This is a genomic window from Paracoccus lutimaris, from assembly GCF_003337565.1.
Classification (GTDB): domain Bacteria; phylum Pseudomonadota; class Alphaproteobacteria; order Rhodobacterales; family Rhodobacteraceae; genus Paracoccus; species Paracoccus lutimaris.
Genome location: NZ_QPJL01000011.1, coordinates 1 through 111823, shown reverse-complemented (window position 1 = coordinate 111823; position 111823 = coordinate 1). Strand labels below are relative to the sequence as shown.

The 111823-nt window shown below is 64.7% G+C and carries 109 protein-coding genes, 2 tRNA genes, 6 pseudogenes and 1 other annotated feature (1 of these 118 cut by a window edge); of the genes and pseudogenes, 59 read left to right on the top strand and 58 right to left on the bottom strand.

Features of this window, described 5'->3' with window-relative positions; translation table 11 throughout:
• The 10 genes from DFP89_RS20140 to DFP89_RS11725 all read right to left on the bottom strand — a co-directional run.
• A protein-coding gene (locus tag DFP89_RS20140; RefSeq protein WP_147273308.1) for a hypothetical protein crosses the window boundary here: on the bottom strand, positions 1 to 267 show its 5' portion. 132 nt of this gene lie to the left of the window's left edge; only the first 267 of its 399 coding nucleotides appear in the window; the start codon lies at positions 265 to 267; its stop codon lies beyond the left edge, outside the window.
• A 77-nt stretch (positions 268 to 344) separates the two neighbouring features.
• Positions 345 to 500: a Trm112 family protein gene (locus DFP89_RS11765; protein ID WP_114349612.1), complete on the bottom strand. Its 156-nt coding sequence runs from the start codon at positions 498 to 500 to the stop codon at positions 345 to 347.
• A 41-nt stretch (positions 501 to 541) separates the two neighbouring features.
• Positions 542 to 1180 (bottom strand): LON peptidase substrate-binding domain-containing protein, encoded by a 639-nt coding sequence (locus DFP89_RS11760; protein WP_114349578.1) that lies wholly within the window; start codon positions 1178 to 1180, stop codon positions 542 to 544.
• 3 nt (positions 1181 to 1183) lie between these two features.
• Entirely contained in the window at positions 1184 to 2095 is a 912-nt protein-coding gene (locus tag DFP89_RS11755; protein ID WP_114349577.1) for a thioredoxin family protein, read from the bottom strand.
• Between the two features lie 61 nt (positions 2096 to 2156).
• A complete protein-coding gene (locus DFP89_RS11750; protein WP_245948685.1) occupies positions 2157 to 2441 on the bottom strand; it encodes a hypothetical protein in 285 nt (94 codons plus the stop codon).
• Positions 2441 to 3487 carry a hypothetical protein gene (locus DFP89_RS11745; protein ID WP_114349576.1) on the bottom strand — a complete coding sequence of 349 codons (1047 nt, stop codon included), beginning with the start codon at positions 3485 to 3487 and terminating at the stop codon, positions 2441 to 2443. Before DFP89_RS11745 ends, DFP89_RS11750 begins: the two co-directional genes overlap by 1 nt.
• Complete coding sequence (locus tag DFP89_RS11740; protein WP_114349575.1) at positions 3484 to 3876, bottom strand: DUF4383 domain-containing protein; 393 nt, start codon at positions 3874 to 3876, stop codon at positions 3484 to 3486. Before DFP89_RS11740 ends, DFP89_RS11745 begins: the two co-directional genes overlap by 4 nt.
• Positions 3876 to 5354, bottom strand: coding sequence for an FAD-binding oxidoreductase (locus DFP89_RS11735; RefSeq protein WP_114349574.1), 1479 nt, complete (start codon positions 5352 to 5354; stop codon positions 3876 to 3878). Before DFP89_RS11735 ends, DFP89_RS11740 begins: the two co-directional genes overlap by 1 nt.
• A gap of 1 nt (position 5355) precedes the next feature.
• A complete protein-coding gene (locus DFP89_RS11730; RefSeq protein ID WP_114349573.1) occupies positions 5356 to 6141 on the bottom strand; it encodes an exodeoxyribonuclease III in 786 nt (261 codons plus the stop codon).
• Between the two features lie 293 nt (positions 6142 to 6434).
• Entirely contained in the window at positions 6435 to 7121 is a 687-nt protein-coding gene (locus tag DFP89_RS11725) for a response regulator transcription factor (RefSeq protein WP_114349572.1), read from the bottom strand.
• A gap of 133 nt (positions 7122 to 7254) precedes the next feature.
• Between DFP89_RS11725 and ribA the strand changes: the two genes are divergently transcribed.
• Entirely contained in the window at positions 7255 to 8316 is a 1062-nt protein-coding gene (gene ribA, locus DFP89_RS11720; protein ID WP_114349571.1) for a GTP cyclohydrolase II, read from the top strand.
• Positions 8313 to 8849 carry a L,D-transpeptidase family protein gene (locus DFP89_RS11715; protein ID WP_181870319.1) on the top strand — a complete coding sequence of 179 codons (537 nt, stop codon included), beginning with the start codon at positions 8313 to 8315 and terminating at the stop codon, positions 8847 to 8849. Before ribA ends, DFP89_RS11715 begins: the two co-directional genes overlap by 4 nt.
• Here DFP89_RS11715 and DFP89_RS11710 read toward each other — a convergent pair.
• Positions 8846 to 9943, bottom strand: coding sequence for a THUMP domain-containing class I SAM-dependent RNA methyltransferase (locus tag DFP89_RS11710; RefSeq protein WP_245948694.1), 1098 nt, complete (start codon positions 9941 to 9943; stop codon positions 8846 to 8848). The genes DFP89_RS11715 and DFP89_RS11710 overlap by 4 nt on opposite strands.
• A gap of 279 nt (positions 9944 to 10222) precedes the next feature.
• Between DFP89_RS11710 and DFP89_RS11705 the strand changes: the two genes are divergently transcribed.
• Entirely contained in the window at positions 10223 to 11017 is a 795-nt protein-coding gene (locus tag DFP89_RS11705; RefSeq protein WP_114349569.1) for a VOC family protein, read from the top strand.
• A gap of 60 nt (positions 11018 to 11077) precedes the next feature.
• On the opposite strand, the gene DFP89_RS11700 is transcribed toward DFP89_RS11705, so the two are convergent.
• Together DFP89_RS11700 and DFP89_RS11695 are read right to left on the bottom strand one after the other, a co-directional pair.
• Entirely contained in the window at positions 11078 to 11866 is a 789-nt protein-coding gene (locus DFP89_RS11700) for a metallophosphoesterase family protein (RefSeq protein ID WP_114349568.1), read from the bottom strand.
• Positions 11863 to 12828: a diacylglycerol/lipid kinase family protein gene (locus DFP89_RS11695; protein WP_114349567.1), complete on the bottom strand. Its 966-nt coding sequence runs from the start codon at positions 12826 to 12828 to the stop codon at positions 11863 to 11865. Before DFP89_RS11695 ends, DFP89_RS11700 begins: the two co-directional genes overlap by 4 nt.
• Positions 12829 to 13142: 314 nt before the next feature.
• On the opposite strand from DFP89_RS11695, the gene DFP89_RS11690 reads away from it, so the two are divergent.
• From DFP89_RS11690 to DFP89_RS11680, 3 genes are read left to right on the top strand one after another with little or no spacing between them, the layout of a single operon-like run.
• Positions 13143 to 14348, top strand: coding sequence for an isochorismate synthase (locus DFP89_RS11690; protein WP_114349566.1), 1206 nt, complete (start codon positions 13143 to 13145; stop codon positions 14346 to 14348).
• Entirely contained in the window at positions 14348 to 15007 is a 660-nt protein-coding gene (locus tag DFP89_RS11685; protein WP_114349565.1) for an isochorismatase family protein, read from the top strand. The genes DFP89_RS11690 and DFP89_RS11685 overlap by 1 nt, the downstream gene beginning before the upstream one ends.
• Positions 14998 to 15771 (top strand): 2,3-dihydro-2,3-dihydroxybenzoate dehydrogenase, encoded by a 774-nt coding sequence (locus DFP89_RS11680; protein ID WP_114349564.1) that lies wholly within the window; start codon positions 14998 to 15000, stop codon positions 15769 to 15771. The genes DFP89_RS11685 and DFP89_RS11680 overlap by 10 nt, the downstream gene beginning before the upstream one ends.
• Positions 15772 to 15810: 39 nt before the next feature.
• Here DFP89_RS11680 and DFP89_RS11675 read toward each other — a convergent pair whose 3' ends face one another.
• Positions 15811 to 16053 carry a phosphopantetheine-binding protein gene (locus DFP89_RS11675; protein WP_114349563.1) on the bottom strand — a complete coding sequence of 81 codons (243 nt, stop codon included), beginning with the start codon at positions 16051 to 16053 and terminating at the stop codon, positions 15811 to 15813.
• A gap of 11 nt (positions 16054 to 16064) precedes the next feature.
• Complete coding sequence (locus tag DFP89_RS11670; RefSeq protein WP_114349609.1) at positions 16065 to 17684, bottom strand: (2,3-dihydroxybenzoyl)adenylate synthase; 1620 nt, start codon at positions 17682 to 17684, stop codon at positions 16065 to 16067.
• Positions 17685 to 17837: 153 nt separating this feature from the next.
• On the opposite strand from DFP89_RS11670, the gene DFP89_RS11665 reads away from it, so the two are divergent.
• On the top strand, positions 17838 to 19187 hold the full coding sequence (locus tag DFP89_RS11665; protein ID WP_114349608.1) for a condensation domain-containing protein: 1350 nt from the start codon (positions 17838 to 17840) through the stop codon (positions 19185 to 19187).
• Between the two features lie 4 nt (positions 19188 to 19191).
• Here the strand turns inward: DFP89_RS11665 and DFP89_RS11660 are convergent, their stop codons facing one another.
• Both DFP89_RS11660 and DFP89_RS11655 read right to left on the bottom strand, forming a co-directional pair.
• Positions 19192 to 19620: a hypothetical protein gene (locus DFP89_RS11660; RefSeq protein WP_114349562.1), complete on the bottom strand. Its 429-nt coding sequence runs from the start codon at positions 19618 to 19620 to the stop codon at positions 19192 to 19194.
• Positions 19613 to 20233, bottom strand: coding sequence for a DUF5671 domain-containing protein (locus tag DFP89_RS11655; protein ID WP_114349561.1), 621 nt, complete (start codon positions 20231 to 20233; stop codon positions 19613 to 19615). The genes DFP89_RS11660 and DFP89_RS11655 overlap by 8 nt, the downstream gene beginning before the upstream one ends.
• A 197-nt stretch (positions 20234 to 20430) precedes the next feature.
• On the opposite strand from DFP89_RS11655, the gene DFP89_RS11650 reads away from it, so the two are divergent.
• Positions 20431 to 20505, top strand: a tRNA-Gly gene (locus tag DFP89_RS11650).
• Between the two features lie 174 nt (positions 20506 to 20679).
• Entirely contained in the window at positions 20680 to 21075 is a 396-nt protein-coding gene (locus DFP89_RS20790) for a hypothetical protein (RefSeq protein ID WP_245948684.1), read from the top strand.
• 58 nt (positions 21076 to 21133) lie between these two features.
• On the opposite strand, the gene ychF is transcribed toward DFP89_RS20790, so the two are convergent.
• Entirely contained in the window at positions 21134 to 22231 is a 1098-nt protein-coding gene (gene ychF, locus DFP89_RS11640; protein WP_114349560.1) for a redox-regulated ATPase YchF, read from the bottom strand.
• A gap of 213 nt (positions 22232 to 22444) precedes the next feature.
• Between ychF and DFP89_RS11635 the strand changes: the two genes are divergently transcribed.
• From DFP89_RS11635 to DFP89_RS11610, 6 genes are all read left to right on the top strand, one after another.
• The gene (locus tag DFP89_RS11635; RefSeq protein ID WP_114349559.1) at positions 22445 to 22975 is read left to right on the top strand and encodes a hypothetical protein; all 531 of its coding nucleotides are present in this window, start codon (positions 22445 to 22447) and stop codon (positions 22973 to 22975) included.
• A gap of 241 nt (positions 22976 to 23216) precedes the next feature.
• Positions 23217 to 23720 carry an acyloxyacyl hydrolase gene (locus tag DFP89_RS11630; RefSeq protein ID WP_114349558.1) on the top strand — a complete coding sequence of 168 codons (504 nt, stop codon included), beginning with the start codon at positions 23217 to 23219 and terminating at the stop codon, positions 23718 to 23720.
• Positions 23721 to 23793: 73 nt separating this feature from the next.
• The gene (gene trpA, locus DFP89_RS11625) at positions 23794 to 24591 is read left to right on the top strand and encodes a tryptophan synthase subunit alpha (RefSeq protein ID WP_114349557.1); all 798 of its coding nucleotides are present in this window, start codon (positions 23794 to 23796) and stop codon (positions 24589 to 24591) included.
• Positions 24592 to 24692: 101 nt separating this feature from the next.
• Positions 24693 to 25310: a glutathione S-transferase family protein gene (locus DFP89_RS11620; RefSeq protein WP_114349556.1), complete on the top strand. Its 618-nt coding sequence runs from the start codon at positions 24693 to 24695 to the stop codon at positions 25308 to 25310.
• A 12-nt stretch (positions 25311 to 25322) separates the two neighbouring features.
• A complete protein-coding gene (locus tag DFP89_RS11615; RefSeq protein ID WP_114349555.1) occupies positions 25323 to 26861 on the top strand; it encodes a VOC family protein in 1539 nt (512 codons plus the stop codon).
• A gap of 140 nt (positions 26862 to 27001) precedes the next feature.
• Positions 27002 to 27075 (top strand) — tRNA-Cys (locus DFP89_RS11610).
• A gap of 198 nt (positions 27076 to 27273) precedes the next feature.
• Here DFP89_RS11610 and DFP89_RS11605 read toward each other — a convergent pair.
• The 13 genes from DFP89_RS11605 to DFP89_RS11545 all read right to left on the bottom strand — a co-directional run bounded on the left by DFP89_RS11605 (position 27274) and on the right by DFP89_RS11545 (position 37691).
• Positions 27274 to 28329: an acyltransferase family protein gene (locus DFP89_RS11605; RefSeq protein ID WP_114349554.1), complete on the bottom strand. Its 1056-nt coding sequence runs from the start codon at positions 28327 to 28329 to the stop codon at positions 27274 to 27276.
• Positions 28330 to 28855: 526 nt separating this feature from the next.
• The gene (locus DFP89_RS11600) at positions 28856 to 29134 is read right to left on the bottom strand and encodes an I78 family peptidase inhibitor (protein ID WP_114349606.1); all 279 of its coding nucleotides are present in this window, start codon (positions 29132 to 29134) and stop codon (positions 28856 to 28858) included.
• A gap of 11 nt (positions 29135 to 29145) precedes the next feature.
• Positions 29146 to 29484, bottom strand: a complete 339-nt coding sequence (locus DFP89_RS11595; protein ID WP_114349553.1) for a hypothetical protein — start codon at positions 29482 to 29484, stop codon at positions 29146 to 29148.
• Positions 29485 to 29603: 119 nt separating this feature from the next.
• Complete coding sequence (locus tag DFP89_RS11590) at positions 29604 to 30245, bottom strand: TetR/AcrR family transcriptional regulator (RefSeq protein WP_114349552.1); 642 nt, start codon at positions 30243 to 30245, stop codon at positions 29604 to 29606.
• Positions 30246 to 30770: 525 nt separating this feature from the next.
• Positions 30771 to 31247, bottom strand: coding sequence for a hypothetical protein (locus DFP89_RS11585; protein ID WP_181870318.1), 477 nt, complete (start codon positions 31245 to 31247; stop codon positions 30771 to 30773).
• Positions 31244 to 32350, bottom strand: coding sequence for a flagellar type III secretion system protein FlhB (gene flhB, locus DFP89_RS11580; RefSeq protein WP_114349551.1), 1107 nt, complete (start codon positions 32348 to 32350; stop codon positions 31244 to 31246). The genes DFP89_RS11585 and flhB overlap by 4 nt, the downstream gene beginning before the upstream one ends.
• Entirely contained in the window at positions 32347 to 33105 is a 759-nt protein-coding gene (locus tag DFP89_RS11575; RefSeq protein WP_114349550.1) for a flagellar biosynthetic protein FliR, read from the bottom strand. The genes flhB and DFP89_RS11575 overlap by 4 nt, the downstream gene beginning before the upstream one ends.
• Positions 33102 to 35189, bottom strand: a complete 2088-nt coding sequence (locus DFP89_RS11570) for a flagellar biosynthesis protein FlhA (protein ID WP_114349549.1) — start codon at positions 35187 to 35189, stop codon at positions 33102 to 33104. The genes DFP89_RS11575 and DFP89_RS11570 overlap by 4 nt, the downstream gene beginning before the upstream one ends.
• Positions 35190 to 35459 carry a hypothetical protein gene (locus DFP89_RS11565; protein ID WP_114349548.1) on the bottom strand — a complete coding sequence of 90 codons (270 nt, stop codon included), beginning with the start codon at positions 35457 to 35459 and terminating at the stop codon, positions 35190 to 35192.
• On the bottom strand, positions 35456 to 36322 hold the full coding sequence (gene motA, locus DFP89_RS11560) for a flagellar motor stator protein MotA (RefSeq protein WP_114349547.1): 867 nt from the start codon (positions 36320 to 36322) through the stop codon (positions 35456 to 35458). The genes DFP89_RS11565 and motA overlap by 4 nt, the downstream gene beginning before the upstream one ends.
• A 7-nt stretch (positions 36323 to 36329) precedes the next feature.
• Positions 36330 to 36851 carry a MotE family protein gene (locus DFP89_RS11555; RefSeq protein WP_245948682.1) on the bottom strand — a complete coding sequence of 174 codons (522 nt, stop codon included), beginning with the start codon at positions 36849 to 36851 and terminating at the stop codon, positions 36330 to 36332.
• 13 nt (positions 36852 to 36864) lie between these two features.
• Entirely contained in the window at positions 36865 to 37212 is a 348-nt protein-coding gene (locus DFP89_RS11550) for a hypothetical protein (protein WP_114349545.1), read from the bottom strand.
• Positions 37209 to 37691, bottom strand: coding sequence for a flagellar basal body-associated FliL family protein (locus tag DFP89_RS11545; RefSeq protein WP_114349544.1), 483 nt, complete (start codon positions 37689 to 37691; stop codon positions 37209 to 37211). Before DFP89_RS11545 ends, DFP89_RS11550 begins: the two co-directional genes overlap by 4 nt.
• A 114-nt stretch (positions 37692 to 37805) precedes the next feature.
• Between DFP89_RS11545 and fliF the strand changes: the two genes are divergently transcribed.
• From fliF to DFP89_RS11510, 7 genes are all read left to right on the top strand, one after another.
• The gene (gene fliF / locus DFP89_RS11540; protein WP_114349543.1) at positions 37806 to 39392 is read left to right on the top strand and encodes a flagellar basal-body MS-ring/collar protein FliF; all 1587 of its coding nucleotides are present in this window, start codon (positions 37806 to 37808) and stop codon (positions 39390 to 39392) included.
• Positions 39389 to 39949 (top strand): hypothetical protein, encoded by a 561-nt coding sequence (locus DFP89_RS11535; protein WP_114349542.1) that lies wholly within the window; start codon positions 39389 to 39391, stop codon positions 39947 to 39949. The genes fliF and DFP89_RS11535 overlap by 4 nt, the downstream gene beginning before the upstream one ends.
• A 2-nt stretch (positions 39950 to 39951) precedes the next feature.
• Positions 39952 to 40209: a FliM/FliN family flagellar motor switch protein gene (locus DFP89_RS11530; protein ID WP_114349541.1), complete on the top strand. Its 258-nt coding sequence runs from the start codon at positions 39952 to 39954 to the stop codon at positions 40207 to 40209.
• Entirely contained in the window at positions 40206 to 40934 is a 729-nt protein-coding gene (gene fliP, locus DFP89_RS11525; protein WP_114349540.1) for a flagellar type III secretion system pore protein FliP, read from the top strand. Before DFP89_RS11530 ends, fliP begins: the two co-directional genes overlap by 4 nt.
• Before the next feature lie 163 nt (positions 40935 to 41097).
• A complete protein-coding gene (locus DFP89_RS11520) occupies positions 41098 to 42159 on the top strand; it encodes an efflux RND transporter periplasmic adaptor subunit (protein ID WP_114349539.1) in 1062 nt (353 codons plus the stop codon).
• Positions 42156 to 43262 (top strand): efflux RND transporter periplasmic adaptor subunit, encoded by a 1107-nt coding sequence (locus tag DFP89_RS11515; RefSeq protein WP_114349538.1) that lies wholly within the window; start codon positions 42156 to 42158, stop codon positions 43260 to 43262. The genes DFP89_RS11520 and DFP89_RS11515 overlap by 4 nt, the downstream gene beginning before the upstream one ends.
• Positions 43259 to 46354, top strand: a complete 3096-nt coding sequence (locus DFP89_RS11510) for an efflux RND transporter permease subunit (RefSeq protein ID WP_114349537.1) — start codon at positions 43259 to 43261, stop codon at positions 46352 to 46354. Before DFP89_RS11515 ends, DFP89_RS11510 begins: the two co-directional genes overlap by 4 nt.
• 20 nt (positions 46355 to 46374) lie before the next feature.
• Here DFP89_RS11510 and recQ read toward each other — a convergent pair whose 3' ends face one another.
• Together recQ and DFP89_RS11500 are read right to left on the bottom strand one after the other, a co-directional pair.
• A complete protein-coding gene (gene recQ, locus DFP89_RS11505) occupies positions 46375 to 48399 on the bottom strand; it encodes a DNA helicase RecQ (RefSeq protein WP_114349536.1) in 2025 nt (674 codons plus the stop codon).
• Position 48400: 1 nt separating this feature from the next.
• Positions 48401 to 48694: a YggT family protein gene (locus tag DFP89_RS11500; protein ID WP_114349535.1), complete on the bottom strand. Its 294-nt coding sequence runs from the start codon at positions 48692 to 48694 to the stop codon at positions 48401 to 48403.
• A gap of 160 nt (positions 48695 to 48854) precedes the next feature.
• Between DFP89_RS11500 and DFP89_RS11495 the strand changes: the two genes are divergently transcribed.
• From DFP89_RS11495 to DFP89_RS11470, 6 genes are all read left to right on the top strand, one after another.
• Entirely contained in the window at positions 48855 to 49427 is a 573-nt protein-coding gene (locus DFP89_RS11495) for an acyl-CoA thioesterase (protein ID WP_114349534.1), read from the top strand.
• Between the two features lie 42 nt (positions 49428 to 49469).
• A complete protein-coding gene (locus DFP89_RS11490; protein WP_114349533.1) occupies positions 49470 to 50828 on the top strand; it encodes an MFS transporter in 1359 nt (452 codons plus the stop codon).
• Positions 50825 to 51688, top strand: coding sequence for a penicillin-insensitive murein endopeptidase (gene mepA, locus DFP89_RS11485; protein ID WP_114349532.1), 864 nt, complete (start codon positions 50825 to 50827; stop codon positions 51686 to 51688). Before DFP89_RS11490 ends, mepA begins: the two co-directional genes overlap by 4 nt.
• An 11-nt stretch (positions 51689 to 51699) precedes the next feature.
• Positions 51700 to 52641 (top strand): esterase-like activity of phytase family protein, encoded by a 942-nt coding sequence (locus DFP89_RS11480; RefSeq protein ID WP_245948678.1) that lies wholly within the window; start codon positions 51700 to 51702, stop codon positions 52639 to 52641.
• On the top strand, positions 52638 to 53774 hold the full coding sequence (locus tag DFP89_RS11475) for a serine hydrolase domain-containing protein (RefSeq protein ID WP_114349530.1): 1137 nt from the start codon (positions 52638 to 52640) through the stop codon (positions 53772 to 53774). Before DFP89_RS11480 ends, DFP89_RS11475 begins: the two co-directional genes overlap by 4 nt.
• 93 nt (positions 53775 to 53867) lie before the next feature.
• Entirely contained in the window at positions 53868 to 54482 is a 615-nt protein-coding gene (locus DFP89_RS11470; RefSeq protein WP_114349529.1) for a VUT family protein, read from the top strand.
• 409 nt (positions 54483 to 54891) lie between these two features.
• Here the strand turns inward: DFP89_RS11470 and DFP89_RS11465 are convergent, their stop codons facing one another.
• Positions 54892 to 56073, bottom strand: coding sequence for an acetyl-CoA C-acyltransferase family protein (locus tag DFP89_RS11465; protein ID WP_114349528.1), 1182 nt, complete (start codon positions 56071 to 56073; stop codon positions 54892 to 54894).
• Positions 56074 to 56182: 109 nt separating this feature from the next.
• Between DFP89_RS11465 and DFP89_RS11460 the strand changes: the two genes are divergently transcribed.
• From DFP89_RS11460 to DFP89_RS11440, 5 genes are all read left to right on the top strand, one after another.
• Positions 56183 to 56539, top strand: a complete 357-nt coding sequence (locus DFP89_RS11460) for a winged helix-turn-helix domain-containing protein (protein ID WP_114349527.1) — start codon at positions 56183 to 56185, stop codon at positions 56537 to 56539.
• A gap of 64 nt (positions 56540 to 56603) precedes the next feature.
• Positions 56604 to 57341, top strand: a complete 738-nt coding sequence (gene modA, locus DFP89_RS11455; RefSeq protein ID WP_114349605.1) for a molybdate ABC transporter substrate-binding protein — start codon at positions 56604 to 56606, stop codon at positions 57339 to 57341.
• The gene (gene modB / locus DFP89_RS11450; RefSeq protein ID WP_114349526.1) at positions 57338 to 58030 is read left to right on the top strand and encodes a molybdate ABC transporter permease subunit; all 693 of its coding nucleotides are present in this window, start codon (positions 57338 to 57340) and stop codon (positions 58028 to 58030) included. The genes modA and modB overlap by 4 nt, the downstream gene beginning before the upstream one ends.
• Complete coding sequence (modC, locus tag DFP89_RS11445) at positions 58030 to 59073, top strand: molybdenum ABC transporter ATP-binding protein (RefSeq protein WP_114349604.1); 1044 nt, start codon at positions 58030 to 58032, stop codon at positions 59071 to 59073. Before modB ends, modC begins: the two co-directional genes overlap by 1 nt.
• 98 nt (positions 59074 to 59171) lie before the next feature.
• On the top strand, positions 59172 to 59750 hold the full coding sequence (locus DFP89_RS11440) for a transglycosylase SLT domain-containing protein (RefSeq protein ID WP_114349525.1): 579 nt from the start codon (positions 59172 to 59174) through the stop codon (positions 59748 to 59750).
• A gap of 20 nt (positions 59751 to 59770) precedes the next feature.
• Here the strand turns inward: DFP89_RS11440 and DFP89_RS11435 are convergent, their stop codons facing one another.
• Positions 59771 to 60367, bottom strand: a complete 597-nt coding sequence (locus DFP89_RS11435; RefSeq protein WP_114349524.1) for a LolA family protein — start codon at positions 60365 to 60367, stop codon at positions 59771 to 59773.
• Between the two features lie 105 nt (positions 60368 to 60472).
• Positions 60473 to 61696 (bottom strand): UbiH/UbiF/VisC/COQ6 family ubiquinone biosynthesis hydroxylase, encoded by a 1224-nt coding sequence (locus DFP89_RS11430; RefSeq protein ID WP_114349523.1) that lies wholly within the window; start codon positions 61694 to 61696, stop codon positions 60473 to 60475.
• A gap of 115 nt (positions 61697 to 61811) precedes the next feature.
• On the opposite strand from DFP89_RS11430, the gene DFP89_RS11425 reads away from it, so the two are divergent.
• The 3 genes from DFP89_RS11425 (at position 61812) to DFP89_RS11415 (ending at position 67163) form a co-directional block, all read left to right on the top strand.
• On the top strand, positions 61812 to 63140 hold the full coding sequence (locus DFP89_RS11425; protein ID WP_114349522.1) for an amidase: 1329 nt from the start codon (positions 61812 to 61814) through the stop codon (positions 63138 to 63140).
• Between the two features lie 138 nt (positions 63141 to 63278).
• Positions 63279 to 64472, top strand: coding sequence for an aminotransferase class I/II-fold pyridoxal phosphate-dependent enzyme (locus DFP89_RS11420; RefSeq protein ID WP_114349521.1), 1194 nt, complete (start codon positions 63279 to 63281; stop codon positions 64470 to 64472).
• A 3-nt stretch (positions 64473 to 64475) separates the two neighbouring features.
• A complete protein-coding gene (locus DFP89_RS11415; protein WP_114349520.1) occupies positions 64476 to 67163 on the top strand; it encodes a DNA translocase FtsK in 2688 nt (895 codons plus the stop codon).
• An 80-nt stretch (positions 67164 to 67243) separates the two neighbouring features.
• On the opposite strand, the gene DFP89_RS11410 is transcribed toward DFP89_RS11415, so the two are convergent.
• The 8 genes from DFP89_RS11410 to DFP89_RS11375 all read right to left on the bottom strand — a co-directional run bounded on the left by DFP89_RS11410 (position 67244) and on the right by DFP89_RS11375 (position 79199).
• Entirely contained in the window at positions 67244 to 67990 is a 747-nt protein-coding gene (locus DFP89_RS11410; RefSeq protein ID WP_114349519.1) for a hypothetical protein, read from the bottom strand.
• A gap of 12 nt (positions 67991 to 68002) precedes the next feature.
• The gene (locus DFP89_RS11405) at positions 68003 to 68296 is read right to left on the bottom strand and encodes a hypothetical protein (RefSeq protein WP_114349518.1); all 294 of its coding nucleotides are present in this window, start codon (positions 68294 to 68296) and stop codon (positions 68003 to 68005) included.
• Between the two features lie 100 nt (positions 68297 to 68396).
• The gene (locus DFP89_RS11400) at positions 68397 to 69485 is read right to left on the bottom strand and encodes an HlyD family secretion protein (RefSeq protein WP_114349517.1); all 1089 of its coding nucleotides are present in this window, start codon (positions 69483 to 69485) and stop codon (positions 68397 to 68399) included.
• 1 nt (position 69486) lies between these two features.
• Positions 69487 to 71202 carry an MFS transporter gene (locus tag DFP89_RS11395; protein ID WP_245948676.1) on the bottom strand — a complete coding sequence of 572 codons (1716 nt, stop codon included), beginning with the start codon at positions 71200 to 71202 and terminating at the stop codon, positions 69487 to 69489.
• Positions 71199 to 71630 (bottom strand): MarR family winged helix-turn-helix transcriptional regulator, encoded by a 432-nt coding sequence (locus tag DFP89_RS11390; RefSeq protein ID WP_114349516.1) that lies wholly within the window; start codon positions 71628 to 71630, stop codon positions 71199 to 71201. Before DFP89_RS11390 ends, DFP89_RS11395 begins: the two co-directional genes overlap by 4 nt.
• Before the next feature lie 110 nt (positions 71631 to 71740).
• Positions 71741 to 76258: a translocation/assembly module TamB domain-containing protein gene (locus tag DFP89_RS11385; protein ID WP_114349515.1), complete on the bottom strand. Its 4518-nt coding sequence runs from the start codon at positions 76256 to 76258 to the stop codon at positions 71741 to 71743.
• Positions 76258 to 78186: an autotransporter assembly complex protein TamA gene (locus DFP89_RS11380; protein ID WP_114349514.1), complete on the bottom strand. Its 1929-nt coding sequence runs from the start codon at positions 78184 to 78186 to the stop codon at positions 76258 to 76260. The genes DFP89_RS11385 and DFP89_RS11380 overlap by 1 nt, the downstream gene beginning before the upstream one ends.
• 86 nt (positions 78187 to 78272) lie before the next feature.
• Positions 78273 to 79199: a glucokinase gene (locus DFP89_RS11375; protein ID WP_114349603.1), complete on the bottom strand. Its 927-nt coding sequence runs from the start codon at positions 79197 to 79199 to the stop codon at positions 78273 to 78275.
• A 175-nt stretch (positions 79200 to 79374) separates the two neighbouring features.
• On the opposite strand from DFP89_RS11375, the gene DFP89_RS11370 reads away from it, so the two are divergent.
• The 3 genes from DFP89_RS11370 to DFP89_RS11360 all read left to right on the top strand — a co-directional run bounded on the left by DFP89_RS11370 (position 79375) and on the right by DFP89_RS11360 (position 81698).
• Complete coding sequence (locus tag DFP89_RS11370) at positions 79375 to 79797, top strand: hypothetical protein (RefSeq protein WP_245948674.1); 423 nt, start codon at positions 79375 to 79377, stop codon at positions 79795 to 79797.
• Positions 79798 to 79877: 80 nt separating this feature from the next.
• Positions 79878 to 81269, top strand: a complete 1392-nt coding sequence (gene ahcY, locus DFP89_RS11365; protein ID WP_114349512.1) for an adenosylhomocysteinase — start codon at positions 79878 to 79880, stop codon at positions 81267 to 81269.
• An 87-nt stretch (positions 81270 to 81356) separates the two neighbouring features.
• The gene (locus DFP89_RS11360; protein WP_114349511.1) at positions 81357 to 81698 is read left to right on the top strand and encodes a DUF2853 family protein; all 342 of its coding nucleotides are present in this window, start codon (positions 81357 to 81359) and stop codon (positions 81696 to 81698) included.
• A gap of 90 nt (positions 81699 to 81788) precedes the next feature.
• Here the strand turns inward: DFP89_RS11360 and DFP89_RS11355 are convergent, their stop codons facing one another.
• Entirely contained in the window at positions 81789 to 82406 is a 618-nt protein-coding gene (locus tag DFP89_RS11355; RefSeq protein ID WP_181870320.1) for an enoyl-CoA hydratase/isomerase family protein, read from the bottom strand.
• Positions 82407 to 82492: 86 nt separating this feature from the next.
• Between DFP89_RS11355 and DFP89_RS11350 the strand changes: the two genes are divergently transcribed.
• The 4 genes from DFP89_RS11350 (at position 82493) to ferA (ending at position 86994) form a co-directional block, all read left to right on the top strand.
• Complete coding sequence (locus DFP89_RS11350; RefSeq protein ID WP_114349509.1) at positions 82493 to 84121, top strand: DUF2125 domain-containing protein; 1629 nt, start codon at positions 82493 to 82495, stop codon at positions 84119 to 84121.
• 103 nt (positions 84122 to 84224) lie between these two features.
• Positions 84225 to 85577: a TldD/PmbA family protein gene (locus DFP89_RS11345; protein WP_114349508.1), complete on the top strand. Its 1353-nt coding sequence runs from the start codon at positions 84225 to 84227 to the stop codon at positions 85575 to 85577.
• Positions 85564 to 86346, top strand: coding sequence for a 3'(2'),5'-bisphosphate nucleotidase CysQ (locus DFP89_RS11340; protein ID WP_114349507.1), 783 nt, complete (start codon positions 85564 to 85566; stop codon positions 86344 to 86346). Before DFP89_RS11345 ends, DFP89_RS11340 begins: the two co-directional genes overlap by 14 nt.
• Before the next feature lie 99 nt (positions 86347 to 86445).
• On the top strand, positions 86446 to 86994 hold the full coding sequence (gene ferA / locus DFP89_RS11335) for a flavin reductase FerA (RefSeq protein WP_114349506.1): 549 nt from the start codon (positions 86446 to 86448) through the stop codon (positions 86992 to 86994).
• On the opposite strand, the gene DFP89_RS11330 is transcribed toward ferA, so the two are convergent.
• From DFP89_RS11330 to DFP89_RS11310, 5 genes are all read right to left on the bottom strand, one after another.
• Positions 86991 to 87497, bottom strand: a complete 507-nt coding sequence (locus tag DFP89_RS11330; RefSeq protein WP_114349505.1) for a DUF2867 domain-containing protein — start codon at positions 87495 to 87497, stop codon at positions 86991 to 86993. The genes ferA and DFP89_RS11330 overlap by 4 nt on opposite strands.
• An 81-nt stretch (positions 87498 to 87578) precedes the next feature.
• The gene (locus tag DFP89_RS11325; protein WP_245948672.1) at positions 87579 to 88226 is read right to left on the bottom strand and encodes a PqiC family protein; all 648 of its coding nucleotides are present in this window, start codon (positions 88224 to 88226) and stop codon (positions 87579 to 87581) included.
• 8 nt (positions 88227 to 88234) lie between these two features.
• Complete coding sequence (locus DFP89_RS11320) at positions 88235 to 90301, bottom strand: PqiB family protein (protein ID WP_114349504.1); 2067 nt, start codon at positions 90299 to 90301, stop codon at positions 88235 to 88237.
• Between the two features lie 2 nt (positions 90302 to 90303).
• Positions 90304 to 90927 (bottom strand): paraquat-inducible protein A, encoded by a 624-nt coding sequence (locus DFP89_RS11315; protein ID WP_114349601.1) that lies wholly within the window; start codon positions 90925 to 90927, stop codon positions 90304 to 90306.
• Between the two features lie 74 nt (positions 90928 to 91001).
• Positions 91002 to 91679 carry a paraquat-inducible protein A gene (locus tag DFP89_RS11310; protein ID WP_114349503.1) on the bottom strand — a complete coding sequence of 226 codons (678 nt, stop codon included), beginning with the start codon at positions 91677 to 91679 and terminating at the stop codon, positions 91002 to 91004.
• Positions 91680 to 91787: 108 nt separating this feature from the next.
• Here DFP89_RS11310 and DFP89_RS11305 point away from each other — a divergent pair, with 108 nt between their 5' ends.
• The 8 genes and pseudogenes from DFP89_RS11305 to DFP89_RS21160 all read left to right on the top strand — a co-directional run.
• On the top strand, positions 91788 to 91985 hold the full coding sequence (locus DFP89_RS11305; RefSeq protein ID WP_147273307.1) for a hypothetical protein: 198 nt from the start codon (positions 91788 to 91790) through the stop codon (positions 91983 to 91985).
• Between the two features lie 423 nt (positions 91986 to 92408).
• Positions 92409 to 93209: a flagellar motor protein MotB gene (locus DFP89_RS11295; protein ID WP_114349500.1), complete on the top strand. Its 801-nt coding sequence runs from the start codon at positions 92409 to 92411 to the stop codon at positions 93207 to 93209.
• A gap of 87 nt (positions 93210 to 93296) precedes the next feature.
• Positions 93297 to 94637: a flagellar hook protein FlgE gene (locus DFP89_RS11290; RefSeq protein ID WP_114349499.1), complete on the top strand. Its 1341-nt coding sequence runs from the start codon at positions 93297 to 93299 to the stop codon at positions 94635 to 94637.
• A 55-nt stretch (positions 94638 to 94692) separates the two neighbouring features.
• Positions 94693 to 96153: a flagellar hook-associated protein FlgK gene (gene flgK, locus DFP89_RS11285; protein WP_114349498.1), complete on the top strand. Its 1461-nt coding sequence runs from the start codon at positions 94693 to 94695 to the stop codon at positions 96151 to 96153.
• Entirely contained in the window at positions 96150 to 97166 is a 1017-nt protein-coding gene (locus DFP89_RS11280) for a flagellar hook protein (protein WP_114349497.1), read from the top strand. Before flgK ends, DFP89_RS11280 begins: the two co-directional genes overlap by 4 nt.
• Positions 97166 to 98266, top strand: a complete 1101-nt coding sequence (locus DFP89_RS11275) for a flagellar basal body P-ring protein FlgI (RefSeq protein WP_114349496.1) — start codon at positions 97166 to 97168, stop codon at positions 98264 to 98266. Before DFP89_RS11280 ends, DFP89_RS11275 begins: the two co-directional genes overlap by 1 nt.
• A 273-nt stretch (positions 98267 to 98539) precedes the next feature.
• A pseudogene (locus DFP89_RS21165) lies at positions 98540 to 98755 on the top strand (IS3 family transposase); the annotation flags it as partial.
• Between the two features lie 80 nt (positions 98756 to 98835).
• Positions 98836 to 98951, top strand: a sequence feature (AL1L pseudoknot).
• 117 nt (positions 98952 to 99068) lie between these two features.
• Positions 99069 to 99167, top strand: a pseudogene (locus DFP89_RS21160) (IS3 family transposase); the annotation flags it as partial.
• Between the two features lie 2 nt (positions 99168 to 99169).
• Here the strand turns inward: DFP89_RS21160 and DFP89_RS11260 are convergent.
• The 6 genes and pseudogenes from DFP89_RS11260 to DFP89_RS11240 all read right to left on the bottom strand — a co-directional run.
• Positions 99170 to 99412 (bottom strand): annotated as a pseudogene (locus tag DFP89_RS11260) (transposase); the annotation flags it as partial.
• A gap of 139 nt (positions 99413 to 99551) precedes the next feature.
• Complete coding sequence (locus tag DFP89_RS11255; RefSeq protein ID WP_114349494.1) at positions 99552 to 100610, bottom strand: YeiH family protein; 1059 nt, start codon at positions 100608 to 100610, stop codon at positions 99552 to 99554.
• Between the two features lie 6 nt (positions 100611 to 100616).
• Complete coding sequence (locus DFP89_RS20525) at positions 100617 to 100877, bottom strand: hypothetical protein (RefSeq protein WP_220269832.1); 261 nt, start codon at positions 100875 to 100877, stop codon at positions 100617 to 100619.
• Positions 100878 to 100898: 21 nt separating this feature from the next.
• Positions 100899 to 101156: pseudogene (locus DFP89_RS20785) on the bottom strand (Ldh family oxidoreductase); the annotation flags it as partial.
• Positions 101134 to 101961 (bottom strand): annotated as a pseudogene (locus DFP89_RS11245) (TRAP transporter substrate-binding protein); the annotation flags it as partial. The pseudogenes DFP89_RS11245 and DFP89_RS20785, both read right to left, overlap by 23 nt.
• Positions 101962 to 102048: 87 nt before the next feature.
• On the bottom strand, positions 102049 to 102237 hold the full coding sequence (locus DFP89_RS11240) for a hypothetical protein (RefSeq protein WP_114349493.1): 189 nt from the start codon (positions 102235 to 102237) through the stop codon (positions 102049 to 102051).
• Positions 102238 to 102350: 113 nt separating this feature from the next.
• On the opposite strand from DFP89_RS11240, the gene DFP89_RS11235 reads away from it, so the two are divergent.
• Together DFP89_RS11235 and DFP89_RS11230 are read left to right on the top strand one after the other, a co-directional pair.
• Positions 102351 to 103400, top strand: coding sequence for a LacI family DNA-binding transcriptional regulator (locus DFP89_RS11235; protein WP_114349492.1), 1050 nt, complete (start codon positions 102351 to 102353; stop codon positions 103398 to 103400).
• 305 nt (positions 103401 to 103705) lie between these two features.
• Positions 103706 to 104920 carry a M24 family metallopeptidase gene (locus tag DFP89_RS11230; RefSeq protein WP_114349491.1) on the top strand — a complete coding sequence of 405 codons (1215 nt, stop codon included), beginning with the start codon at positions 103706 to 103708 and terminating at the stop codon, positions 104918 to 104920.
• A gap of 132 nt (positions 104921 to 105052) precedes the next feature.
• On the opposite strand, the gene DFP89_RS11225 is transcribed toward DFP89_RS11230, so the two are convergent.
• Positions 105053 to 105829 (bottom strand): creatininase, encoded by a 777-nt coding sequence (locus tag DFP89_RS11225; RefSeq protein ID WP_114349490.1) that lies wholly within the window; start codon positions 105827 to 105829, stop codon positions 105053 to 105055.
• Between the two features lie 98 nt (positions 105830 to 105927).
• Here DFP89_RS11225 and DFP89_RS11220 point away from each other — a divergent pair, with 98 nt between their 5' ends.
• From DFP89_RS11220 to DFP89_RS11200, 5 genes are all read left to right on the top strand, one after another.
• On the top strand, positions 105928 to 106821 hold the full coding sequence (locus DFP89_RS11220) for a LysR substrate-binding domain-containing protein (RefSeq protein ID WP_114349489.1): 894 nt from the start codon (positions 105928 to 105930) through the stop codon (positions 106819 to 106821).
• Between the two features lie 128 nt (positions 106822 to 106949).
• The gene (locus tag DFP89_RS11215) at positions 106950 to 108074 is read left to right on the top strand and encodes a polyamine ABC transporter substrate-binding protein (protein ID WP_114349488.1); all 1125 of its coding nucleotides are present in this window, start codon (positions 106950 to 106952) and stop codon (positions 108072 to 108074) included.
• 75 nt (positions 108075 to 108149) lie between these two features.
• Entirely contained in the window at positions 108150 to 108995 is an 846-nt protein-coding gene (locus DFP89_RS11210; protein WP_114349487.1) for an ABC transporter permease, read from the top strand.
• Positions 108992 to 109813, top strand: coding sequence for an ABC transporter permease (locus DFP89_RS11205; RefSeq protein WP_114349486.1), 822 nt, complete (start codon positions 108992 to 108994; stop codon positions 109811 to 109813). Before DFP89_RS11210 ends, DFP89_RS11205 begins: the two co-directional genes overlap by 4 nt.
• Positions 109814 to 109816: 3 nt before the next feature.
• The gene (locus DFP89_RS11200; protein ID WP_114349485.1) at positions 109817 to 110902 is read left to right on the top strand and encodes an ABC transporter ATP-binding protein; all 1086 of its coding nucleotides are present in this window, start codon (positions 109817 to 109819) and stop codon (positions 110900 to 110902) included.
• 455 nt (positions 110903 to 111357) lie between these two features.
• On the opposite strand, the gene DFP89_RS20135 is transcribed toward DFP89_RS11200, so the two are convergent.
• Positions 111358 to 111591, bottom strand: coding sequence for a hypothetical protein (locus DFP89_RS20135; RefSeq protein WP_147273306.1), 234 nt, complete (start codon positions 111589 to 111591; stop codon positions 111358 to 111360).
• A gap of 47 nt (positions 111592 to 111638) precedes the next feature.
• On the opposite strand from DFP89_RS20135, the pseudogene DFP89_RS11195 reads away from it, so the two are divergent.
• Positions 111639 to 111823: pseudogene (locus DFP89_RS11195) on the top strand (IS21 family transposase); the annotation flags it as partial.

Genomic DNA, 111823 nt, shown 5'->3' with positions numbered 1-111823 from the left:
AAGCCAAGTTGCGAACGCGCGCTCATCACTGTTTTTCGCCGGATTTTCGACAGAGCCAAAGTCCCGGGACACGGGTTCGTTCTCTTTCCGCCCGGGCGTCGGACTGAGGGATGAATGGGCTACGTCTTCGCCATCCGCGCCGCCCTCCTCGTCCCGAGCCTCCTCGTCTCGGCCTTCTTCATCTTGCTCGTCGGTCTTGCGAACGAAGCCATCGGGCGAGTTTCCGATCGGCTTGCGGGGGGCTTCACTATGCGGTCTCTTCGTCATTCCAGTGCCTCCACGATGGTATATTCCCCGATGAAACTTGCCGCAGGCCGTGCAGAGGCAGGTCCCACCCACCCCCCTCACGCCTTGATCTGGCGTGCCTCGTTCAGCAGCATGATCGGGATGCCGTCGCGGATCGGGAAGGCCAGACCGGCGGTCTCGGAAATCAGCTCCTGCGCGCGGGCGTCATAGCGCAGGGTCGCATGGCTGACCGGGCAGACCAGCGCCTCGAGCATATGGCGGTCAAAGCCGCGATCTTGCGTTTCGGGGGTCTCGCTCACTGGATCGTCTCCTCATTGTCGCCGCCGCGCAGCGCATATTCCATCAACCCGTCCAGAAGCACACGCCGCTCAAAAAGTGTCTGGCATTCCAGCAGGGCCTGCTTTTCCTCGGGGGCAAGGGGCAAGAGCATTGCCAGCGCATTCACCAATGTCTCGTCATCGGACGCCTCGGCCGAGGTCCAGTCGGTCGTCAGCCCGCGCAGCTCCATATAGCGCGACAACCGCGCCATGAAGGTGGAACGGACAAAACCCTGATCTTCCTCGGGCTGGGCAAGCAGGTCGGAATCATAGCCCGTCCAGCTGACCTGCGCGCGCAGATAGGGGGTAAAGCCCGGCTGCACCTCGCTCAGCCGGAAACGCGAACGCGCCTTGAGCGAGATCATCAGCCGCCCGTCATCCATTTCGGAAAAAGCCACGATCCGCCCCGCGCAGCCGACCGCCGCCAGCGAATCGAGCCCCGCCACCGCCGGCTGGATCATCCCGATCAGCCGGCCGGGCGTCTTCAGCACGTCCTCGACCAACTGCAGATAGCGCGGCTCGAAGATCTGCAAGGGCAGGCGCGTGCGCGGCATCAGGACCGCACCCGGCAGCGGGAACAGCGCAATCGTCTCGGGCAGGTCGGGGCCGCGCGACATGGCTCAGGCAAAGATCAGCGACGACAGCCGCCGGCGGCCTTTTTGCGCAATCGGATCGGTCGGTTTCAGCGCATCGAAAATGGTGATGAGCTGGGTTTTCGCCGCGCTCTCGTTCCAGTCGCGATCACGGCGGAAGGATTCCAGCAGCTGGTCGATGGCCGCCTCGACCTCGCCCGCCGCATGCAGTGCGGTGGCATAGTCGAACCGCGCCTGCTGGTCGGCGGGGTCAGCCTCGACCTTGTGGCGCAGATCGTCCAGCGGGCCGGCATTCTCGGCCTGACGCGCCAGTTGCAACTGGGCGCGGGCGGCCTCGACCGGGGCGGCGCCGGCAACGGCGGCAGGAATCTGCGCCAGTGCCTCGGCGGCCTGATCGGGCTGTCCGGCAGCCAGATGGGCGCGGATCAGACCGCCCCAGGCCTGCGCGTTTTCCGGCTCTTCGCCAAGGATGGCGGCAAAGGTTTCGGCGGCGTCTTCGGCCGCGCCTTCGGCCAGCATGGCCTCGGCGGCGTCAAGCGCCTCGGCCAGACCGCCATCGTCACCCCCCAGAGCCACCAGCTTTTCGACGAATTGCTTGATCTGGCTGGCCGGGACCGCGCCCTGGAATGCATCGACCGGCTGGCCCTGGAAGAACGCATAGACGGTGGGGATCGACTGCACGCGAAGCTGACCCGCGATCATCTGGTTTTCGTCCACGTTGATCTTGGCCATGCGGACACGGCCCTTGTGGCGGGCGACCTCGGCCTCAAGCTGGGGGCCCAGGGTCTTGCACGGGCCGCACCACGGCGCCCAGAAATCGACGATCACCGGAACCGTCATCGAGGCGTCGATGACATCGGCCATGAATGTCGCCTCGGTCACGTCCTTGATGATATCGGCGGGGGCCTTGTCGGTGGGGGCGGAGCCAAGCTCAAGCATCGGAATTCCTCATTCGGGCGGGTTGTCCCCTAGATGGAGCAGGGATTGCGACGATGCAAGGTCAGCGGCGATCACGGCGCGGATCGACGCAAAGCGGCAGGCCCGCCGGCAGGACCAGAACCGCACCCGCCGCGTAAAGCTGGCGCGCGCCCGCCCCTGTGACGGTCACGCCAAACCGCCCCGAGGCATCGACCAGCCGCGCCGATTCGGGCAGGCGCGTCAGAAAGTCACGCCCCGGCAGCAGCACCAGCGCCGCCGGCGCCGCGCCGGGAATGAACATGCCGCCCGCCATCAGCGCCAGCCAGCCAAGGGCCACGGCCAACGCATATGCGGCCAGCCGCGCCATCAGTAATCGTGGATATGTTCAAGCCGCGCGCCGCTGTCGCCCAAGCCGCGCAGGGTCGCGGAAAGCTCGGGCACCTTGACCGTGATCAGGTGGCGAAAATCCGCGCTGCCCTGCAACGGAAAGGTAAAGACGGCGCCGGGATGGTCGGGATCGGGGCTGATCGCGGTCAGCAGGATATCGTCATTTCCGGCGATCTCGACCATCTGGCCGCGCTGATCGGCGATACGCTCAAGGATATGGGTCAGGGCGCGATAGCGGGGGGTCTCGATCTCGATCCCCTCGGGGCGGCGCTGGATGACCTTGACGCCGGGAATGGCGGCCAGCGCCTCGGGGGTGATGCCCGCGACCACGGCGCGCAGGGTCAGCGCATCCTGCCCCGTTGCCGCCACCGCCCCGGCGATCATCCCGGCGTAAGCGGCCTTGGCCCGGTATTCCAGACCCAAAGCCAGCCGCCGTTCGCGGTCGCGCAGATCGCTGCCTGCCGCAGCATCCAGCGCCTGCGCATCGCTGCGGAAATCCCACAGATACCATGGCGTCTGCTGCAGAAAGGCCGCGTATTCGGCGGCCTGTTCCGCCGACAGCCGGTCCAGCGCGCTGTGACCCGGCCCGCGCGCCCATGTCGCAACGCGGCCCAGCGTTTCCTCATAGGCAGCCTTCAGCGCCATCTCGGCGGAGAAGCTGATACCGATGGTATAAAGCGTCATCTTGGATTCGGTGGTAAAGCCGCCATGCTCATCCGCCAGCGCGGTCAGCGGGCAAAGCGAGGACCAAAAGCCCGAGATCGCCTGAACATAGCCGAAATCATGCGGATCGGCCTTGGCGATCACGCGGGCATAATCCTCATAGGCATGGACGATGTGCCATTCGGGATAGGTGGTGAAGGTGCGTTCCTCGGGCCGGGTCTGGCTGACGATGGGCTCGTGGTCCTGCGGCAGGGGCGTGCCCCGGCACATGGTTTCATTGCGCAGAACCGGCAGCGCCAGCAGGACGGCGACCAGCAGGACCGCCAGAAAAAGTCGCCTCGTCCAGCGCCAGAGAAAGCTCATTTCCGCAGTCCCGCCGCCAGCGCGACACCCCCCAGCAGGATATGCGGCCCGCTGGCAAGGATCTTGAAGCCGAAGGGCAGGTCAAGCACCCCGTAATTGACGATCCCCAGATCCAGAAAACCCGAGCCGGTCCACAGCCCCAAAAGCCCGTCCAGCAGATAGAGCGCCCCGAAGATGCGCAGGAAATTCCGCGCCGCGCGGGTCGAGACCAGCGCCGCCGCCAAGGCCCACAACCCCGAGGCCAGATGCAGCAGGTCGTCAAAGACATCCAGCGCGAAGACGCCAAAGACGCGGCCTTCGGCATCAGTCAGCCCCGGCACATAGTTCAGCGCCGCCGCCGCGAAAAGGATCAGCGCATAGACCAGCGCCAGCTTGCGGTGAAATCCCATCAGACCCCCAGATAATTGTCCCAAAGCGCATTGCGCAGCACCAGACCCGGGTCCAGCTCGCGCTTGCGGGCCGCGAATTGGGCGGCGCGCGGATAGGCGCGGTGGAACTGGTCGGGCCGTGCATGCGGGCGATAGGGCAGGTAATAGCTGCCGCCAATGGCGATCATGCCCTCGATCATGTCGCGGGTCAGGCGGGCCATGTCGGCCTCGGCCCGCGCGGACATTTCCTGACTGAAGGACATCACCGCCGCCAGGCGCGGCACCGGCGCATAGCTCAGCCAGCTTTCGGGATCGGCGGCGACATGGCGAATGGTGACGTTCAGCATTTCCTGATAGCTGCCGGGGATCACCTCGCGGCAAAGCGTCAGGAAATCGTCCCAGCGCTCAGGGCTGACGAAATATTCGTGCAGGATATCGGTGCGGGTCGGATCACCGTCATCCAGCGTCGCAACCGGCTCGTTCATCAGCGAATTGCGCGTCGATCCGCCGCCAAGGTGCGGGTTCAGCCCGGCCTCGAGCCACCAGCGCGCGGCCTTGACCGGCTCGCGGTAAAGCTGGCGGCGATAGACCCATGCCGCCGCGCGCGATGCCCAACCCGAGCCCTCAGCCGGCGGCAGATCCTGTTGATCCGCATCCGGGCGATAGGCGATCATCAGCTCGTCGCGCAGGAACTCGGCCCGCGCCACCGACAGCCGGCCATAGGCCATGCTCACCGCAGGATCGGTCAGTGCCGTGGCAAAGGCATCCGCCAGGCCGCCGCCAGGCATGGTCTGGAAGGTCGGCGTCAGGCGCTGGTTCGGAGCCGCCTCGGCCTCGACCGACAGGATCAGGCCGATCAGGCCATAGCCGCCCATGGCCATGCCGAACAGATCGGGGTTTTCGCTGCGCGAGGCGGTGACGATTTCACCGTCGGGCAGCATCAGATCGATGCTGCGAACGGTTGCGCCCATCGGGCCATAGGGCACCGGCCAGCCATGGGCGTTGACCGAGAATGTCGCGGCAATGCCAAAATCATGGTTTGATTGCATGACCTTGGGCGACAGCCCGACCGGGTCCAGCGCGGCGATGATCTGCGACCAGCGCGCGCCCGCCGCCGCGCGATAGGTCCGGGCGGTGCTGTCGATCTCGATCCGGCCGCTGTCCCATGTGAGCGCGGTCCCCATGCGCGGGATGGATTGCCCGCCCATCGAATGCCGCGCGGCAGAAAGGCAGAGCGGCCGGCCCGCGCTGCGCGCCTCAGCGAGTTCGCTGCGCAGCCGGGCGATCAGCGCCGCGCCGGGGTCATCCGTCAGAACGATATGTCTAGCGACAGGCGTCGCCGAAAGCTGCGAGGCATCGTCGAGCATCTGCGCGCTGGCCACGGGTGTCAGCGCCACCCCGTCCAGAGCGCCCCGCCACGGCGCCAGCCGCGTTCCCGCGACCCAGCCCAGTGCCGCACCCGAGCCAAACAGCAATGCCCGCCGCGAGAACGCTCGCATCTTACAGATCGAAACTGGCCAGAACCGGAACGTGATCGCTGGGCTGGTCCCAGCCGCGCACCGGCCGCAGGATGCGGCTGCCATGACCGGCATTGGCGATATCGGGCGTGGCCCAGATATGATCCAGACGACGCCCCTTGTCAGCGGCGTCCCAATCCTTGGCGCGATAGCTCCACCAGCTGTAAAGCAGGCCTTCGGGGATGTCCTTGCGGGTGATATCGACCCATTTCCCGGCATCCTGAGCCGCGCCCAGATGCTCGACCTCGACCGGCGTGTGGCTGACGATTTTCAGAAGCTGCTTGTGCGACCAGACATCGTCTTCACGCGGAGCGATGTTCAAATCGCCCACGAGAATGGCCCGGGACGGATTGTCGGCATGGAAGGCGTCGCGCATCTCGGTCAGGAAATCCAGCTTTTGGCCGAATTTCTCGTTCTGCTCGCGGTCGGGAATATCGCCCCCCGCCGGGACGTAGAAGTTATGGATGGTGACGCCATTTTCCAGCCGCGCCGCAACATGGCGGGCATGGCCAAGGCTGGCATAGTCCCGGTCGCCCGCATCCTCGATGGGCAGCTTCGACAGGATGGCGACGCCGTTATAGCCCTTTTGCCCGCGCGCCACGAGATGGCGATAGCCCAGCGCAGCAAAGCCATCGACCGGGAACTTGTCGATCGGAGTCTTGATCTCCTGCAGGCACAGGATATCAGGCGCCTCTTCGGTCAGCAGGCGGGTGACCAGCGCCTCGCGCAGGCGGACCGAGTTGATGTTCCAGGTGGCGATGGTGAACATGGGCAGGCTCCTGATTGCGGGCAGAGCCTAGGGGCGAGGGGATCGCTTGTCCACCGCCGCCGGGCGGGGGCGCTTCGCCCCCCGCACCCCCCGAGGATATTTTTCCATGAAAGAATAGGGGAACGTTGCCGCCTCCGCGCCTTTCTTTCATGTCCAAATATCCCGCAGGGGGTCCGGGGGACGCGAAGTCCCCCGTGCGCCAGTGCAAACAGAAAGCCCGGCCGCCGGTTGTCCGAGGCCGGGCATGACGCGTGGCCGCATCCGCCGGCCACTGGGCTTGGGAAGGGGTCCGGTCAGGCGACCAGGCGATAGCCACCGGATTCGGTGACCAGCAATCGTGCGTTCGAGGGATCGGGCTCGATCTTCTGGCGCAGGCGATAGATATGGGTTTCCAGCGTATGGGTGGTCACGCCGGCATTATAACCCCAGACCTCGTGTAGCAGCACGTCACGCGGAACCACGCCATCCTGCGCCCGGTACAGGAACTTCAGGATATTGGTTTCCTTTTCGGTCAGGCGGATCTTGCGGTCCTTCTGATCGATCAGCATCTTCATCGCCGGCTTGAACGTATAGGGGCCAAGCTGGAAAATGGCGTCCTCGGACTGCTCATGAGTGCGCAACTGGGCGCGCAACCGTGCCAGCAGCACCGGGAACTTGAAGGGTTTGGTGATGTAGTCGTTCGCACCGCTGTCGAGGCCCAGAATGGTGTCGGCATCGGTATCGTGCCCGGTCAGCATGACGATGGGGCATTTCACGCCCTGCTTGCGCAGCCGCTTGCACAACTCGCGCCCGTCGGTGTCGGGCAGGCCCACGTCCAGCACGACCAGATCATAGATCGCACCCTTGGTCTTTTCGACCGCCTCGGCCCCGGTGCCTGCCTCGGCCACCTCGAAGTCTTCGGTGGCGGCCAGTTGCTCGGCCAGCGCCTCGCGCAGGTCTTCTTCGTCATCGACCAACAGGATCTTTTTCAGTCCGGCCATTCTTGCCTCCTTTGGCGTTATGGCGGAAACGTGAGGATGCGATGGCCTTGCGTCCAGCGTATTGCAGCAATTCTCACATGGAGTTGTCGGAAAAAGGCCCTATGTTTCAGTTTGTTTCAATTTCGCGGATGCCATGAGCCTGATCCCGACCCTGACCGAGACCCTGTCGCGCGCCCGCGCCGACCTGCGCATGGGCCTGCCCGTGGTGATCGGAGGCTATCTGGCAGCGGCGGTCGAGACGGTTTCGGCTGACCGTGTGGCGGCGATGCGTGCGCTTGGCCCGGCGGTTCTGGCGGTGACCTCGTGGCGGGCCGAGACGCTGAAGGCACGGGTCTATGACGGCGACGTGGCCCGGATCGAGGTGCCTTTGGACGCCGATCCGCGCTGGCTGCGGGCGGTCGCGGACCCGGCGGGCGATCTGATGACGCCGATGAAGGGGCCTTTGCGCAGCGCGCGCGGAGGTGACGCCCAGCCCCACCGCGCCGCCATCGCGCTGGCGAAATCGGCGCAGCTTTTGCCCGCCGTGCTGATGGTGCCGATTGCTGACGCGCCCGAGGGGCTGACGCATCTGACCGCCGGCCCCGCGCTGGCGCAGCTTGCGACCGAGGCGGCGCTGGCCCCGGTTGCCGCCGCCCGCCTGCCCTTGCTGTCGGCCGAGAATTCGAAACTGCATATCTTTCGTCCCGACAATGGCGAGGCCGAGCATTACGCCATCGAAATCGGCGCCCCGCATCGCGACCAGCCCGTGCTGGCGCGGCTGCATTCGGCCTGTTTCACCGGCGATGTTCTGGGCAGCCTGAAATGCGATTGCGGCCCGCAACTGCATGCAGCGCTGAACGCCATGGGGCAGGCGGGCGAAGGGGTGTTGCTGTATCTGAACCAAGAGGGGCGCGGCATTGGCCTTGCCAACAAGATGCGTGCCTATGCCCTGCAAAATCAGGGTTTTGACACCGTCGAGGCCAATCACCGGCTGGGGTTCGAGGATGACGAGCGTGATTTTCGCATCGGTGCCGGCATCCTGCGCAAGATGGGGTTCGGCGCCGTGCGGCTGATGACCAACAACCCGCGCAAGGTGACGATGCTGGAGGGCCACGGGATCCGCGTGGCCGAACGGGTTCCGCTGATCACCCCCCGCAACCGGCACAATACCGGCTATCTGGATGTGAAAGCGCAGAAGTCCGGGCATCTGCTATGAGACTGGTGCTGACGCCGATGGGCCTGCGCGCCGGGCGCAGGGTCATTCCCTGCAGTGTCGGGCGGGGCGGGATAAGTGCGACAAAGCGCGAAGGCGATGGCGCGACCCCCATGGGCGTGCATCGCATTCTGGGCGTGCTTTACCGGCCCGACCGGCTGATTCGGCCAAGCCCTTGGGCCGAGCCGATCCTGCCGGGGGATCTGTGGTGCGATGCATCAGGCCACCCGGATTATAACCAGCATGTCCGCGCGCCCTTTCGCCCCAGCCACGAGGCGATGCGGCGGCCTGATCCGCTTTACGATATCGTGCTGGTCACCGACTGGAACTATCCCGATGCCAGGACCGGTCTGGGTTCGGCCATATTCCTGCACCAGTGGCGGCGGCCCGGCTTTCCGACGGCGGGCTGCATCGCCATGGCACGGCGTGATCTGATCTGGCTGGCCGGGCGGGTCGCGCCCGGCGATACCCTGCTTATCCCGCCCTTGCCCCGCTGGCCCGCGCGCCTTGCCGCCCGGAGGCATGGCAAGGATTAAAGCGGCCCCGTCAGGTAAAGCCGGATCTTCAGCCCGCCATGGGCGATATAAGGTCCCGGCTCGCGGAAGGGTAAACCTGTGGCGCGGGCAAGCTGGCCGTCACTGGTGACGATGCCGACGCGCCAGCCGCCGAACTGGTTGCGCAGAACCTCGCCCATTGCGGCGTGCAGACCGAATAGCGGACCTTTATTGCCGATCCGCGCGCCATAGGGCGGGTTGATGATGACAAGGCCCGGCGGTCCCTCGGGGCGAGTCAGGTCGCTGATTGATCCCGGCTCAAACCGGGTCCAGTCCGCCAGCCCGGCGCGGATGGCGTTTTCCTGGGACATGCGGATTGCGCCTGCATCGCGGTCGCGGCCAAAGAAGCGGAGACTTGCGGGCGCGGGCGGAATGGCGGGGGCTGCGCGCATCGCCTGCCACGCAGCGTCGTCGAAATGGGCAAACTGTTCGAATGCGAAATGCCGCATCCGGCCCGGTTTCAGCCCGGCAGCGATTTCAGCCGCCTCGATCGGGAATGTGCCCGAGCCGCACATCGGGTCCAGAACCGGCTCGTCCCCGTCAAAGCCGCATTGGCGCAGGAACATCGCCGCCATGGTTTCCCGCATCGGCGCCTTGCCGACCGCCTGCTTGTGGCCACGCTTGTGCAGCGACTCGCCCGAGCTATCCAGGCTGATCGTGCACAGATCGTCCTCGATGCGGATTTTCAGTGTGACCTGCGCGTCCTCGGCGATCGGAGCGCCAAGGGTTTCGCTGATTGCAGCCTGAAACCGCTGGATGATGGCGCCGGCGTGATAGATGCGGGACTTGCGACTGGTGGCCTCGATCCGGATGGGCACGTCCGGGCGCAGCCAGTCGGCCCATGGAAACCGGCGCGCACGCTTGTCCAGTTGCGCGGGATGCATGGCGCGAAAGGCCCCGATGCGGGCCAGCACGCGGGTCGCGCCGCGGATCTCCAGATTGGCGCGCCAGACATCCGGCCAGCCGCCGGTGAAGGTCACGCCGCCGGGCTGGACCTGCGCGTCAAAGCCGCATGCGCGGGCCTCATCGGCCAAGGGGTCCTCAAGGCCCGGGGTGGCGACCAGAAAGATCTCCATCCGCGCGGGATCGGCGGCCAAAGGCGCGGCCTCGGGCGGTTGCGCGGGGCTTGCTGCGGGTTTCGCGGCTGGTTTCTGGGCAGGCTTGGGCGGGCGCTGCGGGCGGGTCTTGGGGGTCATCGGTATCCGGCGGCAAGGGTCCCGCATCATGCGCCGGGCCGCAGGCGAAGGCAATTGGCGGAAATTGTCGCCATTTCAGCGTCAGTATTCCCCGACTTTCGCCATTTCAGGACAGGCCCCGCGCGCCTATCTTGGCGGCAAGGATCACAGGAGATCATCATGGCAACGAGTGACGCCCCCCTTCAGATCGGCCGCGTCGTGCTGACCGTCAACGACCTCGGCAAGGTCGGCGATTTCTATCAGGACACTATCGGCTTACAGCGCCTGTCCGGCGATGCGGCCGGGATGGTGCTGGGCGTCGATGACGCGCCTCTTGTCGAGTTGCGCCGCGACACCGCCGCACGGTTTCGCCCTCAGGAAGCCGGGCTTTTCCACACCGCCTTTCTGTTGCCCGACCGGCGCGCGTTGGGAAGCTGGCTGCGCAGGATCGCCGAGAACCAGACCGCGCTGGACGGAGCCTCGGACCATCTGGTCAGCGAGGCAATCTATCTGCGCGACCCCGAGGGAAATGGCATCGAGGTCTATGCCGACCGGCCCCGCGACAGCTGGGACCGGAACGGCGCCGAGGTGCGGATGGACACGGTGGCGCTGAACCTGCAGGATCTGCTGGCTGCGGGACGCGACCTCTGGCGGGGCGCGCCCGAAGGCACGGTGATCGGCCATGTGCATCTGCAGGTCGGCGACGTGGCCCGGGCCGAGGATTTCTACATGAACCGGCTGGGCATGGACCGCACCGCCCATGTCTTTGGCGCCAGCTTCTTTGCCAGCGGCGGCTATCACCATCATCTGGCCGGGAATATCTGGAACAGCCGCGGCGCGGGTCCGCGCAGCGCGGATGCGACCGGGCTGTCGGAACTGGTTCTGGCGGCGGATGCCGGGGTTCTGGCGGCGCTGGGGGCGCGGGAATTCGTGGACCCCTGGGGGACGAAGATCCGCGTCGAGGGGAAGGCTTGAGCGCCGCGCCGGGGGGCTCGCCCCCCGGATCCCCGAGGATATTTCGGTGAAGAAGAAGGGCTAGAGGCTTTGCCAGATGCCGGTGCGGCGGGTGAAGCGCAGATATTCGGGGGGGCGGAAGCCCGGCTCGGACATGGGGGCGATGTGGCGTTCGACCAGAAGGTCATCGCCTTGAAAGTCCAGCACGGCGAATTCGTTCTGAAGATCCCCCGGGCGGGCGCAAAGCGCGGTGCCGGCCTGAATCTGCAAAAGGCTGCGGCCGCTTGCGCCCTGAAAGGCGCCGATCGACCAGATATGCAGATGACCGGTCAGAACGACATGGATGCCGGCGCTTTCAAAGCCTGCCAAGGCCTCGGGCGCGCCTTCGGCCAGGGCCTTGTCCACCTCGGGGCGCTGCTGCAACGGGTGGTGCAGCGCCACGATATTGACGCAGGCGGGGTCCAGCGCGCGGGTCACGCGGGCGACCTGATCGGTGCTGATCGCGCCGCGCTGCCAGGCCATCGGATCGACGCTGTTCACGCCCTGGACCCGGATATCGCCGACATGGCCGATCGGCTCAAGTGTCCGGGCAATCGCATCGCGATAGCGGCGATAGGGCCGCATGATCCTGTCGGTCAGCTTGTAAAGCGGGATGTCGTGATTGCCCGGCACCGCGATCAGCGGCGCCTCGATCCGGCGCAGAAAGGCCGCTGCCTGCGCGAATTGCGCCGAGCGGCCGCGATGGGTCAGATCGCCCGAGACCACCACCAGATCGGCACGGGCAGCATTCACCAGATCGAGCAGGGGCGCGATCAGCGTCGTGCGTTCAAGGCCGAAATGCAGGTCGGAAAGATGCAGGATGCGGGTCATGCCTTATCCTGCCCGGTGCCGGCGGCGGGAACCAGCACCTTCAGCGCATCATGCCGCACCCGGACCTCAAAGGGCGAATCCATCCAGCTTTTTTCGCCGTCATGGGCGATATATTCATGGGCGGGAGCGGCGTCGATGCGCATTTCATCGGCGCAGATCAGGTCGAAATCGGCATAGCGGGCGGTCTTGCCAAAGGCCAGCCGCAGCGCGGCGCGCACCAGCGGCCACGGCCTGCGGGCACGCGCAATCAGCAGCGCCAGATGGCCTTCGCGCACGCGGTCGGCCCCCTCAAGCCCAAAGGTTTCCAGCTGGTAGGCGCTTTTGGCGACAAAGGCGAGCGCAGTGGTGAAATGCTGTTCCTGCCCCTCGGCCCGCACGGTCAGGTGCAGGGGGTGGCGCAGGTTCCACAAAGCCGCCAGCGCCGACCAATAGGCCGCGATGCGCGAACGGCCCCAGCGCCGATAGATGCTTTCGCGGCGTTTGAGAATCTCGGGATAGGCGCCGAAGCTGATATTGTTCAGGAAGATCATGCCGTTGACCTCGCCGACATGGACGTGGCGCAGCTGCGGCGCTTCGAAGATCTTCAACGCCTCGTCGACCGTCTCGCCCGAGCCAAGATCGCGGGCGAAATAGTTGAAGGTGCCGCCGGGGATCACCGCCATGGCGACATCGGTACCGGCCAGCGCGCTGGCCACAGCCGCCTGCGTGCCGTCGCCGCCGGCGGCCACGACCAGATGGAAGCCCTCGGCCACGGCCTGCCGCGCCATGTCGCTGAGATCGGCGCCCTGTTCGATGCGGCGAATCGCGACCTCGGCGGCGCGGCCTTGCAGCGCATCCTGCAGTCGGGCCGCGATATCGCCGCCGGCCTTGCGCCCCGAACCCATGTTCACGATGACACAGACCCGCGCGCGGGACAGGTCGAACACGGCAGCATCGGGGCTTTGCGGGGGGGAATTGCGCATGCGTCCTCGGGGGTTGGCCTATCGCCAGAACATAGGTGCCAAGCGGCAAGTTCCAAGCGCCGGACCCGCAGATTGCTATACCTGACTTTTTCACTTGCCTTTCTGTGGACACTCGTCCAGATTGCGCGCGGGCAGCCAGATCAGCCATCCGCGACCGCTTGACTGCCGGGTCGCAGGGCACGCCACCCCTGTAAAATCAATCACCGCCCCCATGCAGGAGCATTCCGCCCCAGAGACCCCGCCGCATTGCGGCGGCGATGTCTTTGGCACCCGACCGACATGGGGCTGCACCCTTTCCAGCAATGAGATAGAGCATGAACATTCGTCTCTCTGACTCCACCAGCGCAGCTGCCGCACGGCTGGACGCGCAGATCGCATTTGCGTTCAACGGCCCGGCCGGATGCGTCCTGGGCCGTGGCACGGCGGCGCAGGTCGCGCCCGGCACGGCGCGCACGCTGGCCGCGCGGATCGACGACGCCTTTGACGAGGCCGGGCCAGGCCAGATGATCGGCGGGGCGCTGCCCTTTGACCGCGCGGCGCCCGATTGCCTGTGGCTTTGCGACACCACTGCCCCCGCCCCGATCACCGCCGGCACGGAGGCGCTGGCCTTGCGGGACTGGTCGCTGACCCCCGAACCGGCGGTGCGGGACTATGCCCGCAGCGTCGCGCAGGCGCTGGAGATCATGGACGGGGAACCCGGCGCGCCCGGCGCGCTGCAAAAGCTGGTGCTGGCGCGCACGCTGATACTGCGCGCCGCAGATCCGATCCCGGTCAGCGCCCTGATGGCGCGGCTGGGCGCCGATCCCAGTGCCACCGCTTTTCGTGTGCAGCTGCCGCCTGCGCCAGATGGCCAAAGCCGACAGCTTTGCGGCGCAACGCCGGAGCTGCTGGTCGAAAAGCGTGGCGCGCGGGTGCTGTCGCATCCGCTGGCAGGATCGGCCCGGCGCCAGATCGACCCGCAGCTGGACCGCGCCGCCGCCGCCGGGCTGGAGAAATCCGGCAAGGACCACCGCGAACATGCCATGGTGGTCGAGGCGATCCTGGACACGCTGACCCCTTGGTGCCGCGATCTGCGCTGCCCCGAGGGCACGCGCGTCACCTCGACCCGCAGCATGTGGCATCTGGGCACACGGATCGAGGGGCGGCTGAAGGATGCCGAAACCCCCGCCGTGGTGCTGGCCTCGGCGCTGCATCCGACGCCGGCGGTGGGCGGCGTTCCGACCACCCGGGCCGAGGGGCTGATCAGGACGCTTGAACCCGTGGCGCGGGATTTCTATGCCGGGGCCGTCGGCTGGTGCGACGCAAGGGGCGATGGTGCCTGGTATGTCGCCATCCGCTGCGCCGAGATCAGCGGCCGGCAGGCGCGGCTTTATGCCGGGGCAGGGATCGTGCCCGGATCAGAACCGATGGCCGAGGCGGCCGAAACTGGTGCCAAGTTCGGCGCATTGCTGGCCGCGCTTGGCCTGCCCGCAGATGCCGGTCTGGCCGGTGTCCTGCGTATGGAAGAAGGAGTGAACTGATGGCCCTGCCCGGCATCGCCCCCTATGACTTGCCCCGCGAAAGCGACCTGCCCAAGGCGCGCGGGCCGTGGCAGCCCCGGCGCGACCGGCTGGCACTGCTGGTCCATGACATGCAGCGCTATTTCTGCCGCCCCTATCCTGCAGGCGCACCGCTGACCCCGGCCATCGCCAATATCGCCCGCCTGATCGCGGGCGCGCGCGCGGCGGGCGTGCCGGTCTTTTACACCGCGCAGAACGGCAACCAGTTCCGCCCCGATCGCGGTCTTCAGGCCGATCTGTGGGGCCCGGGCATGGGCGCCACCCCCGAGCATGAGGAGATCCTGCCCGATCTGGCTCCGGCACAGGGCGATATCCTGCTGGTCAAGCACCGCTACAGTGCCTTTCAGCGCTCGAATCTGGAAGCACTGATGCGCGCGCGCGGGCGCGACCAGCTGATGATCTGCGGGATTTACGCCCATATCGGCTGCCTTGCCACCGCGGTCGAGGCCTTCCAGCGCGATATCGAGACCTTTGCCGTCGCCGATGCGCAGGCCGATTTCTCGCGCGAGAAACACGACATGGCGATGGGCTGGATCGCGGCGACCTGCGGCGTGGTGCTGTCCACCGATCAGGCGGTCGCGGCGCTGGGTCCCGCCGAAAAGGTCAGATCATGCGCCTGACCGGATTTGCCGGGAAAGCCGCCATCGTCACCGGTGCGGCGGGCGGCATCGGGCAGGCGGTGACCCGCGCCCTGCTTGAGGCAGGCGCCCGCGTCACCGCCGCCGATACCGAGGCCGCGCTGGCCGCGAACCCGGCCCCGCCCGGCGTCACATCTGCGGTGCTGGATGTCCGCGACGGCGCGGCGCTTGAGGCGCTGGTGACCGAAACCGAGGCCCGGCTGGGTCCGCTGGCCCTTGGCGTCCATGCCGCCGGGATCCTGTCGATCGGGCCGCTGCTGGATCTTGCGCCCGAGGAATGGGAGCGGGTGATCGGCGTCAACACCACCGGCAGTTTCAACACCCTGCGGGCCTTTGGCCGGGCGATGGTGCGCCATGGCAGCGGCAGCATTGTCACCGTCAGTTCGAACGCGGCGGCGCTGCCGCGCATGAACATGGGCGCCTATGCGGCGTCCAAGGCCGCCGTCACGATGCTGGTGCGCTGTCTGGGGCTGGAACTGGCCGGACAGGGCGTGCGCTGCAATATCGTCGCGCCCGGCTCGACCCTGACGCCGATGCAGACCGGCATGTGGGCCGACCAGGCCGCCAATGGCGAGCGCGCGGTGATCGAGGGCAATCTGGAAAGCTATCGCACCGGCATCCCGTTGAAAAAGCTGGCGACGCCCGAGGATATCTCGGATGCGGTGATGTTTCTGCTGTCGGATCAGGCCGGCCACATCACCATGGCCGATATCTTTGTCGATGGCGGCGCGACCCTGCGCGCCTGACGGCGGATGCGGGCGCCAGACCCCGGCGCCCGCCTTTACTTAAAGCCGGGACGCGATCAGCGCCCACCAGTTGTCCAGTGTCGGCTCACGCGCCAGATCCTCAAAGCTGGCCTCGATGCCCATCTGCTTCAGCTCGGCCGAAAATGTCATCACGGCGATGGAATCCAGCCCGTAAAGGACCAGATTTTCGGCCGGGTCGATCTCGCCATCATCCTCGATCATCTTCTGGACGCGGGCCAGCAGCCAGTCGGGGCTGAGGCGGGCTTTCTCGGCGGTTTCCATGGTCGTCCTTTCTAGGCGGCGATTGTGGCCAGACTGTCGCGCAGGCGGCGCTTGTCGATCTTGCCTACCGCTGTCAGCGGCAGGTCGGGCAGAAAGCGGAAGCGGTCGGGCAGCTTGTATTCGGCCACGCCCAGATCCAGCAGGTGGCGGCGCAAAGCGGGCGGCGAAAGCTTTTCGACCCCTGCGCGCAGCACAAGAAAGGCGCAGCTTTTCTCGCCCAGCCAGGCATCAGGGGTCGCGACCAGTGCGGCATGGGTGATGTCGGGATGGCGCAGCAGCAGGTTCTCGATCTCTTCGGCAGCGATTTTTTCGCCACCCCGGTTGATCTGATCCTTGATGCGGCCGACGACGCGCAGATAGCCGCCCTGCCGCACCACCACGTCGCCAGAATGGTAAAATCCATCCGCATCAAAGGCCTGCGCGTTATGGTCGGGGCTGCGGTAATAGCCCCGGAACGTATAGGGGCCGCGTGTCGCCAGCGCGCCGGCGGTGCCGTCGGGGACGGGGCGGCCGTCCTGATCCAGCACGCGCACCTCGTCATCGGGGCTGATCGGGCGGCCCTGGGTGGTAAAGATCGTCTCGGCGCTGTCCTCGAGCCTTGTATAGTTCACCAGCCCCTCGGCCATGCCAAAGACCTGTTGCAGGCGGCAGCCCAGCAGTTCGGGGACGCGGCGCGCGGTCGCCTCGGCAAAGCTGGCCCCGCCGACCAGCATCTGGTTCAGCGTCGCCAGTTGGGCGCGGCGGGCGGGTTCCTCCTCGACCGCGCGCAGCCATAGGGCGACGGCGGGCGGGACCAGCGGCGCCATGGTCACGCCCTCGCGCGCGATCAGGTCGAAACAGGTCTGCGGCTCGGGGCTGGGCGCCATGACGACGGTGCCGCCGGCATGGAACACCCCCAGCGCCCCGGGCGAGCTGAGCGTGAAATTATGCCCCGCCGGCAGCGCGCAGAGAAACCGCGTCTGCGCGGTCACGGCGCAGATCTCGGCGCTGGCGCGGATGCTGTAATCGTAATCGTTATGGGTGCGCGGGATCAGCTTGGGCGTGCCGGTGCTGCCCCCCGAAAGCTGGAAGAAGGCGACCTGATCGGCGGGGGTCGGGCCGGCGCCCTCGGGCAGATCGGCGCCCGGCTCAAGCCAATGGTTCAGGCTGTGCGCGGATGCGTCCTCGTCCAGCAGCAGCAGGGTCTGGACCCCGCCAGCGCGCAATTCATCGGCGAAGGCGTCGTCGCGAAACAGCTCATGCCCGCGCGCGGCGATGACAAGGCGCGGCTTGATCTGGGCGGCATAGGCGGCCAGCTCCAGCCGGCGATGGCTGTAAAGTGCATTCACCGGCACCACGCCAATGCGCAGCAGCGCGAAAAAGACAATGTAGAATTCGGCCACATTCGGCAGCTGCACCAGCGCCGTATCGCCATGCCCCAGCCCCGCCTGCGCCAGCCGCCCCGCCAGATTGCGCGACAGCCGGTCCAGATCGGCATAGCTCAGCCGCCGGTCGCCGCAGACCAGCGCCTCGGCCATCGGCCTGATCGCCATCTGCGCGTCCAGGATCCCGGTCAGCGGCTGGTCGATCCAATATCCGGCCTTGCGATAGCGCGCGGCCAGTTCCTGCGGCCAGGGGCTGAATTCGATCATGGGCATACCCTTATTCCGTGTCGTGCCCCGCCCGGCATCTTGACCCGGCAGGATAGTTTAGTATTTTTATCTGGAATATTTCCCCAAGGCAAGCCGGACACAACCCGAAGGATGTCCGGCGCCTTGCCTTTCTCAGATATCCGGACCCTCGACATGACCCAATACCAGCCCGATGCCCACTGGATGCCGCTGACGCTGGCGCAGCTGGATTTCTGGGAGGAATTCTGCCTGCATCCCGACACCGCCGTCTCGACCGTGGCGCATGTGATCGAGCTGCGCGGCGTCACCCATCCCGGCGCGCTGCGCCGCGCGATCGAGACGACCATCGCCGAGACCGACATCACCGCGCTGCGCTTTTCGCTGGGCGCCGACGGCCAGCCGCGCCAGCGAATCGATCCCGGCCGCCGTCCGCCCCTGAGGCGCATGGTTTTTGACCGGCACGAGGACGGGCGCGCGCGGGCCTTTGCGATGATGCAGGCCGATGTGGACGCGCCCCTTGACCTGCTGACCCGGCCCATCGCCGCGCAATGGCTGATCCGGCTGGGCGAGGGGCATTACCTGTGGTTCAATCGCGGCCATCACATCGCGCTGGACGGTTACGGCATGGCGCTGGTCGAGCGGCGCTGCGCCGCACTGTATGCGGCATTGACGCAGGGCACCGATCCGGGGCCGCCGCTGCGCCCGCTGGCCGATTACCTGAACGAGGAAACCGATTACCGCGCCAGCCCCCGCCATACCGCCGACGGCCAGCATTGGGCCGGGGTTCTGGCCAGCGTGCCCCGGCTGCACGTGTTGAAAAAGGGCTCGGAGAACTATCCGACCGAGGCCTTTGAGGCCGGACATGACCTGTCGGCGCTGCGCGCGGCGCTGATGCAGCAGACGCAGCTGGCAGGGATCGGCTGGCCGGACCTGCTGACGGCGCTTTGCGCGATCTGGGCGGGCCTCAGCCTTGCCGATGGCTCGGCCGCGCGCCGGCCCGATGCCGATGGCCGCATCGCGATGCCGGTCTGGCTGCCCTACATGAGCCGCATGGGCAGCGTCAGCGTGGCGGTGCCGGCGCTGGTGGTGAACATCCTGCCTCTGGCCGTCGATCTGCACCCCGACGAGACGCTGGAGGCGGTGCTGACCCGGCTGGGCACCAGCCTGCGCAAACTGCGCCGCCATGGCCGTTACCGGATCGAGCAGATCGCCCAGGATTCCGGCGTCGGCGCGCAAAGCCGGTTCTTCTTTTCGCCGCTGATCAACGTCCTGCCCTTTGACGAGGCGCATTTTCCGGGATGCGTGGCCAGGCGCGAAGTGCTGTCGAACGGACCGGGTGACGGCTTCAACATCACCATCCGCAGCGACGGGCAGGCCGAGGGGCTGGAGTTGCTGATCGAGGCCGATCCGGCTCTGACCCCCGGCGCGGATTTCGCCCGGCTGGCCGACAGTCTGCCGCGTTTCCTGAGCCGGGCGCTGGCCGGGGCCGCGCTGTCCCGGCCGCTGCGCGAATTGCTGGGCTGAGGCGCTATTCCTGATAGGGAATCGTTGCCGCCGCCCCCGATTGCGGCGACAGGACATTCAGCCGGCCGATACAGCCCTCGGCGTCGCGCCCCCATGGGCCGCGCGCCACCGGGGGCGGCGTCTCGAAATCGGCGCAAAGCCGATAGCTGCGCGGGCCGATGCGCTCATAGCGATAGGGCCGGCCGGTATAGGGGTCGTCCAGCGCCGATTTCCAGTCACATTGCGGCGTCGCGGCCAGCCTGTCGGGCAACTGGCCGCGATTGGTTGCGGCAAGGCAATCGACCAACCCGGCCAGCGTGCCCAGGTCATTTTCGCGCTGCTGATCGCGGCGCTCCATGCGGGCCTGCCCGGGGCCGCCGGTCAGCGCAAGCCCCGCACCGACTGCAATGGCGGCAACGGCGACCAGCGCCATGGTGGCCCAGCCCTTAGTCATTCAGCTCATCCCGGTAATAGGCAAAGACCAATGCGGCGATCCCCGCGACCAGCACCGCCTTGGCGGCGAAACGGGTGGTCAATTCGCCGCTGAGCAGCGCATAGACGACATAGATCCCGTCCCCCAGAAGCACCAAAGCCGCCACCAGCAGCGTGATCGAGGCGAACCATTTGCGCACCAGGGACCGCCGCCGCCCGCCATCGTTCTGTGCCATGGCCGCGACCTTGCGGTTCAGGAACAGAAACAGCGGCGCAAAGACGATCAGCGCCGCGATGGGCCAGCGCAATGCGGCATTGGCCGGATGATACAGAAGCTCGGTCGGATCGGGGATCAGCCGGTCCAGCACCTCCATCCCCAGATCGGTGATGTTCCAGGCAACCGTGCCCAAGGACAGGAACAACAGCCCGTAAAGCAGCGCCTCGGTCGCCGAGGCATAGGGGCGCGGGCGCGGCACCGGCGGCAGGCCGGGCGCCGCCTGCCAGCCATGCAGCGCCTCGGCGATTTCGGGCGCGGACCAGCCGGCCTCGGTCAGGGCCTGCGCGATCTGGTCGTGGTCGCCGCCCTGCGCCATGGCGTCGCGGACGAATTCTGAAAGCTGGTCGGCCGGTTTCATGGCATCCCCTTTTTGCACGCGCAGAATCCGCCAGCACCGATCCGGGGTCAAGCGCGATGCAGCGCCGGACCCGCCCCAACCCGCCTTAAACCCGAAAGGTAAAAATTTTCTCCACGCGCCGCATTTTCCGCTTGCGCCCCCCCGCATCGTCCCATAAATGACCCGTCACCGGAGGCCGAGAGGCACCGGGATGGAGTGCGGGCGTAGCTCAGGGGTAGAGCATAACCTTGCCAAGGTTAGGGTCGTGAGTTCGAATCTCATCGCCCGCTCCAAAATCTTCCCGATTGGGACAGCGAAAAGCGGCCTAAGGGCCGCTTTCGGCTTTTCCGGGCCCCGGCAGGCGTCAAAGCCGGATCGGCATGAAACCGCCGCCCTCGCGAAAGCGTTGCTACCTAGTTCCAAGTCGCAGCGTTATGACGCATCAAGTTCCGAATCTGGAGAATCCGATGAAACGCTCATTCAGGGCTGCGCTGATCTTTGCGATTGCGACAAGCGTTGCAATGCCTGCCCTTGCAGATAGCGATCGCAAAAAGCATCACCGCAAGGAGCACCACCGCGAACACCGCGAGGATTACAGCCGGCATGGCGACTATCGCGGCTGCCCGCCCGGCCTGGCCAAAAAGCGCAACGGCTGCCAGCCGCCCGGCCATGCGAAGAAATACTATCGCCGGGGTGACGTGCTTTACGGCGACTATTACCGCGTGCGCGATTATGACCGCTATGATCTCGAGCGGCGTGACAACTGGGACTATTACCGCGACGACGACCGCATCTATCGCGTCGACAGCAACACCCGCAAAATCCTTGCAGTGATCAACCTGATCGACGCCTTCTCGAACTGAGCGATACGAAAAGGGGCGGGAAATCCCGCCCCGTTTGCTTGCTGCCCCCTGCGCCTGCTCAGGCGTTGAACAGGAAATGCAGCACGTCGCCGTCCTTGACCTGATAGGTCTTGCCCTCGACGCGGAACTTGCCCGCCTCACGCGCGCCAGCCTCGCCCTTGTAGGTGACGTAATCGTCATAGGCGACGGTCTCGGCACGGATGAAGCCACGCTCGAAATCGCCATGGATAACGCCCGCCGCCTGCGGGGCCAGCGTGCCGTGATGGATGGTCCAGGCGCGGGCCTCTTTCGGGCCGACGGTGAAATAGGTGTCCAGACCCAGCAGCTTGTAGCCTTCGCGGATCAGGCGATCGAGACCCGCCTCGTGCAGGCCCATTTCCTCAAGGAACATGGTTGCCTCATCGGCGGGAAGCTGGCTGATCTCTTCCTCGATCTTGGCCGAGATGACGACCTGACCGGCGCCCTGCGCCTTGGCCATTTCGGCCACGCGGTCGGACTGGCTGTTGCCGGTCGCGGCCTTGTCCTCTTCGACATTGCAGACGAACAAGACCGGCTTGGCGGTCAGCAGTTGCAGCATCTCCCACGCTTTCTGGTCGTCGGCGTCCACCTTGACGGTGCGCGCGGGCTTGCCCGATTCCAGCGCCGCCTGCGCGGCCTTGAGCAGACGCTCCTGCGCCACGGCTTCCTTGTCGCCGCCCTTCAGCTTGCGCTGGATATTGGCCAGCCGGCGCTCGACCGATTCCAGATCGGCGATCATCAGTTCGGTCTCGATGGTCTCGGCATCGGCGATGGGATCGACGCGGCCCTCGACATGGGTGACATCGCCGTCTTCAAAGCAGCGCAGCACATGGGCGATGGCGTCCACCTCGCGGATATTGGCAAGGAACTGGTTGCCAAGCCCCTCGCCCTTGCTCGCGCCCTTCACCAGACCGGCAATATCGACAAAGGTGATGCGGGTCGGGATGATCTGCTTGCTGCCCGCGATCTCGGCCAGCTTGTCCAGACGCGGATCGGGGACTGCAACCTCGCCCACATTCGGCTCGATGGTGCAGAACGGAAAGTTCGCTGCCTGCGCGGCGGCGGTTTTCGTCAGCGCGTTGAACAAGGTCGATTTGCCGACATTCGGCAGCCCGACAATTCCCATGCGAAAGCCCATGATCCGTTCCCCGCGATTTTCGGACAAATGAAGAATGCGCAGCTAATAAGCATCACCCGGCCCCGGCGCAAGCCACGCAGGCGGAACTTGGCGCGACGGCTGCGACCAAGCGCCGCAACGGGGGAACAAAACCAGCGGCGGACTGTTGCGGATGAGCTTGCGGAAAACGGCAAATCCCTGCCGCGCCGCCAGCTTCATTTTCAGGAGAAAATCATGATGAATTTCAGGACGTTCCTTCTGACTTCCGCTGTGACACTGATTTCCACCACAGCATTCGCCGAGGTCCTGTCGCCCGGCACCGACACTTTTGCCGAAGTTGGCAAAGAGGGCCCCTGGACCATCTATGCCGATGGCAACCGTAGATCCTGCCTGATCGAGGGCACGGATGGCGCCGGCACCGTGGTCCAGATGGGCCTGATCAGCGACAAGACGCTGGGCTATGTCGGCGTCTTCACGCCCACCGATGCCGGGCTTGGCAAGGGCGGCGATCAGACCATCACCATCGAGGTGAACGGCCACGCCTATTCCGGCACCGCCACGATGCGCGAACACGGCCTGGCCGATGGCTATCAGGGCGGCTATTTCCTGGCCAACAACCCGCAATTCATCGAGGACATGATGGCCGGGCAAAAGATGATCGCCTTTTCCGACAAGTCCGGCAAAGGGGTCGAGGTTGACCTGACCGGCAGCCGCGCCGCCATCGAGGCGGCAAGTTCCTGCACCGCACAACTTTCGGCCCAATAAAGGCGGCGCAGGTCCCGCCGCGCCATGCGTTCGGCCCGCGGCGCGCTTGCGGGCCGGGCGTTTCCGGTGTCGCCATCATCGCATGACCGTGATCCCCCGGAAAAATTCGCGCATACAGATCAAGAGCTTGGAAACTCTCTTGGTTTACGTCACGGAACATGAACCGAGCCTTGCCTAAATACCTGTTCATACACAGGTTTGCCTACCTCGAGATGAATCCAACAATCAGAGGCGTATTGTCATGAAATACGTATTGGCTCTGGCCGCCTTTGCGGCCCTTGCAGGCCATTCGGCGGCTGCATCCGCGAATGAGCTGGTGATCGGGCTGGGGCGCTCGGATTACAGCGACAACCATGCCGAAAACCGGCTGTTCGGCACGGTCGAGTATCACGCCTCGCCCTTTGCGACCTATCGGGGCTTTGATTTCGGCCTTGGCGGCATCGGGCAATGGGGCAGCGGTGGCAGCTATTTCCTTGGCGGTGGTCTGGTCGTCACCCGCGACCTTGGCGACCGCTGGTTCGTCGAGTTCAGCGAGATGCCCGGCTTTTACCATGCCGGCGACAATGATCACGATCTGGGCCATGATCTGGAGTTCCGCAGCCAGCTTGCACTGGGATATCACCTGAACGAGGACTGGTCTGCCTCGGCAGCCGTTGCGCATATCTCGAATGCCGATCTTGGCGACGACAATCCGGGCGCAAATTTCGGCTTCCTGCGCCTGCATCGCAATCTGGGCAGCCACTGAGCCTGCGCGTCGGCAATTGCGCTGGCCCGCGCTTTCCGGCTAGACCGGCAAGGATCTGCCCGGGAGGTGACGCATGACCAGGATCGAGACCAAGTTCGCAGCCCTTGCCGCCGAAAAGCGCAAGGCCTTCGTCGCCTATATGATGGGCTGCGACCCGGATTTCGACCGCTCGCTTGAGATCATGCGCGGCATGCCCGGTGCGGGCGTGGACATCATCGAACTGGGCATGCCCTTTACCGATCCGATGGCCGACGGGCCGACGATTCAGGCCGCTGGCCAGCGGGCGCTGGCCGCCGGTGGCAGCGTCAGCCGCGTCTTCGAGATGGTGCGCGCATTCCGCCAGTCCGACGCCACCACCCCCATCGTGCTGATGGGCTATTACAACCCGATCTATGCCCGCGAGGGCGGGGTCGACCGCTTTCTGGCCGAGGCAGTCGCGGCGGGCGTCGACGGGCTGATCGTCGTCGACCTGCCCCCCGAGGAAGACAGCGAACTGTGCCTGCCCGCCAATCGCGCCGGCATGAACTTCATCCGGCTGGCGACGCCCACCACCGATGACGCGCGCCTGCCCGCCGTGGTGCGCAACACCAGCGGCTTTGTCTATTACGTCTCGGTCACCGGCATCACCGGCGGCCCCGCCGCCAATGCCGCCGAGGTCGCCCCCGAGGTCGCCCGCATCCGCGCGAGCGCCGGCCTGCCGGTCGTGGTGGGCTTTGGCATCTCGACCCCCGAGGCCGCAGAGGCGGTGGCAAGCGTCGCCGATGGCTGCGTCGTCGGCTCGGCCATCGTCAAGCTGATCGGCGAAGGCCGCCCCGTGGCAGAGGTCCTCGATTTCGTCGCCGCCTTGGCCAAGGGCGCGCATAGAGCCTGAGCCATCTTCGTTCGGTTGCACAGAACACGGCGTTTCCGCTCTTGCCTTTGGGCGGGCGGCGGACCTGTATTAGATGTGTTGCGTGACCGACGGAGATTGTTATGCCCAAGCTGCTTTACCATGTCGGCGCCTGTTCGCTGGCGCCGCATATCGTGCTGGAATGGACCGGTGCCCCCTATGAGGCGCAATCGGTCGAATATGGATCGGCCGAGCTTTTCGCGCTGAACCCCTCGGGTGCGGTTCCGACCCTGATCGAGGACGATGGCTGGATCCTGACCCAGGCTGGCGCCATCCTGCATTATCTGGCGCACAAGCATCCCGCGGCCGATCTGGCCGGCGAAGACACCCCCCGCGGCGCCGCCGAACTGGACCGCTGGTCCAGCTTTTTCACCGGCGACCTGCATCCCAGCTTTTACCCGGTCTTTACGCCCCAGCGCTATACGACCAGCCGCGAACAGGCCGATCTTGACGCCGTGCGCGAGGCCGGCCGCAAGCTGGTGCGCCGGCAACTGGGCATCCTGAACGCCCAGCTTGAGGGCAAGGACTGGGTCCTCGGCAAGCGCTCGGTGATCGACGCCTATGCCTGCCCGATGCTGCGTTGGGCGATCAAGATGCTGCCCGAGAAACTGGGCGACTGGCCCAACGTGCAGGCGCTGCACGACCGTCTGGCCGCCGACCCGGCCGTCAAAACCGTTCTGGCCCGCGAAGAGGCCAAGTAAGGAGTATCCGCGATGTCCACCGGCATCCATCACGTCACCGGCATCACCCGCCGGGTGCAGGCCAATGTCGATTTCTATGTGGGCTTTCTGGGCCTGCGGCTGGTCAAGCGCACGGGCGGCTATGAGGATGCCGAACAGTTGCACCTGTTCTATGGCGATGCGCTTGGCTCGCCCGGCTCGGTCGTCACCTTCCTTGTGTGGGAAGATGGCGCGCCGGGCCGCGTGGGCCATGGCCAGGTCGCCGAGATCGCATTGGCGGTGCCGCCCGAAAGCATCGGCGAATGGCTGACCCGCGCCATGACCGCCCGCGTGCCCGTTCAGGGCCCCAGCCGCGAATTCGGCGAAACCGTGCTGCGGCTGAAGGACCCTGACGGGGTGACCGTCAAGCTGGTCGGCCTTGACATGCCCGCAGCCGCCCCCCTGCCCGACCCGATCGCGCCGACGCGGCTGCGTTCGGTGACGCTGTTTACCGAAAAGCCCGACGAGACCCGCGACTTTCTGGCCCGTTTTGGCTATGCTGAACAGGCAAGCGAGGGCGCGATCCGGCGTGTGGCGTCAGACACCGACGTGATCGACATTCGCGACGCGACCGGGTTCTTTGGCGGAATTCCGGGCACGGGCGTTCTGGATCACGTCGCCTTCCGGGCGACGGATGTCGATGCCGTGCGGCAGATGCGGCTGGCCTTGAAGGGCACGGACGCGACCAGCGTCCACGACCGGAAATATTTCCTGTCGCTTTATGTCCGCGAGCCGGCCGGTATCCTGCTGGAATATGCCACTGACACGCCCGGATTCACCGTGGACGAGTCTGCCGCCGATCTGGGCCAGACCCTGTTCGTTCCGCCCCATGACGCGGCCCGCGCCGAAGATCTGCGCGTGATCCTGCCGCAATTCGCCCTGCCGGGCGAGGAAAGGACCCCGATGCGTGATCTGCATTTCATCCATCGTTTCCACCGGCCCGAGGCGCCGGATGGAAGCACGATCATCCTGCTGCACGGCACCGGCGGCAACGAGTCCGACCTGATGCCGCTGGCCCATCGCCTTGCGCCCAACGCGACGCTTTTGGGCGTGCGCGGCCGCTCGACCGAGGAAGGCATCAACCGCTGGTTCCGCCGCTATGACGCGACGACCTATGATCAGGCCGATATCCGCGCCGAGGCCGAGGCCTTTGCCGCCTTTGTCACGGATGCCAGCCGCGCCTATGGTCTGGACCCGGCGCGAATGACCGTTCTGGGCTATTCGAACGGCGCCAACCTAATCGGCGCGATCCTGCAGCTTTACCCCGATGCCGCGCAGCAGGCGATCCTGTTGCGCGGTCTGCAAGTGCTTGAGGACGCGCCGCAGCTTGCGCCCGACGCGCTGGCCGGCCATCGCGTGCTGATGCTGAACGGCGCGCGCGATCCCTTTGCCGGAATGGCTCCGGCGCTGGAACAGGCATTGCGCCGGGGCGGGGCCGATCTGGACAGCCAGATGCTGGCTGCCGGGCACGAACTCTCTGCCGAGGACCTGACGCGCGCCGGCGCATGGCTGGCCGCCGAGCCGGTCGCCTGACTGAACGCACAAGACGTGCTGCGGCCTGATATTCTGGCCGCAGCAGATCCGCACCCGGCCAATTTTGATTGCGTCCCGGCGGGGTGACAGCCTTGCGCCGGGCGCGAGAACAGGCTAAATCGCGGCGAAGCTACGGCAACGGCGGGTTGGCGGAGAGGTTACGCAGCGGATTGCAAATCCGTGAAGACCGGTTCGATTCCGGTACCCGCCTCCATCTCTCCCAGATCGCCAGATCACAGCCGCGCTTTGAAATCTGAAGAGCTTTCATTTTGGCGAACGGCGCCTCGACCGTCATCGGCAAAAGACAGGCATGGGCGCCTGCTTGCCCTGTCCGCATCGCAATCCGCGCCGCGATATGCCCGGGCGTGAAGCGAAAATCCTGGCAGCGCTCCCGCACCGCCAGGATCCGATCTCAGGCCGGATGAGCCGCCGGCACGTCGCGAATGGCAGGCTTGTCGCGCATCCCCAGCACAAGCAGCCGCGTCGCTGACCAGCGCTTTGCCAGGATCTGCAGCACTACGGGGAAGGCAATCCCCGCGGCAGTTCCGATCAGCACCTGCAGCCATGGCGACGAGAACCCAGCGGCCTCCATCGCCCGGCGCGCCCCGGAGGTCGCAAAGATATGGTAAAGATAGATGGTCAGCGAATAGGCCCCCAGCCATTGCAGCCAGCCAAGCCGCGGCAGCAGCAGGAAGGCCGTGACGCATGTTCCGGCACCAAAAAGCAGACTTTGCAGGTCAAGCCGCTGCGCGGAGAACGCGCCGGTCTGCATCAGCACATTGATGTTCATCGCCAGGCCCGCCGCCATGGCTGCCAATGCCACGACAAGCACGGCCCGGCGATTCTCGGCCACGAAACCGAATTGACGAATGAAGACAATGCCGAGCAGGAAATAGAACAGCAGCTGGGTCAGATGGTTCATTCCCATGATATCCGTCTTCAGCCCATATCCAAAGGCGACGGCCAGCCCCGAGATGATCAGCGCAGGCATCAGAACCCGGCCATGCGTCAGGATATCAAGCGTGCCGTAGACCAGAAAGATCACCAGCATGGCCTGCAGGAACCAGTAAATGGCATAGTCCCGGAAATAGGGGTCCCAAGGGTGCTCGATAACGCCATCGGGCGTGTTCATGATCTTGGACATCAGCACGAACAGGGTGATCGCGGTGATGCCGGGCAGCGCGAGGCGCCGGAACTTGCCAGCAAGGAAACTGCCTAGCTTTTCAACCTTGACCGGCCGAAGCGCATAGACTGCCCCGGCGATGAAGGCAAAAAGCGGCATGCGGATGTCGATCAGCAGATCAGCATAGTAGCGAAGCGGGTGCGGGTATTGAAGCGCAAGCCCACGCCCATTCTCGGGGCCACCGATGACGTGAAAGCTGACAAGCACCAGGATTGCTATGGCGCGGACGGTCTCAATTGGCAGGTGCCGCAGGCTCTCGGCACGACCGAGCGAAAATTTCGGCATGAAACATGCTCCATCGACTCGTTAAAAATAAACTCAAAAACTGGCCGATCTATTTGTGCAGCGATCCACAGCCGTCAAGACCGCAATCTGGCCCCTCGCGGCGGGATGTCGTCCTGGTCGGCAGTGCAGCGCCCCAACCAGATGTCGTGATCGACGGTCGGCGAGCGGCACAAGACGCCCCCTCAAGGGATTGTCATTCTTGCAACCCTAACATGAATCCGCGATCTGAAGCCGGTCGAATTTATATTATTCACGCTTGTGTATTCAACTTTTAGCTGATCGAAATCGAGTCATGTCGCGCAACGTCGTGGTAGAAGGAATCTGCCTTGTCCTGCTTGCGAGACGCTCGGCAAACCGGCTTCGCTGTCCCGAAAACCCTGTATTCCGGTCCCGGCTCCGGCTTGAGGACTAGGCAGGAAATGGCTCAAAGATGCCTGCCCACAGGGCAGTCATTCGCCGGTCATATCATCTGGGACACTCGGCGCCGGCAGGCGAAGGGGCGCGGATCCTGCCGCGCCCGCCCTGCTCAGTAACAGGCGACTTTCGCGATTCGGCCGTCAGCGCCGATCTCGAAGTTCATCCGCGTCTCGCGATAATCCGCGGTGACGGCATCGCGCGGGCCGATAACGCGCGTGCCCTCGGGCAGTTTCATGTCGCGCAGAAGCGCGTCGGACTGGCCGATCAGCCCCTGCAAGCGCGCAGCACCGCAGGCGTCCGTCGCTGGCGGCGTGGCCGGCACGTCGGGCTGGGACCAGCTGCATGCGCCAAGCCCGCCAAGCGCACAAACGATCAGCAGCTTTTTCATGTCCGGCCCGATCAGCCGCAATCGATGTTCTGGATGTTGCCGGCCGCATCGAGGCGGAAGACGATGCGCAGCGGGTCGTATTCCTGCGGCTCGATGCCGCGATACTCGACCACGCGATATTCGCGCTTGATGCCCAGCGTCGGAATGATCGTGCCCGACTGACCCAGCGCCGAGACATAATCCTTGGCGTGGCAGGCGTCCGGCTCGCGCGATTGCAGCCCGCTGATACCGGCAACCGGAGAGACTGGAGCCGGCGCCACTGCCGGGGCAGGTTCAGGCGCGGACTGATAGGACGGCGTGCAGGCCGTCAATGCGGCAAGGGCTAGAAAAGCGATCAGGGCTCGGGTCATCGGGCGGTCATCCAGTTGAACATTTTTCTGTCGCCGCATCATAGGGCTGTGCGCTGGAAATGAGAAGCCGGGCCGGCAGTCTATCTGCCAATCATTTCCAGAGGACGGGCCCGGCGCAGCTAATCCGCCGGGCTCGGACGCTTGCCGCGCGTCCCGTAATAGGCCAGGAACATGTCGACGGCGCTGCGGTTGACCTTGCGCAGCATTTCCTTGTCGATCGATTGTGTGCCAAGAAACAGCGCCCGGTCATGGACGGTCACGCTGGCAAGCTCGATCAGCTGATCGGCCGCAAGCTCCAGGTCAGCGATCCTCAGCTCTCCGCGCCGGATGCATTTTTCCAGATAGTTGATCAGTTGCTGGCGCAGCAGGACCGGGCCGGATTCGTAATATTCCTGAGCAAGCGAGGGAAACCGCTCGGCCTCGCCGACGCTGACGCGGTAGATGCGCAGCCCGAATTCCGAGATCATATGCGCGGACACGATCTGCACGATGAACGGCAATACCTGCTCGACCGGCAGGTCCACCTCGATCAGGGCGCTGGCATCGGCGGCCTCGCGCGCCAGTTCATTGCGGAAAACCTCCATGAACATGACGCGCTTGTCGGGGAAATAGCTGTAAAGCGTTGCCTTGGACACGCCCGCCTCGCGGGCGATATCATCGACCGCCGCACCTTCGAAACCATCGCGAAGGAAAATCGTCCGGGCACCTTCAAGAACCTGAAGGAATTTTCGCCCGCGCGTCACCGGAAGAGCCTTCGGCATCCGTGAATACCCCCTTACCTACCTCGCAACATGCCCTTCAACCGAGGGCAGCACTCATACACAGCAACGCCGAAACCATCCGAACCAAATTGTTCATAAAACCAATTTCGGTCGTTGCAAAGCCTCAGCACAATCAAGATCAATATGTCTTAAAAGCCACCTATGGATTGCACCTGTTGTCGCTGCCTGTTCAATGGGCAAAGTTGGCGCAGCCCGGCATGATGACGATATGGCCACGTTTTCAGCAGATTTTCGGCACGTTTTCGCCTATATGGGGTCATTGCTGCCTGCAAGGCGTACAAGTTGTGCGAAATGATTGCGGCATCCAGCCTCGCAGACCGGCACGGCAGACGGATAGTTTCGACCGTGAGCCGCACCACCGACAGGCGAGTCGCAGCGGGATAATGCCTATTTTGACGCGTTCCACCGATCGGACGACAGCTGATCTATCGCATCGAAAATACGCGATGTACCATGCCGGACCCGCCCGGAAACAACGCCGCCCACCTGCCCGGCAATGCAAAATCAGGCGGGACTGTCCGGTCCAGGCAGGTGCGGCCAATCTCCCCCGCCGGTGACTGCCGCCGACCCGGAGCATCGCGAAAGGTCGACCGCATCACCCGCAAGCCGACGCTCGCGTGCCTGACTGTCCGCATCATGCGATTCTTCACGCAGATCCCGCAGCACCTCGGCGCGACCAAAGGCGCGAACGGCACCACGTCGCGCAATCTCAAAACCGGGCATCATCTGTGCAAGCTCGGCCTCCGCTCTCATGAGAGCGCGGCTTTTCTCGCCTGCCAAGGCATTGGTCAGCCGCGCCTCGGCAACCGAGAATGGGCTGTCCGAACGATAAACAGCCTCAAGCTCGTCTCCCAGATGCTCGACTCGCTCCCGCGCCGCAATGAGATGGGCGCGAAACGCAGAGAAGCGCCGCATTTCCAGATCGGATTTCAGTCGCGCCACCCGTTCCAGCTTGCCCAGCCCGTCTGTCTTGCGACTCATGTCTGTTTTGTCCTTTGTAGCGGCAATCCGCGCCAGCCCTCGCGCGCCTTCTTGCGCATGGCTTCGGCAAACCGGATGGCGGCGGCCACAGGCGCGAAATGCTCGGACCGGATTTCATCGCCGATTTCGACCGTAGCATGAAGCGCGCGCGCGCATGGTGGATCGGACCAGATCGGCACCTGATGCTCATTCGCGCGCTCGCGGATCCGACGCGCAACCTCATCGACGCCCTTGGCCAGGCAAACCGGTGCCAGACCGCTACCACGCTTCCATTCAAGCGCCACCGCATAATGGGTCGGGTTGACGATCACCACATCCGCTTTCTCGACATTCGCCAGCATCGAATTCAGGACGATGTCGACACCTTTCTGGCGCCGCGCGGCCTTCAGATGCGGGTCGCCTTCGCTCTCCTTGTGTTCATCCTGCATCTCTTGCCGCGACATGCGATTCCGCTTCAGATATTCCAAGCGCTTCCACAGCAGGTCGATGCAGGCAAATGCCGCACCAACCGCAAGGGCCAGCATGAGGGATCGCCGCAGGATGACACCAAGGCCCACCACCCATTGTTGATCCGCCATGGCATCGGCCGTGACCAGCCATGACAATAGCGAAGCGTAAAGCAGCCAGCCGCCGATCCCGACCAACACCGCCTTGCCCGCCGAAATCGCGAATGTGGCCAAGCCGCTCTTGCCGAACTTCTGCCCGGCATTCTTGATCGGGTTGACGCGTTTGAAATCCGGCAGGAGCTTCTTGGGCGTAAAGACAATCGAGCGCTGCGCGACAAGTCCCAGAATGATCGGGGCCGTCATGATCACCACCATCGCGATGGTCGCGAAAGCTGCATAACTGGCCACGCCCCAAGCGAGATCGGTCGCCGAATGGCCCACCGCATCAGGCCATGGATCACTGCCCATCAGGCGCGACGCCATGCTGATCCAGCCCGGCACCGCCCAGGACATGGCAAAGGACATGGCGAACCAGGCGCCCAGATACATCAACACCGACTGGAGTTCGGCTGATCGAGGTATATCCCCTTCTTGCCGCGCCTTGCGCAGCTTGCTTTCCGAGGGATCGAATTGCTTGTCGTCGCTTTCCTCGCTCATGGCAGCCCCGATTGCAGGACATCAAGGACCGCATCCACCCAGATCGACAGAATCGAGGGGGTCAGCAACGCCAGGGCAAGCAAGGCAAGCAGGATCGCGCCAGGCGCGGCAATGAAGACCACCGGCAAGGCCGGCATGACCTTGCTGATCATGCCCGACAGCAACTGAAACAGAAATCCGCCAAGAATGAACGGCGCAGCCAGTAGCATTGCAAGCACGAAGCCGCGCTGAACCAATCCGACCGCCATTGGCAACAGCGCCGCGATATCGGGCCATCCGCCCAAGGGTCGAAGTTGAAAGCTCTCGCTCAGCAGGTCACAGATCAGCACCGGGAATCCCAGAGCCATGATCAACGCCAAGCCGGCCAGATGCAGCAGCGCGCCAATCGGATGTGGCGAGTATTCATTCGCCGCGCCGATCAGTTGTGACAGCGAGGCCGTGGCCGCGATCGCTGTGGCCGCGACATCCAGCGCAATCGCAAAAAGACGCACCAATCCACCAAGCGCAAGTCCCGTCGCCACCTCGGCCCCCGCAAGCGCAGCAAGCTGGGTGACGGTCCCGATTTGCTGCACAGGCAATGTATGTTCGGCCAGCAATGGCGTCAGGGACATTGCAAGCCCGACGCGTACACGGACCGGCAGCAACCGCTCGGACAGGACCGGCAGAGCCAGCAAGCACGCCTGAACCCGGCAATAGGTCAGCAGGAGACTCGCCAAGAGCACAGCCAGCCGCGGATCCGCGCCCAGTTCGATCATGGGCTGACCGTTCCGCAAAGCCGGACTTTGGCGGCGGGGTCGATTTCGTCCAATGCCATGACGGGCAGTCCGATTCCCGAGGCGGTCAGCATCATCCGGATCAGCCGGCGGCGATGGTCGGGAACCGCCAGAACAACCTCCGATCCTTCTGTCAGGCTACCCAGCGTCGCCTGAACTGCCTCGGTCAGCCGCTTCTGAATCTGTGGGATCGCCGTCTGACCATTGCGTCCTGCCTCACTTTCGGCGCGGGTGATCTCTGCCTCCCACTGCGGATGCAACTGCAGGATATCAAGGAAGCCATCCTCGGTCAGAAACTGTTCCGTAATCTGACCCCGCAGACGTCTGCGGGCCGCCTCGTAAACCGCCTCGGGCGTCGCCGCACCGCGCGCTTCATGAACCGCATCGGTGATCAGGACTAGGTTGCGGATGGAAAGGCGCTCCTCCAGCATTCCGCGCAGAACCGCCAGAAGCATTTCGGGCGATACCTTGTCCGGAACCATGCTGTCAAAAAAGCGCTGGTTCAGTTGTGCGCGATGCTCGTCCGACAGGTTGCACAACTCGCGGATCATCCGCTGCATTGAGGACATGGTCAGAAGTGCCGAGAGGTTGGATTTGACGACCTCCATCAGATGCGTGGAAAGAACCTCCATCGGTGTAACGACAGTTGCGCCGGCAATTGCGGCTTCGTCCTGCTTATCTGGTGCAATCCACCGTGCCGGGCTGCCATAGACGGGCTCGCGTACCGTATCACCCGACAGCTTCTCAAGCACTGGATCGGAACCTAGCGCCAGGATGCCTTGCGGATGCAGCAAGCCACGCCCCCGTACGACCCCCTGCAAGCGGATCACGTACTCCCCATCACGAAAGCCGACACCGTCAGTAATCCGGACATCTGGCAGGATCAGACCGTATGCCCGTGCAATATGTAGCCGCAGGTTCGTGATCCGCTGCCCAAGGCCACGCCCGGCATCCAGCGCACTGACAATCAGCCCCGTGCCGATCTCGACGCAGATTTCGTCCGTGTCGAGCACATCACCAATTCGCGTCTGGACGGGCGCCGGCTTTTCGCTCTCGCTTGCGGCAACCTTGGGTTCGGAGCTTGTGGACTGGCGATTTCGGATGAACCACGCGATCGCACCAAGCGCGGAGGCGATACCGAAGAATATTATAGTCGGCATTCCGGGGACAAGGCCGACAAGCGCCATCCCACCTGCGCCAACAGCCGGGACATGCCAGTCCGAAGTCAGTTGCTGCGAGAGCAAATCGGCCGTGGTTTCGGTTGCTCCTCCGCGTGACAGCAGCAGTGCCGCCGCCATCGAGGTTATCAGCGATGGGATCTGGCTGACCAACCCGTCGCCGATGGTCAGTTTTGAATAGGTCTCAAGCGCCTCACCGACCGGCATCGCATGAACAAAAACTCCGGCCGCAAGCCCGACGAACAGGTTGATCAGCGTGATCAACAGACCGGCAATGGCATCGCCCTTGACAAATTTCGACGCGCCGTCCAGCGAGCCAAAGAAACTGATTTCACGTTGCTCGCGAATTCGGCGACGCTTGGCCTCCTCGTGGTCGATCGCCCCTGAATTCAGATCCCCATCGATGGCAAGCTGTTTGCCCGGCAAAGAATCCAAGGCAAAGCGGGCGGAAACCTCGGCCATTCGTCCCGAGCCCTTGGTGATCACCATAAAGTTCACAACCGAGATCACACCGAAAACCGTCAGCCCGACCAGCAGTGAACCGCCTGCAACAAACTCCGCAAATCCATTGATCACGTGACCGGCAGCGGTTGGTCCATTCTGGCCGTTCGTCAGGATCAGTCGCGTCGAGGAAATATTCAGCGAAAGCCGGATCAGTAGCGAGACCAGCAAGAGGACGGGGAAAGCCTGAAAATCTGTGGGACGCCCAACCAGCGAAGCCATGACCAGGATCAGCGTCGCAGTTGCGATCGAAAGCGCAATGCCCACGTCCAGAACGGCCGCAGGTATGGGAATTACCATCGACAAGACTATCAGGATCAGAATGCCGGTAATGACGAGAGGCCGGGTTGACAGACCCGGACCTGCGGCCTGTTCAGCAACGCTCATCTAACGCTCTCCCTCTTTGCGCGGTGCCAGAAGCCGATCGACTGTCCAAACCGGGTCGGTCAACATTCCCGATCTGCGAAGAAAGATCAGGACCTCAATCCGATCTGCCGGAGAAAGCTCCATCAGGCGGGCATCCAGATCTGGTGGCAATGGCTCACCGTTCAACAGCAGGTCGGTCGCCTCTGCGATCAATCCATCGCGGGTCGGTGGAACTGATGCCTGCGGCAGGCCGCCTGCCAGTGCCGCCGATACGAGGAAATGCACGATCACGATGCCCTCTTGAGTTCGCGAAGCGCAGTCTCAAGATCACCGAAAGACGGGCGGACGTGGTCGGGCGCTGCCTGACGTCCGACCTCGACGCAGAGATTCGTGGCATGCTGATGCAATCCCGCGACAAGGACGGACTTGATCACATCGTAAAATGCCTGATCTTGCTTCGTAACCGCCGACAGGCGCTGTGCAAAAGGCGCGACAAGCGCATAGGCAAGAAACACGCCCAGGAATGTCCCGACCAGCGCCCCCCCGATCATTTTCCCCAGAACTTCGGGGGGTTGGTCAATCGCGCTCATGGTTTTGATAACCCCCAGAACTGCCGCCACGATTCCCAGTGCCGGCAAGGCATCCGCCATGTTCTGCAAGGCATGCGGCGCGTGCATCGCCTCTTCATTCATCAAGCCGATCCGCTGCGACAGCATTTCCTCGACCTGATAGGGATCGTCATAGTTAAGGCTGGCCGAACGCAACGTATCGGTAATGAGTGTCACCGCCTGCTCATCGGCCAGAATTTTGGGATAGGCTTGGAAGATCGTGGAAGAAGACGGATTCTCGATATGCTCCTCGAGCTCTACGGGGCTTGCCCGCGCAATTCGCAGCAGTTGGAAAAGCAGGCAAAGTACGTCCTGCAGATCCGACTCGTGCCAGCGCGGCCCCTTGAGTGAGCGTCCCAACCCCGCAAGCGATTGCTTGATAACGGCAGTCTCGTTGGACAGCAGAAATGAGCCGATCGCTGCGCCGCCAATCATCATCATCTCGAACGGCAACGAATGCATGATGACGCCAAGCTTGCCACCTGCAAGAATATATCCGCCGAAAACCATCGCGAAGGTCACGACAATACCGATCATACCGAACATGGTTCACCTATTTCGCTGCCGCCCTGACGGCGCCCATATATGAAGTCAGTACTGCGGCCTGGCCCGGCTCGACCGAGGCCATGATCCGCGCACCGGTTTCCGGCTGCACGCGAACCAGAATCTGCGCTGCGAAATCCGGCGGCAGGTTTGACAGGACCATTGCGGCCTGCTCGGGCTTCATCTGGTCGTAGACCGCAATCAGACGCGAGATGTCCTCGGTCACCGACTGGCGCTGACCCGCGTCACGCTGCGCTAACTGCTGCTTGACCTTGCGAAGCTCGACGAGCTTTTCCGTAAGTTGCTTTTCGGCAAAATTGATCTCGGCCTTCTTGCGATCGAGTTCCTTCATATAGCCATCTAGACGCAACGATCTTTCCCGTAGCGTTTCGGCAAGTGCGACGGCTTCGGGAACATCGGTGCATCCTGCCATCAATTCGGACGGTTCGGCATTCGCGGTCAAACGGGAAAACCCGTCCATCAGCATGACCGCCTGTCCAGCCGCAGCCAGCACCAGAATGCCGCCAATCACGGAGAGAACCGGCCTACGCATCCAGATCAACCCCCTCGCGACGGCGGCGGCGCTGTAACTTGACAGGACGGGCAGGCATGCTTTCCGAAAACTTTTTCTGAAGCATCCAGAACGCACGCTCTTCCTTGGCTCGCTCGATTTCCTCGGAAAGTGCCCGGGTAGCGGCCATCGCCTCGGATTTGGCAAGAATGATCGACTTCTCCAGTCGGCTTATCTCGCTGGCCATGACTGCGATCGCACCACCAAGGCCGGTTTCGAGATCGTTCAGCTTTCTCAGCCGTCGGGTCAGCGTAAAACAGAAACCCGCAAGACCGACCATAAAGGTGATCAAAACGACCTGTAGAATTGCGGAAACTGTCATTGGATACGGAACTCCGTGATCAGAATGTCGGTAAAGGCGTCTTTCCCAAGAACAAAGACAGCACGCGTTGCCAGCTCATCGCGAACGATGTCCAATATGCCCCGCTTTTCAAAAGCCGTGGCGTCCACACCAGCAAGAAAACTATTAAAACTGTCGAGAACGCGCGGGATCAGATGTTCAATTTCGGCCCGGTGCTTCTGATCGGTCTCGATCTTGACGGTCATGATCAATATCCGAGACTTTGGCCCTGCAAGGGTCAGAACGATCTGCGGAATATCAACGAATTCGGTGGAAGGCAGGGTCGCCTCGGCTGGCACGTCTTCCTTCTTGGCAAGCAGGCCCATCGGCGACCAGAAGCCCAGATAGGTTGAAGCAAAGCCGCCGCCGGCCATGATTACCACAAGCCCGAGCGGCAGAAGGATACGGCCAATCCCGCCTTTCGGCTTTTCGTCCTCGGGAGTGTCGGCGGCTTCGGTCATGGTGATTCTCCATCGATCTGACGACCGAATATCACCTCGGGGCTAACCAATTCTTAATCGCCGCTGTGTCATGAAGGGCATGACAAGGATAACGCCGATTCGAAGGGGAAGGTTTTGCTGAAGCTGCAAGACTACTGGCGCGAAAGAAGCGCAAAGCAGAAAGGTATCCTGGCAGCCGCCTTTCTGCTGACATTCGCTGCCATCGCAGGGCTTTCCTGGTTCGCCAGCCGCCCGGGGATGGCACTGCTGTATTCCGGCCTCAACTCACAGCAATCCGGCGCCATTCTGGCAGCTGTCGAAAAATCTGGAATCGCCTATCGGATCGAGGGCGATTCGATCTGGGTGGATGAAAGCCGCCGCGACGCCCTGCGCATGTCGCTTGCCGGCGAGGGACTGCCTGACGCTGGTGGCGCTGGCTATGAGATTCTGGACGGCATGTCGGGGTTCGGCACCACGTCTCAGATGTTTGATGCAGCTTACTGGCGCGCAAAGGAGGGTGAGCTCGCGCGCACAATTCTGGCACTACCCAATGTCAGAACCGCAAGGGTTCATCTGGCTGTTCCCAGCGGCCGTGGCTATCGGCGCGAGGCGCAGGCCACCGCCTCGGTCACGGTGACAACCAACGGCACAGCGCTTGATCGCTCTCAGGCCAAGGCGTTGAAGTTTCTTGTTTCCTCAGGTGTTCCGGGCATGGATGCCGACCGGGTTTCGGTGATCGACAGTGAGCGCGGCGTCGTCACCTCGGGCGAAGAGTTCGCCAGTGAAGACCGCGAAACGGAGATGAAGCGAAACGTCGAACGTATCCTGGAAGCCCATGTCGGCATGGGCAATGCCATCGTCGAGCTGAATCTGGACGTGGTAAACGAAACCGAGCGCATGACCGAACAGCGCTTCGACCCGCAGCAGCGCGCACTGATCGCGCAGGAGAACGAAGAGTCGACCGATCAGAGCAGCAACGCACAAGAGGGCGCGGTGACCGCAGCCTCGAACCTGCCCGAGGGCCAGGGGCAAGGCGGCGGGGAAAACAAGTCTTCGCGCTCCGAGACGCGGCAACGGTCAAACTTTGAGGTAAGCAATGTCACGCGTGAGGTATCACGCCGGCCGGGGGCGACGCGACGTCTGACGGTCGCTGTTCTTGTAAACGGGGTGGCGCAAACTGGCGCCGATAATCAGACGACTCTCGTGCCGCGCGAAGAATCCGAACTTCAGGCCATTCGTGAACTGGTCGCCTCGGCAGTCGGCTTTGATGAGACACGCGGCGATGCGATCACCATCAAATCGCTTCCATTTGCGTCTCTCTCGGAGGCAGGCACTGCAGCAAGCGAGGGTGGTTTGCTTTCCCGGCTGGATCTGAACGGAATGATCCGGATTATCCTGGTCGGCCTGTTCGCGCTGGCGTTGGCCATGTTCCTGCTGCGCCCGATCCTGAAGGCCAAGCCAGTTCAGGGGGGGCAAGCCTTCGCACTGGATACGTCTGCACCGGTTCCGGCCATCCGCGCGCCTGAAACGCCGCGAACCGCCGCCGAAGCGCTTTCGGGACTGCCCGCAGTTTCCGCTGCCGTGCCCGAGATCGACTTCACGCCAGCGACAATTGCCAGCGCCGATCCGGTCGATCGCCTGAAAGAGCTCATGAAGGCGCGCAAGGAGGAAAGTCTGAAGGTGCTTTCCGGTTGGATCGAGAAACGTGAGGATGCGGTATGAGATCCTCGGCGATCCGTCTTGATTCCTTTTCGACGGGGATTGGCATCGACAAGTCGTCGACCAGCGCCTCCGACATGGAAATGGCATTTCAGCGCGGCCATGAGCAAGGCCTGAGCGAGGGTCGGGAGAAAAGCCTGGACGCACTGACGGTCGCTTTGACCAGCATGCGTGATGACATGGCGAAACATGACGCAATGGCGGCGGCCATGCGACGAACGGCCCTGTCCGAACTGTTGCCGGTGCTGGCCGCCATTGTGGATCTGCTGGGTGCAAGCTCTGGTCGAGCGCGGCTGCGCGACGCTCTGATGAAGGAATTGCAGCGCATGCAGGAAATGGCAACGCCACAGCGACTGCTGATCCGCTGCGCGCAGGATCTGCGGCCGGATGTCGATGACTGCCTGACAAAAGCCGGGTTTTCTGGCGCGTTGATCGAAGAAACCCGTGAAGGGACACTCGCGGTGGATCTGATCGCCGACAAGGCGACGATCAGCTTTGATCCGGATGCCTCTGTCGCCGCACTGCAGTCGATCATCAACGACATCATAGCTGAGGACTGATCATGGAAGATATTGCAAGTCTTATCGCAACCGACCAGATCCAGGTGGAAATCACCATTCGTCTGGGCGGAACGCAATTGTCGGTGGCCGAACTGGCACGTCTGCGGCCGGACGATATCCTGACCCTCGATCAGGACATGTCGGATGGTGTCGATATCTGCGTTGGCGACAAGGTCATTGCCAAGGGCGAACTGACGTCGGGCGACGAATCCGACAATCGGCTCTGCGTGCGCATTCTTGGTCCGGCCAACATATCGTGAAACACGCCATCCTGATCCTGACAATCCTGCTGCTGCCCGGGATCGCATATGCGCAGGAAATCTCGGGCGGTCTTGCGACGTCTGGTCTGGACGCGGTGCAGGATGGCATCGGGCGGAATGCGATCACCTTGCTGGCGGCGATCACGGCGCTGTCGCTTGCGCCGGGTATCGCCATCATGGTGACTTGCTTTCCCTTCATTGTCACTGTGCTGTCGATCTTGCGGCAATCGATCGGCCTGCAGCAATCACCGCCCAACATGCTGATCGTCAGCCTTGCCATGTTCTTGACCTGGTTCGTGATGAGTCCCGTCCTGACGGAGGCATGGAACACGGCGGGTGCACCGCTGCGCGACGGAACGATCACGATCGAGCAGGCTTTCGAGCGTGCAATCGTACCCTTTCGCGGCTTCATGGAGGCCCGTACCGATCCCGAGATGCTGGCTTCGCTGGCCGAGGTCTCCCCCGAGCCGGATGCCCCGCCGGAGCGCCTGTCGGTTCTGGTTCCAGCCTTCATGCTCAGCGAAATTCAGCGTGCGTTCGAGATCGGGTTCCTGGTGGCCTTGCCGTTTCTCATCATCGACCTTGTTGTCTCGGCCGTGCTGATGTCGATGGGGATGATGATGGTCCCGCCGACAGTCGTGGCGCTGCCCTTCAAGCTGGCATTCTTTCTGGTCGTGGATGGCTGGGGCATGGTGGCTGCTGCCTTGGTCCGAAGTTATCAATAGTCAGGGCCCTGCCGGCCGCAGCCTTTGCGGATCCGCAATGATCCAGGGGCAAAGCCATACATGGACACCCGCATGGGATGAGGTCCGTAACGTCAACGCTCAGGCCTCTTCACAGGATGCCTGAAATTGGGCATCACATCGATAGACCTCTGATAGGGTAGCCGTGCGACGCCTGACTGCGACAGCTTCGATCTTGTTTCTGCAGGCATGCCCCGCCATCGCAGAGACTGTTCTGCCTGTCGAGTTTGTGAAGGTCGAAAGCGCGCCATTGACCTTTGACGCGGCACTGACCGGGACGATCAATGCCCAGGACATTGTCGAGGTCGGCTTCCGTCTTGGCGGTCGGGTCCTTGAGGTGATGGTCCAAGAGGGCGATCTGGTCAGCACGGGTCAAGCGCTGGCCAGAACCGACCCGCTGCAGCAGGAACAGCGGTTGCGCGTCGCCCAGGCCGCAGTCGAGTCCGCCTCTGCCGCAGAGGCGCAGGCCCGTCAGGCGCAGGTCCGCGCAGCGGCAATGCTTGAGCGCGGCGTCGGCACGCGCGCCGCACTGGATTCGGAAAACCTTAGGCTTTCGGTTGCGGTTGGCGCGCTGACCCAAGCGAAAGCGTCGCTTGGCCAGGCCGAGCGTGCGCTGGCCGATACCGTGATCTATGCTCCGACGGACGCGATCGTAACGTCGCGCATGGCCGAGCCGGGCCAGATCGTCGGAGCCGCGCAGGCGGTCGTGTCGCTGGCTTCGGCGACTGGGCGTGAAGCCGTGTTCCGGACGCCCGACTCGGCCCTGCTGCGGAATGCAATCGGTGCGCCGGTGACCTTGTCAGGCATCGACTTTCCGGACCTGCACATGACGGCCCATGTCAGCGAAATCGCGCCGATCGTAGACCCCGGTACGGGCTCGGTCACGATCAGGGCAACGATCGACGATGCCCCCGCGAATACCAGCCTGCTCGGCGCCGCGGTGCGCGGAGCGATTCATTACCCCGCGGGCACCGGCATCGCCGTGCCGTGGACCGCGCTGACCTCGGCCAACGGGAGTGCCGCAGTCTGGATGGTCGGTCGGGATGACCGCGTCATCCTGGCCGAGGTGAAGATCGAGCGGTTCAACAACGGCACCGTCATCCTGAATACTGGCGTCACTCCCGGGCAGACCGTGGTCGGGGCGGGCTCACAGCTGCTTTATCCGGGCCGCAAGGTCAGGGATGCCGGCGCCGGGGGCGACGAATGAGGCGCAAGACCGTATTGGTCGCCGCATTGGCCGCGCTGATGGCAGCGACGGTCGCGGTGGTCGCGGCTCTCGCCCTGCACCGGAAAAGCGCCGATCGCGACACCGGGTCGATGCCTCGCCCCGTGGCCAGCATAATCGTCGATGATGCCGCGCTGCCGGAACATTCGGTTCCCGGCACGATCTCGGCCAAGATCGATGTCGCATTGGGGTTTCAGACGCTGGGCCGGGTCACCGCGCGGAATGTCGATGTCGGATCTCTAGTGCGTCAGGGCGATGTCCTGGCCACTCTGAACCCCGACGATCTGCAGGGCGACGTTCGGGCCGCCCAGGCCGAAGTCGAGGCCGCTGCCGTCGAGATGGTTACCGCGCGGGCCACGGCCGAGCGGACGCGGGCCCTGGTCAAACGCGAAGTTGCCTCGACGGCGCAGCTTGAACAGGCGGAACGGGCGCTTGCAGCGGCAATGGCTGCCGACCAGCAGGCGCGATCGGAACTGATCCGCGCCCTTGATGCGGCGGGTTTCGCCGAAATCAAGGCTCCGTTCGATGGCGTCATCAGCGCCGTTCATGTCAATGCAGGCGCCGTGGTCAGCGCGGGCGAGCCGGTGATCCAGCTTTCCGCGCAAGAGGGGCTTGAGGCGGTGATCGACCTGCCCGAGGCCGCCTTGTCACGGGTGAAGATTGGCGATCCCTACGAAGTCTGGGCAGGGTTCGAGCCCAATACCCGCGAGCCAGCCCGGATCACGCAGATCGAACCCGTGGCCGATCCGGTGACACGCACCCGCCGCATCCATCTGGCGCTGGACGACGATGCCAGCTTTCGGCTTGGCGCGCTGATCCGGGCGCGGCCTGTCAGCACCGGCGCGCCGCTGCTGAGCTTGCCGCGCTTGGCCATCCTGAACCAGGACGGCCAGGAACAGGTCTGGATCGTCCACCGCGACGGAGCCCGCGCCACCGTCGATATCCGCAACGTCGAAACCTCCGGCCTGGCACACGATGGCCATATCGACATCGCCGCGGGTCTGTCCCCGGGGGATGAGGTGGTGATCCGCGGCATCCATTCGCTGACCCCCGGCCAGCCGGTCGGCCGGAGCGTGCTTCCATGAATGTGCAACATTTCAACCTCTCCGACTGGGCATTGCGTCACCGTTCGCTGGTCTGGTTCTTGCTGATCGTCTCGATGATCGCGGGCGCCATCAGCTACGCACGGCTGGGCCGCGAGGAGGACCCGAACTTCACCCTCAAGATCATGGTGATCAGTGCCTCGCTGCCCGGCGCCACGACCAAGGACACGCTGGACCAGGTCACCACCCGGATCGAGACCAAGCTCGAAGAACTGGACGAGTTGGACAATACCCGTTCAGTCACCACGCCGGGCCGGTCGATCGTCTATCTTGAGCTTGACCCGACCACACCCGCGCGCAACGTCCCCGAGATATGGAGCCGCGTGCGCAACATGATGGCGGATATCCGGCCGGAATTTCCACAAGAATTCCAAGGCTTCCGCTTCAATGACGATTTTGGGGACGTGTTCGGCAATATCTATGCCTTCACTGCCGACGGATTTACCCGGCGCGAATTGCGCGACCGGGTCGAGGATATCCGCAAACAGGTCCAGACCCTGCCCATGGCCGGAAAAACCGCGCTCCTGGGCGTACAGAAAGAGGAAATCCATCTGGAATTCTCGTCGGCGCGGCTGGCGGCCCTGGGGGTCAACCAGAACCAGGTCCTGCAGACACTGGCGGTCCAGAATGCCATCGCGCCCTCGGGCGTCGTGCAGGCCGGGTCCGAGCAGGTGCTGGTCCGCGTCGGCGGCCAGTTCCTCGATGCCGCCGCGATTGCCGCCGTCAACCTGCGGGTCGGCGACCGCTTCTTCAATATCGGCGATGTCGCGACGGTGCGGCGCAGCTACGAGGACCCGCCCAGCGCGTTGTTCCGCTTTGATGGCAAGGATGCGGTCGGGTTGCAGATTGGCATGCGCGATGGCGGCAATATCCTGGAATTCGGCAAGCAGGTCGATGCGCTGATGGCACGGGTCGGGCAAGACCTGCCGATCGGGATCGAGATGACGAAAATCGCCGACCAGCCGCATGTCGTGGACGATGCGGTCGGCCATTTCGTCCGGGCTCTGGTCGAGGCGGTGGTCATCGTTCTGCTGGTCAGCTTCATCAGCCTGGGGCTGCGCGCCGGGCTGGTGGTGACGATGACCATCCCGCTGGTGCTGGCCGTCACCTTCGTGGTGCTTGACACATACCAGATCACGCTGCAGCGGATCTCGCTGGGGGCGCTGATCATCTCGCTGGGGCTTCTGGTCGATGACGCGATGATCGCCATAGAGACCATGATCTCGCGGCTTGAGATCGGCGAAAATCTGGAAAGCGCCGCAAGCTATGCCTGGAGCTCGATCGCATTCCCGATGCTGACCGGAACGCTGGTCACGGTCGCAGGCTTCATTCCCATTGGCCTGAACAGCTCGGCTGCGGGCGAATTCACCTTCTCGCTCTTCGTGGTGATCGCCGTCTCGCTGATCGTCAGCTGGATCGTCGCGGTCCTGTTCGCGCCGCTTCTGGGTGTCACCATGCTGCCAGCGCGGATGCCCCGTCACGACAGCAATCCCGGCAGGCTGCGGCGCGTCTTTCACCGGCTGCTGCTGCGGGCCATGCGCGCCAAATGGCTGACCATCGCCATTACCGCCGCGCTGTTTGCCGCTTCGGTCTATGGCATGCGCCTGGTCGAGCAGCAGTTCTTCCCGACCTCGGACCGGACCGAGATCATCGTCGACGTGACCGAGCGCGCGAATGCCTCGATCGCCAAGACCAGCGCCGATATCGCCGCGATCGAGCGCATGCTGGCCGAGGAAGAGGACGCGCTGTTCTGGACCTCATATGTCGGGCGCGGCGCACCGCGTTTCGTGCTGTCGATGGATGTGCTGACGCCCGGCCCCTATATGGGCCAGATCGTCATCCAGACCCGTGACCTTGCGACCCGCGACCGGCTCAAGGCGCGGATCGTCGCATTCGGCCAGCACGCGCTGGTCGGGACCGACCTGTATGTCAAGAATCTGGAAATCGGGCCGCCGGTCGGCAAGCCGGTGCAATACCGGGTCTCGTCCCCCGATCTGGACGAGGCGCGCGATACCGCCCGCGATCTGGCGGCGCTGCTGGCGACCGAGCCGCGTCTGCGCGACATCACTCTGGACTGGAACGAGCCGGCGCGCGTCGTCCGCCTGCAGGTCAATCAGGATCAGGCGCGGCAGCTGGGCATCACAAGCGAGGATATTTCGGCCTCGCTGGCCGCCACCTTTACAGGCCGCACGATCACCCAGATCCGCGACGGGATCTTCCTGATCAATGTCGTCGCCCGCGGCACCGAGGCCGATCGCAGTTCGGTCGATTCGATCCAGAACCTGCAGCTTGCGACCGCCAGCGGCACGCCGATCCCCTTGACCGCGCTAGCGACGCTGGAATTTGCGACCGAGTGGTCGCTGATCATGCAGCGCGACGGCATTCCGACCGTGACGGTAAAGGCCGATATCGCCAGCAAGGATCAGCCCGCGACGCTGGTCAATGCCATGGCCGAACGCGTGGCCCAGTTTCAGGCCGGGCTGCCCGCGCAGGTCCGTATCACCGTAGGCGGCACGGTCGAGAATTCGGCCGAAAGCCAGCAGCCGATTGCCGCGGTGGTGCCGGTCATGCTGCTGATCATCGCGGTTCTGGTCATGGTGCAGATGCAAAGCTTCCGGCTGTCGCTGATCGTCTTTGCCGCGGCGCCGCTGGGCCTGATCGGGGTGGTCGCGGCGCTGTTGCCCTTTGGTGTACCGATGGGCTTCGTGGCCATTCTGGGCGTGCTGGCGCTGGGGGGCATCCTGATCCGCAACTCGATCATTCTGGTGCATGAGATCCAGGTCCTGATCGCCAAGGGCCATGCCCCCTGGGACGCGGTCTTCGAGGCCTCGGACAGCCGCGCCCGGCCGATCCTGCTGACCGCCGCCGCCGCCAGCCTGGCGCTGATCCCGATTGCCCGGCAGGTGTTCTGGGGGCCGATGGCCTATGCGATGATGGGCGGCATCATCGCCGGCACGCTGATCACCCTGCTGTTCGTGCCAGCGCTTTACTGCGCCGTGTTCGGGGTCAGGGCGCCTGCCGGAGACGGCATGCCCGACCCCGAGGACATGCGCCGCGCCGCCGCCCATGAATAGGCGGCAGCAGGCCGCCGCGATCAGCCGGCGGCGATTTCGGCGTCGAAGGCCGCACCGAAACGGTCCAGGCGCGGCCCGTCCAGATAGCGCGACAGATCGCGCGGCCGATCCTCGGCAATGCGGCGCAACAGCGAAGTGCTGACCGAAAGCGGCTTGCCGGTGCCGTCCTCACCGCGATTGAGGCGGTTTTGCGCCTCGGACAGGCGATCGTAGAGATCGCCCGAGGCACGCCCGGCCAATGCCTTGCGCGCCGGATGCATGGGCGCGACCTCACCGGCGATGACGGCCAGAAACGCCTCGCCATAGCTTTCCAGCTTTTTCGCGCCGACGCCATTCACGCGGGCCATGTCGTCCAGCGTCTGCGGGCGCGACTGCGCCATCTCGATCAGGGTGCGGTCGGGGAAGATGACATAGGCGGGCACGCGGGCGGCCTCGGCCAGCGCGCGGCGCTTGGCCTTGAGCGCTGAGAGCAGCGGCGCATCCTCGTCATCGACCTGAGTGCGGATGACCGTGCTGCTGCGTGTCCGGGCGGCGGGGTCGTGGCGCAGGGTGATGCGTTCCTCGCCACGCAGGACCGGATGGGCGGCCAGCGTGATTGCCAGCCCGCCATGGCGTTCCGGGTCGGGGCGGATCAGGTCAAGGCCCAGCATCTGCCGGATCACCACCTGCCATTGCGGTTTCGACAGGTCGCGGCCGACGCCGAATGTCGGCAGCCGGTCATGGCCGCGCTGGCGGATACGGTCGGTCATGGTGCCGGTCAGCACGTCGATGACATGGCCCGCGCCAAAGGTCTGGCCGGTGCGCAGAATGGCCGACAGCGCTTTTTGCACGGCCTCGGTGCCGTCGAATGTGTCGGGCGGGTTGTCGCAGATATCGCAATTGCCGCAAGGCGCGGGCGTTTCGCCGAAATAGCGCAAAAGGGCCACGCGGCGGCAGCCGGTCGCCTCGGCCAGGCCCAGCAGCGCATTCAGCCGGGCATGGTCGGCGGATTTGCGGTCGGGTGGCGCCAGCCCCTCGTCGATCTGGCTGCGGCGCAGGCGGATATCGTCGGGGCCGTAAAGCGTCAGCGTCTCGGCCGGGGCGCCGTCACGGCCACCGCGACCGATTTCCTGATAATAGGACTCGATGGATTTCGGCAGGTCGGCATGGGCGACCCAGCGGATATCGGGCTTGTCGATGCCCATGCCAAAGGCCACCGTCGCCACGACGATCAGCCCGTCCTCGCGTTGAAAGCGGGTCTCGACCTCGCGGCGGGCCTCGGCCTCCATGCCGCCGTGATAGGCGACGGCGGCCAGACGGGATTCGTTCAGGGCCTGCGCCAGCGTTTCCGTCTTGGCACGGGTGCCGCAATAGACGATGCCCGACTGGCCCCGGCGGGCGGCGGCGAAATCAAGGATCTGCCGGCGCGGTCCGTCCTTGGCCTGAAAGGCCAGATGGATGTTCGGCCGGTCGAACCCGCGCAGAAAGATCTGCGGCGCGTCACCGTCAAACAGCCGGGCGACGATCTCGTCACGGGTCTCGGCATCGGCGGTGGCAGTGAAAGCCGCCAGCGGCACAGCCAGCGCCCGGCGCAATTCGCCCACGCGCAGATAATCGGGGCGGAAATCATGGCCCCATTGGCTGACGCAATGCGCCTCATCTACGGCGATGGCCTGCACGCCGGCGCGGCGCAGCATCGGGATTGCCGCACCCGAGGCCAGCCGCTCCGGCGCCATGTACAAAAGCCGCAGCTCACGCGCGTTCAGGGCGCGGATCACCTCGGAATTCTCGTCCTCGGAATTGCCGCTGGTCAGGGCGGCGGCGGCGACGCCCGCCTCGGTCAGGGCGCGCACTTGATCGCGCATCAGGGCGATCAGGGGCGAGATCACCACCGTCAGCCCGTCGCGCATCAAGGCGGGCAGCTGATAGCACAGCGACTTGCCCCCGCCGGTCGGCATGATCGCCAGCACGTCGCGGCCCATGGCCACAGCATCGACGATTTCCTCTTGCCCGGGGCGAAAGGCGTCAAAGCCGAAGACCTGCCGCAACAGGGGCGCGGCGGACATGTCAGACCCCGTAGAACCAGTCGCGGTTGTTGATCAGCCCGCGTTGCAGGATGATGACGCCGATAAAGACCACCAGGGGCGCCAGATCCAGCCCGCCGGTATTGGGCAGGATCCTGCGGATCGGCGTATAAAGCGGCTCAAGCAGGCGGTTCAGCCCGTTCCAGATCTGCCAGACCAGCGGCTGGCGCAGGTTCAGCACCTGAAAGTTGATCAGCCAGGACATGATGATATGGGCGATCATCACGAACCAGACGACGTCGAGTATCAGCATCAAAGCTTCGTAGATCGTGCCCATTCGGTCCCCTTCCGGCTGTCATGCGACAGGTAAGCCAGCGGCAAGCGTTTCGCAAGCCACTGGACCCAGCTTGACCCCGGCTTGGCGTAGCGTCCCCGATTGACGCCCCCTTGCGCGCTGGTTAGCCCAAAGACGTGCCCAAGGCAGGAGAGAGAGCGCCATGTATCCGTTTCTGCGTTTCGCCAAGGAAATGCTGAAATACCGCCGCGCGCCGCGCATCGGCCTTCTGGAGGCGCATGTCTCGACCCATCGCTGCTGGCCTTGGGATCTGGACCCGTGGATCGAGCTGAACAACGGCCGCACCCTGACGCTTTACGATCTGGGCCGCATCCCGATGGCGGTGCGCACCGGCATCGTCGAGATCCTGCGCCAGAACCAGTGGGGGTTCACCGTGGCCGGGAACTCGGTCCGGTATCGGCGGCGGATCAAGGCCTTCCAGCGCTTTACCATGGTGTCGCGCAGCATCGGCTGGGACGACCGCTTTCTTTACATGGAGCAAAGCATGTGGCGCGGCGGCGAGTGCTGCAACCACATGCTGCTGCGCGTGGCGATCACCTCGACCCAAGGCATCGTACCGCCGGCGCGGGCGTTGCTGGCTGCCGGGCGCGACCCGGAAAGCCCGGCCCTGCCCGAATGGGTCCAGGCCTGGATCGCGGCGGATGCGATGCGGCCATGGCCGCCCGCGCTGCCGCCCATCGCCGCCACCGACCGGACAGACGACTTGCCAGCCTGAGGCGCATCTGACCATATGCGCGCAAGTAGCAACGGGGCCGCCATGAACCGCAAACGCATCTGGGGCTGGTGGTTTTTCGACTGGGCGAGCCAGCCCTATGCCACGCTGCTGATGACCTTCATCTTTCCGGTCTATTACGCCGGGGTGGCGCGCGAACACTATATGGCGCAGGGCATGACCTCTGATGCCGCCGGCGCCAGCGCGCAGGTGCTGTGGGGCTACGGCCTTGCGATCTGCGGCGCGATCATCGCCGTGCTGGCCCCGATCCTGGGCGCGATTGCCGACAATAGCGGACGGAGGATGGTCTGGATCTGGCTGTTCTCCGGCTTTTACGTCGCCGGGGCATGGGGCTTGTGGTTCCTGATGCCCGGCCAGCCGAACCTGCATCTGGCCGTCATGTCCTTTGGCATCGGCCTGATCGGCATGGAATTCGCCACCATCTTCACCAATGCGCTGCTGCCCGGCCTTGCCCCGCGCGAGGAAATCGGCCGGCTGTCGGGTTCGGGCTTTGCCTTTGGCTATCTGGGCGGTGTGGTGGCGCTGGCCGTGATGCTGCTGTTTTTCGCCGAGGATGCGCGCAGCGGACTGACACTTCTGGGCATCCCGCCGCTCTTCGGGCTGGACCCGGCGCTGCGCGAGGGCACTCGCGCCGCCGGCCCCTTTACCGCGATCTGGTATCTGGTCTTCATGCTGCCCTTTGCGCTTTGGGTGCGCGACCCCCCCGGCCCGCGCCAGCCGCTGCGGCTGGGCGCGGCCATGTCGCAACTGGGGCGCCTGCTGGCCAGCCTGCCGCGCAGGCCCTCGCTCAGCGCGTGGCTCGCGTCGTCGATGCTGCTGCGCGATGCGCTGAACGCGCTTTACGCCTTTGGCGGGGTCTTCGCCGGCACGGTGCTGGGCTGGCCGGTGTTTCTGGCCGGGGTCTTTGGCGTGGTCAGCGCCGTCTCAGCCACGCTGGTCAGCTGGATCGGCGGGCGCGCCGACCGGCGCTGGGGACCCAAGCCGGTCATCATCGCCTGCGCGCTGGTCCTGACCGCCGTCTGCACCCTCGTCACCGGCATGAGCCGCCAAAGCATCTTTGGCCTGCCGCTGCCCCCGGGTTCAAAACTGCCGGATGCGCTGTTTTTCCTGTGCGGTGCGCTGATCGGCGGCGCGGGCGGCGCACTGCAGGCCGCAGGCCGCACGATGATGGTGCGCCACGCCACCCCAGCCCGCGCGGCCGAGGCCTTTGGCCTTTACGCCCTCTCTGGCAAGGCCACGGCCTTTCTGGCCCCGGCGCTGATCGCGCTGGCCACCACCGCGACCGGCAGCCAAAGCCTCGGCGTGTTTCCGCTGATCGTGATGTTCCTTCTGGCGCTGGTTCTGTTAATCTGGGTCAAAGCAAAAGGAGAGGCCGAGCAGTGATCCGCAAATTCCTGACCGCCGCCGTCGTGGCGCTGGCCACCCTTGGCGTGGCGCAGGCCGACCCGCTGGCCAAGGACGTCTTTGGCTCCGCCCCCGGCCCGACCGGAGGCGCCCCTGCCGCCATCGGCTTTTATTCCAAGGGCTGCGTCTCGGGCGCGGTCCAACTGCCCGAATCCGGCCCCAGCTGGCAGGCGATGCGCCTGTCGCGCGGCCGCAACTGGGGCCATCCGGAACTGGTCAGCTTTCTGATCGGCCTGTCGCAGGCGGCCCAGCAGGCCGGCTGGCAGGGGCTTTACATCGGCGACATGAGCCAGCCGCGCGGCGGCCCGATGGTTTCGGGCCATGCCAGCCACCAGATGGGGCTGGACGCCGATATCTGGATGCTGCCGCCCGCCAGCCTGAACCTCAGCCGGGCGCAGCGCGAAAAGATCTCGTCGCAATCGGTGGTGAACCGCGCCGGCACCGCGCCCTCGGGCCTGTGGAGCGGCAGCCACATGGCGATCATCCGCGCCGCCGCCCGCGATCCGCGCGTCGAGCGCATCTTTGTCGATCCGGTCGCCAAGGTCGAAATGTGCAATGCCGAGCGCGGCAACCGCGCATGGCTGCGCAAGGTGCGCCCGATCGGCAATCACGACTATCACTTCCATGTCCGGCTGGCCTGCCCGGCTGGCTCGGTCTGCCAGCAGCAGGACCCGCCGCCCGCCGGTGACGGCTGCGCCGAGGCCGCCGAATGGATCAAGAACCGCATCGACCCCAGCCGCGTGAAACCGGCCAAGCCCGATCCGAATTACCGCCATCCCCGCAGCTTCCGCCTCAGTGAGATGCCCCGCCAATGTCAGGCAGTCGCCACCGCAAGATAAAGCGGGGCCGCATGGATCAAGGCACGACCGGGCGGCTTCGCCACCTGGGCGCCCTTGCCGTTGCGGCGCTGCTGATTTCCGGCTCATCGGCCTGCGCGGCCGATCCGGCGCCCGTCGCGCCTGCCGCCTCCGTGCCGCGCGCCGAGCATGTCGGGACCTATGTCTGGTCCATGGACGACGAAGAATTCGGCGGCTTTTCCGGGATCGAGATCAGTCCGGACGGCCGCAGCTTTACCGCCCTGTCCGACCGCTCCTCGATCCGCTGGGGCAGCATCGAACGCGATGCCGAGGGCCGCATCAGCGCTTTGGAACCGGCTGGCCGCGCGCATCTTCTGGACAGCAAGGGCAAATGGCTGCAACCCGGCTGGCAGGGTGACAGCGAAGGCCTTGCCGTCGGCGCCGACGGCACCATCTGGGTCAGCTTCGAGGGGCTGACCCGCGTCGTGCGCTATGACACGCCCGACAGCCTTGCCCAGCCCCTGCCCCGGCCGCCTGAATTCAAGTCCATGCAGCGCAATTCCTCGTTCGAGGCGCTGGCGGTCACCCCGGACGGCACATTGCTGACCCTGCCCGAGCGCTCGGGCGAGATGACGCGGCCCTTCCCGGTCTGGCGCATGCGAAACGGCGCATGGGACCAGCCGTTTTCCATCCCGCGCAGCGGTGACTGGCTGGCGGTCGCCGCCGATATCGGCCCGGACGGGCGCTTTTACCTGCTGGAGCGCGACTTCAAGGGCCTTCTGGGCTTTCGCAGCCGCGTCCGCCGCTTTGACCTTTCTGAAAACGGCATCTCGAACGAGGCCGTGCTGCTGGACTCCCGCCCGCTGCAATATGACAACCTTGAGGGCATCTCGGTCTGGCATGACGGCCAGGGCATCCGCCTGACCATGATTTCGGACGACAATTTCGGCATGCTGCAACGCACGGAACTGGTCGAATACCGGGTCACGGAATGACGGCACCGCGGGTCATCGCCGCGCTTGACCGCGCCATCGACAGCGCCCTGACCGAAAAACGCGTCATCGGCTGCGCGGTCCTGCTGGCCGAGGCGGGCCGCGTGATCCATGCCCGCCATGCCGGTCTGGCCGACCGCGAGGCCGGCCGGCCGATGCAGCCCGGCGCGTGGTTTCGCTATGCCTCGGTCTCGAAGCCCTTCACCACTGTGGCGGCGCTGCGGCTGATGGATCAGGGCCGGCTTTCACCCGAGGATCCGGTGACGCGCTGGCTGCCCGATTTCACCCCGCGCCTGCCCGATGGCACCCAGCCCCTGATCACCGTCGATCAGCTGATGTCGCATCTCGCGGGCCTCGATTACGGCTTCAACCAGCCGGATGACGGACCCTATGCCCGCGCCGGCGTCTCGGACGGGATTGGCGATACCGGCATCCCGCTGGCCGAGAACCTGCGCCGCATCACGTCGGTGCCGCTGGACCGCGCACCGGGCACGCGTTGGCGCTATTCGGTGGCGACCGACGTGCTGGGCGCGGTGATCGAGGCCGCAACCGACATGCCCCTGCAAGAGGCGATGGCACGCCTGGTCACCGGCCCCCTGGGCATCGAGGCCGCCTTCAGCGCCCCCGACCCCGCGCGACTGGCCGCGAATTACGCGGACAGCCGCCCCGAGCCGCAGCGGATGCGCGGCCTGACCCGCGTCGACAACCCGCTGACGCCGGGCCAGGCCTACAGCTTTCTGCCCGCCCGCATCTTCGACCCTGAGGCCTACCCTTCGGGCGGCGGCGGCATGGCCGGCACCGCCGAGGCCGCGCTGACCCTGCTGGAAACCCTGCGCGAGGGCAGTTTCCTCAGCGACCGCATCCGGCTTGAGGCGCACCGCAACCGCATCGGCGACCAGCGCCACCCGATGCGCGGCCCCGGCTGGGGCCATGCCTGGGCCGGCGCTGTCCGCGCGACACCCGACCGCCCCGAGGGCAGCCTGCCGCAGGGTTGTCTCAGTTGGGGCGGCATTTATGGCCATAGCTGGATCGTCGATCCCTCGCGCGGCCGCTCGCTGGTCGCACTGACAAACACCGCCGTCGAGGGCATGAACGGCGCATTCGCGGTCGAAATCGCCTTGGCCACGCTGGCCTGATCCCGAAAACCGTTGACAAAAGCGGGTTTGCGGACCTATTCCGCCTTGCCCCCATCGGGCCGAGTCTCCGCTACCTTGTAAAACGGACCCACCATGCCCCGCATTCTTCCTGGCGTCTTCGCCATGGCCATCATCGTCGTGGCCTCGAACATCCTCGTACAGTATCAGCTGGGCAATTGGCTGACCTGGGGGGCGCTGACTTATCCCGTCGCCTTCCTCGTGACCGACGTCATGAACCGCGTCTATGGCACGCAGGCCGCGCGCCGCGTCGTGCTGGCCGGTTTCGTCACCGGCGTCCTGTGCTCGCTGATCGCCGCAGGCTTTGACAAGACCACGCTGCGCATCGCCATCGCTTCGGGCGCGGCCTTCCTGTCGGCCCAGCTGATCGACATCGCCGTCTTCAACCAGTTGCGAAAATACAACTGGTGGCTACCACCCCTAGCGGCCAGTCTGGTCGGATCGGTGCTGGATACTGCCGTTTTTTTCAGCATCGCCTTTGCCGCAGAACTGGCCCCCTTCTTCCCCAATGACGATGTTTCTTGGGCAAATGAACAGGTTCCGCTGCTGGGAAGCGGTCCCATCATGCCGCTGTGGGTTTCGCTGGCAGTTGCCGATTGGCTGGTCAAACTGGCGCAGGCGGTGCTTGCGCTTGTCCCTTTCCGCATCCTCGTCGGAAATTTAATAGAACGCCGCGCGCAAATTAATTGACTGTTCATACTTCTATGGCAGGCTCACCTCATACGGCAACACATTGAAAGGAGGTGGTCCAGTGTCGAGAGTGATATTGGAGAGAGGTGTCGGGACAGTCAGGGGGGCCGTGGCCTAAGGGCAACCCCAAGGGTCGTAAACCCTGGCTGGGACGGTGGGCACCAACCCTAACCGGACCATCTCCGTAGATCTCGCGAGCCGTTCCCGCCCGGAACGGCTCGTTCTATTTTCCCTTGTATTCAAGACCCGGCCCGGCCTGGAAACCTTCACTCCCATGCGCGGGCCCGGCATGGATATTTAGATGAAGAAGAAATCAAACAGGCCCGGCTTTCTTCTTCATTCAAATATCCAGCCAACCGCGCAAACGGGAGCCCCGGCCTCGGATGACGAGGCCGGGTTGCAGCTTGCCTCAGATGCGCTCGATCGCCAGCGCTATGCCCTGACCGCCACCGATGCACATGGTGATCAGCCCCTTGCGGCCGCCGGTCCGCATCAGCTCGTACATGGCCTTGACGGTGACGATGGCGCCGGTCGCGCCAACCGGATGGCCCAGCGCGATGGCGCCGCCATTCGGGTTCACCTTGGCCGATTCGAGGCCCAGCCCCTTGTTCACCGCCAGCGCCTGCGCGGCAAAGGCTTCGTTCGACTCGATCACGTCGAAATCGCCGATCTTCAGGCCCGTGCGCGCCAGCAGCGCCTCGACCGCCGGGACCGGGCCGATGCCCATGACCTCGGGGCGCACGCCCGCGACCGCGTAGCCAAGGACGCGGAACAGGGGTTTCGCGCCTGCAGCCTTCGCCGCCTCGGCGCGCGCCAGAACGATGGCGCCGGCGCCGTCATTGATGCCCGAGGCATTGCCCGCCGTTACGGTTCCGTCCTTTTGAAAGGCCGGCCGCAGCCCCGCCAGCTTGTCCAGATCGGTGGCCTTGGGGTGCTCGTCGGTGTCGAAAGCGACGACGCCCTTGCGGGTCTTGATCTCGATCGGGACGATCTGCTCCTTGAAATAGCCCTGCGCAATGGCATTCGCGGCGCGTTTCTGGCTTTCCAGCGCGAATTCGTCCTGCGCCTGACGCGAGATGTCATGCTCGCGCGCGACGTTCTCGGCGGTGACACCCATATGGCCGGTGCCCATCGGGCATGTCAACGCACCCACCATCATGTCCAGCATCTGCACATCGCCCATCTTGGCACCGAACCGTGCCGAGGGCACCGCATAGGGCGCGCGGCTCATCGATTCCGCGCCGCCCGCGACGGCGAAATCGGCATCACCCAACAGCAGCGCCTGCGTGGCCGAGACGATGGCCTGCGCGCCCGAGCCGCAAAGCCGGTTCACATTCATCGCCGGCGTGGTGTTTGGGACGCCCGCATCCAGCATGGCGACGCGGGACAGATACATGTCGCGCGGCTCGGTGTTCAGGACATGGCCAAAGACCACGGTGCCAATGCGATCGGGGCTGATGCCGGCGCGCTCGATCGCGGCGCGGGTGACGGTGGCGGCCAGCTCGATCGGTGGCACGGCGGCAAGGCTGCCGCCAAAGGTGCCGATGGCCGTGCGTGCACCCGACAGGATGACGATTTCATTCTCCGACATGGTTCTCCCCCAGAATTTCCATTGAAATCTTGTTACTGGTAGCCCTTCAATCGCGCATGGAAAAGAGCGGCGTGCTCGCGACCCTGCGACAATATGACAGGACCGGCCCATGACCGATGACCCAAGGCTCAGCCTGCGGCTGCATTTCGAATCCGGCCTGACCTTTGGCCGAGGCAAGGCGGATCTCTTGCAAGGCATTGCTGAGGAGGGCTCGATCTCGGCTGCCGGGCGGCGCATGGGGATGAGCTATCGCCGCGCCTGGTCCCTGGTCGAGGAGATGAACGGGCATTTCGCCGCGCCGTTGGTGGACAGCAGCCGGGGTGGCGCCAAGGGTGGTGGCGCGGCGCTGACCGATCTGGGCCGCAGCGTGCTGGCCGATTACCGCGCGCTTGAGGAATTGCTGCGCGATCAGGGCGCCGGGCAGTTGCAGCGCCTGCGGGCGGCGCAGCGTTATGTTCAAGGGTAAATAACGCTTGCCTTGCATCGGCATGACTGGTTATGTCCGTGGAAACATAACGATGGATCCGCCCATGCGCCTGCCGCTGATTGCCGCCCTGATCGCCCTTGCCCCCGCCGCCCAAGCCGATGAGATCACGGTCTTTGCCGCCGCCAGCCTGAAAACCGCGCTGGACCAGATCGCGGCGGACTGGCAGACCGCCCATGGCGATACGGTGGTGATTTCCTATGCCGGCAGTTCGCAACTGGCCAAGCAGATCCAGCAGGGGGCACCGGCGGATCTGTTCATCTCGGCCTCGACCGGCTGGATGGATGCGGTGCAGGAAACCGGCAGTATCGACCCGGCCACGCGCCGCGATCTGCTAGGCAATACGCTGGTGCTGGTCGGGACCGGCACGCCTGCCGAGGCGCCGATTGCCGACCTGCCCGCGCTTTTGGGCGATGCCAAGCTGGCTATGGCGCTGGTCGATTCCGTGCCCGCCGGGCAATATGGCAAAGAGGCGCTGATCTCGCTGAACCTGTGGCCAGAGGTCGAGGCGCAGGTCGCGCAGGCCGACAATGTCCGCGCCGCGCTGAAGCTGGTCGCAACCGGCGAGGCGCCTCTGGGCATCGTCTATGGCAGCGATGCGGTGGCCGAGCCCGGCGTCGGCGTCGTCGCGACATTCCCCGAAGACAGCCACAAGCCGATCACCTATCCCGCCGCTGTGACCAGCAGTGCCGACACGCCGCAGGCCGCCGCCTTCCTTGACAGCCTGTCGCAGGAACCGGCAAAAGCGGTCTTTGAAGCGCAAGGATTTACCGTCCGACCATGACCCTGACCGACTGGCTTGGCCCGCAGGAATGGCAGGCCGTCCGCCTGTCGCTGCGGGTGGCGGGCGTGGCCATGCTGGCCAGCCTGCCCTTTGCCATTGCTGTCGCATGGCTTTTGGCGCGGCGGCGCTTTCCGGGCCATGGGTTGCTGAGCGGGATCGTCCATCTGCCGCTGGTCCTGCCGCCGGTCGTCACCGGCTATCTGCTGTTGCTGACCTTTGGCACCCAGGGCCCCATCGGCAGCCTGCTGCAACCTTTGGGCATCACCTTTGCCTTTCGCTGGACGGGTGCGGCGCTGGCTGCGGCGATCATGGCCTTTCCGCTGATGGTGCGCACCATCCGGCTGGGCTTTGAATCCGTCGATCCGCGGCTGGAGCAGGCCGCCGCCACGCTGGGCGCGCCGCGCATCTGGATTTTCCTGACCGTGACCCTGCCGCTAATCCTGCCCGCCATGCTGGCCGGCGCCACGCTGGGCTTTGCCAAGGCCATGGGCGAGTTCGGCGCCACCATCACCTTTGTCTCGAATATTCCGGGCCAGACCCAGACCCTGCCCTCAGCCATCTATGCGCTTCTGCAGGTGCCTTCGGGCGAGGCGCAGGCGATGCGGCTGGTGCTGGTCTCGGTCGTCATTGCCATCGGGGCGGTGCTGGTCTCGGAGTGGCTGGCGCGGCGGATGGAGGCGCGGCGCTGATGCTGGAGGTGGCCTTTCAGCACGCCTTTCCCGGGCTGACGCTGGACATCGCCTTTCAGGCGCCGGGGGGCGTGACGGCGCTGTTCGGCCCTTCGGGCTGCGGCAAGACCACCACGATCAACGCGATTGCCGGGCTGATGCGGCTGGATCGGGGCCGGATCGCGCTGGGGGACCGGCTGCTCTTCGATGGCCAGACCGACCTGCCGCCGCAGGCCCGGCGCATCGGCTATGTCTTTCAGGATGCAAGGCTTTTCCCGCATATGACGGTGGCCGCGAACCTGCGCTATCCGGCGCGCTGGCGGCGCGGGGCGGGGCGCGATTTCGACCGCATCGTCGATATGCTGGCGCTTGAGCCGCTGCTGACCCGCCGTCCCGGCACGCTGTCCGGGGGCGAACGCCAGCGTGTCGCCATCGGCCGGGCGCTGCTCTCGGACCCTGACCTTCTGGTCATGGACGAGCCTCTGGCCGCGCTGGACGAGGCCCGCAAGGCCGAGATCATGCCTTGGCTCGAACGCCTGCGCGACGAAATCCGCCTGCCGATCCTTTATGTCAGCCACTCCGTCCCCGAGGTGCTGCGGCTGGCCAATACGGTCGTTCTGATGCGGCAGGGCCGCGTCACCCATGCCGGGCCGCTGGCGGATATCCTGACCGATCCCGAACTCGCGCCTGAACTTGGTGCGCGCGAGGCCGGCGCCCTGATCCGCGCCCGGATCGTGGGGCGGGAACCCGATGGGCTGACCCGCGTCGCGACCTCGGGCGGGACCATGTTGCTGCCAGCGCTGGACATGGCGCCGGGACGCGAATTACGGCTGCGGATCTGGGCGCATGAGGTGATCCTGTCGCGCGAGGCGCCGCAGGGCCTCTCGGCGCTGAACGTGCTGCCGGTGCGGGTCCTGCGCGTCCATGGCGGGCTGGTGCAGCTAGCCTTGGGGGATGAGCGGATGCTTGCCCAGATCACGCCGCGATCCGTGAAAGCGCTGGATTTGCAGGCCGGCGCGGCCTGCCATGCCATCGTGAAATCGGTCTCGGTCCTGCCCAGCTAGGCGCTTGACCGCCACCCGTCGAGGCTTTGTCATTTGCGCGCCCCCCGATTTCGCTTATGCTTGCGAAAAAAATGGTCAAAAAAGGTCATGAGGGCAGTATGAACAGGTTTCTCAAGCTCGCCATCGTCGGGCTGGTCGCCTCTTGCGGGGGTGGCGGGAACTACAAGGCGCCGCGCAATCTGGACAATGCCTGCGCCATCGTGGCCGAGCGTCCGGCCTATCTGCGCGCCATGCAAAAGGCCCAGCAGCGCTGGGGCGTGCCGATCCATGTGCAGATGGCGACGATCCATCAGGAATCGAAATTCATCGGCGATGCGCGCACCCCCCATCGCTATGTGCTGGGCATCATCCCGGTCGGGCGGCAAAGTTCGGCCTATGGCTATAGCCAGGCGCTGGATGGCACCTGGGACGAATACCGCAAAAAGACCGGCAACCGCCGGGCGCGCCGCGACGACATCCGCGATGCCACCGATTTCATGGGCTGGTACATGAACGATACCGAGCGGATGCTGGGCGTCTCGAAATGGGACGCCGCCTCGCAATATCTGGCCTATCACGAGGGGCGGCAGGGCTTTGCCAATGGCTCGCATCGCGGCAAAAGCTGGCTGATGGGCGTCGCGGGCAAGGTCAATGCCCGGGCCGAGCTTTACCAGATGCAGCTGGCTTCCTGCCGCTAGGAAAGGCGCTGTCGCCCGCCCTATTTGCGGCGGGCGAGTTCGCTTTCGATGGCGAATTTCGACGGCGGGAAGGTCACGCCGGTCTTCATCTCGCCCAGAATGACGGTGGTGCGGGTGCCCGCATCATCGGTCACCACCCATTGCCTGAGCTGCGTCGGATTGGCGGAAAACACCATCTGAATATTGCCATATTCCGGGTGCTGCGGGTCCTGCGCGGTGACCACGGTGGTGTTCTTCTTTTCGGCATAGCCGGTGACCATCCGGGCCTGCCCCAGATTGACGTTCGGCGCCAGAATCAGCGACAGCGGGGTTTTCGACAGCGGATATTGCTGCGGCCCGCTGCGCGACTTGCCGTCGAACACCGCGACCTGCCCGGCCGAGGCCAGCACCAGCGTCTTGTCGCCCTTGTATTCGAACCGCACCCGGTTCGGGCGATGGATGAACACCGTCCCGGTCGAGATCGAGCCGTCGCCATTCACCTGGGTGAACTCGGCCTGCGCGGTTTTCAGGCTGTTGAGATAGCGCGAGATCTCGTTCAGGGGGATTTTCTCGGCCATGGCCGGGAAAGCCATGGCGAGAGCAAGGACGGGCGCAAGGGCGAGCGATCTGAGTTTCATGGGCCTGAGGATAGCCTTTCGGGAAAAACTTGCACATCACGTTCACCGGACATGCGGGTCAGAAACGCTCGCATGGACGTGAGCGTTCCATGCCGTTTTCGCGATCTAAAGTCGCTGGCCGGTCAGCAGCCGCGGCATCGGCTCAAGGCTCAGCCCCGCCGCCTGCCGCATGAAGCCGCGCCGCAGGGGCGGAATGGCATCGACCAGACCCATGCCCAGCTCTCGCGCCGCACGCAGCAGGGGATTGGCGTTGGAAAACAGCGTATTCACCCCGTCCATGCCAAAGGCCAAGGCCGTCGCATCGGGCCGGCGCCAGTCCTGATAGCGGGTCAGGACCTGATCGCCGCCGAAATCCTCGCCCCGGCGGCGGGCGCCGACGATCACCTCGGCCAAGGCTGCCACATCGCGCAGCCCAAGGTTCAGCCCCTGCCCGGCAATCGGGTGGACGCCATGCGCCGCATCGCCGATCAGCGCGATGCGGGGGCCGACGTAACGCTCGGCCAGCGTCAGGTTCAGCGGATAGGAGAAACGCGGGCCGGCAAGGCGGATCGCGCCATGCGCCTCGCCAAAGCGCGGGCGCAGGACGGTCAGGAACTCGTCATCGGGCAGCGCCGCGATGGCACGGGCATTGTCGCGGCTTTCCGACCAGACGATGGAACTGCGATTGCCGGTCAGAGGCAGGATCGCCAGCGGCCCGGTGGGCATGAAATACTGATAGGCCGTGCCCTCATGCGGCAATTCGTGATCGACCGCCGCGACCAGCGCGATCTGGCCGTAATCATGGCCGAAGCGCTTGATCCCCGCCCGCGCCGCCGTGCCCGATTGCCGCCCGTCGGCACCAATCAGCAGCCGCGCGCGAAGTTCGCGCCCATCCGACAGCGCGACGCGGATGCCCGCGCCCTCGGGTTCCTGCCCCTGAACCGAAATGCCCGACAGATGCGTCACCCGATCCTGCATCGCCGCCAGCAGGGCGCGATACAGGAAGCGGTCTTCAAGCATATAGCCCAGCCGGCCTTCCTCGATCTCGGCGCCATCGAAATGCAGCCCGAAGGGGCCGGGGCCGCTGCCCGCCTGCCCCTGCGTAGCCTGCACCTTGCGAATTTCCTGCGCATCCGGCGCCAGCGCCTTCCACAGCCCCAGCGCTGCCAGCAACCGCTGCGAGGCCAGGGCCAGCGCATAGGCGCGCCCGTCGAACGCATCACCGGCACGGGCATCGGCAGGCCGCGCATCGACCACGGCGACCGACAGACCCGCATCGGCCAGCGCCAGCGCCAAGGCGGGACCGTTCAGCCCGCCGCCCGCAACCACGATATCGAAATCCCTATCCATGGCCGCACTATGCCCAGCGCGCCCATAAAGTCCATGCGTCAAAGCCGGTCCGGCGGCATTGCGGGCAGCGTGTCGCAGGGCTACCTTGACGGAACGAAACGCGAAAGGGGATTGCATGGATTGGCTCAGGGCACCGGCGGCGGAACAGGGGCGGGCAATCCTTGCCGGGTTGATCAGTCCGGTCGAGCAGGTCGAAGGCTATCTTGAGGCCGCGGCCCGGCATCCCTATGGCAAGCGCATCTATGCAAGGCTTACCCCGGACCGCGCCCGGGCCGAGGCCATCGCCGCCCACGACCGCGCCAAGGCCGGGCTGCGGCGCGGGCTTCTGGACGGCGTGGCGCTGAGCTGGAAAGACAATATCGACAGCGCCGGCATTCCGACCGAAGCCGGCTCGCGCCTGCTCAAGGGGCGTACGCCCGACAGCGACGCGGCCATTCTGGCCGGGGCGACGCTGGACGGGCTGGTCTGTCTGGGCAAGACCCATATGACCGAACTGGCCTTTTCCGGGCTGGGGCTGAACCCGATGACGGCAACGCCTCCGAACAGCATCGACCCCGCGCTGGCGCCGGGCGGCTCAAGCTCGGGGGCGGCGGTTTCGGTCGCGCTGGGTCTGGCGGCGGCGGCCATTGGCAGCGATACCGGCGGCTCGTTGCGGGTGCCGGCGGCGTGGAACGGGCTCGTCGGCTTCAAGCCCAGCCATGGCACGGTCAGCGATGCCGGGGTGGTGCCGCTGTGCCGCCGCTTTGACGTGGCCGGCCCCATCGCCCGCACCGTCGAAGACTGCGCCGAGATCTATGCCATCCTGCGCGGCGAAAAAGCCGCCGATCTGGGCAGCACCAATGCGCGCGGACGGCGACTGATGGTGCTGGACGGCGTCCCGTTCCAGGACACGCGCCCCGCCCCCGTCGCCGCGTTTGAGGATGCGGTGGCGCGACTGGCCCGTGCGGGGGCGCGCATCACCCATGCCTCGCCGCCCTGCGTGGCCGAGGCGATGGCGCTGGCCCCGATCCTGTTTGCCCCCGAGGCCTATGGTATCTGGCAGGACCAGATCGAGGACGCGCCCGAGCTGATGTATCCGCCGATCCTGGAACGTTTCCGGGGCGGAAAGCAGACCCTCGCCGCCGATTACGTCGCCGGCTGGGAATGCCTGAACCGGCTGCGCGCCGACTGGGCGCGACTGGTCGCGGGCTTTGACGCCGTGATCATGCCCACCTCGCCGATCCTGCCGCCCGACGCCAACCGCCTGCTGACCGAACCAGAGTTCTTCGCCTCGGAAAACCTGCTGACCCTGCGCAATACCCGCATCGCCAATCTGCTGGGCCTGCCGGCGATCAGCCTGCCGACCGGCCATCCCGCCTGCGGGTTGATGCTGATGGGGGCGGCGGGCCATGACCGGGCGCTGCTGACCATCGCCGCCGCCGCCGAGGCCGCCCTGCGCCCCTAGGTGCGGGCTTCGATGCAACTATCGCGTGCAAATGCAGGGCATATCGGCAGGATTTGCCCGCGAAACTCTGGACGCATGCGGTTTATGCCGGTAATCTCGCTGCAAACGGGGCGATACGACCCCGAATGAGAGGCAGACATGGCATCACCCGAGCGGTTCTCGAACCTGCCGGATTACGCGTTTCCGCGCCTGCGGGCGCTGCTTGCGGGCATTCCCGCGGGCGGCGATCCCGTCGTGCTGACCATTGGCGAGCCGCGCCACGCCCTGCCCGATTTCACCGGCCCGATCCTTGCCCAACATGTGGGTGAGTTCAGCAAATACCCCTCGAACGAGGGCACGCCCGAGCTGCTGGCGGCAATCTCGGGCTGGCTCGGCCGCCGTCACGGCATCGAGGTCGCGCCGGAACGCATCGTCACCCTGAACGGCACGCGCGAGGGGCTGTTCAACGCGGCCCTTGCGCTCTCGCCCGAGGAAAAGAACGGCCAGCAGCCCGCGATCCTGATCCCGAACCCGTTCTATCAGGTCTATGCGGTCGCCGCCGCCGCTGTCGGCGCCGAGCCGGTCTTTGTGCCCGCGACCCCCGAAACCGGCCATATGCCGCGCTACACGGATCTGGACCCGGCGCTGCTGGACCGGGTGACCATCGCCTATCTGTGTTCGCCCGCCAATCCGCAGGGGGCCGTCGCGGATGAAGACTATCTTGAGGAACTGATCACGCTGGCGGATCGTCACGACTTCCTGATCTTTTCCGACGAATGCTATTCCGAGATCTGGCGCGACGCGCCGCCGCCCGGGGCGCTGGCCGTCGCCACGCGCATGGGACTGGCCGACCGGGTGGTGATGTTCAATTCGCTGTCCAAACGTTCGAACCTTGCCGGGCTGCGTTCAGGCTTTGCGGCGGGCGGGCCGGGGCAGATCGCCCAGATGCGGCGGCTGCGCAGCTATGCCGGCGCGCCGCTGCCCTTGCCGATCCAGCGCGTCAGCGCCGCCGCCTGGGCGGATGAGGCCCATGTCGACGCGAGCCGCGCCCTTTACCAGCAGAAATACGCCATTGCCGACCGCGTTCTTGGCAATGTGCCCGGCTATCAGCCGGTCGCGGGCGGCTTTTTCCTGTGGCTGCCGGTGCCGTCTGAAATCGGCGACAGCGAGACGGCGGCGAAAAAGCTCTGGGCCGAGGAAGGCATTCAGGTCCTGCCCGGCGCCTATCTGTCGCGCGACACCGCGACCGGAAATCCGGGCAAGAATTTCCTGCGTGTGGCGCTGGTCGCCACCGCGAACGAGACCGAGGCGGCCCTGAACCGCCTGAAAAACTGTTTGTATCAAGGGGGGTGACGCATGGCGAGTTGGCAGGCGAAACACCGCGATCCGCTGTTTGACCAATCCACGCAAGCGGCGCTTGAACGGCGCGGCAAGGAATTGCTCGGCGCGGGTCTGGTGGTTCTGGGCGTTCTGATCGCGATGATGCTGATCAGCTACTCGCCCGACGATCCCAGCTTCATGTCGGCGACCGACCAGCCGGCGCAGAACTATCTGGGCAGCCCCGGCGCCTATATCGCCTCGGCCCTGTTCATGATCACCGGTTACGGCACCTGGGTTCTGGTGCTGGGCGCGGTGGTCTGGGGCCTGCGCCTGATGCTGCACCGGGGCGAGGAACGGCTGATGCGCGCCATCTTCCTGCCCATCGGCATGGTGCTGGTCTCGGTCTATGCGACCTCAATGGCACCGCCCGAGGGCTGGACGCAAAGCTTTGGTCTTGGCGGGCATCTGGGCGACATGCTGATGGGGGGGATGCTGTCGGCAATGCCGATGCGCGCCTCGATCGCGATCAAGTTTCTGGCGCTGCTGACGGCGGCGGGGGCGGTGGCTTTTCTGGCCTTCGTGCTGGGTTTCGACCGCAAGGAGCTGATGGCGATCCGCGCCTATCTGCTGGACGGTCTGGCGACCGCGCGGCTTTTGGCGCTGCATGCGGCGGACCGGGGGGCGCGCCTGTCCTCGGGCGCTGCGCGCGAGCTGAAATCCCGCGCCGAGGCCCGGCGTGAACGCACCAGCCGCGCCGGCTCGTCGGCGCTGCCGCAGCCGCCGCTCTCGGCACCGGTCCTGCCCAGCCTGCGCCGTGCCCCGGCGCCGCTGGCCGAGGACCGCGATTTCACCCTTGAATCCGAACTGGTCGAGCACGAAACGCATTACGCCGACGATGACGAAGCCCCCTCGAATGCCGAGATCAGCGCCCGCATCACCGATGCCATCCGCCAGCGCGGCGAACGCCCCGAGGGCAAGGGCCTGTTGTCGGCGGTCACCCAGCGCCTGACCGGCAACCGCGCCGCCCCTCTGCCCCGGACCGAGCCGGTGCTCAGCATGGACGAGGACGGCAACGACCTGCCGGAACCCGCCACCGCCATGCCCTTTGGGGCTGAGACCGCCCGCGTCGTCGTGCCGCCCAGCAAGCCCGCCGCCCCCTCGCGGCAGGCGCAATCCGAGGCCCAGCCCGCGCTGCGCTTTGACGACGCGATCAGCCATTACGAGCACCCGCCGCTGTCCCTGCTGGCCGCGCCCGACGCCGTGCCGCGCCATCAGCTTTCGCAGGAAGCGCTGATGGAAAACGCCCGCATGCTTGAGGCAGTGCTGGACGATTACGGCGTCAAGGGCCAGATCACCGAGGTCCGCCCCGGCCCCGTGGTCACGCTTTACGAGTTGGAACCGGCGCCGGGTCTCAAGGCCAGCCGCGTCATCGGACTGGCGGACGATATCGCGCGCTCGATGTCGGCCTTGTCGGCGCGCGTCTCGACCGTGCCGGGGCGCTCCGTCATCGGGATCGAACTGCCGAATGCCCGCCGTGAAAAGGTCGTGCTGCGCGAGATCCTCGCCTCCAAGGCTTATGGCGACGGCACGCAGCCGCTGCCCTTGGCACTTGGCAAGGATATCGGCGGCGGCCCGGTCGTCGCGAACCTTGCCAAGATGCCGCATTTGCTGATCGCCGGGACCACCGGCTCGGGCAAGTCGGTGGCGATCAACACCATGATCCTGTCGCTGCTCTACAAGCTGACGCCCGAGGAATGCCGGCTGATCATGATCGACCCCAAGATGCTGGAACTGTCGGTCTATGACGGCATCCCGCATTTGCTGTCGCCCGTCGTGACCGATCCGAAAAAGGCCGTCGTGGCGCTGAAATGGGTCGTGGGCGAGATGGAGGAACGCTATCGCCGCATGTCCAAGATGGGTGTCAGGAACATCGAGGGCTATAACGGCCGCGTCCGCGAGGCGCTGGACAAGAACGAGATGTTCAAGCGCACCGTCCAGACCGGCTTTGACGAGGACACCGGCGAGCCGGTCTTTGAGACCGAGGAATTCCAGCCCCAGTCCTTCCCCTATATCGTCGTCATCGTCGACGAGATGGCCGACCTGATGATGGTCGCGGGCAAGGAAATCGAGGCCTGCATCCAGCGTCTGGCACAGATGGCGCGGGCCTCGGGGATCCACCTGATCATGGCGACGCAGCGCCCCTCGGTCGATGTCATCACCGGCACGATCAAGGCGAACTTCCCGACCCGGATCAGCTTTCAGGTCACCTCGAAAATCGACAGCCGCACCATCCTTGGCGAACAGGGGGCCGAGCAATTGCTGGGTCAGGGCGACATGCTCTACATGGCCGGCGGATCAAAGATCACCCGCGTCCACGGCCCCTTCGTTTCCGATGAAGAGGTCGAGGAAATCGTCAACCACCTGAAATCCTTTGGCCCGCCCAGCTATATGTCGGGCGTCGTCGAAGGCCCGGACGAAGAGCGCGCCGACAGCATCGACATGGTGCTGGGCCTGTCCACCGGCGAGGGGGGCGACGCCGAACTTTACGACATGGCCGTGGCTATCGTCGCCAAGGACCGCAAATGCTCGACCAGCTATATCCAGCGCAAGCTGGCCATCGGCTATAACAAGGCCGCGCGTCTGGTCGAACAGATGGAGGATCAGGGCGTCGTCAGCCCGGCGAACCATGTCGGCAAGCGCGAGGTTCTGGTCCCCGAGGTCTGACCCCCCTGCCCTACCCGGGGCACCCTATCGAAACGACAAGGCCGGGTCCCGCGACCCGGCCTTTTTCGTGACGCGCCCTCTCAGGGCGGAAAAACATAGCCGATGGCTGCCCTGAGCACGAACACGCCCACCCCGATCAGCGCCAGAATGCCGGCAAGCCGCAGCAACGCCGAGAACCGGCCGGCCGACTTCTCGGGATCGTGACTGACCCGCTCAGCCGGGATCGGCGGCGGCGGGTTTTCATCCCATCCGCCGTCGCGACAGGTCAGCACCGCCCGCAACAGGCAGGCGCGGCAGATCTGGCCGCCATTCCATTCCTGAAACAGGTCGCGCCTGGGCGGCAGCGGGTCCGGATCCCGGATCCCGTTCCATTCGAAATAATGATAGGGCAGCTCTTCGCCGCTGACCGGCTGCCCGCATAACGTCTGCGCCGCCTCATCAAAGGCCAGATGCTGCTTGCCGTTCTGGTGGATCAGCAGGAACTGCCGCTGGATCAGATCGCCCATACCGGACGATATCGGCCCCAGAAGCTGGCTGCGGCGCGGACAGAACAGTGCCGTCCATGACCCGTTGGCCTCGACATCGACCCGCACCGGAATCAAATCGTCGGGGTCGGAAATCGGCTGGTCGGAATGCTCGGGCAGTTTGCTGTCCCGATCGACCCGGTTTCTGCCGCGGTCAATTGGGTAATGGCCGTTCTCGTCCTGCGCGCCCTGCGGGATATGGCTTGAATACAGGGTCTCGTGCACGCTGCCGGTGATCGACGAGAAATTCGCGTAAATCACCCCGCCATCGGGGAAATGGATGCGCGCCAGCCAGTCACCCATGGCAAATCCCCCTCAGCAATCCCCGCCACCTCCGCCGCCGTCACCGCCGCAATCGCCACCCGAGTAGGGGCCGCCGGAATCGCCTACAAAGCCCGAGTCGGCGGCCCGTCGACCGCTCTGACGCGGCTGGTCGCCAAAGCCGAAAAGCACCGTCAGGGGATAAAGCAGCCAGGGAAAGGCCATCATGAACAGGCCGAACCACGGCCCCGAATCGCTGATCCAGCCCATCAGCGCAAAGATCAGCCCAAGAATGCCAAGCGCGCGGGGAAAGAAGGGATTGGCAGGCAAAGAGCCGAACAAAGCCATGGCGAAAACCTCGCGGAACAGATCACGAAATACGCCGATCAGTCTGCATTTTCCGCGACTCGCGCCAAGGGGAAAAGTTGCCGGAGAGCGGGCGGCGCCCTCAGCCCTCGTGGCCCATGACCGGCGCGCCCGCCTGCGCCGACTTGTCCCGCGCCTCGGGCTTTTGATCAACCGTGACCACGACCGACAGGCCCGGCTCGAGGAACTCGGCCCGCTCCTGGCCGGGATCGATGCGGATGCGCACCGGCAGGCGCTGCGCGACCTTGGTGAAATTCCCCGTCGCATTCGACGCCGAAAGCAGGCTGAACTCGGACGCGGCGGCGGGCGAGAAGGATTCGACCCGGCCGGTAAAGACCCGGCCCTGCATGGCATCGACTGAGAAACTGGCACGGTCGCCGACCGTGATCCCGGAAAGCTCGGTCTCGCGGAAATTGGCGATGACCCAGACATCGGTGCCGACCAGACTGACCAGAGCCGTGCCGGCGGTCACGTATTGACCCAGCCGCACGCTGACCTGCCCCAGCCGCCCGGCCGCCGGCGCGCGAATCACGGTATTCGACAGATCGATCTGCGCCAGCTCGCGCGCCGCCTTGGCCGAGGCGATCTCGGCCTGCCTGGCGGCCAGCCCGACCTCGGCGCCGTTGACGTTCTCGCGCGCGACGGCAATGGCGCTTTCGGCCTGGGTGACGGCGGCCTCGGCCTGACGCAGCGCCAGCTCGGACTGGTCGGTGGTGCTTTGCGCCGTCACCCCGCGCGATTTCAGCGCGCTCGCGCGGTCCCAGTTCGATTTCGCGGTATCGCGCGCCGCCTCGGCCGCCCGCAGCGCGGCTTCGGCGGATTGCTGGCCGGCCTCGGCAGAGCGCACGCTCTGGTTCTGGATCTGCAACGCCGCCTCGGCGCCTTGCAGCGCGGCATCGGCCTGGGCCAGCTTCTGCCGGTACTGGCGATCGTCGATGCGCGCGATCACCTGGCCTTTGGTCACGGACTGGAAATCCTGCGCCTCGACCGCCGCGACATAGCCCGAAAGCTGCGGCGCAAGGCTGGTGACCGTGCCGCGGATATAGGCGTTCTCGGTCTGTGGATAGGTGGATTGAAAGGGTGGCAGACGCCACGCGTAAAGCACGATCAGCAGGCCGGTCAGGCCGGCGGCAATGGCGATCAGTGTCGGGATCAGATGGGTGCGGGTCATGTCAGCGGCTCGGCAAGGGGGTGGGGGCAGCGGGTTCGGAATCCGGTGCGGGGGCAGCAGCGGCGGAGGTTTCGGCGGAGGCTTCAGCAGGGGCGGCAACAGGTGGCGCAGCGGGCCAGAGCCGCGCCGCCAGCCAGTCCCGGAACAGGTGCAGGATCAGCAGGCAAAGCGCCGTCGCCGCCACCAGCGCCGTCAGCCGATAGGCGTCGTTATAGGCCATGACATAGGCCTGGTTGGTGGCATCCTGCGCGATCATCGATAGGGCCTGTGCCCGGCGCGCGGCGCCATCGGCAATCTGCGGGGCCAGCGCCGCGGCACGTTGGGCGATTTCGTGCAGCACCAGCGGATCGGCTGTGGTCAGCTCCTCGCGCATCAGCTGCACATGCAGCGCCTCGCGATGGTTGATGAAGGTCAGGAACAGGCCCGAGCCCATCACCCCGCCCAGACTTTGCGTGGACAGGAACACGACGATGAAGCTGAGGATATAGTTCGGACCACGCGCAATTGCCGAGATCATCCCCTGCATCATCGCCGGCGCCAGAAACAGCGAACCGGCAAAGGCGATCATCGCCTGGCTGAGCATCATCTGCGCGGGGCGCGTGTCGATGGTCGAATGGCTGTCCATCCACGCGCCGACCGCCACCAGCGCCAGCGCGACCAGATGCAGCTGCGGCACCCGGCGCGGCGTCATGAACAGGATCAGCGCCAGCGCGCCCAGCACCGTTCCCGCCGAGATCACGGTAAAGATCGGGACCAGCTGGTCCTGCGTCACACCCAGGACCTGAAACATGCGCGGCGCGCCCGAACTCTGCTCGGACAGGATCAGGCGAAAGATCAGCAGCGTGACCGTCAGGTGCAGCATCGCGGGCGTGGACAGCCAGCGGATGTCCAGAAGTGGCGTCTTGCGGTTCAGCTCGATCACGATGGCGAGCGTCAGCGCCGCGATGGACAGGGCCAGCACCCAGCCCAGCCAGGGGATGGCCGTCCACCAGTAGATCGCGCCCATGGTAAAGACGACCGTCAACCCGCCGAAGCCGACGGCGATCAGCGCCCAGCTCAGCAGATCCAGGCCCGCAATCACCTTTTGCCGGGGCGGCGAGGTCAGCGGCAGATAATAGACCAGCGCCAGCGACACCGCAGCCATGCCCAGCGTCATCACATGCAGCGCGTTCCAGCCCGCATCCGCCATCAGCGCCGGCGAGATCACCCGCGCCAGCGACGGACCCAGCGCGACCGTCGCCATCACCACCGGCAGGCCCAGCCGCATCTTCCATTGCGGCGACAGCGGCTCAAGCATGTACATGAAGGCCAGCGAGGACAGCGGTGCCGAGGCCATCCCGGCCAGGAACTGCATGACCAGCGCCGAGCGCAGATCGGAAATCGTCAGCGCCCCCAGCGCCACCACCAGATAGATGACAATGGCTATCTCGGCAAAGCGGCGCAGGCCGTATTGCGCGCGGATCTTGATCAGCAGGATCGGCATCGAGGCGCGCGGCGCCGCAAAGGCCACCGTCAGCCAGGTGGCCTGGGTCGTGGTCACGCCCAGATCCCCCGCGACCTGCGCGACATTCGTGGTGACGAAATTCTGTGCCAGCCCCTGCGTCAACCCGATGACGATCGCCGCCATCGCATAGGCCAGCGCCGCCCGCAGCCGGTATGAGGGCGCGGCAGGCGCCGCCGGCGCGGCGGCCGGCGCAGAGGTGGCGGCCGTGCTCATGTCCGCTTCAGCCTTTCGGCGTTTTCGGCCATCCGCGCCAGAACGCGCCGGGTCGTGGCCAGATCCTCGGGCGCGATACCGTCCGAAAATGCGGCCTCGACCTCGGCGCGAAAGGCCAGAAGCGGCTCGATACGGGCGGCCCCGGTCAGAAAGATCGCATGTTTGCGCCCGTCCTCGGCCAGCGGCCGGCGCTCGGCCAGACCCAGCGCCTCCAGCGCGTCAAGCTGGCGCTTCAGCGTCGGCGTCTCGATATCGAGACGCTGCGCCAGTTCGGCCTGGCTGGCGCCCTGATTGTGGCCGATCACCGCCAGCAGCCGGGCGCGGGCATAGGTCAGCCCCTGAGCGCGCACGCGCAGCTCAAATCCGGCGCGGATGGCGCGGGTCAGGTAAAGAATGGTCTCGAACAGGGGGGCGGGACTCTGTGGCACGATTGTTAGCTTGCTAATGGATTTCGTTAGCTAGCTAATGACGAGATCGCGAGTCGTCAAGATCCGGCCCGCCCCGGCGGGAAAAGAAAACCGACCGGGGGCGCCCCGGGTCAGTAATCGCGTTCGTAAAACAGTCCGATGGTGCTTTCGCCCTCGCTGTCGACCGAGCCGCGCGCGGTCAGCGTCTTGGACATGTCGAGGTTCAGGTTCAGCTTGGTCTTGCCGTCGCCACCGACCTGGACATCCGTATAGAGGTTGTCGGTCAGGTATTTCCCGGCCCGGACCGAGACATTGCCCTCATCATCGGTGGCCAGATCCAGATCGTCGAGCCCGGTCGAGGCGCGCAACCGGCCAACGATACCGTCGCCGCCCTTGCCCGCGAGCGTCGCCACGGCGCTTGCCAGCTGCGCGGCCTGGAAGGCACTGATATTGTCCAGCCCGCGCCCGAACAGCAGTTGCGAGATCACCTCCTCCTGCGGCATGTCGGGCGAGGACGAGAAGGTGATATCGGGGTCGCGGGCGTCGCCGTCGATGGTGATATAGGCAACCATGTCCTCGGCATCGGCCTCGGCCACCAGCCGGATGAAGGGGATCAGGCTGCCCTGCATCTCGATCAGGCCCTCGGTCAGGTCGAAGCGCTTGCCCAAGAGATCGACGCGGCCCCGGATCAGCTCCAGCTGGCCGATGGGGATGGGCTGGCGGGCATTGCCGGTCAGGCGGATCTCGCCGCCCAGCTCGGCATCGACGCCGCGGCCGCGGATGAAGACCTTGTCGGGGGCCGAGATCAGCAGATCGAACCGCGCCGGATTGGCCGGCGGCGTCGCTGGCGGCGCGGCCATCCCGGCCTCGCGCGATGCCTCGCTGGGATATGCCAGCAGCCCGGCCTTGGCGCGGGTCTGGCGCTGCGGCGGGCGTTCGGACAGATGCTTGATGTCGGGGATCGATTTGGCGCCGCCCAGACCCGTCGAGGGGATGCGCAGCTCCATCCGCTGGATATCGATGCGCCCCGAGACCATCGGCCCGGCCTTCTGCGAGCCGCCGACGGTGATCTCGCCATTGGCAAGGGTCTCGTAAAGGCTGGGATCGCGCAGCACGATATTGTTCAGTCGCACGGCAAGGTCCATCTCGCGGTCGCCGGCCAGCGAGATCGGGCCGGTCACTGAAACCGTCCCGCCGGCCTCGACCGCGCCACGGACATCGACCATGATCCGGCCGCCGCCGAAATCGGCATTGGCGTTCAGGTCGTTGATGCTGAGGCCAAAGCGCGGCTCTGCCAGTCGGCCACCGGTCAGCGCCGCCCGGCCGCTGATCGCCTCAAGCGAGGGCTTGCCCTTCAGCCGCAGATCGAAGCTCAGCGGCCCCTCGACGCTGCGCCTGCGCAGGAACGGGTTGGCGGCGGCGGCGTTGCCGCTGCCGGTGACGTGCAGATCGGCCGAGGCCAGGCTGGTCGCGATGCTGCCGGTGGCGCGCGCCTGGCTGTTGCCGGGACCGGTCGCAGTCAGGTTCACCTCATAGGCGGGACCGGTATTGCGGATGGAGCCGCGCACCTCGGCGGGGCCGGGGAAGCCCTGCACCAGCAGCGCCAGATCGTTCAGCTGTGCATCCAGATTGAGCCCGGTCGAGGGGCTGCCATCGCCGGTCACCCGGAACTGGCCATTGCCGGCGCGCAGCCGGCTGACGGTCAGGCTGCCATCGGGCTTTTGGGTCGCGGCCAGATCCAGCGTGGTTTCGCCCGCCAGCACCGCATCGGCCTTGGGGTTGCCCATGGCAAGGCCACGCGCGCTGCCCTGCGCGGTGATCGCACGCCCGCCATCGGGATTGTCGGCGACATGGGCCGTCAGATCGACGGCGCCGCGATAGCCGCGGCCCAGAAAACGCAGATCCGAGGCATTCAGCGTCGCGGTCACGTCGGTCGCGCCCTTGCCCGGCTGACCGATGCCCACCTGTCCGGTGGCGCCAAGGTTCAGGCGCGGGTTCTGCACGGTCGCCGTCTCGATGGCGAAGACGCCGGCCCGCTCGGTGCCCTTCACGGCCAGTTGCGTCTCGCCGGCCAGCGCGCCATCGACCTGGGCCTGCCCGAAATTCAGGTCCCGCGCGGTGCCGGTCACGTCCAGACGGCGCGCGCCGGTGCCGTCATCCTTGAAACTGCCCTGCGCCTGCAAGGCGCCCTGCCAGCCGCGCCCAAAGCTGGCCAGCGACTTCACGTCAAGATCGCCGGTCAGGTTGGTGCCGGATTTCCCCAGCGTGCCCTGCGCGGTGGCCTGCATCTGCGCGTTCTTCAGGTCAAAGGCGCTGATGGTGATCTCGCCCCGGTCCTCTTGCGCGGACAAGGTCAGCTCGGTCGTTCCGGGCAGGGCATTGCCCACGTCCTGCGGACCCATCCGCAGCTCGGTCCCCTGTCCGGTGACCTCGATCTTGCGCAGGGTGCCGTCCTGCCGGACCGTGCCCTTGGCGGTCAGCGCGCCTGACAGGCCCTGTTCCAGCACCGTCAGGTCGGGCATGGCCAGGTTCAGCTCTCCGTCCAGCATGCTGTCGGAGAACACCCCGGCGCCATGGGCGCTGAGCTGCGGGTTCGACAGCTGGAACTGCTGCACGTGATAGGCACCGCTGGCCTCAAGCGCCTCGATCACCAGATCGGTCTTGCCCTTGAGCAAACCGTCCAGCGAGGGCTGGCCGATGACCAGATCCTGCGCCGCGCCGGTCAGGGTGATGGCGCGCTTGCCGACAGCGCCGGTGACCTTGGCATCGGTCTGGAAGGATCCCGACATCTTGGGATCGGCCACCGACAGATCCGGCATCGTCACCTGCGCGATCAGGTTGCTGGAGTAGCTGTCCAGCCGGCCCTGCGCCTCGGCGGTCAGGTTCTGCGCGTTCACCGTCAGCTTGCGCAGGTTGATCCCCGACGTGTCGCGCCGGATGCTAAGGTCAATGCGCGACTGTCCGGCCAGCATGCGGTCGGCATGTTCCTGACCGATGCCGATATCACTGCCCAGCACCTCGGCGGTGATGTCGAAGCTTTTGTTCAGGACAGTGTAGCTGCCCTTGACATGGGCCTCGGCCTGCCCGCCCAGATCGCGCGCCGCCAGCTTGCCGAAACGCGCGATATTGCGGTGTTCGGCATTGATGTCGCCCGACAGCGTGATGCCGCTTTTCAGCCCGGAAACCTCGGTCTCGCCGGTAAAGCCGAACTCATCGCCATTGATGTTCATGCCCCAGAGCTTCAGCGCATTGCCGGGGGTGAAGGCAAAGTTCAGGCCGCCGTTCAGCGTGTCGCCCAAGGCCTCGGCCAAGGCCGGGTCCGCGGGCTCCAGATCGTCCATGCCGAAGGCGACCCAGCCGCGCACCTCTTGCAGCGCCTGATCGGCGGTCAGGACGATGCGCCCGCGCCCGTCCATGCGCTGTTCCGACAGCGAGATGTCGTCGCGCTTGATGTCATTGACCTTGCCCTTCAGCACCCAGCCCGCGCCCTGCGCCGCGTCGTAATCCAGCCGCAGGTTGCCCGCGCGCACGGTCGTCGGCTTGTCAGCCCAGGGCAGCAGCACCGGCAGTTGCGTGGCGCCCGCATCCGCGCCCAGAAGCAGCGTCAGATGCAGGCTTTCGGGCGCGCCGCTGGTCGTGGTGGCGACACTGCCGTTCAGCTTCAAAGCCTCGGTGGTCAGGCTCAGCGACGGAATCAGCAGCCGCCCGTCCGAACCGGTCCAGCCCTCGGCCAGAAGCTGCGACTGGCTGCCGAAGAAGGGTTTGTGCTGCGGGGGCGCCAAGGCCGCCACGTCGCCGCCGACCTGCGCGCGAAAGCTGGTGCCGGCCACGCCGCCCTGTTCCTGCGCCGTCACCGCCACATTGCCGGTGATGCGCGGCTGGCCATCGGTCGCCAGCGTGATGTCGGCGGTGTAGTTCGACAGCGGCCCCTGGCCCTTGATCTCGGCGCTGACGGCGGGGCGGCCGTAAAGCTTGACGATATTGGTGAACAGGCCGTTGCGGTCCTCGTCCAGCTTGAGGTCCAGACCCAGCACCCGCGTCTCGTTGGAGAAGCTGGCATCCAGCGCGAACTGTCCGCGCGGCCCGTCCACGCGGTCGATGGTCAGCTTGGTGTCACCGGCGCCGTCTTCAAGGCTCATGCCGCCATCGATGGCAAGAACCGCCTCTTGCCCGATAATGTCCTTGCCCAGCTCGACCCGGCCGACGGCGATCTTGTCGATATTGACGCTGACCGGCAGCTGCGGCAGGCCGAATTCCTTGGCCTCGGCCTTGGGGGCGCTGTCGCCGCCGCCCGGCAGGCGCGGCAGGAGGATGCGCTCGGCCGACAGTTCGTTGATGCGGACATGGCCGGTCAGCAGGGCGGCGCGGCTCCAATGCATGGCGCCATTCTCGATGGTGATCCAGATGCCGTCATCATCCGAGATGGTCAGCCGGGTAAAGGTCGCGCGCGAGGACAGCGCCCCGGCAAAACCGTCGATCACCACCTTGCGGCCGGCGCCGGACAGGTTCTCCTCAAGGAAACGGGTGATGAAGCCCTTGTCGTCCTCGGCCTCTTGGGACTGCTCGGCGGCGTCCTGCGCCGATGCGGCCAATGGCAGGGCCAGCAACAGGCAGATGGCGAAAAGAATACGGTAAGCCAGATCGCGCATCAGAATGCCTGCCCCAGTCCGATATAGACCTGTAACCCGGAATCGTCGTCATAGCCGCCGCCCAGCGGCATCGCGAGGTCAAAGCGCAGCGGCCCGATCGGGGTCTTGTAGCGGATGCCCGCGCCCGCGCCCGCATGCCAGTCGGTGCCGCCCGAAAAGCCGCTGTCGGTCCAGACCCGGCCGGCATCGACAAAGATGGCGGTGCCGATCTTTTCGCGGATCTGGATGCGGGCCTCGGCGGTCAGGTTCACCACGCTCATGCCGCCGGTCTTGACCGGGCCGTCATCGCCCGGAATGACCTCGACCCCCAGCGATTCATAGGGCTGGCCACGCACGGTGCCGCCGCCGCCGGAATAGAACAGATAGTCGCGCGGGGTTTCCTCGATCTCGGGGCCAAGCACGGTGCCCAGCCGCGCCCGACCGGCCAGGGTGAAGCGGTCGTCTGTGCCGAAGCTGCGATAGATGCGGCTTTCCGCCAGCACCTGCGCACCGCTGCCGGTTTCGTCCTGAAGCCCCAGGAAGGGCACCAGCCCGCCCTGAAGGTAATAGCCGTTCTTGGCGTCGGTCTCGTCGTCGCGCATGTCCCAGATCACCGACATGGGCAGCGCGAACAGCCGGAAATTCGTCACCCCGGATTCGTCCACCGCCCTAAGCGCCCGGTATTGCAGCGCGATATCGGCGGTCAGGTGGTCGTCGGGAATATAGGTGAAGCCCAGCCCGAACGTGGCGTATTTCAGGTCGTAATCATCTTCGTTCAGCTTGCCGATATCGGTCTCGACATAGGCGGTTGTGTCGGCATTCAGCGTCGCCGGCCGGTCGATGCGCACGCCCAGCGTGTAGTCCATCCGGTCGTTTCCGCCGATATCCTCGACCGAGGCGTCGAAGCGCAGCCGTTCACCGCCCCGAAACAGGTTGCGGTTGATCCAGTAGCCGGTCAGAGACAGCCCTTCGGTATTCGAATATTCGAAGCCCGCGCCCAGCCGGCGCAGCTTTTCCTCGGAGATCAGCAGGTCCACGTCCAAGGTCCCGTCGGGATTGGCCGCGTCGGCCTCGGTCAGGGTAATGGCCGAGAACACACCCGAGCGGCGCAGCCGCTTGCGCATGTCCTCAAGCTCTTCGGGGTCGAAACGCTCGCCGGTCGGAAAGCCGGCCATCTTGCGCAGACGGCGCGGATCCAGCCGCTTGTAGCCGCGGATGGTCAGCTTGCCGAAGCGCAGCTCCGGCCCCGGCGCCATCAGGATGTGGCTGTCCACCAGATTGGTCGCGTGATCGGCGGTGATATCGGTCTCGGCGACGGCGGCCTTGGCATAGCCCACGTTGCGCCAGCCATCGACGGCGGCGGTCGCCGCCCGCTTCATCTCGCCGGTGCGGGCGATCGAGCCCTTGCGGTAATTGCGCGGCAGCTCGGTCTTTGGCGCCACCGGCCCGATATCGGCGCGGCTATAGTGGAATTGCGGGCCCGGATCGACGTGAACCACCACCTTGCGCACCACCTTGGGCGCGTCCAGGGGCGCGATGCTGGCGGCCTCGACCCCGTCCAGGGCGATGTCGATGATGCCGGAAAAATAGCCCTCGTCGTAAAGAACGCCAAGGATGCGGGCATAATCGCCGCGTGCCGCGGCCAGCATGTCCTGCCCGGTCACGCGCCCCTCATCCTGGGCGCTGACCAAAAGCGAGGTGGCCCGGATCGCCTTGAGCAGATCGTCGCCGCCGCCCTCGATCTGGAAATCCACATCGACCGGCGAGGCGTCATTGCCCTTGGCGCCGCCGAACCAGCCAAAGAAGGTCGGCGCAGATGAGGAAGACCCCGAGGCCCCCGACCCCGACGATCCAGAGGACGAAGAGCCCGAGGATTGCGCCAGCACCATCCCCGCCCCCGTGCCCAGCACGAAAGCGGCAGCTGTCCCTGCCTTGACCCAGTTCTTCATTGCCTGCCCTGCTTGTCGCGGTTTTGCAGCAGCATTGCAGGGAAGGTTAACAAAATCCAGACACAGTGCCCGAAACCGGGCTTTTTTCAGCGGATCGCGGCAAGACAGCCATGCAATGCGGCCATGTCGTCACGGATGACCCCGATCGGCACCGCCCGGGTGATCCTGTCCATCAGCGGATCCGACAGGAACGCTTCCTCGAAGATCGCGAAGCGGTCGGTGCAGGAGCGCGCGACGCTGCCGGCAAGGAACATCCCCTCCATCGGCATGAAGCGCAGCGCAAGTTCGCGGCACAAAAGCCCGAACAGGCGGGCGTAAAGCGCGCAGGTCGCCTCGGCCTCGGTATCGCCATTGGCGGCGGCGGCAACCACCACCTCGGCCCGGACCAGCGGCACCTTGGCGCGCAGCGAATGCAGCCGCGCCAGACCGCGGCCGGCAAACAGCTCCTCGACCGAATCATGCTTGGCGGCGTCTTCCTCGCCCAGGATTTCGATCAGCGGTTGGGCGATCGACAGCGGCAGGCGGGTATGCCCCTCCTCGGCCTCAAGGCAGGCGATGCCGCCATCGGGCAGCACCTTGACCGCGCAGACATTGAAGCCGGTGCCGGCATTCACCACCAGCCGCTGGCCGTTGGTGGCGACCCCCTGCGGCCCAAGGCGCAGAAAGCCCGCCGCCTCGCCATCCAGCGCCGGCGTCGCATAACCAAGCGCGAGCAGGTCGTTGATCAGCCGAGCGCGGCTGGCGCCGGTCAACTGGCACAGCCGTTCCTCGGTGAAGTCCCAGTCGCGGTTGGTCAGCCGCGCCGCGCCGCCCGAAACCGGGCCCGCCACATCGATGCAGACCGCCTCGATGGCGGGATTGCCCTGCTGGTCCAGATAAATCCGCACCACCTCGTCGAAACTGGCGTGATCATCGCCGCGAAAGCGTGTGATCGTCGCGCTGTCGATGGCGCCGTTTCGCGCCAGCGCCATGCGCGCATTGGTGCCCCCCACATCTGCCAGCAAGAACGCCATGATCTTTCCCCCCTGCACCATATTCAGCGCCCGTTTTAGGCGATCGCCGGGCGCTCTGCTAGCGCTCGCAAACCGGGGCGAGGGGAACCTTTCGGGAACCCAAGCGGGATTTTGCGGGTTTTGTCCCGAGACTCAGACGCGCAAGCGAAAGGTTTTGACGATGAAGATGCCGCAGATGACCCGAATTGCCCCCACCGCGCTCTTGGCGCTGGCGCTTGCCCTGCCGGCCAGCGCCGCCATCACCTCGCGCGAGGACAATCTGGCCGCGCCGCGCGGCTGGTCGGCCATGGCGGGGATGGACCCGCATGCCGTGGCCGAGATGGCGCGCAGCCTGCCGCTGTCGGATCAGGCAGCGGGCGACCAGCCTTGGTGCGACCATCGCGCCGAGGTCGAGCGCACGCTGACCCATGATTTCGGCGAGGAAAAGATCGCCACCGCCGCGCAAGGCATGGTGCTGTGGGGGTCCGAGTTGATGGGCACATGGACCATGGTGCTGGACCGCGCCGATGCGACCAGCTGCGTCATCGCCTCGGGCATCGGCTATAGCGACGGAACCAGCCCGCAGGAGTTCTTTACCAAGGCCGGGCTGAACGGCTGACGGGATCTGTCACCGGCCGATTTGCAGAGACGGGCGCGGGATGCTAAAGGCGCCGGCAACCGTATTTGCAAAGGTGCCTCATGGCCGATCATATCATCAAGGACATCACGCTGGCCGCCTTCGGCCGCAAGGAACTGGACATCGCCGAAACCGAGATGCCGGGCCTGATGGCGCTGCGCGCCGAATATGGCGCCAGCCAGCCGCTGAAAGGCGCGCGCATCGCCGGTTCGCTGCACATGACCATCCAGACCGCCGTCCTGATCGAAACCCTGACCGCGCTTGGCGCCGAGGTCCGCTGGGCCTCGTGCAACATCTTCTCAACCCAGGATCACGCGGCGGCGGCGATTGCCGCGGCCGGCATCCCGGTCTTTGCCATCAAGGGCGAGACCCTGCCCGAATACTGGACCTATACCGACCAGATCTTCCAGTTCACTGACGGCCCGGCGAACATGATCCTGGACGATGGCGGCGACGCCACCATGTATGTCCTCTTGGGCGCCCGCGTCGAAGCCGGTGAAACCGGCCTGATCGAGACCCCGACCAGCGACGAGGAAGAAGCCCTTTTCGCCCAGATCAAGAAGCGTCTGGCCCAATCGCCCGGCTGGTTCACCAAGCAGCGCGACGCCATTCAGGGCGTCAGCGAGGAAACCACCACCGGCGTGCACCGTCTTTACGACCTGCACAAGAAAGGGCTGCTGCCCTTCCCGGCGATCAACGTCAATGACAGCGTCACCAAGTCGAAATTCGACAACAAATACGGCTGCAAGGAATCGCTGGTGGACGGCATCCGCCGCGCCACCGACGTGATGATGGCCGGCAAGGTCGCCGTGGTCTGCGGTTACGGCGACGTGGGCAAGGGCTCGGCCGCATCCCTGCGCGGCGCCGGCGCCCGCGTGAAAGTGACCGAGGTCGATCCGATCTGCGCCCTGCAGGCCGCCATGGACGGCTTTGAGGTGGTCACGCTTGAGGATGTGGTCGACAGCGCCGACATCTTCATCACCACCACCGGCAACAAGGACGTGATCCGCATCGAGCATGTGCGCGCGATGAAGGACATGGCCATCGTCGGCAATATCGGCCATTTCGACAATGAAATTCAGGTCGCCGCGCTGAAGAACCACAAATGGACCAACATCAAGGACCAGGTGGACATGATCGAGATGCCCTCGGGCGCGCGCATCATCCTGCTGTCGGAAGGGCGCCTTCTGAACCTTGGCAACGCCACCGGCCATCCGTCCTTCGTGATGTCGGCGAGCTTCACCAACCAGGTGCTGGCCCAGATCGAACTGTGGACCAAGGGCGATGAATACGCTCCGGGCGTCTATATCCTGCCCAAGGCGCTGGATGAAAAGGTCGCCCGCCTGCATCTGGACAAGATCGGCGTCAAGCTGACCCAGCTTTCGCCCGAGCAGGCCGCCTATATCGGCGTGACCCCCGAAGGCCCGTTCAAATCGGATCATTACCGCTACTGATCCCTGACGACCCACGGTTTGGGTTGATATTTGCAGACCGCACGCTAGGCTCCCCCCGGATAGAAAAACCATCCGGGGGGACTAGATATGAGCAAGCGCGACGATCTGATCGCAAAATATGCCGCAGACATGAAGGACAAGCTGGGCGTTTCGCCTGACATGGACCTGTTGACCAAGGTGGTCATCGGCTGCGGGCCGTCGATCTACAATGCCGATGCCGAGACCGTCTCGGGCTCGGACAAGACCGAGGTCGAGCGGGTCAAGACCAGCTATCTGGTAAAGAAACTGGGGCTGGCAGATGGCCCGGCGCTGGACGCGGCCATTCAGGACGTGCTGGCGAAATACGGCAGCAGCAACCGCAACAAGTATCGCGCGGTCATCTATTACATGCTCTGCGTGCATTTCGGCAAACAGGCCGCCTACGCCTGACCCCTGCCAGAGACCCGCGACAACTTGTCGCAGCCCCGGCCGTGATGCGCGACCGGGGGCGCTGGCTCGCGCATTTCGCCGGGCAGAGGCTCAGCGGATCAGCGACTTGATCGCCACGACATGTTCGCGGCTGGCGCCAAGGGCGTCGGTGGCCATGGCCTCGGCCGTGTCCAGCAGATCCTCGGCCGGGACCAGCCGATCGACCAGCCCCCAGGCCAGCGCCTCGTCGGCGGGGATCTTCTGCCCGGCCATCAGGATCATCCTGGCGCGCGCGGGGCCGATCAGCGCCGTCAGCCGCTCGGGGTCGCCGGGCCGGGGCAGAAAGCCCAAGCGCATGACCGGATAGAAGAATTTCGCCTGCGGCACCGCCAGCCGCAGGTCGCAGGCCAAGACCATGCCCAGCGATCCGCCCGCCGCCGTGCCGTTCAGCGCCGCGATGGTCAGGCAGGGCATCGAGGCCACCCGCGCCGAAAGCCTCTCCCATTCCGGCGACACCGCCAGCCCGTTTCTGGCGTCCGCCAGATCGGCGCCGGCGGAAAACACCGCCCCCCTGCCGGTCAGGATCACCGCCCGCAGGTCGTCCCGCGCCGCCAGATCGTCAAAACCGGCGGTCAGGTCGCGCAGCATCGCCTCGGTCAGGGCATTGGCCTTGTCCGGGCGGTCGATCACGATCCGGCCAGTTCCTTGGGCAAAACCCGTGGTGATCATCATATCCTCCTTGGACCCGCGCGCCGGCTATGCCAAAAGCCCGGCAAGCATTTCCCATGCAATTCTCGTTTTGGAAAGGTAATGAGATGAACCTGCGACTGACAAGCTCGGCCCTCGCGCTGGCTGCGATGACCGCCCCGGCTTTCGCCGATGTGACCTCCGAGCAGGTCTGGCAGTCCTGGGTCGATTATTACAGCTCGGCCGGCTACCAGATCAAGGAAGGCAAGCGCGAGCAGGCCGGCGACACGCTGACCCTCACCGACGTGACCGTGAGCACCGAGGATGGCGACCCCGCCACCACCGGCCAGATGACCCTGACCGTGCCGCAGATCACCATGACCGAAACCGGCGACGGCAAGGTGCGCACGGTCTATGCCGACCAGATGACCGGCAGCTTCAGCGGCACCGATTCCGATGCCCGGGATTTCAGCGCGAATTTCACCGTGGACGTGGCGGGCAACGCCATGGTGACCTCGGGCGCGGCCGAGGACATGACGCATGAGCTTGACTATCCGGTCATGGACATCACCCTGACCACGATGAAAAGCGACGGCAAGGAACAGCCGCTGCCGATCAAGTTCAGCCTGAAGAACAGCACCGGCAAGATGCACAATGTCGCCGGGACGACCGCGAAATACGACTATGATTTCAAATCGGAAAGCCTGACCTTTACCGGCGACGTGACCGATGAGGGCGGCGACCGGGTCAAGTTCAGCGGCGACATGGCCGGTCTGGACATGGTCGGCAAGATGAGCCTGCCCAGCGGCTCGGATCTGGCCAAGGACCTGAACGCGGCGCTCAAGGCCGGCCTGATCCTTGACGGCACCGTCAAGTTCGGCGCCACCGCCGCGATGTTCGATTTCGCCGCCAAGCCGGTCGATGGCCAGGCGCAGACCGCCGCCGGCAAATATGACGCCAAGGGTTTCGACCTGACCTTCGCCATGTCGCAGGACGGGCTTGTCTATCAGGGCAACTCCGGTCAGGCGGCCTTCGAGCTGACCACCGCGGACATGCCCTTCCCGATCAAATATGCCGCCGACAGCGCCAGCTTCGACCTGCAATTGCCGGTGATGAAGGCGGATGCGGCACAGCCGTTCAAATTCGCCTATTCGCTGGGCGGGCTGACGCTGGGCGACGAGATCTGGGGCCTGTTCGACGCTCAGGGCGTGCTGCCGCGCGATCCGGCCTCGCTGGATCTGGACCTGACCGGGCTGATGCAGGTCAATGCCGACCTGTTCGACCCCGCGACCATGGCCGAGCAGGTGATGCCGGGCGCCGAGCCGGCCGATACGGATATGGACAGCGCCGAAACGCCGGCCGTGCCCGAAGCCGGCACCACCGACACCGCCACGCCGGATGCCCTGTCGGAAGCCGCGCCCGAGCCGCTGCTGCCGACCGAAATGACGATCAATCAGTTCGCGTTGAACATGCTGGGTGCCAAGGTCACCGCCACGGGTGAGCTGAAAGCCGTCGAAGGCACCGACATCGCCTCCGCGCCGCCGGTCGGCCAGATCAAGGCCGAATATGAGGGCGTGAACGGGCTGATCGACAAACTGGCCAGCATGGGCCTGATCCCCGAGGATCAGATCATGGGCGTGCGCATGATGCTGGCGATGTTCGCCAAGCCGGTGACCGAAGGCGAGGACAAGCTGACGACCGATCTGGAATTCAAGGAAGATGGCTCGATCTTTGCCAATGGCCAGCAGATCCAGTAATCGGGACCGGGGCGTGGCTGCCGCCGCGCCCTGACACAAAGACACTGCGGGGGCCGGACGTTCAAGTCGCGGCCCCCGTCTTGCATCCGAGGAGAGCCGATCCATGCCCGATTTTCCGCAGCTTGAGGCCCTGACGCAGGCGCTTTTGGCCGCCGCCGCCCGTTCGGGTGCCGATCAGGCCGATGCTGTCGCCGTCGCGGCCAGCGCCGTCTCGGTCGATGTCCGGGCCGGCGGGCTGGAGCATGCCGAACGCGCCGAGGGTGTCGAGATCGGCCTGCGGGTGCTGCTGGGCGGGCGGCAGGCCTGCGTCTCGGCCTCGGATCATTCGGAGCGCACGATCACGGAAATGGCCGCCCGCGCCGTCGCCATGGCCCGCGAGGCGCCCGTCGACGACACGCTGGGGCTGGCCGAGCCGGATCAGCTGGCGCGCGATACCGACAGCCGCCGGCTGGACCTGATCGACAATTCGCCCGAGCCGGACCCCGCAACCCTGCAGGACCGCGCCCTGCGCGCCGAGGCCGCAGCGCTGGCGGTCGAGGGCGTCTCAAAGACCGAATCCGCCAGTGCCAGCCATTCGATGACCCGGTTCTGGCTGGGGGCCTCGAACGGGTTCTCGGCCGGATACGGGCGCAGCAGCCACAGCCTGTCCACCGTCGCCATCACCGGCGAGGGCCTGCGGATGGAACGGGACTGGGCCGGCGAAAGCCGCCTGCATGCCAGCGACATGCCCAGCCCCGAGGAAATCGGCCGCCTGGCCGGCGAACGCACCATCGCCCGGCGCGGCGCAAGAAAGCCGCCGACCGGCGCCTTTCCCATCCTTTATGACGAGCGTGTCTCGGGCGGGCTGATCAGCCATCTGGTCAATGCCGTCAGCGGCACCGCCATCGCGCGTGGCGCAAGCTGGCTGCGCAATGCCCTGGGCGAGGCCGTCCTGCCCCCCGGCTTTGACCTGTACGAGAACCCGCATCTGCCGCGTCGCGGCGGCTCGCGCCTGTTTGACGCCGAGGGGCTGGCGACCGCACCGCGCCTGATCGTCGCCGACGGCATCCTGCAGGGCTGGACGCTGGATCTGGCCACCGGGCGCAAACTGGGCATGCCCTCGACCGCCAGCGCCATGCGCAGCGCGGGCAGCCCGCCCTCGCCCGGGGTCACCAACCTGGAACTGACAGCAGGCCCGCTCAGCCGCGATCAGATGATCCGCGAGATGGGACGCGGGCTGGTGGTGACCTCGATGCTGGGGGCCTCGATCAACGCGACGACCGGGGATTATTCGCGCGGCGCCGCCGGCTTCTGGGTCGAGAACGGCGAGATCGCCTATGCCGTCAACGAATGCACCATCGCCGGCAACCTGCGCCAGATGCTGAGCCATATCACCGCCGCCAATGATCTGCCCGACTGGCGCGCCCTGCGCGTCCCCAGCCTGCTGGTCGAGGGAATGACCGTTGCCGGCGGCTGATGACCTGATCTTGCTGGAACAGGCCGCCCATGAGGCCGGCCAGATCGCGCTGCGTCACTGGCGCCGCGATCCGCAGGTCTGGGACAAACCCGATGGCGCCGGCCCGGTGACCGAGGCCGATCTGGCCGTGAACGCGCATCTGGAACGCCTGCTGCGCGAGGCCCGCCCCGATTACGGCTGGCTCAGCGAGGAAAGCCCCGACGACCCGGCGCGGCTGGCGTTTGAGCATTGCTTCATTATCGACCCGATCGACGGCACCCGCGCTTTTATCGACGGCCAGACCGGCTTTTCGCATTCGCTGGCCATCGCGCGCGGGCACGAGATCATCGCCGCCGTGGTGCATCTGCCTGCGCAGGACCTGACCTATGCCGCGCAGGAACACGGCCCGGCGCTGCTGAATGGCGCGCCGATCCTGGCATCGCATCACGGCTTTGATGGCGCCGATGTGCTGACCGGCATGCCCGGCCTTGATCCGGTGCATTGGCGGGGCGTCGCGCCGCCGATCAAGCGCAGTTTTCGCCCCTCACTGGCCTGGCGGCTGTGTCTGGTGGCCGAAGGACGCTTTGACGCCGCGCTGACGGTCCGTCCGGCATGGGAATGGGACATCGCGGCGGGGGCGCTGATCGCACGGCGCGCGGGCTGTCTGGCCAGCGACCTTTCGGGCCAGCCCCTGCGCTTCAACACCCCCTCGGCGCTGAATGACGGGCTGATCGTGGCGCGGCAGGGGCTGCATGACGACATGCTCGCGGCAATGACGCCACGCCTGTGATCCTTGCGCCGGGCGCGGCTTGATGCCTTGTCGCGCCGGGGCTAGACTTGCCTTGCCGGTCCGGAACGGGCCTTATGCCGCCAATGACAGGGCCCGCCCATGAGCCGCCTTCCCCCCGCGACCCGCGACCGGCTCGCCGACGAGATCACCTTCCACCCCGCCAATGCCGAGGCGCGGCTTCTGCGCGAGGCGCTTGGCCGCTTTGCCACCGGCGTCACCGTGGTCACCGCCATGGGCTCGCTGGGGCCGGTGGGGATGACGGTGAACAGCTTTTCCAGCGTCTCGCTGGAGCCGCCTCTGGTGCTGTGGTGCCCGGCGCGGGCCTCGACCCGGCATGACGTCTTTGCCGGGGCCGAGGCATGGTCGGTGCATATTCTGGGCGCCGAGCAACTGGAGACCTGCCTGCGCTTTACCAAGGGCGGGCGGCAGTTTCAGGAACTGACCCCGGTCATCACCCCCGAGGGCGTGCCGGTCCTGCCCGGCGCGGCGGCGCGGTTTGACTGCCTGAACCATGCCGTGCACGAGGCGGGCGACCATTCGGTGCTGATCGGGCGGGTGCTGCGGGTGACCGTGGCCGGGCCGGGCGATCACCCGCTGGTCTTTGCCGGTGGGCGCTTTGGCCAGTTCAATCCCGACGACGCGATCTAGCCGCCCGCGCCCTGCATCTGGCGCTGCAGGCGGCGCAGCATGACCCGCACGATCAGCCGATGCGCCGGACCGACGACCAGCATATAGGCGCGGCCGAACCGGTTATGGGTGATCACCGACGAGATCACCGCCAGCTCCGCCCCCCGCGTCGCGATGCAGGTCATCACGTCCAGATGCCGGTCGCGCTCGGTCAGGACCAGCAGATCGGGGGCGGCATGTTCGACCAGAAAGAAATCCAGCCGGTCGCCCGGTTGCACGCTGGCCGCCGCGGCCTCGCCAAAGCCGCCGATGCGCTTGACCCCGAACCGGGCCGAGATCGCATCGCGGATGCGAAAGGCCAGTTTCAGCACCGGCTGCGGCCGGGCACGGATCATGTTCCAGGCCTGCAGGGGCGTGAGCGGTCGGGGTAACAACGCCGCCTGACGGTCAAAATAGTCCAGCCGCTCGGGGGCAGCCAAAAGATGCGCGGGCGGATCGGTCAGGACATATGCGTCTTGAGGCATGGTCGCTCCCTGCGGTTGCGCGGTCAGGCTGCCTGATTATCGCGCGGCCCGATAGCTGCCAAACTGACGCGGAGCCGAACCTTAGCTGTCCTCAAGCGGCGGCAACGGCTGCGAAAAGATATCGTCCATGCGCGGCATCGGCGGGGAACTGGTGCGCACCGACCGCCCCGGCCCGCCCAGAACCGCGATCTGGCGCGCCAGCTGGGCAATGGCCTGCGACTGCGCGCGGGCAATGGCGCCAGGACCGGCATCCGTTGCCAGCGGCACGGAAATGTCGAAGCTGCGCGCCTGATTGGCCCCGCCCGCCACATCGTCGGCGACGAAATAGCGCCCGCTGAGCCGATAAACCCCATCCGCCTGCGCCAGCGCCTTTTCGACGCGCACCTCAAGGCGGCGGCGCGGCGGCTCGGCCAGCGGCCAGGGCTCGGCGATGACCGTCGCCCCCGACAGGTCCGAGATGGTCCGCGCCAGCGTCTGCGTAAAGGCGCGCTGCGGATTGTCGGCCCACAGCTCCTTGGTGTTCGAGCGCACGGCGCCGTCGCCGGTCTGCCAGCTGACCTCATCGCCCGAGGCGTATTCGGGCAGGGACACGTCCTTCAGCTCGGCCGTGCCCAGCCGGTCGGGCACGCGCTCGCCGCTCAGCGGCGGGTCGATCAGGTAGCGGGCGGTCTTTTCGCCGTTCGAGCAGGCGCCCAGCAGCGTCAGCGCGGCCACGGAAACAAGGATCATGCGCATCATTAACGTCCTAGGATAAAGGCTTGCGGATTGCGTTCGATGCTGCGGGCCAGGCTGGCAAAGGAATTGGCCGCGCGCCGCATCTCGCGCATCAGGTTCACGGTCTCGTTGTTGAAATCCGACCGCGCGCCATAAGCGGCGATCACCGATTCAGCCCGCGCCGCCAGCGATTCCAGCCGCGCCGCCAGCTTCGGCAGACGCTGGACCGAGGCCGAGACATCCTGCGCCGCCGTGCTGGCCGAGGCCAACGCCTGATTGAGGCTGCCCACCGCATTGCCGTCACGCAGATCGTTCAGCAGCCCCGAGGCGGCCTTGAGCGTGTCGGACAGGTTGCGCGGCAATTCCTCGGCGTCCTTGGTGCCAAGGACGGCACGCAGGTCGCGCAGGATACCCTCGGCCTCGGTGCCGATGGCGGCGAAATCGACCTCGCCGACCTTGGCGACGGTGGCGTCGATGTCATTGACCATGGCGGGCACGTCGGCGGCGGCCAGCTTGACCGCCTCGGCGGCAGCGGCGGCCTCGTCGATCATGCCGCGCAGCTGGGTCAGCGCGCCGGATTCGCGCAGCTCGGCGGTGGCCGCCTGAATCTCGCCGGCGGCGGATTGGGCGTTTTCCAGCGTGCCGCGCAGGGCGCCCGGAATGGCGCGGGTATCCTCGCTGCTGGCCAGCGCGGTGACGCTGTTCATCATGTCGGTGGCGGATTTCAGTGCCTCTTCGATCGGCAGATTGCCGACGCGGGTCAGGAAGCCCTGCGCATTCGCGCTGAAATCGGAAATATCGCCGGGAACAGCGGGAATCAGCGGATGCGGCTTGGCGCTGCGGTCCAGCTCGGCCGGGGCGGCATCGGCCAGTTCGACCAACTCGACCTCAAGCGAGGTGCCGAAGAAGCCGGCACTGGCCAGCCGCGCCCGCAGGCCCGATGCGACCTGCGCGGCGACGAAATCCAGCGCCTCGGCCTCGGTTGCATCGTCGGGCAGGCCAAGCCGGGTGGGGGTGATGGCCAGCGTCACCTCTTGCTGGACATGTTCCTTGCCCTCGGCATCGGTGACGACGCGCGCCGCCAGATCGGTCACGCGACCGACGGTCAGGCCCATGAACTGCACATCGGCCCCGGTGCTGAGACCCTGCACCGATTCCCCGATCAGCATGGTCAGGCGCAGCGCGTTGGAATTGTCGGAAAACAGGTTCGCCCGCGCCGCCGCCTCGTCGGGTTGCAGGGCAAAGACATGGCCGTCCTCAACCGGCGCCCCGCCCGAGGTGACGGTGGCGAATTCCGCCCCCCCCTGCAGCACCGAGGCAAACGAGTTCATGTTCAGCTGTACCCCCTGCGCCCCCAGCGAGACCGAAAAGCCCGAGGTATCCCAGAACACCGTATTGGTGGTCAGGCGCTTGTCATGGGGCGCGGCGATAAAGACATCGGCCAGCACGCTTTCGTCATCCTCGGCCAGGCGCAGGTTCTGCATCCGCCCGACCGCAAGGCCGCGGAAGGTCACCGGCGCGCCTTCGGTCATCCCGCGCGAGCGTTCGGTGGACAGCACGATTCGCGTGCCCTCGGCGCCGGGGCTGGTCAAAGGCGCCTTGTCGAGGCCCTGGAAATGCCGCTGGGGTTCATCCACCACGCCGTCCCAATAGCCCTCGATAAAGGCGCCGGTCAGCACCGTATCCAGACGCGAGATGCCCTCGGCCGAGACCTGTGGCCGCACGATCCAGAATTCGGCGTCGCGGTCGATATAGGGCACGAGGTCCTGATCCACGCGGATATTGACCAGCACCTGGCGCAGATCGTCGGTAAAGCGGACGGATTCCACCTTGCCGATGGTGATCTCGCGGAATTTCAGCGAGGTTTCGCCCGGGATGATCCCGGTCACATCCTTGAAGGCGACCGAGATCACGGTGCCGCGGCCGGCGATGGCGTTCCAGCCCACGCCCAGCGTCACGATCAGCGCCAGAATCGGCACCAGCCAGACCAGCTGCAGGCCACCGCGCACGGACCGGGTCGGGGTCTTGCGGGCAGGCTCGGCGGGCTTCAGAGGGGCGTCGTTGCGGTCGGGCGGAGTTGGGTCCGTCATTCTTATTCCTTGCTGCTGCGCAGCGGAAGGCCACGCCAGATCAACCTGGGGTCAAAGCTTTGCGCGGAAAGCATGGTAAAGGCAACCGATAGCGCAAACGAGACCGCCGCCGGCCCCGGATGGATCGAGGCGACAAAGCCCAGCTGCACCAGCGCCGACAGAATGGCGACAACGAAGACGTCGATCATCGACCAGCGGCCGATGAATTCGACCACCTCATAGACATGCAGGCGGCGATGGGCATCCCTGACCGTGGCCGGCCGCCCCGCGACCCGCGCCAGCCAGATGATGGCGATGAATTTCGAGATGGGCACCACGATCGAGGCGATGAAGACCACCGCCGCCACGCCATAGCTGTTGTAATGGATCAGCTCGACCACGCCGCCCAGGATTGTGGCTTCGCTGCTGCCATGCAGCCCGCCCAGCGTCGAGGTCTTCAGCATCGGAAACAGGTTGGCCGGGATATAGAAGATGAGCCCCGCCGCCAGCCACGCCCAGACCGCGCCAAGCCCGCGCCGGTCGGGCAGGACCAGCGTATTGCCGCAGCGCTGGCAGATCGTCTCGGCCTCGGGCCAGACCCGGCCGCACCCCCGGCAGCCTACCAGCCCGGCGCGATGGGCGGTCATCACCGGCCCGCCATGGCCGGCGCCACCCTCGGTCAGCAGCCCGTTGTTTTCCGTTACGTTTTCGCCGGTCGCGCTCATGGGCGGCCCGCCGCCATTTCGCGGCCATCGGTGGGCAGGCCGGCATCCTCGATCGCGTCCCAGATCGTGGCGGCGCTGGTAAAGGCATCGCTGGCCGCATTGACCAGGATCAGCGCGCAAAAGGCCCAGAAGGCAGGGCCAAAGGCGATATTGGCAAGGCCGCCGACCTTGACCAGCGCAACCGCCGTCCCGATGACAAAGATCTCGGCCATGGACCAGGGCCGCAACGCCTCGGACAGGCGAAAGGCGCGCACGGCATGGCGATAGGGCGGCCGGTTCCGCGACAGGGGCAGCAGCGTATAGACCAGCAGCATCGCCCGCAGCACCGGCAGGCCGACGATGCTGCCCATCAGCGCAACGGTCAGCGGCACCAGCGCACCATCGGCAAAAGCCATGACCACCCCGAAAAGCGAGGTCTCGTTGCCGAATCCCATGCGCGAGATTTCCAGAAACGGAAAGAACACCGCCCCCACCATCAAGACCAGCGAGGTAAAGGACAGCGCGATGATGCGCGTGAACGCCCCCGCACGCGGCGCGGCCAGCACCTTGTTGCAGCGCACGCAGCGCGCGGTTTCACCGGCCTCCAGCTCGCGCTCGATATGCAATGCGTCGCAGCGCGGACAGGCGATCAGCCCCGCGCCGGTCGTCAGATCATAGTCGCCCTCGGTTTGCATCAAGGCAGCATATCGTTGCGTGGGGGCTGTGCAAGGGGCCAGCCACAGCCGCTTGTGCCGGGGTTGCACCATTCCTACAGTCAGGCCCCCGGGGTGAAATCATGTCTCATGATTCCATCATCGGTGCGGGCAGCGCACCGGGACATTCTGGACGATTTCACCCGCAAGGCCGCGGCCGCCCTCATCCCGACGACCGATAAATTCAATACCGGCGACAACGCGGGCGTCGGCTGTTTCAAGGTGAGCCAGCGCGGCGTCTGCTGGCCCATCCCCGGATCGGTCGCAGTTTCCCCTCACCCCCAGTGACCCCATATTGGCGGCGCGCGCTCCGGGTGACCCCGCCGAATCATAGTGCCAGAACCGATGGCGCGCCTTCGCCCGCAGGAGCTCGGGCTCGGCGCCTGACGCGGCAGCGATAAGGATCTGGCACTCGCCGCGGGCCGCATCGCTTCGACCATATTTCATCTGGTGGGGATCGCTCGGACGGGGGCCGATGCCGGATCAATCATCAAGCCGATCCAGAAACTGTGCGAATTTCCGGGGATCTGGCTGGTCGAGACCTCGCTCATACCGGCCATCACCTCGGCAGGTACCAACGGCGCAAGGATGATGATCGCCGAAAAGGCCGCACGACCGGTCCTTGTGGAAATGCGCGGTATTTGAACCGTTAACTGGATATTAGCGGGGCTGTCCTAGACCTTTCCCTCAAGGATCGGAAAGGACGGATTCATGGCGGGGAACGGGGGCAATGCCCCGATCATCATCAAGCGCGTGCAGGGTGGCGGCGAAGCTGGCCATCACGGCGGCGCCTGGAAGGTCGCCTATGCCGACTTCGTGACGGCAATGATGGCGTTCTTCCTGCTGATGTGGCTGCTGAATGCGACCACCGAAAAGCAGCGTCAGGGTCTGGCCGAATATTTCAACCCGACGCTGATCCATACCACCAGCAGCGGCGCCGATGGCCCCTTCGGGGGCGAGGTCCAGGATGCCGAAAGCAATTCCGGCAAGGGCGCCGGTGCCTCGACCGACCAGATGGCGGCGCAGGCACGCGACGGCCAGGAATCCGGCTTCGACGCCATGGCCCGGCATATCCAGAACCAGCTGACCGGCAGCGGGGCCGAATCGATGCAAAAGACCAACCTGCTGCGCCATGTCGTCACGCGCATGACCGACGAGGGATTGGTGATCGAACTGACCGATCTGGTTGATGAGCCCTTGTTTCAGGCCGACAGTGCCCAGCCGACCCCGGTGATGCGCGAACTCGCCGGGCTGCTCACCGGCGTTCTCGGGCGGGTCAAGAACGAGATAGCCCTGTCCGGCCATGTCCGCGCCTATCCCGAGATGTTGATCCATTCGCCGGTCTGGGCGCTTTCCGATGCTCGCGGCCACACCGTCCGAAATCTGCTCGAGGAATCGGGGCTTCAGGCGACGCGGATCCAACGCGTCACGGCCTATGCCGACCGCCGCAACCGCTCGGTGAACCCGATGGACCCGAACAACAACCGAATCGAAGTGATTTTACTCAGATAACCGACCCAGAGCCGCCGCCGTTAGGAGCATCTTAACATCCTTCCGGCACAATTCACGCAAGCACGACTCACACAGGACGATAACAGAATGTCGATCTCCTCCGCCCTCAGCGCCAGTGTTTCGGGACTGGCCGCAAACTCGACGCGCCTCGCCAATATCTCGGACAATATCGCAAACTCCAGCACCTATGGCTACAAACGCGTCGATACCGAGTTTGAAAGCATGGTGATCAACCAGTCGCGCGGCGGCGGGGTCTATACCGCAGGTGGTGTGCGGGCAACGACGGGCCGCGACATCGAGCAGCGCGGAAACCTCGTGACGACCTCGAATCCGCTGGATATCGCCATTTCCGGACGCGGCATGCTGCCTGTGACCTCCGTGACGGAAGTTGGCCGCTCACCTGCCGGCGCCCAGGATCTGATGATGACCCGCACCGGCTCGTTCAGCCCGGACGATCAAGGTATTCTGCGCACCAGCTCAGGTCTGGTCCTTCTTGGCTGGCCCGCAAACTCCGACGGCACCGTACCCAACCAGCCCCGCGACGGTGTTTCCGGCCTGCAGCCGATCGTGATCAACGCCAGCCAAAGCGCAGCCGATCCGACGACGCGCGTGACGTTGGGCATCAACTTGCCGGCCGACGATTCGGTGGGCGGCGCGGTGGGCGATGCGCGTGAAATGGATGTGCAGTATTTTGGCAATCTCGGGAACTCCGAGAAGATGACCATCTCCTTCACGCCCGATGTCAGCGGTACTGCCGGCACGCGGTCAAACTCCTGGACAATGGAGATTCGCGACTCGGCCATCACGGACGACCCCGGCACGGCCGTCGATGAGACACTGATCGGCTCCTACACGCTGGCGTTCAACGACAGCCAGACTGGCGGAGGAACACTCGCAAGCGTCACGGCCTTGACGGGCGGTGCCTACGACCCCGCGACCGGCGAACTCAGCGTGAACACTGCTGGCGGTCCGATCAGCGTCGATATTGGCCGATTGGGCGACAGTACTGGCATGACGCAGCTCAGCGCCGCCTTCTCGCCGGCCAATGCGTCGCGGAACGGCTCGCCTGTGGGCAATCTGGTTGGCCTGGAGTTCGACGAAAAGGGTTTCCTTCAGGCAACGTATGATACCGGCTTCACCCGGACGCTCTATCAGATTCCGCTTGTCGACGTGCCCAGCGTGAACGGCTTGATCGCCATGGACAATCAGACCTACAAAGTCTCCCCCGACTCGGGCCCGTTCTATCTCTGGGATGCCGGAGATGGACCGACTGGCTCGGTCGTCGGATACGCCCGCGAGGCGTCGAACACCGATGTCGCCGCCGAACTGACCGACCTGATCCAGACCCAACGCGCTTATGGGTCAAACGCCAAGGTCATCCAGACCGTCGACGAAATGCTGCAAGAGACCGCCAACCTCAAACGCTGATGGCATGAGGCAACCGGTCTGACCGGTTGCCTCATCATGAAACAGGGGCTTCGCCATGAGTATATCCGCCGCCATTTCGAATGCGGTTTCAGGCTTGACCGCCGCATCGCGGGGCACCGAGATCGTCTCGACCAATATCGCAAATGCGCAAACCGAAGGTTACGCACGCCGCGAACTCGATCTCTCGTCGCGCATCTATGAACGTGGCGGCGGCGTCAGCATTGACGGCGTCAGCCGCATGATAAACGCGAGCCTTCTTGCCGACAACCGTCTGGCCCGCGCGCAGCTGGGGGCATCCGATACGATTGCCGCCTTTCACGCGTCGCGTGAAGATGCCATCGGAACCGCGACCGACGCGTCATCCCTAGGCAGTCTGCTAACCGCTTTCGATACGGCCCTGGCCAGTGCAGCTGCACGCCCCGACAGTGAGGTGCGACTGACAGCAGTTCTCGACGCTGCGCAGACACTCGCCGGCAAGATCAATCGCATTGCTGACGGCGTCCAAAGTGCCCGCACTGACGCAGAGCGTAGCATCGCGAATGACGTATCGCGCCTCAACAGCGCATTTGAACAGGTCGCATCCCTGAACAAACAAATCGCCAGTTTGACGGCACAAGGCAAAGATGCGGCATCGCTGATGGATTCACGACAGGCCGTCATCGACCGGATCGCCGAGATCGTTCCGATCCAGCAAGTGGCGCGGGATCACGGACAGATCGCCCTGTTCACGACCGGCGGCGCCGTTCTCCTTGACGGAACGACTCCCGCACAAATCGGGTTCGCCAGCGCTGGTCCGATAAATGCAAACATGAGTCTTGCCGCCGGCACATTGTCCAACCTGACCTTCAACGGCAAGGAACTGACCAGCTTCCAGCAGGCAGCGATGTTCTCAGGGGGGACACTCGGCGCAAACTTCGCCGTCCGTGATGAGTTGGCGCCTATGTATCAGGAACAGATCGACGCCTACGCGCATGAACTTTATGACCGGATTTCAGATCCGGCAATCGACGCCACATTAGCGATTGGTGGTCCCGGCCTGTTTACGGACGATCAAGGCGCGTTCCTCCCGACGAATGAGCCCGGATTTGCCAATCGTCTGGCGGTATCGGCGCTCGTCGATCCTGCATCGGGTGGCCAACTTTGGCGTATTCGTGCTGGCATCAACGCGACAGGCGCAGGCGATGCTGGTGAAAGTGCGTTGCTCAACAACCTGAGCTCAGCACTTTCAGCCTCTCGCTCACCGAGCTCTGGAAGTTTGTCCAACAGCCTCAGAACGCTGCATTCACTGACGTCCGAACTTTCCTCAAGTGCTGCATCCAACAGGATCCACAGTGGGGCAACGGCTCTGCAAAACAACGCACATCACGAAAGCCTGAAAACTGCCTTGCTGGCCGACGGCGTCGATACAGACAAGGAGATGGAAACCCTTCTCGCCCTAGAGCACGCTTACGCGGCAAATGCCAAGGTGTTCCAGACCGCTAATGATATGCTTGACACAATTCTGAGGCTGACATGACAAGTTTCAACTCAGTTGGCGATCAATCACGCTCGTATCAACTCCGCTTATCGCAATACCTGCTCAAGAGCAAGCTCGACGCCCTGACTAAAGAGGTCGCGACCGGAATAAAGAACGATATTCCCCTGGCATTGAACGGTGATCTTTCGCGTATATCTCATATTGAATCCCGGCTAACAATTCTGGCGACCTATCAGCAAAACGCGTCAGAAGCAAAAACCATGTTCGAGGGCTTGCAGGTAGCGCTCGGGCGGGTTCAAACATCCGTAAACAGTCTCGGTCCCAGTGTACTGTCCGAGGCCAGCATGTCACCCGACAGCATTCTACGCATGCGGGCTTCACAAATCTCAGAGGATTTCCGTTCCATATTCATCTCCTTAAATACTAATGTCGCTGGAAGATATATCTTTTCTGGAAGCCGTACCGACACTGCACCGCTGGGTTCATTCGACGATATGGTTACCGAACTTAACATGGCGGTCTCTGGCGCGACGACAGCGGATGATATAGTTACCCAGATTGAAAATTGGTTTGACGCACCAGAAGGAAGTGGTGGATTCACCGACACGATTTATCGTGGGAACGACTCTGGTAACGCGCAAATCTCTATTTCGAACGAGCGCACGGTTGGCACCAAACTGACTGCAAACTCGCAAGAGTTACGAAATACAATGAAAGGAATGGCGATATTGACCTATGTCGCCGAGTTTGGGGCGGGGCTTGACTCGGCAACTGTGCGCGAGCTCTTCACCGCGTCTGGTGAGAAACTCATAAGCGCCGACACTGACTTGACCATTGCAAGATCAATGATTGGGTTGCAGGAGACAGCCACTGCTCAGACGCAAACGCAGAATGCTGCTGAGGGCACATCTTTATCAATCGCCCGCTCAACCTTGATCAGTGCAGATCCGTATGAGACAGCGACAGCGCTCCAGGAAACTGAAGCCAGTATCCAGAATCTCTATAAGCTCACGGCACGCCTCTCTCGCCTAAAATTGACGGACTATCTGTGATGAGGTTTCTTTACATCGCAGTACTGCTAATTGTTAGCCAAAGCTGGGCGAATGCTGCACCGGTGCGCATCAAGGATCTGGCAAACGTCGATGGTGTGCGCGGAAATGATCTTGTTGGGTATGGTCTGGTCGTCGGCTTGAACGGATCGGGTGACAGCCTACGCAACTCACCTTTCACCGAAGAAATCATGGCTGGTCTGCTCGAGAGGCTTGGGGTGAACGTTACTGATGAAGCGTTCCGCCCCAAAAACGTTGCTGCGGTAATTGTTACAGCAGCCTTACCTCCTTTCGCCCGCACCGGCTCCCAGATCGACGTCAATGTCGCGGCGATTGGCGACGCAAAAAGTCTGCTAGGCGGGACGCTGGTCATGACACCGCTGAATGCTGCCGACGGCGAGATTTATGCGGTCGCGCAGGGTTCGGTGCTCGCGAGTGGAGCCGAAGCCTCCGGAGCGGCGGCTTCGGTTGTTCAAGGCGTTCCCACGACCGGTACAATCCCGTCTGGAGCGCGCGTTGAGCGGGAGGTAGCGTTTGACTTCTCACAAATGACAAATCTGCGGCTGGCGCTACGCAATCCTGACTTCACAACTGCTACTCGGGTCGAAGCCGCAATAAACCGCAAACTTGGTCGTGGCGTGGCCGAACTGATAGACTCTGGAACGATCACGGTCGATGCGAGTGTTCTAGGGCGTGTCAACCCGGCCCGCCTTATGGCGCAGATCGAAACCATCACCGTCGAACCGGAGGCCGCAGCACGGGTGGTGATCGATCATAAATCAGGAACGATTGTGATGGGTGAGGACGTTCGAATCTCGCGTGTCGCAGTGTCACAAGGCAACCTGACCCTTCGCGTTCGAGAGATGCCCGTCGTGTCGCAACCCAATCCATTCGCACCAGGTGAAACGGTTGTGGTACCGCGTACACAGGCCGAGATCACGCAAGAGCCCGGCATCGGTTTTGCCGAGGTATCGGGCGAATCCTCGCTATCTGACGTCGTTGCCGGGCTCAATGCGCTAGGAATACGCCCGCGCGATATGATCGATATTCTCAAAGCTGTGCATGCGGCGGGCGCCCTACATGCCGAATTGATCGTGAACTAACTTCCGTGTCGATCCGGCATATCTGGGGGACAACGTTGGCGACGAGTATATTATGGTTCTGCGATGCCGAGCTTTCGATTTACCCCAATGAATGTGCTTCCCAATTTTCAAGCTTCGTTGCCCTGTGATAGCCTCCGACATTGCCCCCAACTTTTATCCAGTGTGAGCGCGACTTGGGGTTTGAGTTTTGCCGGTTTGGGCGGGTTGGGCAACGGGGGCTAGCGCGAAGCTTTGAACCGCCCCAGGTTTACCGGAGAGTGGAACACTCAAAGGATGAGCCCTATGACGAAGCAAAGAGCCACCCCCGCCTATCCAGCCGAGCTGCGCGAACGCGGTGTTCGGCTTTTCAGGGAGAACCGGACCGATTACGCCAGCGACAGTGCGGCCTACAAGGTAATCGCGCCGAAGCTTGGCCGCTCCCCCGACAGTCTACGCGTCTGGTGCCAGCAGGCCGAGCGTGACCGCGGAGAGCGCGGCGGGCTGACGAGCGCGGAGAAGAACCGGATCAAGGAGTTGGAGCACGAGATCCGGGAACTTCACCAGGCTAACGAGATCCTGAAGAAGGCCAGCGCATATTTCGCTGCGGCGGAGTTCGACCGCGCGTTCCGCAAATGATCGCGTTTCTCGACGATCACCGTGGCGTCTTTGGTGTCGGGCCGATCTGCCGGGTTCTGGGATCGCACCATCGACGTTCTACAGTTTCAAGGCTGTGGAGCGTGATCGCGCCCGGGCATCGGATCGGGCGAGGCAGGATCGGGAGGACATGACCGCCATCAAGCAGGTCTTCGATGGTAGCAGGGGCCGATATGGCGCGCGCAAGGTCTGGCACCTGTTGCGCCGTGATGGGCGCGACATCACCCGTTGCACGGTGGAGCGGCTGATGAAGGTCATGGCGTTGCAACCCTTCAGCGCGCCATTGTCGAGCATCGCACCGGCCAGCAGTCGTTTCAGACGGGTGTTATCGTCCTCGAGGCCCTTCAGGCGCTTGGCCTCGCTGACATCCATGCCGCCATACCTGGCCTTCCACTTGTAGACGGTCGCATCCCTGACGCCGTGCTTGCGGCACAGATCGGCGACCGAAACACCGGCCTCGTGCTCTTGCAGAATGCCGATGATCTGCTCGTCGGTGAACCTGCTGCGCTTCATCTCTGCTCCTTTCGCTTGGGCCAGAGGAGAACTCAAACTGGGTTTGGCAGAAGGCGCAACGTCGGTGGGTGTCCTTTGATCAGGTCCTCCTTTCCGCAAACAATTCAGAACGGGCACGAGGTAGAGATCCCGGGATTTGCTATCCGATCAACCTTACGCCGGTCAGAATGAACAGGCCCAGAAAGATGGTCTCGATGACGATCAGGGCAATGGCGGTGCCGCCGACATCCAGCATCTTTGACACCGATGTCCTGATCCCCACCGCGGCAATCGCGATCAGCAGCGCCCATCGGCTAAGCGTCCCGGCCAGATCGGCAACCGTTTCGGGAATGACACCGACCGAGTTCAGGACGGCCAACAGCAGAAAGCCCAGCACAAAGCCCGGCAATAGCGGCGGGTGCATTCCATCGGGAACCTCTTTCGCCAACCCGCCTGCGCGGATCACCAGCGAAAAGACCAGCACCACCGGCGCCAGCATCGAGACCCGGATCAGCTTGACCAAGGTCGCGGTTTCGCCGACCTCGGGGCTGATCGAGAAGCCCGCTCCGACGACCTGCGCAACATCGTGGATGGTGCCGCCGAGGAAGACGCTGGTTTCCAGCGCCCGAAGGCCAAGCGCTGCGGTTAGTGGCGGATAGGCGATCATGGCGACGGTCGACAGCAGCGTGACCGACAGGACGGTGAAGGCAAGGTTCCGTTCGGATTTCTCGGTCTTGGGCAAGACGGCGGCGATGGCCATGGCAGCAGAGGCGCCGCAGATGGCGACGGCGCCCCCGGTCAGCAGCGCCAACCGCCAGCCGCGCCCGAACAGCCGCGCAGCCAGCAGCGCAAACAGAATCGTCGCCGCAATGCCCGCAATGACCAGCGCAATCATCGGGCCGCCCAGATCGGCGAGCATCTGCGTGGAAATGCGCGCGCCCAACAGCGCCACGCCAAGCCGCAGGATGGTTTTTGCCGAGAACTCCACCCCCGGCCGCGACCGCGCGCCATCCTCGGCAAGGAAGTTCAGCGCCAGACCCAGCAGCAGCGCCATCAGCATCGCGGGCGCGCCGTAATGTTCGGACAGGAACTGTGCCGTGATGGCGACAAGGATCGATACTGCAACGCCCGGGAAAAGCTTCGCAGCGGCACCACGATCGGGCCAGGGAAGCCGGTCTGACAGGCGGCGGGAGGGTTTGTCGGGCAGGTTTGCTGTCATCTTGCTCTATTCCGTCACCGTTTCACTGGCCGCATGGATCTGGGTCATCAGGTCGTCATCGATCTGGATGCCCGTTACGGCCGTCTCTCTGCGCAGGCTGTGCCGGCGCGCGCCCGGCAATCGGGCGCCGGGTTGGGTCTCTATGGCTTGGGCCAGGTCGTCGATCCGGTCAAGCGCAGCCGAGGCTGCGCCCGATGCCGATGCGTCCCGCCATTCCGACCACTGTTCCAGCGCGGCGGCCAGCTTAGAGATATGGCCCTGACCCACCCTAGCAAAAGCGCCGGGGTCGATGGCAAGGATCAGTTGGCCGACACCGGGCGGGGAACCGTCGGCGCCGAGGAAGGTCGAGGCCTCGTGCCCGAAATTCGCCCCGACCAGACCGGCCGCCAGCAACTCGACCATCAGCGCCAGCGCGGTTCCCTTGGCGTCGCCCATCGGGATCATGGTCCCAGCCAGTGCCGCCTTCGGATCGGTGGTCGGGCGCCCCTGATCGTCCAGCGCCCAGCCCTCGGGGATCGGCTGCGCGCACGTCCTCGGGCAGCGCATTGTACCATTCCAGATTGCAGGAATAGACCTGCGCGTCGGGCACAGCCTGGGTAAAGGTGATATGGCTCAGCATGTCCTTGAAACCAAAGACATAAAGTGCGCCCACCGCCGGGTCCAGAGCATCCGCAACCCCCTGCTGGATCGCCGATGGGGTCTCGCCCCAGGCGATCGGCGTCGGGTTGGCACCAACCAGCCGGTAATAGGTCTGCAACATCTCGGACCCCGGGACGCGGAACTTAACCCCCTTCAGGTCGCCGGGCGTCAGAACCGCATCGGGCCCGCCTTTGCGGATCGCGACCACGCGCGGGTCGATCACCGCATAGAATAGCGTCTTGAAGCCGCGCGCCTCGACCTGGGGATGGACGCGGTCCTTCCAGACGTCGGAATAGGTCAGGTTGATGAAGCGCTGGTTCGAGCCGCAGAGATAGGGCAGATTGATCAGATCGACGACCGGCGCGAAGGGCGCGAAGTTCGCTATCGAGTGCTGCGCCGCCTGGATCGTGCCGGATTGCACCTTCTGCACCAACTCGTTCGCGGCACCCAGCTGCCCGGCGGGCGCCAGCTTGACATAGACCTTGCCACGGGTGGCGTTCTGGATGTTCTCTTTCAGGTCAAGCTGCATGATCGGATAGCTGCGATCCGCGGTCATCACATAGGCCGTGGCCAGCGTCATCACATGTTCGGCGGCCTTTTCGCGGTCGCGTTCTTCATTGGCCATCTGGGCGGCGGCCTCGGTCGACCACAACATGCCGGCGGCCGAGGCCATGACGGCGGCGGTAAAGCCACCTGCCCCGGCCAGTTTCATGAAATTGCGCCGCGAGGCGGCGGCCTTCCAGGTCGTTTCGGATTCTTCGGTCAATGTTCTCTCTCCTCCCGTTGAGATGACTTGTCGTCAGTTTCTTGATTGCAGCTCGCTGACCAATGTGCCGACCCCGAAAAGGCCTGCGGCGATCAGCAGTGTCAGCGCCTCGGAAGAGGTGCCGAAAAGCGGGGCACCGCCCCTAGCCAGGACAAGATTTGCGACAAAGACCAGAAAAAGCAGGCCGCAAACGCCATAGGCAATCAGTCCGAACAGTCTCATCGTTACACCTCCTCTTGTGAACGAATCGTCTCGGTGGATAAAATGTAAGCGCTTACATATTGCATTGCAAGCGCTTACACCCGACGATGAGAAAATTTTAGGATTTTCGCCACATGCCCGAGGACGCGCATCCCACACCCGGCCGACGCCACCCGACCATCGACGATGTCGCGCGCTTGGCCGGCGTATCGACCGCGACGGTGTCGCGTAGCCTGAACAGCCCCGCCCGCGTCCGCGAGGCAACGCGGCTGGCGGTTGAACAGGCGGTCAATCAATTGGGCTATACGCCGAATTTCGGCGGTCAGGCTCTGGCCTCGAACCGCACCAACACCATCGGCGCGATCATTCCGACGATGGAGAACGCGATCTTTGCCCGCGCGCTGCAAGCCCTGCAAGAGACGCTGGCGACGCGGAACGTGACCTTGCTGGTGGCCACCTCGCAATATTCGCCCACGCATGAAGAGGCCCAGATCCGCACGCTCCTGGCGCGCGGCGTCGATGGGCTGGTCCTGATTGGCAATGACCGTCTGCCCGGCGCCTATCAGTTGCTGGACGCCCGCGGTGTGCCCTTTGTCGTACTGTGGTCCGCACCAGCCGATGCACAGCATCCGACGATCGGCTTTAACAATATCGCCGCCGCGGCAGAGGTGGCGCACAATGTCATCGGTCACGGCCATCGTGACATTGCGATGATCGCGGGCATTGCGCAGGGAAATGATCGTGCCCGCGACCGGATCCAAGGCGTATCCCAGGCTTTGGCGAAAGCCGGGCTGTCGCTGTCGCCGGGCCACCTGATCGAGTGCCACTATACTGTGAAGGATGCCGAACTGGCAGCCACGCAGCTGCTGCAGTCCGACCGCCGCCCGACGGCGATCATCTGCGGAAACGATGTCCTGGCGGCGGGTTGCCTCAGGGCGGCGCGGCAGCATGGGGTCGAGGTGCCCTCTGACCTGTCGGTGACGGGCTTTGACGATATCGAACTGGCCACCGCTGTCTTCCCGCCTCTGGCGACCGTAAGGGTCCCGCACCGGCGCATGGGCGCCAATGCCGGCGAGGCGCTGCTGGGCTGGCTGGAAACTGGCATTCGTCCGGCCTCGGTCGTTCTTCCGACAGAGTTCGTTCAGCGCCTGTCACTGGGTGACGCGCCGCCGGGTCGCCGCTGAAGCTTCGGATCAGACCGCGCCTGAGAAAGACCGCGGATCAGCCGCCGCACCAGCTTCGGCAAGCCGATCTTGTCATGCCGGCGATCTTTTGCCGCATGCGGTCGCCCGGCTGCGCCTGACCTGCGGCGGCAGATGCGCGTCCAGGGCAGCGCTGATGCGCGCGACGGGGTGCGCGTGAAGCTTCCGTCCCGGTGCCAACACCGAGAACTGGCGCAAATGGAACGATTTCCAGAACAAATTTCTGCGCGTCGTGCCCCGGACGTATTGTCACCCCAGCGCCTTTGAACAGCCTGAGGGATCGAAAAATGACAGATGACATGCTGCACGTCATGGAGTGGCACAACGGGGACAAGGACTTTTCACCCTTCTCCGACGCCGAGATGAAGCGCCGTCAGGACGATGTGCGCGGCTGGATGGCCAAGAACAACGTCGATGCGGCGCTGTTCACCTCCTACCATTGCATCAACTATTACTCGGGCTGGCTCTACTGCTACTTTGGCCGCAAATACGGCATGGTCATCACCCAGGACAATGCCACGACGATCTCGGCCGGAATCGACGGCGGGCAGCCGTGGCGGCGCAGCTTTGGCAACAACATCACCTACACCGACTGGCGGCGCGACAATTTCTACCGCGCGGTGCGGCAGCTGACGCCGGGCGTGAAGCGTTTGGGGATCGAGTTCGACCACGTGAACCTTGACTATCGCAAGGCGCTGGAAGCGGCACTGCCGGGGGTCGAGTTCGTCGACATCGCCCAGCCCTCGATGTGGATGCGTTCAATCAAGTCGGCGGAGGAGCACAAGCTGATCCGCGAGGGTGCCCGCATCTGCGACGTCGGCGGCTGGGCCGTCGCGGGCGCGGTGGCGGCAGGCGTACCGGAGCATGAGGTGGCCATTGCCGGGACCAACGCGATGATCCGCGAGATCGCCAATTCCTTCCCCTTCGTCGAACTCATGGACACCTGGACCTGGTTTCAGTCGGGCATCAACACCGATGGCGCACATAACCCGGTGACAAACAAGAAGATCAAGTCGGGCGATATCCTGTCGCTCAACACATTCCCGATGATCTTCGGCTATTACACGGCGCTGGAACGCACGCTTTTCTGCGACAGCGTCGATGATGCGAGCCTCGATATCTGGGAAAAGAACGTTGCCGTTCACCGCCGGGGGCTGGATCTCATCAAGCCCGGCGCCAAATGCAACGAGATCGCACTGGAGCTGAACGCCATGTACCGGCAGTGGGATCTGCTCAAGTACCGGTCCTTTGGCTATGGCCATTCCTTCGGCGTGCTCAGCCACTATTACGGCCGCGAGGCGGGGGTGGAGCTGCGCGAGGATATCGAGACCGAGCTCAAGCCGGGCATGGTCGTGTCGATGGAGCCCATGGTGATGCTGCCCGAGGGTATGCCGGGCGCGGGCGGCTACCGCGAGCACGACATCCTGATCGTGACCGAGACCGGGGCCGAGAACATCACCGGCTTCCCCTTCGGACCCGAACACAACATCATCAGGAACTAAGCCGCGTCCATGAGCGGGAACGGGGGCTGGCAAAGCTGGCCCCCGTTGGCTGTTCTCCGACAGGGTGAAACCGGCTCGCCAAAGAAAAAGGGGACCGGAACGGTCCCCAGGTCGCCCGTGGCAAAAGTCGGGCTAGACGAATTCCGTCCGCAGCGCTGTCACGATGCCCTTGGTGCAGACCTCCAGAAGGATATGCCCTTTCTCGACCGACGCCTCTTTCGGCGATGACAGCGTGCCGGACGGGGGCGTCCATTCCGGCTTGATCGGATAGACGTCATAAGGCGGGAAGGTCGCCGGGGCGTGATCAACGGCGCGGTCGAGATGGACAAGATGCGGGTAAAGCGCCAGCATCAGCGAGGTTTCAAGAACCCCGCCATGCTCGACGTCCCAGCCGGGGAAGCCATCGGGGTAAAGCTTCGCGATTGCTTCCTTGTGGACGAAATCCCAGTAGGACAGCACCACGACCTTCATATCGGTGATCCCGTCCCAGTTCAGTTCACGCAGGGCAAGATCGATCGCTTCGACGATGAACCAGGAATTTTCGAAATGCCCGTTCACCAGGCAGATCTTACGAACGCCCTGCCGCGCGAAAGATTTCACCACATCCTTGAGCGAGGCTACCAGCGTCGCGCCGTCAAGGCTTGTCGTGCCGGGGAGATGATTGCCGCCGCCGGATTTCTGATGCGACTTGTAGCCGTAGGTGAACGGCGGCGCGACAAGACCGCCGACCTCTTCGGCCACGCGGCGGGCGAACTCGGTCGGCAAGAGCACGTCAACATGCAGCGGCATGTGGTGGCCATGCTGCTCCATCGAGCCGATGGGGATCAGGATCGGCGTGCGGCCGTTTCGGACTGCGGCGTGGTAGTCGGGCCAGGTAAGTTCTGCGGCAAAAGCAGTTGCGTGTTTCATGATGACCTGACCTTTTGGAGAGCTGACCGAAATCTAAGTTGCCTGACAAGCATTTGAAAAATATATTGTCCCAATGCTTCCATTGGCGGGGCAAATCCATGGCGCTGCTCACAAACCTGCCGACTGATCTTCTGCGGACCTTCATCGCGGTGGTGGAGCTTGGCGGCCATTCCAAGGCCGGGGCGGTGCTGGGGCGCAGCCAGCCGGCGATCTCGCTTCAGATCCGCAGGCTTGAGGACCTCGTCCGCTCGCCGCTTCTGTCGCAGGAAGGCCGCGCGATCTCGCCCACACCGGCCGGCGAAGCGCTTCTGTCCTATGCGCGCGAGATGATGCGCATCAACGATGAGGCCGTGCGCTATTTCCATCGCGCGGAAATGAGCGCTGTCCTGCGCATCGGCCTGCCGACCGACTATGCCGTGGCCTTCCTTCAGAACACGCTGACCACGTTCCGGCGCAATCACCTCGAGGTCGATCTCGAGATCTATTGCGACCTCAGCCGCGAACTGCACCAGCACCTGCGCTCGGACGACCTCGACATCATCGTCGCCACCATGCCGACGGCGCGGATGCCCTATCTGTCGCGCGCCTGGGTCGAGCAGCCGATCTGGGCAGCGGCCGAGACGCTCGACCTGCCGGACACGCGCCCTGTCCCGCTTGGCGCGCATCTGGAGGGCTGCGATTACCGCTCGCGCATGATCGAGGCGCTCGACGGGGCCGAACGCCGCTGGCGGATCATCTATACCGGGCCGGGCATCTCGGGCCTGCAGAACGCTGTCCTGAACGGTTTTTGCGTCACGGCCCTGACCCATGCCACGATGCTGTCCGGCATGCGCGAGCTGCGCGAAGACGAAGGTTTCCCGAAGCTGGAGCCGCTGCGAATCGGCCTTTTCTACAAGCATCCGCGGCTATCGGCGGCCGGGCTGCAACTGGTCAGCGACCTTGTGGCCAGCCTGGAAAGCGTCGGATCAGGTGTGCAAACCGTCACGGGCTAGTCTGTCGATCCTGCGCCATAACGCGCGCTTATCAATGAATTTCAAGAACGTATTTTGTTCGGACGCGCCGATCTCCTAACCTCTCGTCAATCCATAATCCAGAACAACGAGAACAGGGAGCTACTGAGATGTCAGAGTTTGAGAAGGCCGCGACCGGCCTGACGCGTCGCTCACTGCTTGCCTCGGGAGCCGCCGTTCTGGCCACCCCGATGCTGTCACGCCGCGCCTTCGCGCAGGCGACGGAACTGACCATGCTGGCGTGGTACGGCCATGCCGAACCCGATATCGTTGCCGAGTTCGAGGCCGAGAATAACGTCAAGTTCGTGCCGAAATACTATACTGGCGGCGACAACATGCTGGGCCTGATCTCGCAATCGCCCCCCGGCACCTTCGACGTGATCCTGTCCGACGCCGAATATGTGCTGGCGCTGAACGAGGCGGGCTATGTCGAGGAGCTGGATCCGAACGATTACGATCTGACCGATTATTTCCCGGAATTCCAGAACTTCCCGGGCAATTGGAGCGACGGTAAGCTTTTCTCGCTGGTCACACGCTTTGGCTTCCTCGGCGTGGCCTATAACACCGATGCGCTTACCGAGGCCGAGGCCGCCAACTACAATGTTTTCTGGGATCCGAAACTGACCGGCAAAGTCGGTCATTTCGACTGGCACCTGCCGAACCTGGGGCAGATGAGCCTGCTGAACGGCAATGCGAATCCCTATGATATCGACGAAGCGGCCTGGCAGGCCGTGAAGGACAAGACCATGACGCTCAGGCCGCAGATCGGCGGCTTCTTCGATTATGGCGGCACCTTCTCGTCCCTGAACGACGGTCAGATGCTTGCCTTCTGTGGTATCGGTGACTGGATCACAGGGGTTCTGGAAAAGAATGGCGCCAAGGTGCGTTCGATCATTCCCGAACAGGGCGGGTTGCAGTGGTCGGAATGCTTCTCGATCGGGAAGGGGTCGCAGAAAGCCGACCTCGCCAAGAAGTGGATCCAGTACATCACCTCGGCCAAGGGTCAGGCGAAATCTGCACAGATGGCCGCCTATCCCGCGCTGATCCCGAACCAGAAGGGCTGGGAAGTGCTGCAGGCCGAAAACCCTGATGAGGCAAAACGCCAGGGGATGACCAAGGACGCCGGCAACGCGATCGAAATGATCCGCGCCGGGCGCATCAAGTTCCGCCAGTGGCCGGTGCAGCAAAGCCTCGAAGACTGGAACGACTTCTGGTCGGAATACAAGGGCGCCTGATCCGCCGCCAGTGCAAAGACAGGCCAACAACAGCTGTTTGCTGGCCTGTACCCACCAACCGGAGAGCGCCCGCCTATGCGACGCCCGATCACGCTTTACGGCCTGACCTTCTCGCTGCCGCTTCTCGTCTGGCAGATCCTGTTCTTTGTCTTTCCGCTGCTGTTTCTTGTCGCGCTGTCGTTCTGGACCGTGAAGAACTTCGCGATGCGGCCGGATTTCGACACGGTGAACTGGACCACGATGTATGGCCGCGCCGTATTCTGGCAGGCTTATGGCACGACTTTCGTTCTGGCCACTGCTGCCTCGTTCCTGACAAGCGTGCTGGCCTTCCCGGCGGCCTATGCCATCGCCTTCAAGCTTTCCGACACCGCCCGCCGCTGGGCCGTCTTCCTGATGGTCATCCCGTTTTTCACGAGCTACCTCGTCCGTGTCTATTCCTGGCAGATCTTCCTGTCGGATTCGGGCATCATCAACGTCACCCTTGGATGGGTCGGTCTTGGGCCGCTGCCGCTGTTGAACACCGTCGGCGCCACGATGATCGGCTACCTGACGCTCAGCTTTCCGCTGGTCGTGCTCCTCCAGCTTTTCAGCCTTGTCTTCATCGACCGCACGCTGATCGAGGCGGCGCATAACATGCGTTGCGGGCGCCTGCGCACGGTCTTTGCCGTCATCATTCCGTCGGCGCGGACGGGCCTCGTCATCGCCGCTCTTTTCTGCTTCATCCTGTCGTTCGGCGATTTCGTCAGCCCGATCTATCTGGGCGGGGGCGAGCCGACGACGCTGTCGATCCTGATCACCGACACCACGAAATCCGGCCAGCAATGGCCCCGCGCCGCGGTCATCGCGCTGACCATGATCGCCACACTTCTGGCGGTGGCCTTTGTCGCGGTGAAATTCGCCTACAAGGGGAAGTCGAAATGAGCGCGTCCGCCGATCCCAACCGCAACCGGGCCGTCGACTGGGCGCTGATGGCCTATATCGTGCTTGCCTATGCGTTCGTCTTCGCGCCGATCGCGGCAAGTTTCGTCTTCTCCTTCAACTCGGACCGCTTCCCCTCGATCCCGCTTGGTCACTTCACGCTCGACTGGTATCGCGCGGTCGCCACCGACCCGCTGGTCTGGGAAGGCGCGCGCAACACCCTGTTTGTCGGCGTGATCGTCGGGGTGGTATCGACCGCACTTGGCTTCGGCGCCGCCTATACCGACTATCGCTACAATTTCTTCGGCAAGCAGGTCTATCTGGCCCTGGCGCTTCTGCCGCCAACGATCCCGGTCATCATCCTTGGCCTCGCCATGCTCGCCTATCTGTCCCGGGTCGGCCTGTCGGGCAATGCGCTTTCGGTCATCATCTCGCATGTCGTCGTCTGCGCCCCCTTTGCCATGGCCATCATCAGGCTCAGGCTGTCGCAGATGGACCCGGCGCTTGAGCCTGCGGCCTGGAACCTCGGCGCGTCGGAATGGAAGGCGATGCGCCACGTCATCGTGCCCTTCACGATGCCCGCCATTCTTGGCGCACTCTTCATCACCATGGCCGTCTCATTCGACGAATTCGCCGTGGCATGGTTCGTCTCGGGTCTGAACGAGACGCTGCCGGTCAAGGTGCTGGGCTTCCTGCAAGGTCAGGTCAGCCCGCGGATCAACGCGATCGGAACTTTCGTCTTCGTCCTGTCCATGACGCTTGTGATCCTGGCGCAGCTTCTGCTGTCAGGCCGCAGCGCCACGCCCGCCGACAAGGAGTAAAGCATGCAACGCGACACGCTCGTTTCGTTCGAAGGCGTCGTCAAACGCTTCGGCAGTTTCGTCGCCGTCCAGAAGCTCGATTTCGAGATCCGCAAGGGCGAGTTCCTCGCGATCATGGGCTCGTCCGGCTGTGGCAAGACGACGACGCTCAGGATGCTGGCGGGGCTGGAAGCGCCGAGCAAAGGGGTGATCCGTCTTTCCGGCAAGCCGATAAACGACCTGCCAACCTGGAGCCGCGACACGCCGATGGTGTGGCAAAGCCTCGCGCTCTTCCCCTTCCTGAATGTGCGCGAGAACGTCGAGTTCGCGCTGAAGATGCGCGGCGTCGGCAAGGCCGAGCGGCGGCGGCGGGCGGAACAGTGGCTTGAGCGGATGCAGATCAGTGAATTCGCCGATCGCAATATCGCCCAGCTTTCCGGCGGCCAGCGTCAGCGCGTGGCGCTCGCCAGATCGCTGGTGGTCGAACCCGAGATCCTGCTGCTTGACGAACCGCTTTCGGCACTCGACGCGGCGCTGAAGGTGAGGATGCAGTCGGTCCTGAAGAACCTTCAGCGCGAAACCGGCATCACCTTCGTCTATGTAACGCACAGCCAGTCCGAGGCGTTCTCGATGGCCGACCGCGTGGTGATCATGAGCCGGGGCAAGATCGAACAGATCGGCACCCCGCAAGAGATCTACCGCACCCCGCGCACCCGGTTCGTCGCCGATTTCCTTGGCTCGTCCAACCTTTTCAGCGGCAAGGTCCGCGCGGCGGGCGGGGGGCTGGCGCTCGATACCCCGGCCGGCGAGCTGCGGCTTGCGCCTGACGCAGGCCAGACGGTGGGCGACACGGCGACCATGACCGTTCTCGATACCAAGACCCACCTCAGCGTGACGGTGCCCGCGGGCGCGGTCAATGTCGTGCCCGTGCGGGTCATCGGCGAGGAATTCGTCGGCGCCACCGCCACGCTTTATCTCGAAACCTCCCAGGGCCAGGAAATCCGCGTCCAGAAGGGGCACGACGAATTCGCCGATCTGCCGATCGGGATGGGCCAGAACCTCTATGCCTGGTGGAACCCGGAGGACGCCCATCTTGTCGCCGAATCCTGACCCAAACTGGTACGCGCCGCCATTCTTGACCGGCCGCCTTGGTCCCTTGGCCAGCGACCGCGCGAAGCAGCGCTGCAGGACGAGCATCGTTTTCGTGCAAGGCGACGGCCTTAGCCAGGCGCGGATGGATCGCGCGGCGCTGGAAAGCGAGGGGCTCCGGTCTCTTCTGCGGCGCTGCATCGATAGGATCACCCGCTGTTCCGGGCGGCGTTCGGACCACGAGGAAAGCCAGTAGCCATTTCCGCTGGCGGCGCAGCAAGGGATCGGAATCTGGGTTGTTCCCAAGAACGCACTCGTGCGCAGGCGCATACCGCCGTACATCTGATCTTCGCGGATCGCGACGGCCGGCAAATTGGCCGTGTCGTAGGTCAGCCCGTCACCGCCATCGATGTTGAGGATGGTTGAAAGCGCTTCCTTCAGCTGGGTTTCTTCGTCTCCGCCATATGACATTGATTTTATTTATATTTATTGCCGTTGAGCGGATTTACCCGCCAAAAAACCCGCCAATATAAAAACGCTTGAATGCGACCATGTGCGACACATTTGGCATCCTGCCATCTGAGGCGCAAAGCCGAAACGATCACCTTCGCGGCGGTTTCGATCCACGAAGCCCAAGGGCCAAAGGCCAGGGCAAACTCATCTGCAGACATGACCGGGGCGGGCGGTCGGGGCGGCTGGGCAATCGTCATATCAGGGTCAGGCCAATCCGCCTGAAACTCATGCACCGATGCGCCATATCTACCCTGAGCGGCTGGTGGTTGTGGCCGAGGGCCACGTGATTTGCACGCATGAGCGCATTATCGACCGGTCGCACCGCCAGCCGGGGCGCGTCATCTATGACTGGCGCCACTATCTGGCAGTCGTTCAGCGCAAACCCGGGGCGCTGCGCAATGGTGCGCCCTTCGTGGAAATGCCCGAACC

Bases quoted from the DNA above. Each gene is read 5' to 3' on its own strand.
- DFP89_RS11765 (WP_114349612.1), bottom strand. From the start codon at position 500: ATGCTCGAGGCGCTGGTCTGCCCGGTCAGCCATGCGACCCTGCGCTAT.
- DFP89_RS11760 (WP_114349578.1), bottom strand. From the start codon at position 1,180: ATGTCGCGCGGCCCCGACCTGCCCGAGACGATTGCGCTGTTCCCGCTG.
- DFP89_RS11755 (WP_114349577.1), bottom strand. From the start codon at position 2,095: ATGCTTGAGCTTGGCTCCGCCCCCACCGACAAGGCCCCCGCCGATATC.
- DFP89_RS11750 (WP_245948685.1), bottom strand. From the start codon at position 2,441: ATGGCGCGGCTGGCCGCATATGCGTTGGCCGTGGCCCTTGGCTGGCTG.
- DFP89_RS11745 (WP_114349576.1), bottom strand. From the start codon at position 3,487: ATGAGCTTTCTCTGGCGCTGGACGAGGCGACTTTTTCTGGCGGTCCTG.
- DFP89_RS11740 (WP_114349575.1), bottom strand. From the start codon at position 3,876: ATGGGATTTCACCGCAAGCTGGCGCTGGTCTATGCGCTGATCCTTTTC.
- DFP89_RS11735 (WP_114349574.1), bottom strand. From the start codon at position 5,354: ATGCGAGCGTTCTCGCGGCGGGCATTGCTGTTTGGCTCGGGTGCGGCA.
- DFP89_RS11730 (WP_114349573.1), bottom strand. From the start codon at position 6,141: ATGTTCACCATCGCCACCTGGAACATCAACTCGGTCCGCCTGCGCGAG.
- DFP89_RS11725 (WP_114349572.1), bottom strand. From the start codon at position 7,121: ATGGCCGGACTGAAAAAGATCCTGTTGGTCGATGACGAAGAAGACCTG.
- ribA (WP_114349571.1), top strand. From the start codon at position 7,255: ATGAGCCTGATCCCGACCCTGACCGAGACCCTGTCGCGCGCCCGCGCC.
- DFP89_RS11715 (WP_181870319.1), top strand. From the start codon at position 8,313: ATGAGACTGGTGCTGACGCCGATGGGCCTGCGCGCCGGGCGCAGGGTC.
- DFP89_RS11710 (WP_245948694.1), bottom strand. From the start codon at position 9,943: ATGGAGATCTTTCTGGTCGCCACCCCGGGCCTTGAGGACCCCTTGGCC.
- DFP89_RS11705 (WP_114349569.1), top strand. From the start codon at position 10,223: ATGGCAACGAGTGACGCCCCCCTTCAGATCGGCCGCGTCGTGCTGACC.
- DFP89_RS11700 (WP_114349568.1), bottom strand. From the start codon at position 11,866: ATGACCCGCATCCTGCATCTTTCCGACCTGCATTTCGGCCTTGAACGC.
- DFP89_RS11695 (WP_114349567.1), bottom strand. From the start codon at position 12,828: ATGCGCAATTCCCCCCCGCAAAGCCCCGATGCTGCCGTGTTCGACCTG.
- DFP89_RS11690 (WP_114349566.1), top strand. From the start codon at position 13,143: ATGAACATTCGTCTCTCTGACTCCACCAGCGCAGCTGCCGCACGGCTG.
- DFP89_RS11685 (WP_114349565.1), top strand. From the start codon at position 14,348: ATGGCCCTGCCCGGCATCGCCCCCTATGACTTGCCCCGCGAAAGCGAC.
- DFP89_RS11680 (WP_114349564.1), top strand. From the start codon at position 14,998: ATGCGCCTGACCGGATTTGCCGGGAAAGCCGCCATCGTCACCGGTGCG.
- DFP89_RS11675 (WP_114349563.1), bottom strand. From the start codon at position 16,053: ATGGAAACCGCCGAGAAAGCCCGCCTCAGCCCCGACTGGCTGCTGGCC.
- DFP89_RS11670 (WP_114349609.1), bottom strand. From the start codon at position 17,684: ATGATCGAATTCAGCCCCTGGCCGCAGGAACTGGCCGCGCGCTATCGC.
- DFP89_RS11665 (WP_114349608.1), top strand. From the start codon at position 17,838: ATGACCCAATACCAGCCCGATGCCCACTGGATGCCGCTGACGCTGGCG.
- DFP89_RS11660 (WP_114349562.1), bottom strand. From the start codon at position 19,620: ATGACTAAGGGCTGGGCCACCATGGCGCTGGTCGCCGTTGCCGCCATT.
- DFP89_RS11655 (WP_114349561.1), bottom strand. From the start codon at position 20,233: ATGAAACCGGCCGACCAGCTTTCAGAATTCGTCCGCGACGCCATGGCG.
- DFP89_RS20790 (WP_245948684.1), top strand. From the start codon at position 20,680: ATGAAACGCTCATTCAGGGCTGCGCTGATCTTTGCGATTGCGACAAGC.
- ychF (WP_114349560.1), bottom strand. From the start codon at position 22,231: ATGGGCTTTCGCATGGGAATTGTCGGGCTGCCGAATGTCGGCAAATCG.
- DFP89_RS11635 (WP_114349559.1), top strand. From the start codon at position 22,445: ATGATGAATTTCAGGACGTTCCTTCTGACTTCCGCTGTGACACTGATT.
- DFP89_RS11630 (WP_114349558.1), top strand. From the start codon at position 23,217: ATGAAATACGTATTGGCTCTGGCCGCCTTTGCGGCCCTTGCAGGCCAT.
- trpA (WP_114349557.1), top strand. From the start codon at position 23,794: ATGACCAGGATCGAGACCAAGTTCGCAGCCCTTGCCGCCGAAAAGCGC.
- DFP89_RS11620 (WP_114349556.1), top strand. From the start codon at position 24,693: ATGCCCAAGCTGCTTTACCATGTCGGCGCCTGTTCGCTGGCGCCGCAT.
- DFP89_RS11615 (WP_114349555.1), top strand. From the start codon at position 25,323: ATGTCCACCGGCATCCATCACGTCACCGGCATCACCCGCCGGGTGCAG.
- DFP89_RS11605 (WP_114349554.1), bottom strand. From the start codon at position 28,329: ATGCCGAAATTTTCGCTCGGTCGTGCCGAGAGCCTGCGGCACCTGCCA.
- DFP89_RS11600 (WP_114349606.1), bottom strand. From the start codon at position 29,134: ATGAAAAAGCTGCTGATCGTTTGTGCGCTTGGCGGGCTTGGCGCATGC.
- DFP89_RS11595 (WP_114349553.1), bottom strand. From the start codon at position 29,484: ATGACCCGAGCCCTGATCGCTTTTCTAGCCCTTGCCGCATTGACGGCC.
- DFP89_RS11590 (WP_114349552.1), bottom strand. From the start codon at position 30,245: ATGCCGAAGGCTCTTCCGGTGACGCGCGGGCGAAAATTCCTTCAGGTT.
- DFP89_RS11585 (WP_181870318.1), bottom strand. From the start codon at position 31,247: ATGAGTCGCAAGACAGACGGGCTGGGCAAGCTGGAACGGGTGGCGCGA.
- flhB (WP_114349551.1), bottom strand. From the start codon at position 32,350: ATGAGCGAGGAAAGCGACGACAAGCAATTCGATCCCTCGGAAAGCAAG.
- DFP89_RS11575 (WP_114349550.1), bottom strand. From the start codon at position 33,105: ATGATCGAACTGGGCGCGGATCCGCGGCTGGCTGTGCTCTTGGCGAGT.
- DFP89_RS11570 (WP_114349549.1), bottom strand. From the start codon at position 35,189: ATGAGCGTTGCTGAACAGGCCGCAGGTCCGGGTCTGTCAACCCGGCCT.
- motA (WP_114349547.1), bottom strand. From the start codon at position 36,322: ATGTTCGGTATGATCGGTATTGTCGTGACCTTCGCGATGGTTTTCGGC.
- DFP89_RS11550 (WP_114349545.1), bottom strand. From the start codon at position 37,212: ATGACAGTTTCCGCAATTCTACAGGTCGTTTTGATCACCTTTATGGTC.
- DFP89_RS11545 (WP_114349544.1), bottom strand. From the start codon at position 37,691: ATGACCGAAGCCGCCGACACTCCCGAGGACGAAAAGCCGAAAGGCGGG.
- DFP89_RS11535 (WP_114349542.1), top strand. From the start codon at position 39,389: ATGAGATCCTCGGCGATCCGTCTTGATTCCTTTTCGACGGGGATTGGC.
- DFP89_RS11530 (WP_114349541.1), top strand. From the start codon at position 39,952: ATGGAAGATATTGCAAGTCTTATCGCAACCGACCAGATCCAGGTGGAA.
- DFP89_RS11515 (WP_114349538.1), top strand. From the start codon at position 42,156: ATGAGGCGCAAGACCGTATTGGTCGCCGCATTGGCCGCGCTGATGGCA.
- DFP89_RS11510 (WP_114349537.1), top strand. From the start codon at position 43,259: ATGAATGTGCAACATTTCAACCTCTCCGACTGGGCATTGCGTCACCGT.
- recQ (WP_114349536.1), bottom strand. From the start codon at position 48,399: ATGTCCGCCGCGCCCCTGTTGCGGCAGGTCTTCGGCTTTGACGCCTTT.
- DFP89_RS11500 (WP_114349535.1), bottom strand. From the start codon at position 48,694: ATGGGCACGATCTACGAAGCTTTGATGCTGATACTCGACGTCGTCTGG.
- DFP89_RS11495 (WP_114349534.1), top strand. From the start codon at position 48,855: ATGTATCCGTTTCTGCGTTTCGCCAAGGAAATGCTGAAATACCGCCGC.
- DFP89_RS11490 (WP_114349533.1), top strand. From the start codon at position 49,470: ATGAACCGCAAACGCATCTGGGGCTGGTGGTTTTTCGACTGGGCGAGC.
- DFP89_RS11480 (WP_245948678.1), top strand. From the start codon at position 51,700: ATGGATCAAGGCACGACCGGGCGGCTTCGCCACCTGGGCGCCCTTGCC.
- DFP89_RS11475 (WP_114349530.1), top strand. From the start codon at position 52,638: ATGACGGCACCGCGGGTCATCGCCGCGCTTGACCGCGCCATCGACAGC.
- DFP89_RS11470 (WP_114349529.1), top strand. From the start codon at position 53,868: ATGCCCCGCATTCTTCCTGGCGTCTTCGCCATGGCCATCATCGTCGTG.
- DFP89_RS11465 (WP_114349528.1), bottom strand. From the start codon at position 56,073: ATGTCGGAGAATGAAATCGTCATCCTGTCGGGTGCACGCACGGCCATC.
- DFP89_RS11460 (WP_114349527.1), top strand. From the start codon at position 56,183: ATGACCGATGACCCAAGGCTCAGCCTGCGGCTGCATTTCGAATCCGGC.
- modA (WP_114349605.1), top strand. From the start codon at position 56,604: ATGCGCCTGCCGCTGATTGCCGCCCTGATCGCCCTTGCCCCCGCCGCC.
- modB (WP_114349526.1), top strand. From the start codon at position 57,338: ATGACCCTGACCGACTGGCTTGGCCCGCAGGAATGGCAGGCCGTCCGC.
- modC (WP_114349604.1), top strand. From the start codon at position 58,030: ATGCTGGAGGTGGCCTTTCAGCACGCCTTTCCCGGGCTGACGCTGGAC.
- DFP89_RS11440 (WP_114349525.1), top strand. From the start codon at position 59,172: ATGAACAGGTTTCTCAAGCTCGCCATCGTCGGGCTGGTCGCCTCTTGC.
- DFP89_RS11435 (WP_114349524.1), bottom strand. From the start codon at position 60,367: ATGAAACTCAGATCGCTCGCCCTTGCGCCCGTCCTTGCTCTCGCCATG.
- DFP89_RS11430 (WP_114349523.1), bottom strand. From the start codon at position 61,696: ATGGATAGGGATTTCGATATCGTGGTTGCGGGCGGCGGGCTGAACGGT.
- DFP89_RS11425 (WP_114349522.1), top strand. From the start codon at position 61,812: ATGGATTGGCTCAGGGCACCGGCGGCGGAACAGGGGCGGGCAATCCTT.
- DFP89_RS11420 (WP_114349521.1), top strand. From the start codon at position 63,279: ATGGCATCACCCGAGCGGTTCTCGAACCTGCCGGATTACGCGTTTCCG.
- DFP89_RS11415 (WP_114349520.1), top strand. From the start codon at position 64,476: ATGGCGAGTTGGCAGGCGAAACACCGCGATCCGCTGTTTGACCAATCC.
- DFP89_RS11410 (WP_114349519.1), bottom strand. From the start codon at position 67,990: ATGGGTGACTGGCTGGCGCGCATCCATTTCCCCGATGGCGGGGTGATT.
- DFP89_RS11405 (WP_114349518.1), bottom strand. From the start codon at position 68,296: ATGGCTTTGTTCGGCTCTTTGCCTGCCAATCCCTTCTTTCCCCGCGCG.
- DFP89_RS11400 (WP_114349517.1), bottom strand. From the start codon at position 69,485: ATGACCCGCACCCATCTGATCCCGACACTGATCGCCATTGCCGCCGGC.
- DFP89_RS11395 (WP_245948676.1), bottom strand. From the start codon at position 71,202: ATGAGCACGGCCGCCACCTCTGCGCCGGCCGCCGCGCCGGCGGCGCCT.
- DFP89_RS11385 (WP_114349515.1), bottom strand. From the start codon at position 76,258: ATGCGCGATCTGGCTTACCGTATTCTTTTCGCCATCTGCCTGTTGCTG.
- DFP89_RS11380 (WP_114349514.1), bottom strand. From the start codon at position 78,186: ATGAAGAACTGGGTCAAGGCAGGGACAGCTGCCGCTTTCGTGCTGGGC.
- DFP89_RS11375 (WP_114349603.1), bottom strand. From the start codon at position 79,199: ATGGCGTTCTTGCTGGCAGATGTGGGGGGCACCAATGCGCGCATGGCG.
- DFP89_RS11370 (WP_245948674.1), top strand. From the start codon at position 79,375: ATGACCCGAATTGCCCCCACCGCGCTCTTGGCGCTGGCGCTTGCCCTG.
- ahcY (WP_114349512.1), top strand. From the start codon at position 79,878: ATGGCCGATCATATCATCAAGGACATCACGCTGGCCGCCTTCGGCCGC.
- DFP89_RS11360 (WP_114349511.1), top strand. From the start codon at position 81,357: ATGAGCAAGCGCGACGATCTGATCGCAAAATATGCCGCAGACATGAAG.
- DFP89_RS11355 (WP_181870320.1), bottom strand. From the start codon at position 82,406: ATGATCACCACGGGTTTTGCCCAAGGAACTGGCCGGATCGTGATCGAC.
- DFP89_RS11350 (WP_114349509.1), top strand. From the start codon at position 82,493: ATGAACCTGCGACTGACAAGCTCGGCCCTCGCGCTGGCTGCGATGACC.
- DFP89_RS11345 (WP_114349508.1), top strand. From the start codon at position 84,225: ATGCCCGATTTTCCGCAGCTTGAGGCCCTGACGCAGGCGCTTTTGGCC.
- ferA (WP_114349506.1), top strand. From the start codon at position 86,446: ATGAGCCGCCTTCCCCCCGCGACCCGCGACCGGCTCGCCGACGAGATC.
- DFP89_RS11330 (WP_114349505.1), bottom strand. From the start codon at position 87,497: ATGCCTCAAGACGCATATGTCCTGACCGATCCGCCCGCGCATCTTTTG.
- DFP89_RS11325 (WP_245948672.1), bottom strand. From the start codon at position 88,226: ATGATCCTTGTTTCCGTGGCCGCGCTGACGCTGCTGGGCGCCTGCTCG.
- DFP89_RS11320 (WP_114349504.1), bottom strand. From the start codon at position 90,301: ATGACGGACCCAACTCCGCCCGACCGCAACGACGCCCCTCTGAAGCCC.
- DFP89_RS11315 (WP_114349601.1), bottom strand. From the start codon at position 90,927: ATGACCGCCCATCGCGCCGGGCTGGTAGGCTGCCGGGGGTGCGGCCGG.
- DFP89_RS11310 (WP_114349503.1), bottom strand. From the start codon at position 91,679: ATGCAAACCGAGGGCGACTATGATCTGACGACCGGCGCGGGGCTGATC.
- DFP89_RS11305 (WP_147273307.1), top strand. From the start codon at position 91,788: ATGATTCCATCATCGGTGCGGGCAGCGCACCGGGACATTCTGGACGAT.
- DFP89_RS11295 (WP_114349500.1), top strand. From the start codon at position 92,409: ATGGCGGGGAACGGGGGCAATGCCCCGATCATCATCAAGCGCGTGCAG.
- DFP89_RS11290 (WP_114349499.1), top strand. From the start codon at position 93,297: ATGTCGATCTCCTCCGCCCTCAGCGCCAGTGTTTCGGGACTGGCCGCA.
- flgK (WP_114349498.1), top strand. From the start codon at position 94,693: ATGAGTATATCCGCCGCCATTTCGAATGCGGTTTCAGGCTTGACCGCC.
- DFP89_RS11280 (WP_114349497.1), top strand. From the start codon at position 96,150: ATGACAAGTTTCAACTCAGTTGGCGATCAATCACGCTCGTATCAACTC.
- DFP89_RS11275 (WP_114349496.1), top strand. From the start codon at position 97,166: ATGAGGTTTCTTTACATCGCAGTACTGCTAATTGTTAGCCAAAGCTGG.
- DFP89_RS11255 (WP_114349494.1), bottom strand. From the start codon at position 100,610: ATGACAGCAAACCTGCCCGACAAACCCTCCCGCCGCCTGTCAGACCGG.
- DFP89_RS11240 (WP_114349493.1), bottom strand. From the start codon at position 102,237: ATGAGACTGTTCGGACTGATTGCCTATGGCGTTTGCGGCCTGCTTTTT.
- DFP89_RS11235 (WP_114349492.1), top strand. From the start codon at position 102,351: ATGCCCGAGGACGCGCATCCCACACCCGGCCGACGCCACCCGACCATC.
- DFP89_RS11230 (WP_114349491.1), top strand. From the start codon at position 103,706: ATGACAGATGACATGCTGCACGTCATGGAGTGGCACAACGGGGACAAG.
- DFP89_RS11225 (WP_114349490.1), bottom strand. From the start codon at position 105,829: ATGAAACACGCAACTGCTTTTGCCGCAGAACTTACCTGGCCCGACTAC.
- DFP89_RS11220 (WP_114349489.1), top strand. From the start codon at position 105,928: ATGGCGCTGCTCACAAACCTGCCGACTGATCTTCTGCGGACCTTCATC.
- DFP89_RS11215 (WP_114349488.1), top strand. From the start codon at position 106,950: ATGTCAGAGTTTGAGAAGGCCGCGACCGGCCTGACGCGTCGCTCACTG.
- DFP89_RS11210 (WP_114349487.1), top strand. From the start codon at position 108,150: ATGCGACGCCCGATCACGCTTTACGGCCTGACCTTCTCGCTGCCGCTT.
- DFP89_RS11205 (WP_114349486.1), top strand. From the start codon at position 108,992: ATGAGCGCGTCCGCCGATCCCAACCGCAACCGGGCCGTCGACTGGGCG.
- DFP89_RS11200 (WP_114349485.1), top strand. From the start codon at position 109,817: ATGCAACGCGACACGCTCGTTTCGTTCGAAGGCGTCGTCAAACGCTTC.
- DFP89_RS20135 (WP_147273306.1), bottom strand. From the start codon at position 111,591: ATGACGATTGCCCAGCCGCCCCGACCGCCCGCCCCGGTCATGTCTGCA.